This is a genomic window from Pantoea sp. R13S299 (assembly GCF_048515925.1).
In the GTDB taxonomy this organism is placed as follows: domain Bacteria; phylum Pseudomonadota; class Gammaproteobacteria; order Enterobacterales; family Enterobacteriaceae; genus Pantoea.
Window position 1 is genome coordinate 170,378 of sequence record NZ_JBLYEF010000003.1, and the last position, 115,343, is coordinate 285,720.

102 protein-coding genes, 1 pseudogene and 1 riboswitch are annotated in these 115,343 nt (G+C 56.2%); of the genes and pseudogenes, 48 read left to right on the forward strand and 55 right to left on the reverse strand.

Annotation, left to right across the window (positions count from 1 at the left end; all coding sequences use genetic code 11):
• The first annotated feature begins 77 nt into the window (after positions 1-77).
• Genes ACN1CO_RS15190 through ACN1CO_RS15205 form a run of 4 tightly spaced genes read left to right on the forward strand, consistent with a single transcriptional unit; the run spans position 78 to position 4,864 of the window.
• Complete coding sequence (locus ACN1CO_RS15190) at positions 78-1,955, forward strand: amidohydrolase (protein ID WP_419139652.1); 1,878 nt, start codon at positions 78-80, stop codon at positions 1,953-1,955.
• Positions 1,956-1,957: 2 nt separating this feature from the next.
• Positions 1,958-2,380 (forward strand): DoxX family protein, encoded by a 423-nt coding sequence (locus tag ACN1CO_RS15195; RefSeq protein WP_419139653.1) that lies wholly within the window; start codon positions 1,958-1,960, stop codon positions 2,378-2,380.
• Positions 2,367-3,995: an MFS transporter gene (locus ACN1CO_RS15200; protein WP_419139654.1), complete on the forward strand. Its 1,629-nt coding sequence runs from the start codon at positions 2,367-2,369 to the stop codon at positions 3,993-3,995. The genes ACN1CO_RS15195 and ACN1CO_RS15200 overlap by 14 nt, the downstream gene beginning before the upstream one ends.
• Before the next feature lie 47 nt (positions 3,996-4,042).
• Positions 4,043-4,864 (forward strand): alpha/beta fold hydrolase, encoded by an 822-nt coding sequence (locus ACN1CO_RS15205; RefSeq protein ID WP_419139655.1) that lies wholly within the window; start codon positions 4,043-4,045, stop codon positions 4,862-4,864.
• Between the two features lie 40 nt (positions 4,865-4,904).
• Here ACN1CO_RS15205 and ACN1CO_RS15210 read toward each other — a convergent pair whose 3' ends face one another.
• The 5 genes from ACN1CO_RS15210 to ACN1CO_RS15230 all read right to left on the reverse strand — a co-directional run bounded on the left by ACN1CO_RS15210 (position 4,905) and on the right by ACN1CO_RS15230 (position 10,183).
• Entirely contained in the window at positions 4,905-5,630 is a 726-nt protein-coding gene (locus ACN1CO_RS15210; protein WP_419139656.1) for a pirin family protein, read from the reverse strand.
• Positions 5,631-5,793: 163 nt separating this feature from the next.
• Positions 5,794-6,774, reverse strand: a complete 981-nt coding sequence (locus ACN1CO_RS15215; protein ID WP_419139657.1) for a LacI family DNA-binding transcriptional regulator — start codon at positions 6,772-6,774, stop codon at positions 5,794-5,796.
• Positions 6,775-6,810: 36 nt separating this feature from the next.
• On the reverse strand, positions 6,811-7,872 hold the full coding sequence (locus tag ACN1CO_RS15220; protein WP_419139983.1) for a sugar phosphate isomerase/epimerase family protein: 1,062 nt from the start codon (positions 7,870-7,872) through the stop codon (positions 6,811-6,813).
• Positions 7,873-7,898: 26 nt separating this feature from the next.
• Positions 7,899-9,128: an MFS transporter gene (locus ACN1CO_RS15225; RefSeq protein WP_419139658.1), complete on the reverse strand. Its 1,230-nt coding sequence runs from the start codon at positions 9,126-9,128 to the stop codon at positions 7,899-7,901.
• A 143-nt stretch (positions 9,129-9,271) separates the two neighbouring features.
• Positions 9,272-10,183, reverse strand: a complete 912-nt coding sequence (locus ACN1CO_RS15230) for a DMT family transporter (RefSeq protein WP_419139659.1) — start codon at positions 10,181-10,183, stop codon at positions 9,272-9,274.
• A 229-nt stretch (positions 10,184-10,412) separates the two neighbouring features.
• Between ACN1CO_RS15230 and ACN1CO_RS15235 the strand changes: the two genes are divergently transcribed.
• Positions 10,413-11,429 carry a lipoate--protein ligase A gene (locus tag ACN1CO_RS15235; protein WP_419139660.1) on the forward strand — a complete coding sequence of 339 codons (1,017 nt, stop codon included), beginning with the start codon at positions 10,413-10,415 and terminating at the stop codon, positions 11,427-11,429.
• Positions 11,430-11,605: 176 nt separating this feature from the next.
• Here ACN1CO_RS15235 and cspA read toward each other — a convergent pair whose 3' ends face one another.
• Positions 11,606-11,818: an RNA chaperone/antiterminator CspA gene (gene cspA / locus ACN1CO_RS15240; protein WP_003855207.1), complete on the reverse strand. Its 213-nt coding sequence runs from the start codon at positions 11,816-11,818 to the stop codon at positions 11,606-11,608.
• A gap of 435 nt (positions 11,819-12,253) precedes the next feature.
• Entirely contained in the window at positions 12,254-13,450 is a 1,197-nt protein-coding gene (locus ACN1CO_RS15245; RefSeq protein WP_419139661.1) for an MFS transporter, read from the reverse strand.
• 306 nt (positions 13,451-13,756) lie between these two features.
• Between ACN1CO_RS15245 and ACN1CO_RS15250 the strand changes: the two genes are divergently transcribed.
• Positions 13,757-14,506, forward strand: coding sequence for an NAD-dependent epimerase/dehydratase family protein (locus ACN1CO_RS15250; RefSeq protein ID WP_419139662.1), 750 nt, complete (start codon positions 13,757-13,759; stop codon positions 14,504-14,506).
• Positions 14,507-14,726: 220 nt separating this feature from the next.
• On the opposite strand, the gene ACN1CO_RS15255 is transcribed toward ACN1CO_RS15250, so the two are convergent.
• Entirely contained in the window at positions 14,727-16,088 is a 1,362-nt protein-coding gene (locus tag ACN1CO_RS15255; RefSeq protein ID WP_419139663.1) for an MFS transporter, read from the reverse strand.
• Positions 16,089-16,214: 126 nt separating this feature from the next.
• Here ACN1CO_RS15255 and ACN1CO_RS15260 point away from each other — a divergent pair, with 126 nt between their 5' ends.
• Entirely contained in the window at positions 16,215-16,916 is a 702-nt protein-coding gene (locus tag ACN1CO_RS15260) for an ArsR/SmtB family transcription factor (RefSeq protein WP_419139664.1), read from the forward strand.
• A 211-nt stretch (positions 16,917-17,127) separates the two neighbouring features.
• Here the strand turns inward: ACN1CO_RS15260 and ACN1CO_RS15265 are convergent, their stop codons facing one another.
• The gene (locus ACN1CO_RS15265; RefSeq protein WP_419139665.1) at positions 17,128-18,021 is read right to left on the reverse strand and encodes an ABC transporter six-transmembrane domain-containing protein; all 894 of its coding nucleotides are present in this window, start codon (positions 18,019-18,021) and stop codon (positions 17,128-17,130) included.
• A 104-nt stretch (positions 18,022-18,125) separates the two neighbouring features.
• Between ACN1CO_RS15265 and ACN1CO_RS15270 the strand changes: the two genes are divergently transcribed.
• The 3 genes from ACN1CO_RS15270 to ACN1CO_RS15280 all read left to right on the forward strand — a co-directional run bounded on the left by ACN1CO_RS15270 (position 18,126) and on the right by ACN1CO_RS15280 (position 22,040).
• Positions 18,126-18,701, forward strand: a complete 576-nt coding sequence (locus tag ACN1CO_RS15270; protein ID WP_419139666.1) for a TetR/AcrR family transcriptional regulator — start codon at positions 18,126-18,128, stop codon at positions 18,699-18,701.
• 472 nt (positions 18,702-19,173) lie between these two features.
• Entirely contained in the window at positions 19,174-20,559 is a 1,386-nt protein-coding gene (locus tag ACN1CO_RS15275) for a diaminobutyrate--2-oxoglutarate transaminase (protein WP_419139667.1), read from the forward strand.
• 14 nt (positions 20,560-20,573) lie between these two features.
• On the forward strand, positions 20,574-22,040 hold the full coding sequence (locus tag ACN1CO_RS15280; protein WP_419139668.1) for a pyridoxal phosphate-dependent decarboxylase family protein: 1,467 nt from the start codon (positions 20,574-20,576) through the stop codon (positions 22,038-22,040).
• Between the two features lie 55 nt (positions 22,041-22,095).
• On the opposite strand, the gene ACN1CO_RS15285 is transcribed toward ACN1CO_RS15280, so the two are convergent.
• Complete coding sequence (locus tag ACN1CO_RS15285; protein WP_419139669.1) at positions 22,096-23,409, reverse strand: MFS transporter; 1,314 nt, start codon at positions 23,407-23,409, stop codon at positions 22,096-22,098.
• A 208-nt stretch (positions 23,410-23,617) separates the two neighbouring features.
• Here ACN1CO_RS15285 and ACN1CO_RS15290 point away from each other — a divergent pair, with 208 nt between their 5' ends.
• Positions 23,618-23,929, forward strand: coding sequence for a VF530 family DNA-binding protein (locus ACN1CO_RS15290; protein WP_419139984.1), 312 nt, complete (start codon positions 23,618-23,620; stop codon positions 23,927-23,929).
• A 71-nt stretch (positions 23,930-24,000) separates the two neighbouring features.
• On the opposite strand, the gene mqo is transcribed toward ACN1CO_RS15290, so the two are convergent.
• Positions 24,001-25,650 carry a malate dehydrogenase (quinone) gene (mqo, locus tag ACN1CO_RS15295; protein ID WP_419139670.1) on the reverse strand — a complete coding sequence of 550 codons (1,650 nt, stop codon included), beginning with the start codon at positions 25,648-25,650 and terminating at the stop codon, positions 24,001-24,003.
• 350 nt (positions 25,651-26,000) lie between these two features.
• On the opposite strand from mqo, the gene dcuS reads away from it, so the two are divergent.
• Positions 26,001-27,590 carry a DcuS/MalK family sensor histidine kinase gene (dcuS, locus tag ACN1CO_RS15300; RefSeq protein ID WP_419139671.1) on the forward strand — a complete coding sequence of 530 codons (1,590 nt, stop codon included), beginning with the start codon at positions 26,001-26,003 and terminating at the stop codon, positions 27,588-27,590.
• Positions 27,587-28,306: a two-component system response regulator DcuR gene (gene dcuR / locus ACN1CO_RS15305; protein ID WP_419139672.1), complete on the forward strand. Its 720-nt coding sequence runs from the start codon at positions 27,587-27,589 to the stop codon at positions 28,304-28,306. The genes dcuS and dcuR overlap by 4 nt, the downstream gene beginning before the upstream one ends.
• On the opposite strand, the gene ACN1CO_RS15310 is transcribed toward dcuR, so the two are convergent.
• Together ACN1CO_RS15310 and ACN1CO_RS15315 are read right to left on the reverse strand one after the other, a co-directional pair.
• Entirely contained in the window at positions 28,300-29,262 is a 963-nt protein-coding gene (locus tag ACN1CO_RS15310) for an FAD:protein FMN transferase (RefSeq protein WP_419139673.1), read from the reverse strand. The two genes, dcuR and ACN1CO_RS15310, sit on opposite strands and share 7 nt — an antisense overlap.
• A gap of 64 nt (positions 29,263-29,326) precedes the next feature.
• The gene (locus tag ACN1CO_RS15315) at positions 29,327-32,107 is read right to left on the reverse strand and encodes a flavocytochrome c (RefSeq protein ID WP_419139674.1); all 2,781 of its coding nucleotides are present in this window, start codon (positions 32,105-32,107) and stop codon (positions 29,327-29,329) included.
• A gap of 590 nt (positions 32,108-32,697) precedes the next feature.
• On the opposite strand from ACN1CO_RS15315, the gene ACN1CO_RS15320 reads away from it, so the two are divergent.
• The gene (locus ACN1CO_RS15320) at positions 32,698-34,206 is read left to right on the forward strand and encodes a DASS family sodium-coupled anion symporter (RefSeq protein ID WP_419139675.1); all 1,509 of its coding nucleotides are present in this window, start codon (positions 32,698-32,700) and stop codon (positions 34,204-34,206) included.
• A 156-nt stretch (positions 34,207-34,362) separates the two neighbouring features.
• Positions 34,363-36,009, forward strand: coding sequence for a class I fumarate hydratase FumA (gene fumA / locus ACN1CO_RS15325; RefSeq protein WP_419139676.1), 1,647 nt, complete (start codon positions 34,363-34,365; stop codon positions 36,007-36,009).
• 376 nt (positions 36,010-36,385) lie between these two features.
• On the opposite strand, the gene ACN1CO_RS15330 is transcribed toward fumA, so the two are convergent.
• Complete coding sequence (locus ACN1CO_RS15330) at positions 36,386-37,042, reverse strand: SDR family oxidoreductase (RefSeq protein ID WP_419139677.1); 657 nt, start codon at positions 37,040-37,042, stop codon at positions 36,386-36,388.
• 78 nt (positions 37,043-37,120) lie between these two features.
• Positions 37,121-38,188: an SDR family oxidoreductase gene (locus tag ACN1CO_RS15335; protein WP_419139678.1), complete on the reverse strand. Its 1,068-nt coding sequence runs from the start codon at positions 38,186-38,188 to the stop codon at positions 37,121-37,123.
• Positions 38,189-38,288: 100 nt separating this feature from the next.
• Here ACN1CO_RS15335 and ACN1CO_RS15340 point away from each other — a divergent pair, with 100 nt between their 5' ends.
• From ACN1CO_RS15340 to ACN1CO_RS15355, 4 genes are all read left to right on the forward strand, one after another.
• Entirely contained in the window at positions 38,289-39,191 is a 903-nt protein-coding gene (locus ACN1CO_RS15340) for a LysR family transcriptional regulator (RefSeq protein WP_419139679.1), read from the forward strand.
• Between the two features lie 320 nt (positions 39,192-39,511).
• Positions 39,512-40,954: a sugar porter family MFS transporter gene (locus ACN1CO_RS15345; RefSeq protein WP_419139680.1), complete on the forward strand. Its 1,443-nt coding sequence runs from the start codon at positions 39,512-39,514 to the stop codon at positions 40,952-40,954.
• Positions 40,955-41,052: 98 nt separating this feature from the next.
• Positions 41,053-41,880: a TIM barrel protein gene (locus tag ACN1CO_RS15350; protein WP_419139681.1), complete on the forward strand. Its 828-nt coding sequence runs from the start codon at positions 41,053-41,055 to the stop codon at positions 41,878-41,880.
• 10 nt (positions 41,881-41,890) lie between these two features.
• Positions 41,891-42,901: a Gfo/Idh/MocA family protein gene (locus ACN1CO_RS15355; RefSeq protein WP_419139682.1), complete on the forward strand. Its 1,011-nt coding sequence runs from the start codon at positions 41,891-41,893 to the stop codon at positions 42,899-42,901.
• A 108-nt stretch (positions 42,902-43,009) separates the two neighbouring features.
• On the opposite strand, the gene ACN1CO_RS15360 is transcribed toward ACN1CO_RS15355, so the two are convergent.
• The 4 genes from ACN1CO_RS15360 to ACN1CO_RS15375 all read right to left on the reverse strand — a co-directional run bounded on the left by ACN1CO_RS15360 (position 43,010) and on the right by ACN1CO_RS15375 (position 46,442).
• Positions 43,010-43,483: an OmpA family protein gene (locus tag ACN1CO_RS15360; protein ID WP_419139683.1), complete on the reverse strand. Its 474-nt coding sequence runs from the start codon at positions 43,481-43,483 to the stop codon at positions 43,010-43,012.
• Between the two features lie 24 nt (positions 43,484-43,507).
• Complete coding sequence (locus tag ACN1CO_RS15365; RefSeq protein WP_419139684.1) at positions 43,508-44,716, reverse strand: diguanylate cyclase domain-containing protein; 1,209 nt, start codon at positions 44,714-44,716, stop codon at positions 43,508-43,510.
• Position 44,717: 1 nt separating this feature from the next.
• A complete protein-coding gene (locus tag ACN1CO_RS15370; protein ID WP_419139685.1) occupies positions 44,718-45,272 on the reverse strand; it encodes a YfiR family protein in 555 nt (184 codons plus the stop codon).
• 264 nt (positions 45,273-45,536) lie between these two features.
• A complete protein-coding gene (locus ACN1CO_RS15375) occupies positions 45,537-46,442 on the reverse strand; it encodes a LysR family transcriptional regulator (RefSeq protein ID WP_419139686.1) in 906 nt (301 codons plus the stop codon).
• A gap of 158 nt (positions 46,443-46,600) precedes the next feature.
• Between ACN1CO_RS15375 and ACN1CO_RS15380 the strand changes: the two genes are divergently transcribed.
• Positions 46,601-46,894: a DUF1330 domain-containing protein gene (locus ACN1CO_RS15380; protein ID WP_419139687.1), complete on the forward strand. Its 294-nt coding sequence runs from the start codon at positions 46,601-46,603 to the stop codon at positions 46,892-46,894.
• 10 nt (positions 46,895-46,904) lie between these two features.
• Here the strand turns inward: ACN1CO_RS15380 and malT are convergent, their stop codons facing one another.
• On the reverse strand, positions 46,905-49,607 hold the full coding sequence (gene malT / locus ACN1CO_RS15385) for an HTH-type transcriptional regulator MalT (protein ID WP_419139688.1): 2,703 nt from the start codon (positions 49,605-49,607) through the stop codon (positions 46,905-46,907).
• Between the two features lie 282 nt (positions 49,608-49,889).
• On the opposite strand from malT, the gene malP reads away from it, so the two are divergent.
• Both malP and malQ read left to right on the forward strand, forming a co-directional pair.
• The gene (malP, locus tag ACN1CO_RS15390) at positions 49,890-52,292 is read left to right on the forward strand and encodes a maltodextrin phosphorylase (RefSeq protein WP_419139689.1); all 2,403 of its coding nucleotides are present in this window, start codon (positions 49,890-49,892) and stop codon (positions 52,290-52,292) included.
• Between the two features lie 8 nt (positions 52,293-52,300).
• Entirely contained in the window at positions 52,301-54,376 is a 2,076-nt protein-coding gene (malQ, locus tag ACN1CO_RS15395; protein ID WP_419139690.1) for a 4-alpha-glucanotransferase, read from the forward strand.
• Between the two features lie 72 nt (positions 54,377-54,448).
• Here the strand turns inward: malQ and ACN1CO_RS15400 are convergent, their stop codons facing one another.
• Entirely contained in the window at positions 54,449-55,465 is a 1,017-nt protein-coding gene (locus ACN1CO_RS15400; protein ID WP_419139691.1) for a GlxA family transcriptional regulator, read from the reverse strand.
• A 151-nt stretch (positions 55,466-55,616) separates the two neighbouring features.
• On the opposite strand from ACN1CO_RS15400, the gene ACN1CO_RS15405 reads away from it, so the two are divergent.
• Genes ACN1CO_RS15405 through ACN1CO_RS15415 form a run of 3 tightly spaced genes read left to right on the forward strand, consistent with a single transcriptional unit; the run spans position 55,617 to position 57,368 of the window.
• Positions 55,617-56,372, forward strand: coding sequence for an alpha/beta hydrolase (locus ACN1CO_RS15405; RefSeq protein WP_419139692.1), 756 nt, complete (start codon positions 55,617-55,619; stop codon positions 56,370-56,372).
• Positions 56,373-56,417: 45 nt separating this feature from the next.
• Positions 56,418-57,041: an FMN-dependent NADH-azoreductase gene (locus ACN1CO_RS15410; protein ID WP_419139693.1), complete on the forward strand. Its 624-nt coding sequence runs from the start codon at positions 56,418-56,420 to the stop codon at positions 57,039-57,041.
• A gap of 9 nt (positions 57,042-57,050) precedes the next feature.
• Complete coding sequence (locus tag ACN1CO_RS15415) at positions 57,051-57,368, forward strand: YciI family protein (protein WP_419139694.1); 318 nt, start codon at positions 57,051-57,053, stop codon at positions 57,366-57,368.
• Between the two features lie 165 nt (positions 57,369-57,533).
• Here ACN1CO_RS15415 and malM read toward each other — a convergent pair whose 3' ends face one another.
• From malM to malK, 3 genes are all read right to left on the reverse strand, one after another.
• Positions 57,534-58,475, reverse strand: a complete 942-nt coding sequence (gene malM / locus ACN1CO_RS15420; protein WP_419139695.1) for a maltose operon protein MalM — start codon at positions 58,473-58,475, stop codon at positions 57,534-57,536.
• 104 nt (positions 58,476-58,579) lie between these two features.
• The gene (locus ACN1CO_RS15425) at positions 58,580-59,881 is read right to left on the reverse strand and encodes a maltoporin (protein ID WP_419139696.1); all 1,302 of its coding nucleotides are present in this window, start codon (positions 59,879-59,881) and stop codon (positions 58,580-58,582) included.
• A gap of 43 nt (positions 59,882-59,924) precedes the next feature.
• Positions 59,925-61,034 carry a maltose/maltodextrin ABC transporter ATP-binding protein MalK gene (malK, locus tag ACN1CO_RS15430; RefSeq protein ID WP_419139697.1) on the reverse strand — a complete coding sequence of 370 codons (1,110 nt, stop codon included), beginning with the start codon at positions 61,032-61,034 and terminating at the stop codon, positions 59,925-59,927.
• 362 nt (positions 61,035-61,396) lie between these two features.
• On the opposite strand from malK, the gene malE reads away from it, so the two are divergent.
• From malE to malG, 3 genes are read left to right on the forward strand one after another with little or no spacing between them, the layout of a single operon-like run.
• On the forward strand, positions 61,397-62,587 hold the full coding sequence (malE, locus tag ACN1CO_RS15435) for a maltose/maltodextrin ABC transporter substrate-binding protein MalE (RefSeq protein WP_419139698.1): 1,191 nt from the start codon (positions 61,397-61,399) through the stop codon (positions 62,585-62,587).
• 55 nt (positions 62,588-62,642) lie between these two features.
• Positions 62,643-64,169 carry a maltose ABC transporter permease MalF gene (malF, locus tag ACN1CO_RS15440; RefSeq protein WP_419139699.1) on the forward strand — a complete coding sequence of 509 codons (1,527 nt, stop codon included), beginning with the start codon at positions 62,643-62,645 and terminating at the stop codon, positions 64,167-64,169.
• 32 nt (positions 64,170-64,201) lie between these two features.
• Positions 64,202-65,092 carry a maltose ABC transporter permease MalG gene (gene malG, locus ACN1CO_RS15445; protein WP_419139700.1) on the forward strand — a complete coding sequence of 297 codons (891 nt, stop codon included), beginning with the start codon at positions 64,202-64,204 and terminating at the stop codon, positions 65,090-65,092.
• 85 nt (positions 65,093-65,177) lie between these two features.
• Here the strand turns inward: malG and ACN1CO_RS15450 are convergent, their stop codons facing one another.
• The 11 genes and pseudogenes from ACN1CO_RS15450 to ACN1CO_RS15500 all read right to left on the reverse strand — a co-directional run bounded on the left by ACN1CO_RS15450 (position 65,178) and on the right by ACN1CO_RS15500 (position 75,784).
• Positions 65,178-65,786, reverse strand: a complete 609-nt coding sequence (locus ACN1CO_RS15450; RefSeq protein WP_419139701.1) for a TetR/AcrR family transcriptional regulator — start codon at positions 65,784-65,786, stop codon at positions 65,178-65,180.
• 1 nt (position 65,787) lies between these two features.
• Entirely contained in the window at positions 65,788-66,378 is a 591-nt protein-coding gene (locus ACN1CO_RS15455) for an NAD(P)H-dependent oxidoreductase (RefSeq protein ID WP_419139702.1), read from the reverse strand.
• A gap of 97 nt (positions 66,379-66,475) precedes the next feature.
• Entirely contained in the window at positions 66,476-67,546 is a 1,071-nt protein-coding gene (locus ACN1CO_RS15460; RefSeq protein ID WP_419139703.1) for an iron-containing alcohol dehydrogenase family protein, read from the reverse strand.
• A gap of 9 nt (positions 67,547-67,555) precedes the next feature.
• A complete protein-coding gene (locus ACN1CO_RS15465) occupies positions 67,556-68,224 on the reverse strand; it encodes a methionine ABC transporter permease (protein WP_419139704.1) in 669 nt (222 codons plus the stop codon).
• The gene (locus tag ACN1CO_RS15470; RefSeq protein WP_419139705.1) at positions 68,212-69,000 is read right to left on the reverse strand and encodes a methionine ABC transporter ATP-binding protein; all 789 of its coding nucleotides are present in this window, start codon (positions 68,998-69,000) and stop codon (positions 68,212-68,214) included. The genes ACN1CO_RS15465 and ACN1CO_RS15470 overlap by 13 nt, the downstream gene beginning before the upstream one ends.
• Complete coding sequence (locus tag ACN1CO_RS15475) at positions 68,993-69,796, reverse strand: MetQ/NlpA family ABC transporter substrate-binding protein (RefSeq protein WP_419139985.1); 804 nt, start codon at positions 69,794-69,796, stop codon at positions 68,993-68,995. The genes ACN1CO_RS15470 and ACN1CO_RS15475 overlap by 8 nt, the downstream gene beginning before the upstream one ends.
• A gap of 22 nt (positions 69,797-69,818) precedes the next feature.
• Positions 69,819-70,838 carry an isopenicillin N synthase family dioxygenase gene (locus tag ACN1CO_RS15480; protein WP_419139706.1) on the reverse strand — a complete coding sequence of 340 codons (1,020 nt, stop codon included), beginning with the start codon at positions 70,836-70,838 and terminating at the stop codon, positions 69,819-69,821.
• A gap of 131 nt (positions 70,839-70,969) precedes the next feature.
• Positions 70,970-73,285, reverse strand: a pseudogene (locus ACN1CO_RS15485) (molybdopterin-dependent oxidoreductase).
• 3 nt (positions 73,286-73,288) lie between these two features.
• Positions 73,289-73,957, reverse strand: coding sequence for a methionine ABC transporter permease (locus tag ACN1CO_RS15490; RefSeq protein WP_419139707.1), 669 nt, complete (start codon positions 73,955-73,957; stop codon positions 73,289-73,291).
• Positions 73,950-74,975, reverse strand: a complete 1,026-nt coding sequence (locus ACN1CO_RS15495; RefSeq protein ID WP_419139708.1) for a methionine ABC transporter ATP-binding protein — start codon at positions 74,973-74,975, stop codon at positions 73,950-73,952. The genes ACN1CO_RS15490 and ACN1CO_RS15495 overlap by 8 nt, the downstream gene beginning before the upstream one ends.
• Positions 74,972-75,784: a MetQ/NlpA family ABC transporter substrate-binding protein gene (locus ACN1CO_RS15500; protein ID WP_419139709.1), complete on the reverse strand. Its 813-nt coding sequence runs from the start codon at positions 75,782-75,784 to the stop codon at positions 74,972-74,974. Before ACN1CO_RS15500 ends, ACN1CO_RS15495 begins: the two co-directional genes overlap by 4 nt.
• Before the next feature lie 218 nt (positions 75,785-76,002).
• Here ACN1CO_RS15500 and ACN1CO_RS15505 point away from each other — a divergent pair, with 218 nt between their 5' ends.
• Together ACN1CO_RS15505 and proP are read left to right on the forward strand one after the other, a co-directional pair.
• Positions 76,003-77,196: an aminotransferase class I/II-fold pyridoxal phosphate-dependent enzyme gene (locus ACN1CO_RS15505; RefSeq protein WP_419139710.1), complete on the forward strand. Its 1,194-nt coding sequence runs from the start codon at positions 76,003-76,005 to the stop codon at positions 77,194-77,196.
• Positions 77,197-77,490: 294 nt separating this feature from the next.
• On the forward strand, positions 77,491-78,957 hold the full coding sequence (proP, locus tag ACN1CO_RS15510; RefSeq protein ID WP_419139711.1) for a glycine betaine/L-proline transporter ProP: 1,467 nt from the start codon (positions 77,491-77,493) through the stop codon (positions 78,955-78,957).
• 53 nt (positions 78,958-79,010) lie between these two features.
• Here the strand turns inward: proP and ACN1CO_RS15515 are convergent, their stop codons facing one another.
• On the reverse strand, positions 79,011-79,598 hold the full coding sequence (locus tag ACN1CO_RS15515; protein WP_419139712.1) for a CGNR zinc finger domain-containing protein: 588 nt from the start codon (positions 79,596-79,598) through the stop codon (positions 79,011-79,013).
• Positions 79,599-79,775: 177 nt separating this feature from the next.
• Between ACN1CO_RS15515 and ACN1CO_RS15520 the strand changes: the two genes are divergently transcribed.
• Positions 79,776-80,642, forward strand: a complete 867-nt coding sequence (locus ACN1CO_RS15520; protein WP_419139713.1) for an alpha/beta fold hydrolase — start codon at positions 79,776-79,778, stop codon at positions 80,640-80,642.
• A 46-nt stretch (positions 80,643-80,688) separates the two neighbouring features.
• Here ACN1CO_RS15520 and ACN1CO_RS15525 read toward each other — a convergent pair whose 3' ends face one another.
• Complete coding sequence (locus tag ACN1CO_RS15525; RefSeq protein ID WP_419139714.1) at positions 80,689-81,237, reverse strand: YbhB/YbcL family Raf kinase inhibitor-like protein; 549 nt, start codon at positions 81,235-81,237, stop codon at positions 80,689-80,691.
• A gap of 254 nt (positions 81,238-81,491) precedes the next feature.
• Between ACN1CO_RS15525 and ACN1CO_RS15530 the strand changes: the two genes are divergently transcribed.
• Positions 81,492-82,370, forward strand: coding sequence for a LysR family transcriptional regulator (locus ACN1CO_RS15530; protein WP_419139715.1), 879 nt, complete (start codon positions 81,492-81,494; stop codon positions 82,368-82,370).
• 13 nt (positions 82,371-82,383) lie between these two features.
• On the opposite strand, the gene ACN1CO_RS15535 is transcribed toward ACN1CO_RS15530, so the two are convergent.
• Entirely contained in the window at positions 82,384-84,021 is a 1,638-nt protein-coding gene (locus ACN1CO_RS15535; protein WP_419139716.1) for a dihydroxyacetone kinase subunit DhaK, read from the reverse strand.
• A 258-nt stretch (positions 84,022-84,279) separates the two neighbouring features.
• On the opposite strand from ACN1CO_RS15535, the gene fucO reads away from it, so the two are divergent.
• The 5 genes from fucO to glsB all read left to right on the forward strand — a co-directional run bounded on the left by fucO (position 84,280) and on the right by glsB (position 88,565).
• Positions 84,280-85,428 (forward strand): lactaldehyde reductase, encoded by a 1,149-nt coding sequence (gene fucO / locus ACN1CO_RS15540; RefSeq protein ID WP_419139717.1) that lies wholly within the window; start codon positions 84,280-84,282, stop codon positions 85,426-85,428.
• 313 nt (positions 85,429-85,741) lie between these two features.
• Positions 85,742-85,915, forward strand: coding sequence for a GhoT/OrtT family toxin (locus ACN1CO_RS15545; protein ID WP_008924737.1), 174 nt, complete (start codon positions 85,742-85,744; stop codon positions 85,913-85,915).
• Between the two features lie 104 nt (positions 85,916-86,019).
• Positions 86,020-86,193 carry a hypothetical protein gene (locus ACN1CO_RS15550; protein ID WP_283544713.1) on the forward strand — a complete coding sequence of 58 codons (174 nt, stop codon included), beginning with the start codon at positions 86,020-86,022 and terminating at the stop codon, positions 86,191-86,193.
• A 174-nt stretch (positions 86,194-86,367) separates the two neighbouring features.
• Positions 86,368-87,567 carry a CynX/NimT family MFS transporter gene (locus ACN1CO_RS15555; RefSeq protein ID WP_419139718.1) on the forward strand — a complete coding sequence of 400 codons (1,200 nt, stop codon included), beginning with the start codon at positions 86,368-86,370 and terminating at the stop codon, positions 87,565-87,567.
• 26 nt (positions 87,568-87,593) lie between these two features.
• Positions 87,594-88,565 carry a glutaminase B gene (gene glsB / locus ACN1CO_RS15560; RefSeq protein ID WP_419139719.1) on the forward strand — a complete coding sequence of 324 codons (972 nt, stop codon included), beginning with the start codon at positions 87,594-87,596 and terminating at the stop codon, positions 88,563-88,565.
• A gap of 137 nt (positions 88,566-88,702) precedes the next feature.
• Here glsB and ACN1CO_RS15565 read toward each other — a convergent pair whose 3' ends face one another.
• Complete coding sequence (locus ACN1CO_RS15565) at positions 88,703-89,644, reverse strand: Rpn family recombination-promoting nuclease/putative transposase (RefSeq protein ID WP_419139720.1); 942 nt, start codon at positions 89,642-89,644, stop codon at positions 88,703-88,705.
• Between the two features lie 214 nt (positions 89,645-89,858).
• Positions 89,859-90,797 (reverse strand): D-2-hydroxyacid dehydrogenase, encoded by a 939-nt coding sequence (locus tag ACN1CO_RS15570; RefSeq protein ID WP_419139721.1) that lies wholly within the window; start codon positions 90,795-90,797, stop codon positions 89,859-89,861.
• Positions 90,798-91,015: 218 nt separating this feature from the next.
• On the opposite strand from ACN1CO_RS15570, the gene ACN1CO_RS15575 reads away from it, so the two are divergent.
• The 3 genes from ACN1CO_RS15575 to ACN1CO_RS15585 all read left to right on the forward strand — a co-directional run bounded on the left by ACN1CO_RS15575 (position 91,016) and on the right by ACN1CO_RS15585 (position 94,015).
• Positions 91,016-91,435 carry a DUF2946 domain-containing protein gene (locus tag ACN1CO_RS15575; protein ID WP_419139722.1) on the forward strand — a complete coding sequence of 140 codons (420 nt, stop codon included), beginning with the start codon at positions 91,016-91,018 and terminating at the stop codon, positions 91,433-91,435.
• A 45-nt stretch (positions 91,436-91,480) separates the two neighbouring features.
• Entirely contained in the window at positions 91,481-93,211 is a 1,731-nt protein-coding gene (locus tag ACN1CO_RS15580; protein ID WP_419139723.1) for a DUF2534 family protein, read from the forward strand.
• A 126-nt stretch (positions 93,212-93,337) separates the two neighbouring features.
• Positions 93,338-94,015, forward strand: coding sequence for a pirin family protein (locus tag ACN1CO_RS15585; protein ID WP_419139724.1), 678 nt, complete (start codon positions 93,338-93,340; stop codon positions 94,013-94,015).
• Positions 94,016-94,057: 42 nt separating this feature from the next.
• Here the strand turns inward: ACN1CO_RS15585 and ACN1CO_RS15590 are convergent, their stop codons facing one another.
• Positions 94,058-94,285, reverse strand: a complete 228-nt coding sequence (locus ACN1CO_RS15590; RefSeq protein ID WP_179897987.1) for a hypothetical protein — start codon at positions 94,283-94,285, stop codon at positions 94,058-94,060.
• A 173-nt stretch (positions 94,286-94,458) separates the two neighbouring features.
• On the opposite strand from ACN1CO_RS15590, the gene ACN1CO_RS15595 reads away from it, so the two are divergent.
• The 6 genes from ACN1CO_RS15595 (at position 94,459) to crtB (ending at position 100,960) form a co-directional block, all read left to right on the forward strand.
• Positions 94,459-94,989, forward strand: coding sequence for a YtfJ family protein (locus tag ACN1CO_RS15595; protein WP_419139986.1), 531 nt, complete (start codon positions 94,459-94,461; stop codon positions 94,987-94,989).
• A gap of 209 nt (positions 94,990-95,198) precedes the next feature.
• A complete protein-coding gene (locus tag ACN1CO_RS15600; protein ID WP_419139987.1) occupies positions 95,199-96,107 on the forward strand; it encodes a polyprenyl synthetase family protein in 909 nt (302 codons plus the stop codon).
• A 9-nt stretch (positions 96,108-96,116) separates the two neighbouring features.
• A complete protein-coding gene (locus tag ACN1CO_RS15605; protein WP_419139725.1) occupies positions 96,117-97,412 on the forward strand; it encodes a glycosyltransferase in 1,296 nt (431 codons plus the stop codon).
• Positions 97,399-98,559, forward strand: a complete 1,161-nt coding sequence (crtY, locus tag ACN1CO_RS15610; protein ID WP_419139726.1) for a lycopene beta-cyclase CrtY — start codon at positions 97,399-97,401, stop codon at positions 98,557-98,559. The genes ACN1CO_RS15605 and crtY overlap by 14 nt, the downstream gene beginning before the upstream one ends.
• Positions 98,556-100,034, forward strand: coding sequence for a phytoene desaturase (locus ACN1CO_RS15615; protein WP_419139727.1), 1,479 nt, complete (start codon positions 98,556-98,558; stop codon positions 100,032-100,034). The genes crtY and ACN1CO_RS15615 overlap by 4 nt, the downstream gene beginning before the upstream one ends.
• Positions 100,031-100,960 carry a 15-cis-phytoene synthase CrtB gene (gene crtB / locus ACN1CO_RS15620; RefSeq protein WP_419139728.1) on the forward strand — a complete coding sequence of 310 codons (930 nt, stop codon included), beginning with the start codon at positions 100,031-100,033 and terminating at the stop codon, positions 100,958-100,960. Before ACN1CO_RS15615 ends, crtB begins: the two co-directional genes overlap by 4 nt.
• On the opposite strand, the gene ACN1CO_RS15625 is transcribed toward crtB, so the two are convergent.
• The 6 genes from ACN1CO_RS15625 to ACN1CO_RS15650 form a co-directional block, all read right to left on the reverse strand.
• Positions 100,899-101,426 carry a sterol desaturase family protein gene (locus tag ACN1CO_RS15625; protein WP_419139729.1) on the reverse strand — a complete coding sequence of 176 codons (528 nt, stop codon included), beginning with the start codon at positions 101,424-101,426 and terminating at the stop codon, positions 100,899-100,901. The two genes, crtB and ACN1CO_RS15625, sit on opposite strands and share 62 nt — an antisense overlap.
• A gap of 179 nt (positions 101,427-101,605) precedes the next feature.
• Positions 101,606-102,715: a fimbrial protein gene (locus tag ACN1CO_RS15630; protein ID WP_419139730.1), complete on the reverse strand. Its 1,110-nt coding sequence runs from the start codon at positions 102,713-102,715 to the stop codon at positions 101,606-101,608.
• Between the two features lie 16 nt (positions 102,716-102,731).
• Positions 102,732-105,248 (reverse strand): fimbria/pilus outer membrane usher protein, encoded by a 2,517-nt coding sequence (locus tag ACN1CO_RS15635; RefSeq protein WP_419139731.1) that lies wholly within the window; start codon positions 105,246-105,248, stop codon positions 102,732-102,734.
• A 58-nt stretch (positions 105,249-105,306) separates the two neighbouring features.
• The gene (locus ACN1CO_RS15640) at positions 105,307-105,975 is read right to left on the reverse strand and encodes a molecular chaperone (protein ID WP_419139732.1); all 669 of its coding nucleotides are present in this window, start codon (positions 105,973-105,975) and stop codon (positions 105,307-105,309) included.
• A 55-nt stretch (positions 105,976-106,030) separates the two neighbouring features.
• Positions 106,031-106,621 carry a fimbrial protein gene (locus tag ACN1CO_RS15645; protein ID WP_419139733.1) on the reverse strand — a complete coding sequence of 197 codons (591 nt, stop codon included), beginning with the start codon at positions 106,619-106,621 and terminating at the stop codon, positions 106,031-106,033.
• A 418-nt stretch (positions 106,622-107,039) separates the two neighbouring features.
• The gene (locus ACN1CO_RS15650; protein ID WP_419139734.1) at positions 107,040-107,309 is read right to left on the reverse strand and encodes a hypothetical protein; all 270 of its coding nucleotides are present in this window, start codon (positions 107,307-107,309) and stop codon (positions 107,040-107,042) included.
• A 318-nt stretch (positions 107,310-107,627) separates the two neighbouring features.
• On the opposite strand from ACN1CO_RS15650, the gene ACN1CO_RS15655 reads away from it, so the two are divergent.
• Positions 107,628-108,170 (forward strand): DsbA family protein, encoded by a 543-nt coding sequence (locus ACN1CO_RS15655; protein ID WP_419139735.1) that lies wholly within the window; start codon positions 107,628-107,630, stop codon positions 108,168-108,170.
• Between the two features lie 223 nt (positions 108,171-108,393).
• The gene (locus tag ACN1CO_RS15660; protein WP_419139736.1) at positions 108,394-108,807 is read left to right on the forward strand and encodes an ASCH domain-containing protein; all 414 of its coding nucleotides are present in this window, start codon (positions 108,394-108,396) and stop codon (positions 108,805-108,807) included.
• Positions 108,808-108,816: 9 nt separating this feature from the next.
• Here the strand turns inward: ACN1CO_RS15660 and ACN1CO_RS15665 are convergent, their stop codons facing one another.
• From ACN1CO_RS15665 to ACN1CO_RS15700, 8 genes are all read right to left on the reverse strand, one after another.
• Positions 108,817-109,785 (reverse strand): HesA/MoeB/ThiF family protein, encoded by a 969-nt coding sequence (locus tag ACN1CO_RS15665; RefSeq protein ID WP_419139737.1) that lies wholly within the window; start codon positions 109,783-109,785, stop codon positions 108,817-108,819.
• Between the two features lie 9 nt (positions 109,786-109,794).
• On the reverse strand, positions 109,795-110,550 hold the full coding sequence (locus tag ACN1CO_RS15670) for a thiazole synthase (protein ID WP_419139738.1): 756 nt from the start codon (positions 110,548-110,550) through the stop codon (positions 109,795-109,797).
• A 2-nt stretch (positions 110,551-110,552) separates the two neighbouring features.
• Positions 110,553-110,750 carry a sulfur carrier protein ThiS gene (gene thiS / locus ACN1CO_RS15675; protein ID WP_419139739.1) on the reverse strand — a complete coding sequence of 66 codons (198 nt, stop codon included), beginning with the start codon at positions 110,748-110,750 and terminating at the stop codon, positions 110,553-110,555.
• Positions 110,734-111,678 (reverse strand): FAD-dependent oxidoreductase, encoded by a 945-nt coding sequence (locus ACN1CO_RS15680; protein ID WP_419139740.1) that lies wholly within the window; start codon positions 111,676-111,678, stop codon positions 110,734-110,736. The genes thiS and ACN1CO_RS15680 overlap by 17 nt, the downstream gene beginning before the upstream one ends.
• A gap of 131 nt (positions 111,679-111,809) precedes the next feature.
• Positions 111,810-111,929, reverse strand: a riboswitch (TPP riboswitch).
• 63 nt (positions 111,930-111,992) lie between these two features.
• Positions 111,993-112,538: a cysteine hydrolase family protein gene (locus tag ACN1CO_RS15685; protein WP_419139741.1), complete on the reverse strand. Its 546-nt coding sequence runs from the start codon at positions 112,536-112,538 to the stop codon at positions 111,993-111,995.
• 246 nt (positions 112,539-112,784) lie between these two features.
• The gene (locus ACN1CO_RS15690) at positions 112,785-113,099 is read right to left on the reverse strand and encodes an ArsR/SmtB family transcription factor (protein WP_419139742.1); all 315 of its coding nucleotides are present in this window, start codon (positions 113,097-113,099) and stop codon (positions 112,785-112,787) included.
• 16 nt (positions 113,100-113,115) lie between these two features.
• The gene (locus tag ACN1CO_RS15695; RefSeq protein ID WP_419139743.1) at positions 113,116-114,234 is read right to left on the reverse strand and encodes an alkene reductase; all 1,119 of its coding nucleotides are present in this window, start codon (positions 114,232-114,234) and stop codon (positions 113,116-113,118) included.
• A gap of 152 nt (positions 114,235-114,386) precedes the next feature.
• Positions 114,387-115,274 carry a hypothetical protein gene (locus ACN1CO_RS15700; RefSeq protein ID WP_419139744.1) on the reverse strand — a complete coding sequence of 296 codons (888 nt, stop codon included), beginning with the start codon at positions 115,272-115,274 and terminating at the stop codon, positions 114,387-114,389.
• Positions 115,275-115,343 lie beyond the last annotated feature (69 nt).

Below are 115,343 nucleotides of genomic sequence, written 5' to 3' on the forward strand. Positions count from 1 at the left end.
TCCGGCTTATTCGTGCCCTGTTATCTGCGGCACTTCCTGTCCCGCGTTAAGCCGGACAACCCCATTGAGGAGCATCTATGGTTACGCTCGGTAAAGCAGAACTGATTCTGACCCATGGCAAATTTCATACCGTTGACCGCAGCAATCCGGTGGCAGAAGCGGTTGCGATTCGCGAGGGTAAGTTCGTTGCGGTAGGCACGCTGGCAGAGGCGATGGAGTTTCACTGCGACGGCACCAAAGTGGTCGATCTTAAGGGCCACACCGCCGTGCCGGGGCTGAACGATTCACATCTGCATCTGATTCGCGGGGGTCTGAACTACAACCTTGAACTGCGCTGGGAAGGCGTGCCATCGGTTGCCGATGCGCTACGAATGCTAAAAGAGCAGGCGCTGCGCACGCCATCACCGCAGTGGGTCCGCGTCGTCGGTGGCTGGACCGAGTTCCAGTTTGCCGAGCGCCGGATGCCGACACTGGACGAGATCAACGAAGCGGCACCCGACACGCCAGTCTTCGTGCTGCACCTGTATGACCGCGCCCTGCTCAACCGCGCCGCTCTGAAAGTGGTTGGCTACACCAAAGAGACGCCGAACCCGCCGGGCGGTGAAATCCAGCGCGACAGCAACGGCAATCCCACCGGCCTGCTGATCGCCCGTCCCAATGCGATGATCCTCTACGCGACCCTGGCGAAAGGACCGAAACTGCCGCTGGAACAGCAGGTCAACTCGACCCGCCAGTTTATGCGCGAGCTGAACCGTCTGGGCCTGACCAGCGCCATCGATGCGGGCGGTGGCTTCCAGAACTATCCCGAAGATTACGAAGTGATTGCTGAGCTGCATCAGAAAAAGCAGATGACGCTGCGCATCGCCTACAACCTCTTCACTCAGCGTCCGGGTCATGAACTGGAAGACTTTGAGAAGTGGACGGATATGCTGACGCCAGGCCAGGGCAGCGACTATTTCCGTCACAACGGTGCAGGCGAAATGCTCGTCTTCTCGGCGGCTGACTTCGAAGATTTCCTGGAGCCGCGTCCGGACTTAGCGCCTGGCATGGAAGATGAGCTGGAACGCGTGGTGCGTCATCTGGTTGAGCATCGCTGGCCTTTCCGTCTGCATGCGACCTATGACGAGTCGATTAGCCGGATGCTGGATGTGTTCGAAAAAGTGAATCGTGATATTCCGTTCAATGGCCTGCACTGGTTCTTCGACCATGCGGAAACCATCACTCAGCGCAATATCGATCGAATTAAAGCGCTGGGCGGTGGTATTGCCGTGCAGCATCGCATGGCGTTCCAGGGTGAATACTTTGCTGAGCGCTACGGCATCGAAGCCACCCGCCACACCCCGCCGGTTCAGAAAATGCTGGAGACCGGCGTTCCGGTGGGACTCGGCACCGATGCGACCCGCGTCGCCAGCTACAACCCCTGGACCGCGCTCTACTGGCTGGTTTCCGGCCGCACCGTGGGCGGCATGCAGATGTATGATGTCAGTGCCCGCCTCGATCGCGAAACGGCGCTGATGCTCTGGACCCAGGGCAGCGCCTGGTTCTCCAGCGAACAGGGTAAAAAAGGTCAGATTAAGGTAGGCCAGCTGGCGGATCTGGCGGTGCTGAGCAAAGACTTTTTCAGCGTCACGGAAGAGGAAATTAAAGGCATCGAGTCGGTGCTGACCGTGGTGGATGGCAACATCGTCTATGCCGCTGGTTCGTTCAGCGCGGATGCACCGCCCGCTATTCCGGTCCTGCCTGAGTGGTCGCCGGTGGTAAATGTGCCGGGTCACTATCGCAGCGCCCCGCCGGTTGCGCAGAGCCGTGCAGGCATGATGCCCGCCGTGCACCACTGCAGCGGCCCGTGCGGTGTTCATCGCCACTCGCATGAGATCGCCCGTGGCTCCAGCGTGCCGGTCGCCGAAGATAACGCCTTCTGGGGCGCGCTCGGCTGCAGCTGCTTCGCGTTTTAATCATGAATAACGCTATCGCTCTTTCGCCCCGCATCAACGCGGGGCTGTTCTTCCTGCGCCTGACCGGCAGCCTGCTGCTATTACAGGTGCATGGGCTGCCGAAAATTCTGCATTTCAGCGAAGAACTGACGCGCATCGAAGACCCCTTCGGGATGGGACCGATGATGAGCCTGTTGCCAGCCATCCTGGCGGAAGTCATCTGCCCGATCTTTATTATTCTCGGCTGGGGAAGCCGGATTGCCTGCCTGCCGATCATTGCGGTGCTGCTGGTTGCGATGCTGGTCGTGCATCCTGGCTGGTCACTGGCGGAGGGTCAGTTCGGCTGGCTGCTGCTGATTATCTTTACCACGCTGGCGCTGACCGGGCCTGGCGGCTGGCGCATCGGCGCGGCAAAACCTCAGGGGAGACGTTATGGCACAGGTTAATGATATCCACCAGCTGGAGCAGGAGCTGCCCGAGGCGAGGCCCGCTACTGAGGTTTCGCCGCTACAGCCGCTGCGCCAGCCGGTGTTCCGCATGCTGTGGATTGCCACCGTGGTCTCCAACATCGGTTCATGGATGAATGATGTCGGCGTGAACTGGACCATGCTGACGTTGAGTGCCGATCCACTGGCCGTGGCGCTGGTGCAGGCAGCCAGCAGCCTGCCGATGTTTCTGTTCGCGCTGCCCTCCGGCGTGATGGCCGATATCGTCGACCGCCGTAAATATCTGCTCTTTTCCCAACTGTGGACCTTTACTGCCGCCGCCGGGCTGACCGTGCTCGCCTGGACCGGGCATGTGACACCCGAAGTGCTGCTTTGCGCGGCCTTTTTGCTCAGCGCGGGTGCGGCAATGAGTTCGCCACCCTTCCAGGCGATCGTGCCGGATCTGGTGACTAAACAGGAACTTGGTCCAGCCATTGCCCTTAACTCGCTCGGCATTAATATCAGTCGCGCCATCGGACCGGCGCTGGGCGGACTGATCCTGTCGTTTACCGGCCCCTGGATGGTCTTCCTGCTCAATGCCTTGTCGGTGCTGGGCGTCACCTGGGTGCTTTGGCGCTGGAAAGCCGAGCCGAGCGTGCAGCGACTCCCGCCCGAGCATTTCTTCCCGGCGGTGCGGGCCGGTCTGCGCTACGTTCACGCAGCACCGGTATTGCGTAACGTGCTGGTGCGGACCTTCTCATTCTTCCTGTTTGGCAGCGCGGGCTGGGCATTGCTGCCGCTGGTGGCACGCCGTGAGCTAGGCCTTGGCCCAGGCGGCTACGGCATCATGCTGGCCTGCATCGGCGTCGGCGCGATTACCGGTGCGGTGCTGCTGCCGCGTCTGCGTCGTCGCCTTAGCTCCGATCGCCTGATGGTGATCGCCAGTCTCCTCTTCGCCCTGACCATGCTGGCGCTGGCCTTTGTGCGGCACTTCTGGGTGCTGAATGCGTTTGAGTTCTTCACCGGCTTTGCCTGGATCGCGGTGCTGTCGACGCTGAATCTTGGCGCACAGCGCAGCGCCGCAAAGTGGGTGAAAGCCCGTGCGCTGGCGGTCTATCTGACGGTGTTCTTTGGATCGATGACCGCAGGCAGCGCCCTCTGGGGACAGCTCGCCTCGCACTTCGGCATTCCGCTCTCACTGTGCATCGCCGCGCTGGGCATGGTGCTGGCCAGCAGCACCGTCTGGCGCTGGCGGCTTGATCAGGATCCCGATCTGAATCTCGATATGATCGGCGATGGCGTTAATGCGCCGGCACTGGATATCCGTCACGAACGCGGCCCGGTGATGGTGAATTACGAATACCGGATTAATATTGATGATGCACATGCCTTTACTGTCTGCATGCAGGATATGCGGCGTGTCAGACGTCGTGGTGGCGCCATTAACTGGTCACTGTATGAGGATATCCTGCAGCCCGGCATTTTCGTTGAGACGTTTGTGGTTGGCTCCTGGGTCGAACATCTGCGTCAGAAAGAGCGCTACACCATCAACGACAAAAAGATAGAGCGGCGGGTTTTCGCTTTTCATCAGGGTGAAAATCATCCCGAAGTTCGCTATCTGGTGGCGCCAGTTTGACTGGCACACCTTCTTTTCATTCATCACGTCATACAGAGGGCAATACCATGAGCACCTTTAAAACGACCGACGGTACACAGATCTACTTCAAAGACTGGGGCACCGGTAAGCCTGTTTTGTTCAGCCACGGCTGGCCGCTGGATGCCGACATGTGGGACAGCCAGATGAACTTCCTGGCCGACAACGGCTATCGGGTTATTGCATTTGACCGTCGTGGTTTTGGCCGCTCTGATCAGCCCTGGACCGGGAACAACTACGATACCTTTGCTTCTGACATCAGCGACCTGATCACCCATCTCGACCTGCAGAACGTGACGCTGGTGGGCTTCTCCATGGGTGGCGGCGACGTCACGCGCTACATCGGCAGCTATGGCAGCGATCGCGTTGGGGCGCTGGTGCTGCTGGGTGCCGTTACGCCTATCTTTGGTAAGACGGCAGACTACCCACAGGGTGTCGATATGTCGGTGTTCGAAGGCATTCGGGATGGCCTGCTCAAGGATCGCGCGCAGTTTATTAAAGAGTTCGCAACGCCATTCTATGGCACTAATGCTGGACAGACCGTCTCCGATGGCGTGATGACGCAGACGCTGAACATCGCGCTGCTGGCCTCGCTCAAGAGCACCGTGGATTGTGTCACCGCCTTCGCAGAGACCGATTTCCGTGCCGACGTAGCGAAAGTGAATGTGCCGACTCTGGTGATTCATGGCAGCAACGACCAGATCGTGCCGTTTGAAACCACCGGCAAAGTGGCGGCGGAGATGATTGAAGGTGCGGAACTCAAGGTCTATGACAATGCGCCGCATGGTTTCGCGGTAACGCATCAGGATCAACTGAATCAGGATCTGCTGACGTTCCTTAACGCGCAGTAATGCAAAAAAACTGCGCGGTGGAAGCCGCGCAGTTTTCGCTTTAACGGGTTGGATGATTCACTTCATGCGGACGCAGATCGAATAACAGCACCTCCGCTCCGTCACCATGACTGAACGACAACGTTTTCTCATTGCGAACCCGCGCGCCATCTCCGGCATTAAACTGCAGGCCATTGACTCTGACACTGCCGCGCGCCACATGAATATAGGCGTAGCGATCGTCCGGGAGAGTGATGGTATACTGCTCATCGCCCTGGAACAGACCCGCATAGATGCGAATATCCTGACGCACCCGTAATGCCCCGTTTTCACCTTCCGGCGAAATAATCAGCCGCAGATTACCGCGTTTATCCGCTTCGCTGACGGAGATCTGCTGGTAGCCCGGCGGAGTATTTTTCTCTGCCGGTACCACCCAGATTTGCAGGAAATGCACACCCTCGGTGCCCGAGTGGTTGAACTCGCTGTGGGTCACGCCACTACCCGCACTCATCAGCTGCACATCGCCGGGGACAATCACCGAGCCGGTGCCCATCGAGTCTTTATGCTCCAGCGCGCCTTCCAGTACATAAGAGATAATCTCCATGTTGCTGTGCGGATGGGCACCAAAACCACGTCCTTTGGCGACCCGATCATCGTTGATCACCAGCAGGTCGGAGAAGCCCGCCTGTTTCGGATCCCAGTAGTTTGCAAAAGAGAAGGTGTGACGTGAATTCAGCCAGCCGTGATCGCCCACACCGCGTTGTTCTGACAATCTTTGCTCAATCATATTCTGCCCCTTCGTTGATTCGGGAAGTGCGAATGCCCTTCGATGGAAACAGCATATAAGTAAACCTGACAGCCACACAATGGCGTAAAATGGCAATCACTGTCGCGTTTTAGTGGACAATATGGGCGTAGTTATTCGGAGGAAAGGATGACGGGTGACGTATTCAGCTGCTGGCTCTCACCACCAGCTCACCCTGCATGATCACGCATTGCGGCGGCGCGTCGGGCCGGGCAATTTTTTGCAGCACCAGTTCACAGGCCCGACGGCCAATCTCCTTTGAGGGCTGAGCCAGCGTGGTCAGCGGCGGAGAGACCATGCTCGCCAGTTCGCTGCCGTCAAAGCCCACCACGGCGATGTCCTGAGGGATCCGCAGGCCCGCCTGCTGAATCGCCGCCATCGCCCCGGCGGCCAGCGTATCGGACACCGCAAACACCGCGTCAGGCCGTCTCTCAGCGACCAGCAACCGATCCATCGCCGCTTTACCGGCGCTGAAACTCAGATCACTGGCATACGCGATGGCCTGCCAGCTCAGTTGCTGTTCACTGAGCTGAGCGATGTAGCCCTGCTGGCGCAGACGGGCATAACGGTAGCTGAGGTCATGATTGATCAGCGCGATGCGCTGTCGTCCCTGCCCGGCCAGATAGCGCACCACGCACTGCGCAGCGGCTTCATCATCAATGCCGACACAGGAAATCTGACCGTTATCATCATGTTCGGCACACTGAACCCAGGGTGCCGCGCCTATCAGCTGACTCAATTCCGGCAGCTTGCTGAAGGCATCCATGGTGATGATGCCATCCACCATCTTGCCGGAGAGCAGTTGCAGGCTGGATCGTGAACGGGCGATATCCGCGCCCGAGTTACACAACAGGATGCGATAGCCGTTTTTCTCCGCCTGCTCCTCAATGCCTTTAACCACTTCGGCGCAGAACGGGTTGGAGATATCAGAAACCAGCACCAGAATCATTGAGCTGCGTGCCGTGCGCAACTGGCGCGCCAGCAGGTTGGGCTGATAGTGGCTCTCTTCTATTGCGGCGAGGACTTTCTGCCGGTTAGCCGGTTTTACGCTATCGCTGTTATTCAGCACCCGGGAAACCGTGGCGACTGAGACGCCCGCCATCCGCGCGATTTTCTGAACTGACATAAGATCCCTCTGTTTTTAACCTGTGCCACGCCAGCGTCAGGCGTCGCGATCCAGACCCAGCTGAAGACGCACCGATGGGCCATTCTCTGCCAGAGCAAAGTCATCAAAGGCGCGATCAGACACCGGAATAATGTGCCGCCGAATAAACTCTGCGCCTTCACGCGCCCCGGTCTCGCCATCCTTCAGGCAGCATTCCCATTCCAGCACCGCCCAGCCTTCATAGTCATACTGCGCCAGCTTGCTGAAAATGCGGCTGAAGTCGATCTGACCATCGCCCGGCGAGCGAAACCGTCCGGCACGTGCCAGCCACGGCTGATAGCCGCCATAGACGCCGCTGCGCCCGTTGAGCTGATACTCCGCATCCTTAACGTGAAAGGCTTTAATTCGCGAATGATAGAGGACGATGAATTGCAGATAGTCGATGTGTTGCAGCAGGAGATGACTGGGATCGAACAGAATATTGCAGCGCGGATGGTGATTCACCTCCGCCAGAAAACGCTCAAACGTGACACCGTCATGCAGGTCTTCGCCGGGATGTATCTCATAACAGAGGTCAACGCCGTGATGGTCAAACACCTCCAGCACCGGCAGCCAGCGCCGCGCCAGCTCGGCAAACGCCGCCTCAAACAGCGCTTCATGATGCGGCGGCCAGGGGTAAAACCAGGGCCAGGCGAGCGAGCCGGAAAAGGTAGCGTGTGCCCGCAGGCCCAGCTTCTCAGAGGCTGCCGCCGCCTGCTTCAGCGTGGCAATAGCCCAGTCGGTGCGTCGGGCAGGATCGCCGCGCAACGCCGCTGGGGCAAAGTTATCAAACGCGAGGTCATAGGCCGGGTTCACCGCAACCAGTTGCCCTTCAAGATGGGTGGAAAGCTCGCTAATCTCCAGTCCGAAACCGGCCAGTACGCCCCGCACCTCGTCGCAGTAGGTCTGGCTCACTGCCGCCTTTTCAAGGTCGAAAATAGCGGGCTGGTGACACGGAATCTGTAGCGCCCGGTATCCCAGCCCCGCGGCCCACTCAGCCAGACCCGCCAGCGAGTTAAACGGCGGCTGCGTAGTGATGAACTGTGACAGGAAGATGCCTGGACCTTTAACTGTTTTCATCATTAACTCCGGTGTTCCGATACCGCCTAATCACGGTATTTGAACGAGAAGAAGAAGATAATCGCAATCAGTGCAGCGGCAACCGCAGGGAACCACCAGAAGATTGCCCAGCTCTGCGCGCTGGCGTGACCAGCGACCAGATGGTTGTAGAGCGCGCCGGAAATTTGCGATCCCAGCAGCATGCCGATGCCGTAGGTAAACATCACCACCATGCTCTGTGCCTGGCCTTTCACCTTTTCACCGGCGATCCGATCGGTGTAGATAAATCCCACCACGAAGAAGAAGTCGTAACAGATGCCATGCAGGAGGATGCCGAGATAAATCAGCGTGCGCGTCTCATCGCTCATACCCATCGCGAACAGCGCATAGCGAACGAACCACGCCGTCATCCCAATCAGCAGCATGGTTTTGACGCCAAGGCGACGAAACAGCAGCGGGATGATCAGCATGAAGGCAATTTCAGACATCTGACCCAGCGACATTAGCGAGCTGACGTCCCGGATACCGGCATCCGCCAGCCAGGAGGCAGTAAAGGCGTAATAGGTGCCGAGCGGAATGGAGATTAACGTGGCGCACAGGGCGAAAACCATGAAATGACGCTGTCGCAACAGCGCGAAGGCATCAGCGCAGAAGAGATCGCGAACTTTTAACGGTAAACCTTTGGCTGGCGCGGGCGTATGCGGTAGCGTCAGGCTGTATATCGCCAGCAGTACCGAGCAGAGCGCCGCCAGCTGGAACACTGCCACGCTGTCAGCAATGCCGGTCACGCCGATAAAGATCCCCGCCACGATCCAGCCGATGGTGCCGAAGACTCTGACGATCGGGAAACTTTTCTCACTGCTGGTGAGGCTGTGAAAGGCGATGTTATTTGAGAGCGCCAGCGTCGGCATAAAGCAGAGCGTATAACCAAATAACAGGGCGATCAGCAGTGCGCCGTTCTCTGCGATCAGCGCCTGGGGCACGAACCAGAGAATCGCTGCGCCCGCCAGGTTCATCACCGCCATCACTTTCTGCGAGGGAAAGAAACGATCCACCAGCATGCCGAGCACAAACGGCGAGAGAATTGAGGCAATCGGCCCGGCTGAAAACGCATCGCCAATCAGCAACGGCATATTGTGTCGGGTCATCACCAGCCCCAGCGTTACCGACCAGCTGCCCCAGATGAAGAACTGCATAAACATCATCAGGGACAGGCGCGGCACCAGCAACTTATGCTGCACCCGCTGGCCCGCACTCTCCTGCACCGTTGCAATCATGGGAACCTCACAAATAAGTAATCGATTACTTTATTATGGTTCGAAAGTAATCGATTACCGTCAGCCGTTCTCTTACCGCGATCACAAATTATTAACTCAGCGTTATCATTATTGCAGCGACCAGGCAAAACCGGGTCCTGAGATCAGCTGGTGGCGTTAACCACCCGCGCTTTCCGGAAGCGGTAGCGCTCATAGAGCACCGAATAGAGGCCGCCAATCACCACCAGAACCGCACCGATTACCGTGGTGGAGGTCGGCAGATTACCGAGCAGCAGATACCCCACCGCGACTGACCAGATGAGCGTGGTGTAGTCGAACGGCGCCAGCAGAGAGGCTTCGGCATAACGCAGACTCAGGGTCATCAGAATCTGGGTGATACCGCCCAGCAGTCCGCATCCCACCAGTAACGCCAGCTGATTGCCGTGCGGCACTTTCCACCCGCCCACCAGAGTGACCAGCGAGGTTAATGCCGTGGTGACAGCAAACCAGAAGGCGATAGCACCCGGCTTCTCTTTGCCGTTAAGAAAGCGGATCTGCACCAGCGCGCAGGCGGTACATAAGGCCGCCATCAGCGCCAGCAGAATGCCCGCCGATGCGGAGAGCGAGAATGACGCCGACTGCGTCAGCGAGAGATGCCCGGAGAACATCACCAGAATGCCGCTGAAACCGGTAAAGACCGCAACCCAGCGATGGTGCCGGACTTTTTCACGCAGCAGTAATGCCGCCAGCAGCACGGTAAACAGCGGCGCGGCATAGTTAATCGCGGTGGCGTCGGTCAGGGAAATATAGAGCAGCGACAGATAGCTGAAATAGAGACCGCCGGTTCCGGCCAGCCCGCGCACAAAATGCCCGCGAATATTTCGGGTGCGGATGCCATCCAGCACGCTGCCCTGAAAGCGCAGCCAGATGAGCAGCGGGACCAGTGCCAGCAACGAGCGGAAAAATATCACTTCGCCGACCGGTATTGCGCCATCCAGTCCTTTTACACAGGCCAGCATCAGCGTGGAACTCAACGCAGCTGTGATCTTCATCGCTATGCCAGCGGACGCATTCATACGGTTTTTTTCTCAAGGGGGAAAATACGCAGGGTTATCAGCACACTCAGCCTTCATACTGGCACAAAGCGATAAGGTAATCTGCCGCGATCGGGCAGCAGACGGCATTTTATCTTTTTTTGTCGCCGCATCACGGCATGAACAGGCATGTGGGTCCGCTCCCCGACTGATACACTCAGCCTTCTGCCCTGCTCTATGGGCCGCATCTCTTAAGGAACGGGAGTCATCGATGTCCACGCTGCGTTTACTGTTATCTGAATCTAACGATCCCTGGTTTAATCTGGCGGTTGAAGAGTGCATTTTCCGGCAGATGCCCGCCACCCAGCGGGTGCTGTTTTTATGGCGTAATGCGGAGACGGTGGTGATCGGGCGAGCGCAGAATCCGTGGAAAGAGTGCAACACCCGGCGCATGGCGGAAGATGGCATCCGGCTGGCGCGTCGCAGCAGCGGCGGTGGCGCGGTGTTTCACGACCTCGGCAACTGCTGTTTTACCTTTATGGCCGGCAAGCCGGAGTACGATAAAAGTATCTCGACCGCCATTATCCTGCGTGCGCTGAACGCGCTGGGTATTCCTGCCGAAGCGTCCGGGCGTAACGATTTAGTGGTCAACACCGCTGAGGGACTGCGTAAAATCTCCGGTTCCGCGTATCGTGAAACACCCGATCGCGGTTTTCATCACGGCACTATTCTGATGGATGCCGATCTCTCCCGGCTGGCGGACTACCTCAACCCTGATGTGAAAAAATTGCAGGCGAAAGGAATTACCTCGGTGCGCGCCAGGGTAACCAATCTGGCAGAGTTAACGCCGGGTATCCGTTATCAGGCAATCTGTTCCGCGGTAACGGACGCATTTTTCAACCATTACGGTGAGCGTTGTGAGCCTGAGGTGATTTCGCCCGAAGCCCTGCCCGACCTGCCTGGTTTTAAAGAGCAGTTTGCGCGGCAGAGTAGCTGGGAGTGGAATTTCGGTCAGGCACCTGACTTCTCGCACCTGCTGGACCAGCGTTTTGTCTGGGGCGGTGTGGAGATTCACTTCGATGTGGAGCGCGGCGTGATCACCCGCTGTCAGATTTTCAGCGACAGCCTCAATCCCGCACCGCTCGAAGCGCTGGCGCAGCGGATGCAGAAGGTCACTTACCGGCCGGATGCACTGGAGCCGGTGCTGAATCAGCTGGTTATGGATTTCCCGGCGCAACAGGTGGAACTGACAGAGTTACAGCAGTGGCTGATCGCCAGCGTGCGCTAACGTTTTACTGGCCCGCGCACACATGTGTTGCGGGCAACCCGCACTGCGCCAGCGTTTCGCAAATCACAAACGCAAAAAACCCGCACAAGGCGGGTTTTTATTAATTATCAATTTCAGGCTTATCTGCTCAGGCTGGTGCCTTTATCGCGGTTATAAGCATCATTGATAACTATGGCTTACATAGGGACTACGTTTGCCGCTGAAGGACCTTTAGCGCCGTTTTCAATAGTGAATTCGACCTGCTGGCCTTCGTCCAGAGTTTTATAATCGTTGCTCTGGATTGCAGAGAAATGTACGAATACATCTTTGCTGCCGTCCTGAGGAGAGATAAAACCAAAACCTTTACCAGCGTCAAACCATTTTACTAAACCAGTCATTTTATTAGACATCGATAATTCCTTAATTTATGAGCCACTAAGTGGCGAAGATGGCCTGTCTTTCAGAAGGTAACTTACCAGGCTTTTAGGAGGAGACTCATGAATAAGGGTATCTTGTGATATCGCTTGCACTGAGGACTGCTTTACTAAAACTGCTTTGATAAGGTCTGTGTTCCAAACCGATGACGCTATTAAGCCAGACCTTACCGACTTTAGCAAACATTATTTTAATTTACTTTTAACATCCAGACGTCCGGACCGCCTTTGTTGATTTTTCAAGCCTTTTGAAATTTTCGCTCGCGCAGAATGATAATTTTCATTAAACGGTCAGCCAGTAAAAAGCCCTGTACTTAATCACTGCTGAAAAATAACACGTCGACGCTGTGCGCATTAAGCGCAGCGATAATCGGTATCGCTGCGCCCTCTTCTCTTATATCGGGTCTTATATCAGGCCAGCTGCGCCTGCTGACGGGCGGCATGGCGCGCCGTCATCACAAACACCATCAGACCGGCAACACCCAGCGCAACGCCGACCCAGGCGGTGGAGATCCAGCCATAGCCCAGCGACACGGTGAGGCCACCCAGATAAGCGCCCATCGCATTAGCGATGTTCAGCGCCGAATGGTTCATCGCGGCCGCCAGGGTCTGCGAATCATTGGCGACATCCATCAGGCGAATCTGCAGGGACGGCAGCAGCACCGAGCAGGTGCCAATCAGGAAGGTCGCCAGCAGTCCGGTTGCCACATGCTGAACCAGCACCGGGAAGGCCAGCATCACCAGCACATTCCATAACAGCGTCCAGCCAATAATATTCAGCACCGAACCATCAGCCAGACGGCCACCCACCAGATTGCCGATGATCATGCCCAGCCCGAACGCCACCATGGCCCACGGGATCAGCGAGGGAGCGATGCCCGCAATGTTAATCAGCGTCGGTGCGATATAGCTGAAGATCGCGAACATCCCGCCAAAGCCTACCGCGCCCACCAGCAGGGTCAGCAGCACCTGCGGGTTTTTCAGCGCGCCCAGTTCACGCAGCGGATGCGCATTCACATCACCCGGCGTATAAGGCACATAACGGCCAATCAGCAGGCAGGTCAGCAGTCCAATTGCGCCGACAAAGGTGAATACGACGTGCCAGCTGAATAGCTGCCCTATCCAGGAGCCCAGCGGCACGCCAATCAGCGTCGCGACCGTCAGTCCCAGCATCAGTGACGCCAGCGCACGGCCTCGCCGTTCAATCGGCACCAGTGATGCCGCCACCAGCGAAGCCACACCAAAATAGGCACCGTGCGGTAATCCCGTAAGAAAACGCGCCACGAGCAGGCCGTGATAGCCATCGGCCATCGCGCTGGCGACATTCCCGATGCTGAACAGCGCCATCAGGATCAGCAGCAGTGATTTACGCGCCATCCTTGCCGCCAGTACCGCAATAAATGGCGCACCCACCACCACGCCCAGCGCATAACTGGCGATAGCGTTCCCCGCCTGCGGTTCAGTGATTGCCAGAGAGCGTGACACATCCGGCAGCAGGCCCATCATGATGAACTCACCGGTGCCGATGCCAAAGCCGCCCAGTGCAAGGGCCAGTAATGCCCAGCGGACAAAACCGGCATCGTCGGTTTTATGATCTTTTCTTAACAAAATTGATTCCCAATGGCCTGAACTGAAAAAACGGAAGTGATCCGGGAGGGAGAAAGCAGAATGTGTTCCCATCCGGATGAAGCGGGCAGACTATAGAAAGGAAGAAGGCGCTAAGCAACCCATTTTGTGATCTGGCGCACACTGAAGGGTGCGCTAGCGCGGGCTTTCGCCCGTGCAGCGTGTGAGCCGATCGCATTGTGCCACTTCACATACCGGAGAGGTTATCCATGTCTGTGGCAGGAATGTCTGCTTAACTCATCGGTCAGCGCTTCTTTACTGAACCGGACATTGAACAGGAACCAGCAGATGACGACCAGAGTTATTCTTCTTACCGGAGCCAGCGGGCGAATAGGCCGGACGTTCTTCGCAGCCAGCCAGAATCACTACCGTTTTATCCTGACCGATCTGCGGGAGCCGGACTACGCGATCCCTGCCCCCCATCGTTTTATCGTGGCGGACCTGTCACAACCGGATACGGCGGCGACGTTGCTGGCCGAAGAGCCTGTCGATACCGTTATCCACCTTGCCGGTATTCCTGATGCGCAGGCCAGTTTCGACGATCTGCTGCCCGCGAATATTCTTTCCACCACCTGGTTACTCAAGGCAGCAGCGGAACATCGCTGTCGTCGTCTGGTGTTTGCCAGCAGCGCGCAGACAATTGAGGGCTATCCGAAAGATGTGCAGATCCATCCCGGTATGGCGGTCTCTCCCGCAAATCTTTACGGCGTCACCAAATGTTATGGTGAAGCACTCTGCGCTTTCTATGCCAGCCAGCATGGCCTGAGCAGCGTGGCGCTGAGAATCGGGGCGTTTGAACCAGAACTGGATAACAGCCAGCATAATGCGCGGGATTACAGCGCCTGGCTGAGTCCGGATGATGCCGTCAGATTGCTGACCGGCGCAGTCGAGGCAGAGAAGATTTCCTTCTTTATAGGTTACGGCATTTCCGATAACCGCTTTAAACGCTTTGATCTGACTCAGACGCGTGAGGTGCTGGGCTATACGCCGTCTGATAATGCCTTCAGGGACTTTACGCCGGGTGAGCTGGATTATTAAACCGTGACTTCACGCTTAAGATTAATGCCCCCTGAGACCTGCCTCAGGCTTAGCTGGTTTAAAAGGCGGTTGCCTGCTCTAACTTATTGCTGAGAATGGTTTCAGGCTTTTCGGGGAATAGTATGGAACGGCAGTGTTATATCCCAGGAGTCCTTTGTGCCGGACGTACGGCACCCTTTAGCATTAGTAGCATCCCGACACCGATTTCCATGGCTTTTTTTTATACAGTCTGGACCTTACGAAGTTTCATTATCCATAACAGACAGCCAAGCAACGAGAAAGCGATACCGAGATAGACAGCAATGTAAATATTCTCTGCTTGCGGTTTTACAGAGCCAAGCAGGCCCCCAAAGATTGCTACCCCCAGCGCTGACCCTGTTTGCCGGCTGGCGTTAAGTACGCCTGAAGCAAGCCCGGCTTGCTCCCTGCCTGTTGAGTTCATGGCTGCGGCTGTAACCACAGGTGTGATGATTCCGGCAGCAAGACCGAGAGGCGGAAAGCAAAGCGCGATCTGCCAGTAAGGGGTATTTCCTCCTAATATCGTTAATCCTGTAAATCCTACAGCATAGAGTAAGCAGCATCCTGCTATCAGCCATAACGGAGTAAGCAGGCTGTTGAGTTTTCCAGCGCTAAAGCTGCCCAGCGTGACCAGCAGGGTCAACGGAAGAAAAGCAAGACCGGTGTCCAGTGATGACCAGCCACGCACGGTCCCGAAATAGAGGCTTAGCATAAAAAACAGCCCATAAAACACCAATCCTGAAATAAGCGAGACGATGACTGAGGCCGAAAAAATGGCAATGCTAAACAACTTCATCGGCAGCATCGGCTGACTGACTGCGCGCTCCGTCAGAATGAAAAATCCCCATGCCATGGCCGCCACCAGCACTCCTCCGTATATCCAGGGATCACGCCATCCCCGGTGGAGGCCTTCAATCAACACGGCAACAGACGTTCCGATTGCGATAATGGCCATTAATTGTCCTGCAAAATCCATCGTTCTTTTTCCAGTAGTGATTTTTATTGCAGGAATCCGCATCGCCAGTACAACTCCGAACACTGCGATGGGAACATTAACCAGGAAGATGCCACGCCAGCCTGTTAAATGGATTAACACGCCTCCCAATAACGGGCCGGCAGCCATTGCAATCCCACCACATCCAGACCAGATACCTATGGCTTTAGCTCGCTGTTGAGGCTTCGGAAACTCAGCGTTAATCAAAGCCAGAGAAGCAGGAACCAGTAAGGCAGCCCCAATTCCCTGCAGTATCCTTGAGAAAATCATAAAGGGTAATATCGATGAAATACCGCATCCTAGTGAAGCAAGAGCAAAGAGCAGCAGGCCTGTCAGATAAACATTTTTAGCCCCCAGTTTATCGCTCAAAGCACCTCCGCTCAGAAGCAGGCAGGCGAAGGTAACGGTATAAGAACTGATTACCCACTGAAGTCCGCTAATGGAAGGGTGGAACGCTGTGGCTAACGCCGAAAGTGCAACATTCACAATCGATGTATCAAGAATTACGATGATGTAACTGACACTGGTAGCCGCTAACAACCATTTTTGAGCTGAAGAAATATTATTCATTAGTGGGTTTTGGTGTGTGTAGAAAGGATTAATTGACTATACATTTCGTTAGCAAAATAATGATTCGAGCCGTATCGAACTTTAAACTCCCCTGAACAACACGGACTTCACTTTGAAGGGTGAAAAATGAATCAGTTTCACATTTCAGTCGTAGCTCATCTCATCGCAGAGCCGGTGCGTTCGTTAATGCTGATTAACCTTTCAGGGGGTGAAGTACTTTCAGCTGGCGCTCTGGCCAGGGCCGCCAATATTACCGCCCAGACAGCCAGCTTCCACCTCGCAAAACTGCGTGATGGTGGCTTGATCACCGTTGAGTCGGTTGGCCGCCATCGTTATTACCGCCTGACCGGACCACATATTTCCCAGCTACTGGAAAATCTTGCCTCGATCGGGCCAGTTACTTCTCAGTGGCAGACAACACCAAGCAGAGCAGCTAAAGAACTGCGTTTTGCACGCTGTTGTTACGATCATTTAGCCGGACAAGTAGGGGTAGCGATTACTCAAGGGATGCTTAACCGCGGATTTATTGCCATTGGAGAAGGTCAGCACTATGTGCTAACAGATTTGGGCCGTCGCTGGACTGAGCAGCAAGGAATTGAAATCTGTCCAGAACAGGCAGAAAACAGCCGAATGTGCCTGGACTGGACTGAACGTCAATATCATCTTTCTGGCCCATTGGGTTCTGCTCTGCTGGAGGCTTTTATCGGCTGGAGGTGGATGAGCCGCTCGGGGAAATCAAGGGTGTTAAAAATCACCGCATGTGGCTGGAAAGCCTTCTCACACCATTTCGGAATTCACCAGCAACAAGGCGATCTAACAGCAGACTAAGGTTTTCCTCGTTCTGTTAATATGGATTGCTGCTAAGGTGCACCATCCTGCCAGGGATGGTTTTGAGACATAACCCCCCTCTTCCGCTATACCGCTATCAAAAGCGTCAGTAGTGAGTGTGATAATGACCCTAAGGAAAAGTGACGGGTGCACTCTGCCCCAGTGGTGGTTGTTAATCACCACGTCATGTCAGATACAGGAATCGAGCCACTCAGTGCGTGCCGGTACTCACCCTTCGGCCAATGTCTTTCAGCTGTGAATATTTCTCCAGCAGCTGCGGGCCATCGTCCAGGCTCATGGCAAACATCCACATATAGGTCATCACCGAATAGATGTGACCGGCATCGGTGCCGCCACGATTCGACATTACCGCGATGGTGACAGCAAACAGCAGAGCCGCCACGCTACCAATCGCCAGATAACCACACGCTTCCCGATCTGAGAGGCGGATCCGCAGGCTGGCCAGTACGCCATAGTGACGGCCAAGTGACGCGGCGTTCGCGTTGCTGACAAAGCTCACCTCTTTCTCCAGCCGGTTATTCAGGCGACCAAACAGCGCGTCGTTTTTGCGGGTAAATCCCGGCAGGAAACAGGCGAAGAACAGCAGGATCGCCAGGCAGCCTGCGCCGGTCCAGAACTCGATAGCCAGCAGCATCACGGCGGCACCGGTCATCGACGCCAGCGAGGTGATCAGCACTGGCAGATGCTTCTCGAAAAAGTCGACAAACTCCCGTGACAACGCCACCCGTGCGGCAATGGTAGATGCGCTGTGGTTTTCACTGCGCTGCGCCACGATCACCGGCACGGCCAGCTCAGCATAGATGCGGGCAAAGGTGCGGGTATCCACGCTGCGTCGTGCCGCGCCGATGGCCCACATGGTAAAGACCATCGCGGCATAGAGCACCGCATGCCAGGTTCTGCCGGAGATGATCGCATTGATCGCGAAGCCGGCCAGCAGTGGATAAAGCAGATACATGACATTCTCCGCCACCACCAGCAGTAGCGTGAGGCACAGCTTGCGGCTATGGCGACGGCCGAGCTTTTTTAATGTCAGAATAGCGCTGCGGGGCGCCGCAACAGGAAGGATCGTTTTTGAGGAATGCATAGTTTCTGTTTCTGATATAGTGATTCTTGAGCGGCTGCTCAAGTACGAAAAGCAGTCTATTTGAGCAATTGCTCAAAGTCAACGCAGCACTTATCGGGAGAGTGATGAAAGAGTCAGCTGAAGCACTGAGAACCAAAATACTGGATGCGGCGATCGTGCTATTTATTGAGAAAGGGATCGAAAAAGTGACCACCCGGGAACTCACAGAATCGGTGGGCATCTCACGCAGTCATATCTACCACTATTTCAGCAACTGGCAGACACTCTGTCTGGCCGCGCTGGAGCGCTTTATGCGCGTGGATTTCGAAACGTTTGCTGAATCTCTGACCACACTCACGCCCCGCCAGCGGTTGCTGACTCTGTTTGAAAGCCATCTGCCGAGCGCGCCGGATGCCACCTGGCAACTGTACGCCTCGTTCTGGCAGACGGCGGCGCATAATGAAGCCTATGCCGCGCTGGCCGATGAGATGACGGATACGTGGCAGAGTCTGATGGAGGGGATAATTCGTGACGGCGTCACGGATGGAACCCTGCGCTGCGCTGATGTGCCGCGCACAGCCAGGCAGATCAGCGCGATGCTCAACGGCTATGCTGACCTGCTGACCATCAATCCTTCCGAAAAGAAAGCGCGTGAGGCACTGGCAGACTTAAATCAGTTTATTGATATTGTCCTGTCATAAAACCGATTCACCGGTTTATTAACGACACGGCAACGACAGGATATTAATTAAATGTTAACGGAAGGTTTATTATTTTAATTAGTCTGCGCTTTTTGCCCCCAATAAATGCTGCTTCGGCAATTAAACAGACTTATGCTTTTTCTGTCTGAGAAGCCCCTTTTTTGATAGCGTTTTTCGCCGGAAACAGCTATTTACACAGATTATTATCATTGACTTAGCGCATCTCAGGCCGGGTAAGCTGGTGTTTTTACGCCACTTATTAACAACAGGCTTCAGAAGCCGTCATAATGTATACGGTCACAATCCCACCAAATGATTGATTCCTATAGCAAAGAATCAGTTTTCTGCCGATGAAATTAAACGTTGAGTCGGACCTTAAAAACACCTATATTGGCCGCGCTTTAGACACCGACCCCCATTTAATTCATTTATTCAACTGTGACGCTACGCCCGTCCCGGTTGTAGGAGAGATATGATGACGGATAAAGTCCGTATTGATAGTTTGAATGCACAGAACGTAAACGCAACCAATGAAACCTATTTAGCCCGTCAGGCTGAATTTGAATCAAACGTTCGCAGTTATCCTCGCAAATTGCCATTCGCGATTGCGAAAGCTCAGGGTGTCTGGATCACCGACGTCGAGAATAATCAGTATCTCGACTGTCTTGCAGGTGCAGGAACGCTGGCACTGGGACATAACCATCCCGATGTTCTGCAGAGTATTCAACATGTCATTACCAGCGGCTTGCCGTTACATACTCTTGATTTAACTACGCCGTTAAAGGATGAGTTCTCTGAGTACCTGCTCTCCTTATTACCGGGCCAGGGCAAAGAGTACTGCCTGCAGTTCACCGGCCCGTCCGGCGCAGATGCCGTTGAAGCGGCACTGAAACTGGCGAAAAAGCACACCGGCCGCTCCGGTATCATCAGCTTCTCGGGTGCCTATCACGGTATGACCCACGGCGCGCTGTCGGTCACCGGCAACCTGTCTCCGAAAGAAGCGGTTGACGGCATGATGCCGGAAGTGCAGTTCATGCCTTATCCGCACCTCTATCGCTGCCCGCTGGGCATTGGTGGTGAAGCGGGCGTGAAAGCGCTGACTTACTACTTCGAAAACCTGATCAACGACGTTGAAAGCGGCGTTCGCAAACCAGCAGCAGTGATTCTGGAAGCGGTTCAGGGCGAAGGCGGTGTAAACCCGGCTCCGGCTGAGTGGCTGCAGCGCATCCGTAAAGTGACCAAAGAGCATGGCATTCTGCTGATCATCGACGAAGTCCAGGCGGGTATTGCCCGTACCGGTAAATTCTTCGCCTTTGAGCACGCGGGTATCGAGCCAGACATCATCGTGATGTCCAAAGCAGTGGGTGGCGGTCTGCCACTGGCGGTATTGGGCATCAAGAAAGAGTTCGACGCCTGGTCTCCGGGTCACCACACCGGCACCTTCCGGGGTAACCAGCTGGCAATGGCCACCGGTCTGACCACGCTGAAACTGCTGAAAAATAACAACATCGCAGACAAAGTCGCGGCACAGGGCGAATGGCTGAAAGGCAAACTGGGCGAGTTGCAGCAGCGCTACCCGGTTATCGGCAACGTGCGCGGTCTGGGTCTGATGATCGGTATTGAGCTGGTGAAACCCGACGAAGCCGCTGACCACATGGGCAGCTTCCCGGCAGACGGCGAGCTTTCTGCGCTGGTTCAGAAAAAATGTTTCGAAAACGGCCTGATTCTGGAGCGTGGCGGACGTCACGGCAGCGTATTACGTCTGCTGCCTTCCCTGCTGATCACGGATGCAGAACTTGACGTGTTCATGGATAAATTTGAAAACGCCCTGCTATCAGCTGGCGTGAAACCAGTTTGAGTGGAGTGAATGCAATGTCCCGGTTAAACCCGATTCTGGCGGCCTCAGCACAGAGTACCGAGGCCTACCAGCAGGCGATTGCCCAGAGTAGCGCGGCCGTCGTTAAGTGGCTGGAACAACCTGAGATGTATCAGGGAAAAACCGTCGCAGAACTGCGCGAGCGCATCAAGCTGGACTTCAATCCTCAGGGCCTGGGCAACCAGGCCGCGATTGAACGCGCCATTGAGTACTTCCTGAAAGACAGCCTGTCGGTGCATCACCCGCAGTGTGTGGCGCACCTGCACTGTCCGAGCCTGGTTATCAGCCAGGCGGCGGAAGTGCTGATCAACGCCACCAACCAGAGCATGGATTCATGGGATCAGGCACCGTCTGCCACCCTGATTGAGATGAAACTGATTGAGTGGCTGCGTACCCAGGTCGGTTATCAGCCTGGCGATGCGGGTGTCTTCACCAGCGGCGGCACCCAGAGCAACCTGATGGGTCTGATGCTGGCGCGTGACGCCTGGTTTGCCCGTCAGGGACATTCTGTTCAGCAGGATGGCTTAACCGGCGATCTGAAGAAGATCAAAGTTTTCTGCTCAGAAAACGCGCACTTCTCCGTACAGAAGAACATGGCGCTGCTGGGCCTGGGTTATCAGTCCGTTACGCAGGTGAAATGCGATAGCTTTGCCCGCATGGACATGGATGACCTGCGCCACAAGCTGGCCGCCTCCAAAGCTAACGGCGAAAACATTCTGGCGATTGTTGCCACGGCCGGTACCACCGATGCGGGTGCAATCGATCCGCTGCGTGAAATCGCGGCGCTGGCGGCAGAAGAGAATATCTGGGTGCACGTCGATGCGGCCTGGGGCGGCGCACTGCTGCTCTCAGAGAAGTATCGTGACTATCTGGATGGCATTGAGCTGGTCGATTCCATTACCCTGGACTTCCACAAGCAGTTCTTCCAGACCATCAGTTGTGGCGCTTTCCTCCTGAAGGAAGCCCGTCACTATGAGCTGATGCGCTACCAGGCGGCGTACCTTAACTCAGAATTCGATGAAGCCCAGGGCGTGCCAAATCTGGTGTCCAAATCGCTGCAGACCACCCGCCGTTTTGATGCACTGAAACTGTGGATGGGTCTGGAAGCGCTGGGTCAGAAGCAGTATGCCGAAATCATCGATCACGGTGTAACACTGGCGCAGCAGGTTGCACAGTATGTGGATGAGCAGCCTGCACTGGAGCTGGTCATGAAACCGCAGCTGGCCAGCGTGCTGTTCCGCTATCGTCCGGCGCATCTGGCGCACCTCAGCAGTGCGGATATCGCCCTGCTGAACCAGCGTATCGGTGACGCGCTGCTGGAGTCAGGCCGCGCTAACGTCGGCGTGACCGAGCATGATGGCGTGACCTGCCTGAAGATGACCCTGCTGAACCCGACGGTGACGCTGGAAGATATTCAGGTGTTGCTGACGCTGGTAGAAACCACGGCTCAGAAACTGGTGTAATTTCACTGCCAGTCGCAAAAACACAAAACCAGCCGCAAGGCTGGTTTTTTCGTTTTCAACGCGACGGTGGCTCATCCAGCAGCCGCAGATGGTCGTCTTTATTCAGCGTCATCAGCGCCACAATACTCACCAGCGCCGTCGCCATCACATACCAGGCGGGAATATCGGGATTACCGGTCTCTTTAATCAGTCCGGTAATGATTAATCCCGCGCAGCCGGAAAAGACGGCGTTGGAGAGTGAATAAGCCAGCCCCAGCCCGGTGTAGCGTACCCGCGTCGGAAACATCTCGGCCAGCATCGCGGGGCCGGGTCCCGCCAGCAAGCCGACCACCGCGCCCGCGATAAATACCACCAGCGCTTTCAGCAGCAGGCCAGTACTTTCTGACTGCAGCACATTGAGCAGCGGCAGAGAGAGCACCAGCAGCAGCACCGCCGCTGAGACCATGACGGCACGGCGGCCAATCCTGTCACTCAGCATCCCGGCCGGAATGATGGTGGCGGCAAAGCCGAGGTTCGAGATCACCGCTATCAGCAGCGCCTGATTAAAGCCGGTGTGCAACGAGGCCTGCAGGTAAGTCGGCATGATCACCAGCCAGGTGTAACCGGCCGCTGACCACACCATCAGACGACAGATACCCAGCAGAATCGTTTTCAGCGTGTCGCCGAGGCTGGCGTCAACTTTTGCCACAGGTTGTGACTGCTGCTGAATAAACGCCGGCGTCTCTTCCATCTGTACCCGCAGCCAGAGCGCCAGAACGCCCAGCGGCAGCGCGACAAAGAACGGGATGCGCCAGCCCCAGCTCAGCATCTGCTCCGGCGTCAGTAGAACCGAGAGCAGCGCGACAATGCCCGCACCGGCCAACAATCCCAGCGCCACGGTAAACGATTGCCACGCGCCATACAGCCCCCGCTTACCACGCGGCGCAAACTCGGTCATCAGTGAAACCGCCCCGCCATACTCGCCCCCGGCAAACAGCCCCTGCAGAATACGCAGACCGGTCACGATCAGCGGCGCCAGGATGCCAAGCTGGGCGTAGGTGGGCACCAGCCCGATCGTGGCCGTCGCCAGCGTCATCATGATCAGTACAAAGATCAACGTCGGTTTGCGCCCGATACGGTCCCCCATCCGGCCAAAAATGATCGCGCCCAGCGGACGGAAGAAAAAGGCGACGGCGAAGGAGGCATAGGTCAGCAGCAGCCCGGTCAGCGCCGATTCCCCTTGCAGCCGGAAGAAGTTCTGCGCAATCACGGTGGCCAGGAAGCCATAGACCGCAAACTCGTACCATTCAATGAAATTTCCCACCGAACCGGCAAGCAGAGCACGTTTACGGCTGGCGGAACTGAGCAAATTATCAGCGGGTACCGTCATGGCGGGCGATCCTTTTCAGCGCATCATCAGTTGCTTATGATTAGCACAATCGCTGCAACCCTGCGCACTCTTCTTCCCGTCGCGTTAACCCAGACACATAAAAAACTGCGATGACGCGCCGCTGAGGCGCTTTTTCACCTTCAGTTCTTGCACAACCGCTTTACGATTGTCAGGATGTGCGGCATTGACTGAATCAGGCGGATAGATGATGAACGCACACACCTCAAAAGATCCTTTGCACGGCGTCACGCTGGAGATGCAGATAAACAGTTTAGTCGCGCAGTACGGCTGGGCGGAGCTGGGAAAACGGATCAACATTAACTGCTTTAAAAGCGATCCCAGCGTTAAATCGAGCCTGAAGTTTTTACGCCGTACGCCCTGGGCGCGGGCTGAAGTTGAAGCGCTCTATCTTAACTCGTTAAACGCGCAACCAGCGACGCGTGAAGAACCGGCTGGCGACAGAGATCAGGCCCCGGCAGAAGATCCCTGGGGCAACTGGCGCGGTAAGACGCCGGAATAACACTGATTAAACGGCAATAAAAAAGCCCGCGCAGGCTAACCTGTGCGGGCTTTTTTTACGTCAGGTCGCTGTTACAGCGCCATATCGTGTTTCGCTGAAGGCGCAGCCTTCTCAGGCTGTGCAGCCCGCGCGTCTGCGGTTTTGCCATCCATATTGATGACTGGCGGCGTGGTCAGCTGCAGCGTCGCAGCGGTCTCATTCCAGACCTGCTGCAGCAACGGCACGTTGTCATTCAGTTTCTGACCGTAACCTGGGATCATCTTGTGGATCTTCGCCTGCCATTCCGGTGACTTAAACTCTTCCGGGAACAGTTTCTGCATCACGCTCAGAGAGATAGGCGCTGCGGTCGAGGCACCAGGAGAAGCACCCAGCAGGGCCGCGACGGTTTTCTGCTGATCGGTCACAATTTCTGTACCCAGTTTAAGCACGCCACCTTTGTCAGCATCTTTCTTGATGATCTGAACACGCTGACCGGCCTGAATCAGTTTCCAGTCCTCTTTCTTCGCATCCGGATAGTATTCCTGCAGCGCTTTAAAGCGATCTTCATCACTCAGCATCACCTGGCCAATCAGGTATTTCACCAGATCGAAGTTATCCATACCTACATCGGTCATTGGCACGATGTTATGGGTAGTGGTGGTGCTCAGCAGATCAAACAGCGAACCGTTTTTCAGGAACTTGGTTGAGAAGGTTGCAAACGGTCCAAACAGTACGACGCGTTTGCCATCCAGATAACGGGTATCCAGATGCGGAACCGACATCGGAGGTGCACCGGTTGACGCCTGGCCGTAGACTTTTGCCAGGTGACGATCGGCAATCGCGCTGTTTTCGGTAACCAGGAATGAACCACCGACCGGGAAGCCTGCATAGTTCTCTGCTTCCGGAATGCCGGTCTTCTGCAGTAATTTCAGCGCGCCGCCGCCCGCACCGATAAAGACATATTTCGCGTCAACAGCACGTTCGTTGCCGTTTTTAGCGTCTTTAATCGTGACATGCCAGGAGTTGTCGCCGTTACGTTTGAAGTCGGTGACTTCAGACGAAGTTTCCAGACGGAAGTTGTCATTCTTCTTCAGGCTGCCGATCAACTGACGGGTAATTTCACCGTAGTTAACATCGGTGCCCACTGGCGTCCAGGTGGCAGCGACTTTCTGCTGTGGATCACGACCTTCCATGACCAGCGGTGCCCACTGCTCGATCTGCTTGTGATCGGTAGAGAACTTCATGCCCTGGAACAGCGCGGTTTTCTGCAGCGCAGCATAGCGTTTGGTCAGGAAGTCGACGTTATCGCCCCAGACAAAGCTCATGTGTGGCGTTGAGTTGATGAAAGAGCGCGGATCGTGCATCACGCCCTCTTTAATCTGTGAACTCCAGAACTGGCGTGAAATCATGAATGCTTCGTTGATTTCCAGCGCTTTGGAGACGTCGATAGAACCGTCTTTACGCTCAGGCGTATAGTTCAGTTCCATGTTAGCAGAGTGGCCCGTACCGGCATTGTTCCAGCCGTTAGAGGATTCCAGTGCCACGCCATCCAGCTTCTCAACCATGATCTGTTTCCAGCCAGGCTGCAGCTCTTCCAGCATGGTGCCCATTGAGGCGCTCATAATGCCGCCGCCAATTAACAGGACGTCGGTCTTTTCTGGTGCCGTTTCAGCATGAAGTGCCGAGGAAACTAACAATGCCGCGAGGGAAAGGGTGGGAATAACTTTCTTTGAATTCATCATTTTAATTTACAGCTCAGACGGTACTGGTTAAAAAAAGTCCTCAAAGTTTAAAATAATGTTATTTATGAGTTAATGTGAAAATAGTTATAAAATTAAAAATAGCAATTTAGCCTTATTTTAATTACAAAAGGCTTACTGAATTACTCACATATTTTAACCACACATTAAGGGTGTCCTTTGAATTATACAATCCCCTAACACAAATATTGTTATGTGGCGATCGTCGCGCGCAGACCGCTAAAACTGTACTGATGCGGTGAGTTAGCGTATGTTTCCGGGCGATCTCCCACCCGTGCCGAACACCCATGAAAAGCCAACCACAGAACCGACATGCCGTGACTAAACGACCTATGAAACTCAGTACCCTGACCACGCTGATGATGACGGCGGTGATCTTCACCGTCCTGGTCGCTGTCCATCTGCTCTACTTCGTGCAGATTGATAACTTTGCGCAGTCGCATCTTAAAGATAAGGCGATGGCGGTGGCCCGCACGCTGGCAGATTCGCCGGAAGTGCAGCGTGGTTTGCTGTTACCGGACGGCAGCAGCCTGATACAGCCCGTGGCTGAAGCGGCACGCAAGCGCAACGGACTGCTGTTTGTGGTCGTCACAGATATGAAAGGTATTCGTTTCTCACACCCGAACGCCGCGGTGATCGGCAAACATTTTGTGGGTAACGATATCTACCCCACGCTGGGCGGCCGGGAAAATGTGGCGGTCAATCATGGCGTACTGGTGGAGGCACTGCGGGTATTTACGCCCGTCTATAACGCACAGCATCAGCAGATTGGCGTGGTGGCGATAGGTATCGCGCTGAATGATGTGGCGGCGCAGATAGCCAAAAGCCGCTGGAATATCGTCTGGACCGTCCTGTTTGGCGGTCTGGTGGGCCTGCTGGGTATTCTTATTCTGGTCAGGCGACTGAAAACCATCTTACTGGGACTGGAGCCGCACGAAATTTCCAGCCTGTTCGAGCAGCGCCAGGCGATTCTCAATTCCATTAAAGAAGGGGTGATTGCGGTCGATGATCAGTCACGCGTCAGCCTGATCAACCATGCGGCGCAACAACTGCTGCATGAGACCACCCGAAAGATGCCATTAAGCGGTGATCTGATTGCCGAAGAGAGCGTGATGCACCGCCATCAGCAGGATGCGCTGCATGCGGGCAAAGCCTGGCACGATCAGGAGCTGACGCTGGGTAACCGCATCCTGATCAGTAACACCGTGCCCGTTCGCAGTCATGACCGCATTATCGGCGCAGTGACTACCTTCAGAGACAAGACCGAGATCAGCCAGCTAATGCAGCGTCTGGACGGCATGGTAAACTATGTAGACGCGTTACGTGAGCGGTCCCATGAGTTCATGAACAAGCTGCATGTGATTCTGGGCCTGCTGCATATGAAAAATTATGCACAGATGGAAGAGTACATCCTGAAAACCGCCAACGCTTATCAGACAGAGATTGGTTCGCTGATGCAGAAGATCAAATCGCCGGTCATTGCCGGCTTCCTGCTCAGCAAAATCAATCGGGTGACCGATGAGGGCCATCAGCTGATTATTGATGAAGCGAGTTTTCTGCCCGACTGCGGCAGCGAGGAGCAGAACGCCGTTCTGATCACCGTGCTGGGCAATTTAATTGAAAATGCGCTTGAGGCCCTGGACCCGGAAACCGAAGGGGAAATTCACCTCATGCTGCATTATCAGAATGGCTGGTTAGCCTGCGAAGTGAGTGATGACGGACCAGGTATCGACGGCACGCAGCTCAGCGCCATTTTTGAGCGTGGCGTCTCATCGAAAGGTGACGATCGCGGAGTCGGACTGTTTCTGGTTAAGCAGCAGACTGAAAGCCTGGGCGGCAACGTCAGTGTTGAGTCAGAACCGGGTGTATTCACACAATTCTTAGTGCAACTTCCGTGGGAGAGAGGAATGATTACCCAATGATCAATGTGTTAGTTGTCGATGATGACGCCATGGTAGCCGAGCTGAACCGCTGCTATATCGGACAGATCCCAGGCTTTACCTGCTGCGGCACCGCCTCAACCTTACAGCAGGCCAAGGAGCGACTGGCGCAGGACGAGCCACAGGTTGACCTCATTCTGCTGGATATCTACATGCAACAGGAAAACGGTCTCGACCTGCTGCCGGAACTGCGTAGTGCAGGCCGTCCGGTCGATGTGATTATTATCTCGTCCGCTGCCGATGCCGCCACCATCAAAACCTCGCTCAACTATGGCGTGGTGGATTATCTGATTAAGCCTTTCCAGTTTGCCCGCTTTGAAGAGGCGCTGACCGGCTGGCGACAGAAAAAATCGCTCATGGATAATCATCAGTTCTATCAGCAGTCAGATGTCGATCAGCTGTTACATGGCAACCCGCCCGGCGCCAGCGAGCAGAAACGCCTGCCGAAAGGATTAACGCCGCAGACGCTGCGCACCCTGTGTCTGTGGATCGACGCGCATCCGGGCACCGAGTTCTCTACCGATGAACTGGCAACCGAGGTGAATATCTCCCGCGTCTCCTGCCGCAAATATCTGATCTGGCTGGCGCAGATAAATATTCTGTTCACCAGTATTCATTATGGGGTCACGGGCCGCCCGGTTTACCGCTATCGCCTGCAGCCGGAGTATCACACCTTACTCAAGCAATATTGTCAGTGAACCAGCCGGTAATCGCTGTCCAGTAACTGAAACGAAAAGTGACGTTGTGACGAGCAGATTACCTGCCTGTCACGGGTCACAAAGATCGCTTCGATGCCCGGTTTATCGGCCAGGCAGGCAATGCCCTTTTCGACGCCCAGGCCATAAAGCAGCGTGGTATAGATGTCGCCATCCAGCGAACGGTCGGAGATCACGGTGACGCTCAGCAGCTCGTTATCCAGCGGATAACCGCTATGCGGATCGAGGATGTGGTGATAACAAACGCCCTCCAGCTCGAAATACCGTTCATAGATACCCGACGTCACCACCGAGCGGTTATTCACGCTAATGACCCCAAGCAGCTCACTGGCCTCACCGAAAGGTTTTTTCAGGCCGATTGCCCAGCCCGCTTCTTCAGGTGGCGCGCCCACCGTCTGCACGTTTCCGCCCAGATTAATCAGTGCACTGCTGACCTGCTGCTGGCGCAAAAAAGCCTGCACTACGTCGGCGATATAGCCTTTGGCGATAGCACCTAAATCGATCTCCATCCCCGGCCGGCCCAGCATGACACTACGGCTCGCGGCATCGAGTATCACCTCCTGCGGATTCGTCAGCGCCCTGCGCACCTCAAGTTCGGTTGCTGACGGGACGCTGTGGCCCTGAAAGCCGATTTTCCAGCACTTCACCAGCGGGCCGATAGTCAGATTAAACAGGCTGTCCGGCAGCAGGCTCACCGCATGGGCGCAGGCAATCAGATCAAACACCGGCTGGCTGACGACGACCGGATGTTGCCCCGCCGCGTCATTAATGGCCATGACTTCAGAGGCTGCGCGATTAACCGTAAAGAGATTCTCCTGCTGTTTGATCAGGCGGAAAACCTGTCCGGCCAGTGTCTGGTTGTCATCGAAGAGTTTGAGCAGGATGGGCGAACCCATTAAGACGGCGGAGTAAGCATAGACACGCGCATCAGTTAACATAGGCGACTCTGCTTTTTAAAGGGAAAGACCGGCACCCGCAGGATGCGGATGCCGGAGACTACCGTTAGTGTCGGGCGTAAGCGGCGGCGTTACCACCCGCCAGGATGCCGAAGATGATGATATCCGCGACGGCGTTACCACCGATACGGTTCGCACCGTGGATGCCGCCAACCACCTCGCCACAGGCCCAGGCGCCGTTAATCACCTGTTTCTGGCTGTCCAGCACCGCTGTCGTGGTGTCGATAGTGACGCCACCCATGGTGTGGTGAACGCCCGGTGCGACACGAATCGCGTAGAACGGCGCTTCACTCAGAGGATGACGCAGCGCGGTCTGGCGACCGAAGTCTTCATCTTTCTGCATGATAACGAAGTTGTTGTAACGTGCCAGTGTCGCTTCCAGGGTGTGATGCTCACTCATGTTGAGTTTCACCGCCAGTTCCGCAACGGTTGGCGCGCTGATGACAAAGCCTTTGGCAATATATTCGTCAGCCGCTTTGTTGTTCATGCGCACCTGCTCGTCAAACACAATCCAGGCACTCTTCTCTGGCAGCGCGATAATCTGCGCGGAAACTTTGTCGCGGGTTTCCATCTCGTTGTAGAAACGCTCACCCGCCTGACTGACCAGGATAGCGCCGCCGCCACGAATGGATTCGGAGACCAGATAAGAGGTGGTCTGTTCGACCGTTGGGTGAATCTGGATTTCGCCCATATCCACGGTACCGGCACCAATTTTTTCCAGCATCGCAATGCCGCTGCCGGTCGCGCCTGCGTGGTTGGTGGTCACGAAGCCATCCAGTTCAGGACGGTATTTCACCACCAGCTCACGGTTCGCACTGAAACCACCGGTTGCCACAATCACGCTTTTGGCGTTCAGGATACGGCTGTCGTTATATTCATCGACGACTTTCACGCCCGCGACTGCGCCATTATCATAGAGGATCTCGGCGACGGAGGTTTCCAGCAGGACTTCGATGTTGCGGCTGTTGATATTTTTTACCAGGCCGCTAATCAGGAAGCCACCCACCGCTGAGCGGTCAGCCGGACGGTGAGTACGGTCAATGCTCATCCCGCCGGTAATGGTGATGTCGTTAAGCTCAATGCCTTTACCCGCCAGCCACTCAATCGCCTCAGGAGCCAGGTCAACAAACTCACGCAGCAGCACCGGATTGTTTTTGAACTGACCGCCCTTCAGCGTCTCCTCATAGAACAGCTCTTTGCTGTCTTCGATGCCTTTGAGTTTCTGGAAGCGCGTTTCAGCGGCGTTCATACCCACTGACGCTTTGATCGTGTTGCCGCCAATAGTCGGCATCTTCTCGATGATAACCACGCGCGCGCCTTCATCGTGCGCCTGAATTGCCGCCGCCAGACCGGCACCGCCGCTGCCTACAATCACCACATCGAAATTCTGTGGTGCATTAGGGTTACCGCCTTCCTCGATCACGTGCTCTTTGCTGGAGGTCGTCATCGCGCGTGAAACCGCTTTTTTCAGCGCCTCACTCTGGGTTGTCGCACCAGTAATCGCATCGACGTGTGGGCTGTTGGCCACCAGAATGCGGCTACGCAGGCTCTCAAAGGTGGTGGTGAAGTCCACATCCAGCGTGTCATCCGGCACCAGAGTGATGTCGGTGATACGGTCGGTATCCAGCGTAACGTTGATTTTCAGCTTCAGCGCTTCGGCTTCGACTTTTTCCTGATAGACGCCTGCTTTATATTTGCGGCCCGATTCACTGGTGTCGCGGATCATCGCATCGACCAGTGAGAAGCGCCACAGCGGTTCAGGGATCTGCAGCTCTTCGCGTTTGTTGCTGTCGATGTAGAGTTCGAGGTGTTCGTTGTTGATGATGCGATCAGCCCAGTTCGGATAGGCGATACAGGCTTTACCAATCGCCACCAGATCGTAGCCTTTCTCCAGCGCCAGCTCCGCATCGGCTTTGTTCACCACGCCGCCGACACCAATCACCGGTACTTTTGCCAGCTCAGGTGAACGCATCGCGACGAATTTCTCAATCAGCGGCGTCGGGTCCTGCGTATCGACAATCGACGGACGCAGCAGCTGACCCACTGAGAAGTGAACGTAATCGAGTCCACGCGCGGCCAGTTTTTCCAGTAGGTAAAGCGTGTCATCAAAGCGGATGCCGGGGACTTCAATCTCTTCCGGCGAGAAGCGATAGCCGATGATGAAAGAGTTATGAGCGAAGCGCTCGGCCATCTTGTGGGTGATTTCCAGCACTTCCAGCGGGAAGCGTGCGCGGTTATCGCGGCTGCCGCCCCACTTGTCATCACGCTGGTTAGAGTTAGGTGAATAGAACTGCTGGATCAGGTAGGTGTTGGCACCATGAATTTCGACACCGTCGAAACCGGCCTTGATGGCGCGGTTCACCGCATCACCAAATTTGGTGATCATGGTATCGACTTCTTCGGCGCTCAGCGCCAGAGGTTTGGTTGCCCCTTCACGCGGTGCCGCGATAGCGCTTGGCGCAACGGGCGTTTTGCCGCCAATCAGCTCCGGCTCGACCATGCGGCCACCGTGGTAGATCTGCAGGATAGCAGTAGAGCCTTCAGATTTGATTGCGTCCGCGATGCGTTTCAGACCGGGGATTTTGTTGTCGCTGTCGATAGCGATGGCACCCGGAAATGCCGGGCCGCGGTTATCAATAAAGCAGCACTCAACGATCACGGTTCCGATGCTGCCAGCGCGTGCGCGATAGTAATCGACCAGCTCGCTGGTGACCGTTCCGTCATAAAAACCGGTACAGGTGGTCATGGGTGCCATCACCAGTCGGTTTTTTAAAACAGCACCATTCGGCAGAGTCAGTGGATTAAGGATGGGAGTGAGAGATTTCATTGCGATAAACTCCAAGATTTAAAAGTCTGGAAATTTTTTAGCGGACGCAAATTATCGCTTAATTAAGTGGTCCGATGTCATGGGGTTAATATACGCTTTTCTTTGCTTTCATAAGCGATAAATTTACTTTTTTAACTTTTAAACCATTTAGAGTTTTTATTTGCCGAATGGATAAAGTGAAGTTATATTAATTGTTAACCAAGCGTTACTAGAAATCAACTAATCATTTACATAAAAAATAAATCTTTTATCATCATATGGTTACAGGGCGGATTTCAGTCTGATTGCGCTGATGATTTGTTGAGCAGGTTCACAAAAGTGTCAGAATGTCGATGCTGAAAATATAAATTAAAAATAAATGTTAAAATCCGGGAATAATGATTTAATTTCTTTGATCTGGATCAAAATCTATATTTGCAGAAATCGCATCATATTTACATGGATTTAAAAAAGCTGCTCAATAGTTAGGCAGCAGATTAAACAAAATTAGTGCATCGCGGTTTATTCACACAATCAAGAATAACAAAGAAAGTCATCAGTGAAGGTCCGGGGCGCAAATCGCATTCTTCTTAACTTGCAGATAAAACACTATGAAAACACTCTCAGCTGTTACTGAACCCCCAAAACCCGCTCCTGCGGCGCCGGGTAAAAAGAAAGCTATCATGCTGGCTCTGCCGGTGATCGTTGCCATATTGCTGTTACTGGTTCCGACACCCGCAGGACTCGAACCCTACGCGTGGCACTTCTTCGCTATCTTTGTGGGCGTCATTGTCGGATTGATCTTTGAACCGCTGCCTGGCGCAGTGATCGGCCTGACCGGCGTGGTAGTCATTGCGCTGTTCAGCCAGTTCCTGCTCTTTAGTCCGGCCGAGCTGGCTAACCCGAAATTCAAAGTCGCCAGCGAGTCCTTTAAGTGGGCGGTCAGTGGTTTCGGCAACTCTACCGTCTGGCTGATCTTCGGTGCCTTTATGTTCGCCGCAGGCTATGACAAAACGCAGTTTGGTCGTCGCCTGGCCCTGATTCTGGTGAAGTATCTGGGTCGCCGCAGTCTGACGCTGGGTTATGCCATTACCTTTGCTGACCTGTTACTCGCGCCATTTACCCCGTCAAACACCGCGCGCAGTGGCGGCACCATCTACCCGATTATCGCCAACCTGCCTCCGCTGTACGGTTCTAAACCCAACGACCCGAGCGCCCGTAAAATCGGTTCGTATCTGATGTGGGTCGCGATTACCGCAGCCTGTATCACCAGCTCGATGTTCCTCTCTGCCCTGGCCCCTAACCTGCTGGCGCTGGCGCTGGTGAAAAGCATCGTCGGTTTCGATATCTCATGGGGTATGTGGTTCCTGGCTTTCCTGCCACTGGGCTTACTGTTGATTCTGACCATGCCGCTGCTGGCTTACTGGTTCTACCCACCTGAAGTCAAAATCAACGATGAAGTGCCAAAATGGGCCATCGCAGAACTGGAAAAACTGGGCCGACTGACCCGTAACGAAATCATGCTGCTGGTGTTTGTGGTCTGTGCCCTGCTGATGTGGATTTTCGCCACATCGTGGATTGAACCCGCGATGGCTGCGCTGCTGGTGGTCGTACTGATGTTGTGGACCGGTGTGCTGAACTGGAACGACATCACCAGTAATAAACCGGCCTGGAACACTTTTGCCTGGTTCGCGACCCTGGTGGCACTGGCTGATGGTCTGGCCCGCGTCGGCTTCATCGCCTGGTTAGGCAAAGAAGGTGGCATGCTGCTGCAGGGTTATGACCCCCAGATTTCAGCGGTAGTCCTGTTGATTGCCTTCTTCCTGCTGCACTACCTGTTTGCCAGTACCACCGCGCACACTACCGCGCTGTTACCGGCCATGCTGACCATCGCAGCGTCAATCCCAGGCATCAACATGCCGGTCTTCTGCCTGATGCTGTGTACCTCTTTGGGTGTGATGGGCATCATTACCCCATACGGTACTGGCCCAAGCCCGATTTACTACGGCAGTGGTTATCTGCCTACCAAAGATTACTGGCGTCTGGGTACGATCTTCGGTGCCATCTTCTTAGGCTCCATGATGCTGATTGCCTATCCGTGGATGGTGTGGATGTTCTGACGGATACAACATGCAGATCAACGCGTTATAAGATACCATTCCTGCACTTCCCCATCGCACCCGCGGTGGGGAAGCATAATAAACGATTAATTCGCCTATGATGTTGCGCCCCGCAGCCTGCACGCGGAGGTTCAGCCGGTCATTAAGTGAGAAAAAATGTCGAACAAACCTTTTGTCTATCAGAACCCTTTTCCGCTGTCCCACGAAGATACTGAATACTATTTGCTGAGTCGCGAGCATGTCTCCGTCGCCGAATTTGAGGGTCAGGAGATCCTGAAAGTCGACCCGCAGGCACTGACGCTGCTGAGTCAGCACGCTTTCCACGACGCCTCTTTCATGCTGCGTCCGGCCCACCAGCAGCAGGTTGCCTCCATCCTTGAAGATCCGGAAGCCAGCGACAATGACAAATATGTCGCCCTGCAGTTTTTAAGAAACTCTGAAATTGCCGCCAAAGGCGTGCTGCCGACCTGCCAGGATACCGGCACCGCAATCATCATGGGCAAAAAGGGCCAGCGCGTCTGGACCGGCGGTGGCGACGAGGCCGCACTGTCACAGGGTATCTACAATACCTACATCGAAGATAACCTGCGCTATTCACAGAATGCCGCGCTGGATATGTACAAAGAGGTGAATACCGGTACTAACCTGCCTGCGCAGATCGACCTCTACAGCGTCGATGGCGATGAGTACAAGTTCCTCTGCATCGCCAAAGGTGGCGGCTCCGCCAACAAAACTTATCTCTATCAGGAAACCAAAGCGCTGCTGAGTCCGGGCAAGCTGAAAAATTACCTGGTGGATAAGATGCGTACCCTCGGCACCGCTGCCTGTCCGCCTTATCATATTGCGTTTGTTATCGGCGGCACCTCGGCTGAAAGTACCCTGAAAACCGTTAAGCTCGCCTCGACGCACTATTACGATGGCTTACCGACGGAAGGTAGTGAGCACGGTCAGGCGTTCCGCGACGTTCAGCTGGAGCAGGAACTGCTGGAAGCCGCGCAGCAGCTCGGCCTCGGTGCGCAGTTTGGCGGCAAGTATTTTGCTCACGACATCCGCGTGGTGCGTCTGCCGCGTCACGGTGCGTCATGCCCGATTGGCATGGGCGTCTCCTGCTCGGCTGACCGTAATATCAAAGCGAAGATCAACCGCGAAGGTATCTGGATTGAGAAGCTGGAATCAAATCCAGGCCGCCTGATCCCGGAAGCGCTGCGTCAGCAGGGCGAAGGTGAAGTGTTGCAGGTCAATCTTAACCGTCCGATGGAAGAGATTCTGGCGCAGCTCTCTGCTTATCCGGTCTCTACCCGTCTGTCACTGACCGGCACCATTATCGTGGCGCGTGACATTGCGCATGCCAAACTCAAAGAGCGCATCGATAACGGCGAAGGATTACCGCAGTACATCAAAGATCACCCGGTCTATTACGCCGGTCCGGCCAAAACACCAGAAGGTTATGCGTCTGGTTCACTCGGTCCGACCACCGCAGGCCGCATGGACTCCTACGTGGATCTGCTGCAGGCCCACGGCGGCAGCAAGATCATGCTGGCGAAGGGCAACCGCAGTCAGCAGGTGACGGATGCCTGTCATAAACATGGCGGCTTCTATCTGGGCAGCATCGGTGGTCCGGCCGCGGTGCTGGCGCAGCAGAGCATCAAGAGTCTGGAATGCGTGGAGTATCCAGAGCTTGGCATGGAAGCGATCTGGAAAATCGAGGTGGAGAACTTCCCTGCCTTTATCCTGGTCGATGACAAAGGTAATGACTTCTTCCAGCACATTGAGCGCGCGCACTGCGCCAAATGCGTGAAGTAAAGCCTGCATCAGGAATGTAAAAAGCCCCAGATTCGGGGCTTTTTTTATGGGGAAAGTAAGGCTTCCAGACTGTCAGCGAGAGCCTGCGCGGGGAATGGACTCACTAACTCAAGATAAATCCAGCAGCAACTCTTTAGCCCAACGCATATCGATAATCAAAACAGCCTAAATCTGACAGCAACACCTTAACTTAACGCGCAGAGAAGACAGTCAGAGGAGGAAAGCGTCCCGCGCCAGGGAAGGCGCGGGCCGAGCGTGCCATGGATGGCGGTTTTTGCGTCTTTCCGATCTGACCGTCTTCCCTAAGCAAGGCTCTATCCTGAAGCGATACGTGCCAGACGTTCACTACAGTTTATAGACCCGCGATCGGACCTTGTTAACCGCGCTGCAACCGCTGCAACGCCAACTCAATCTGCACATCACCCTGGGTGAGCTCGATGATCTGATACTTAATCGCCGGGTTTTCTATCAACCCGACCAGCGTCGCCGCCACATCTTCGCGCGGGATCTCACCATACGGAATGGCCAGATCGGCATGAACCCGCCCCGTACCGGCTTCATCGGTCAGCGTTCCCGGCCGCAGGATCACCCACTCCAGCTGACTCGCCACCAGCTCAGCATCCGCCAGACGCTTCACCCGCATGTAATTCTCGAATCCTTCTGACGGCGTTTTACCACGTCCGGCATCCGGGAACGCCGAGACCAGCAGGAAACGCGAAACCCCCGCCTGCTCTGCTGCAGCAACCGCCAGCTTCAGCCCTTCACCGTCAATGGCATTAGTCAGCGCGATCCCGGCACCGCCCGCGCCCGCCGTAAAGACAGCCACATCGTGACCGGTCATCAACTCTGCCAGCGCCGTTACGCTCAGCTGCTGAATATCCCCGGCGACAGGCTTAGCGCCTGCGGCCTGCAGAGTCTCAGCCTGTTCAGGCTTGCGGTGCAGCGCCGTCACTGTATGACCTTTACTGCTCAGCTGACGGGTCAGCTTTTGGCCAACCTTGCCAGCCGCCCCGATAATGAAACATGTCGCCATAAAATCAGATCCTCCATTAGATAAAGCGAGTACCAGATTATAATGTGCTGCCAGAAACAAAAGAGGCGCCTGCTGGATTTATTCCGGAATCACTTTTTCCGCTTTCAGCTTATCAAACAGCTGAGTAAAGGCGTCGAGCGTGCTGCGGTAGCCGATGAAGCCCGCTTTACGGCTTTTACTCATATCGGTAAAGGCTTCCATTGGACGACCCAGGTCGGCATCGGTATGCCACCATGAAGCCAGCTTAGTCACATCTGCCTCACGCAGCTGATGCTGCTCTGCAATCGCCTGCCATGCACTGGCGGCTTCCTGCATGCGATTTTCCAGCGGCATCATCTGCGCCGGGAATGCCGCGGCTTCAATGCCGAAATAGTCAGCCAGTTTTGGCCACATCCAGCTCCAGCGGAAGACGTCGCCGTTGACGGCATTGAAGTCCTCATTGGCACCATTCGGTGAAGTGGCTGCCCAGTGCAGCTGCTCGGCCAGCAGACCCGCATCGGTCATATCAACAATACCGTTCCACTGCTCTGGTGAGCCAGGGAAGATAAACGGCCAGCCTTTCTCTTTACAGAGCGTCGCGTAAACCGCCAGCGTCTGACCCATATTCATCGCGTTGCCTACGGCATGACCGATAATGGTGTGCGGACGGTGCACGCTCCAGCGGTAGTCATATTTCTCTGCGCCCGCGAACACTTCGTCTTCCTGCGCGTAGTAGAAGTTATCGACCGGCTGACGGCCCTGCTCTTCACGGAACGGTGTCACCGGCACAGCGCCTTTGCCGTACGCTTCAAACGGACCCAGATAGTGCTTCAGCCCGGTTACCAGCGCCACGTGTGAACCCTTCAGGCGATCGCCCAGAGCTTCAATCACGTTACGCACCATGCCGCCGTTAACGCGGATATTCTCTTTCTCATTTTCCTGACGCGCCCAGACGCTGAAGAACAGCGCATCCGGTTTAACCTCTTTCAGTGCGTCACGGACGGCTTCCGCATCGATCAGATCGGCTGTCAGGCTGGTTGCGCCTTCAGGAACGGCACCGCGTCCGCGTGACAGACCCGTGACCTGCCAGCCTTCGTTTTGTAATTTCTCAGCCAGTGCGCGGCCGATAACGCCGCTGATGCCCACAATCAAAGCCTGCTTTTTCATTTGATTTCTCCTCGTTTTGCGTAATGCTAAGCCTAATAGAGAATTCAGTTCTTATCTCTGGCATTTATTCACAGCATTCTCAACCTGAGTTCATTAATCGATGCACGATCATCGCCTCAAAGATATTCTGCCGTTTGTCGCCAGCGTCGAGTGTGGCAGCTTCACCGCCGCGGCTGAGCGTCTGCACGTGACCGGCTCGGCGGTCAGTAAAAGTGTCAGCCGGCTGGAAACACGCTTAGGCTCGCGGCTGCTGGAACGCACCACCCGCAGCCTGCACCTCACCGACGCGGGCACTGCCTATTATCAGACCTGCCTGCGCATCCTGGAGGATCTGGCCGAAGCCGAAGCGGTGCTGGCGGCCCAGCGCACTATTCCCTCCGGTCGTCTGCGCCTGGCGGTACCCACCACCTATGGCCGGCTCAACGTCATGCCGCTGCTGATGCCCTTTTGCCAGCAGCACCCTGAACTGACGCTGAGCCTGAGTCTGTCCGATCGCTTTGTTGATCTGTTTGAAGAGGGCGTGGATGTGGCGGTGCGTATTGGCGGTGCGCCCGACCTGCCCGCCTCGCTGGGCTGGCGAAACATGGGCCGCGAGCAGATGCAGTTCTGTGCCTCTCCCGCTTATCTGGACCGTGAAGGACGGCCGGAGAATGAGGCGGCGCTGCTGAACCATCCCGCCATCCTTTATGAACGCGTGGATGGCACGACCAAACCCTGGCTGTTCACCACCGAGGACGGTCAGCCACACTGGCGCAACGTGCCGTTCCGGCTGGCGCTGGGCGACGTCGATGCCCAGCTTCAGGCGGTCATCGCCGGGTTAGGTGTGGCACAGATGCCCTCCTGGCTGATTCAGCGCGCCGTGGCAGCGGGTGAACTGGAGATTATTTTGCCACAGTTGCAGCCCGACGGTCTGACGCTGAGCGTGGTGTGGCCACGACGCAAACAGTTCCTGCCTAAAGTGGACGCGCTCCTGTCGACGCTAAGCGCCCTCGCCATTCGCTAACCCTGCTTAATTTACTTCCCCACGGTTGGGATGTTTCATCCTGACCGTATTCTATTACGCGTACCCGACGCTATTCCCAGCCTGTTTAGCCCTGCCTGAAACACGGCCAGTTTATTAACTCCTCGAATAACCCGCTTAATTTTAATGCTTTTATTTTCGCTTTGATGGAATCCCATCAAAATAAAAAGGGCGAAAGGCTTGAGCTCACATAATGAAAACTAAGTTTCAAATATAATTTAACCCGAAATAAAAATATCAGTAGGGTGATGGCTTCTTCATGTTCTGACGTTTTGTCTTTGCCGTTATTACCAGGAGTATTCATGGAAAAAGAACTCTATATCTCGTCGAACCCGGCCTCCGGTCCAAATAGCACCACCCGCACCGAGCCTTTTGTGAAGATTATTGCGCTGGTCGCCACCCTGGGTGGATTGCTGTTTGGTTATGACACCGGTGTGGTCTCGGGTGCGCTGCTGTTTATGCGCGGCGATCTGCATCTCACCCCGTTTACCACCGGGCTGGTCACCAGCTCCCTGCTGTTTGGCGCTGCCTTCGGCGCGCTGGCCGCCGGTCATCTGGCGGATGGCCTCGGCAGACGACGCATTATCATCGCGCTGGCGCTGATCTTCGCCCTGGGTGCCGTTGGGTCAGCCCTGGCACCGGACGTTACCTGGATGATCGCCTCACGCCTGTTCCTGGGCTTTGCCGTTGGGGGTGCAGCGGCCACCGTGCCGGTCTACATCGCAGAAATCGCACCTGCCAACAAACGCGGCCAGCTGGTCACACTGCAGGAGCTGATGATCGTCAGCGGTCAGCTGCTGGCCTATATCTCTAACGCCACCTTTAACGATATCTGGGGCGGCGAAAATACCTGGCGCTGGATGCTGGCGCTATCGATCGTCCCCGCCGTTCTGCTCTGGATCGGCATGATATTTATGCCTGAAACCCCACGCTGGCACGTCATGAAAGGTCACAGTCAGGCCGCCCGTGAGGTACTGGAGAAAACCCGTGCCGCCGAGGATGTGGAATGGGAACTGGAGGAGATTGAAGAAACCATCGAAGAGAACCGTCAGCGTGGCAAAGGCCGCCTGCGCGATCTCGCGACACCCTGGCTGATGAAAATTTTCCTGCTGGGTGTGGGCATCGCCGCCGTTCAGCAGCTGACCGGCGTCAATACCATCATGTATTACGCCCCTACCATGCTGACCGCAGCCGGACTCAGCAACGATGCCGCACTGTTCGCCACCATTGCCAATGGGGTGATTTCGGTGGTGATGACGCTGGTGGGTATCTGGCTAATCGGCAAAGTGGGCCGTCGCCCGCTGGTGCTAATCGGGCAGATGGGTTGCACCTGCTGCCTGTTCTTTATCGGGCTGGTCTGCTGGCTGATGCCGGAATATCTCAATGGCACAGTCAACCTGCTGCGGGCTTACCTGGTTCTGGCGGGCATGCTGATGTTTCTCTGCTTCCAGCAGGGCGCGCTGTCACCGGTCACCTGGCTGCTGCTGTCGGAGATCTTCCCGGCGCGGATGCGTGGCATCTGTATGGGCGGCGCAGTCTTCTCACTGTGGATCGCTAATTTTGCCATCTCCATGGCCTTCCCGCTGTTATTAGCCGCATTTGGTCTGGCCGGTGCCTTCTTTATATTCGCGGCAATCGGCATCGGCGGTTCTGTTTTTGTTGTGAAGTTTATTCCCGAAACCCGGGGAAGAAGTCTTGAGCAGGTCGAGCACTATTTCTATGCGCTCTATAACGGCAAAAAATAGTCCCTGAACGCTGCGCATTAAAGAAATAACGGCCCGCGTCACTACGCTGACGACCCGATTGCTATTAACACCGACACCCTACATTCAAGGAAATTGTTATGAGCCTGAATATTCCCAACGCGCGCTTTTGCATCAACCGTAAAATAGCGCCCAGCCTCACCCTTCCGCAGTTTTTTAAACTGGTCAGCCAGCTGGGTATTCACAATGTCGAGCTGCGCAATGATATGCCCAGCGGACGCGTGACCGACGATCTCACCGGCGATGAGGTGAAAGCACTGGCGCGTGAGTCAGGCATCCGGATTGTCACCATTAATGCGCTCTACCCGTTTAACCAGCTGAATGAAGAGGTGCTTCAGCGCGCCCGCCAGCTGTTAAGCGATGCGCAGGCGGTCGGCGCAGAATCACTGGTGCTCTGCCCGCTCAATGACGGCACGCCCATCAGCGCCGCCGACACCATTAGCGCGCTGAAAACCCTGGCCCCGCTGTTCGCCGAAGCCGGCATTCAGGGACTGGTCGAGCCGCTGGGCTTCCCGCAAAGCTCACTGCGTTCAGCAACCCTGGCACAGACGCTGATCCGTGAAGCGGGCGTGCCGTTCAGATTGTTGATCGATACCTTCCATCATCATCTGTTTGAGGATGCGGAGCAGACCTTTGAGCAGGACGTCGACATTCAGCAGATCGGGCTGGTGCATCTCTCCGGCGTCACCGACCCGCGCCCGGTCAGCGAACTCACCGACGAAGAGCGCATCATGCTCAGCGCAGATGACAGATTGCGCAGCAAACAGCAGGTCGGGCGGCTGGAGAAGATGGGCTACACCGGCCTTTACGCCTTTGAGCCGTTCTCCTCAGTGATGAACAGCTGGCAGGAAGCGGACATCACCCGCGAAATTCGCGACAGCATCCAGCTGTTAAATCACTCAGCTTAAGGGGATTATCATGACAATTAACATTGGTGTTATCGGCACCGGCGCAATCGGCCGCGAACATATCCGCCGTTGCAGCACAGTTTTACAGAATGCGCGCGTGGTGGCACTCAACGACATCAACCGCGACAACTGCCAGCAGATTGTGAATGAGCTGACGCCGGAAGCGCGTATTTATGACAATGCGATTGATCTGATCAACGATCCGCAGGTTAACGCAGTGCTGGTCACCTCATGGGGTCCGACGCATGAAGCCTTTGTGCTGGCCTGTATCGAGGCGGGCAAAGCGGTGTTCTGCGAGAAGCCGCTGGCGGTCACCGCTCAAGGCTGTATGAACATTGTGGAAGCGGAGATCAAAGCGGGACGTCAGCTGGTGCAGGTCGGCTTTATGCGCCCCTATGACAGCGGCTACCGTGCGCTGAAAGCGGTCATCGACAGCGGCGAGATTGGCGAGCCTTTGATGCTGCACTGCGCGCATCGCAACCCGGAAGTGGGCGACAGTTACACCACCGACATGGCGATCACCGATACGCTGATCCATGAGCTGGATGTGCTGCGCTGGCTGCTGAATGATGACTATGCCAGCGTGCAGGTGATCTTCCCGCGTAAAACCCGCAAGGCGTCGTCACACCTTCGCGATCCGCAAATCGTTCTGCTGGAGACCGCCAAAGGTGCGCGCATTGATGTCGAAATCTTCGTGAACTGTGAATATGGTTACGACATTCAGTGTGAAGTGGTGGGCGAAAGCGGCGTTGCCCGCCTGCCGGAGCCGGTTTCAGTGCAGACGCGCAGCGCGGCAAAACTCTCTACCACGATTCTGACGGACTGGAAAAAGCGCTTTATCGATGCCTATGACGTGGAGCTGCAGGCGTTTATCAATAACGTCATCAGCGGTGAGATGACCGGTCCTTCTGCGTGGGATGGCTACGCTGCAGCGGTCGCGGCGGATGCCTGCGTCGTGGCGCAAACCTCCGGCGAGATTGTGCCGGTCAGGATGGCGGATAAACCGGCGTTTTACCGCTGACAAAAAAGTGCACGGTGGGCTTCGCCGTGCATTCACATTCCCTCTCTTACTACAGCGCGTCATGCTTTGGTAAAAACGCAGACAAACCAAAAATTGGCCGCTGGCTTATTACGGCGCCGTGATCACAATGGCTACGCGTCGGTTTTGCGCACGCCCCTGCGCGCTGTTGTTGCTGGTCACCGGGGCACTCATGCCCAGGCCACGCGTAATAATATTTTCTCGCGGTATCGCCGCGCCGACAGCCCACTGTGCCGCGACCGCATTCGCTCTTTTCAATGACAGCTGCTGGTTATAATCCGGCTTACCGTAATTATCGGTATGCCCGTCGATGCGCACATGTTCAATACCGGTCGATGCCAGGTTTTTCGCCATCCCCTGAATCGTGCTTTTGCTGGCAGGCGTCAGTTCTGATTCGTTTACGCCAAACAGGATCTTATCGGATAAGCCCAATCCCCAGCCTTCCATGTTCTGAGTGAATCCGGCACTTTTCATCGCTGCGATTTGCGCCTCGCTAAAACGCTCTTTCGACTGACAACCCACCAGAGCCAAAGTAAGCAGCATCAGGGAAATGTTCTTCTTCATATTTACGCCTCGTTCACGCCTTATTTACGCTTTATTTGTTCGCTTATTCTTGTACATATTCATATCGGCACGTTCGAGAATGGACTCAACCGTATCACCGTGCTGTGACCACGCGTAGCCGATGGTCACCGAGGTCGTAATCGGCATGCCTTCGGCAATAATGATTTTCTCCATGATGACGTCATGAATGCGCTGCATGAGTTGCTGCAACTGCTCCTCACTGGCCCGGCTGCTGACCAGCATGGCAAACTCATCCCCGCCTAATCGGGCGACCAGGTCCTGTTCAGCCGCGAGTGATAACAGGCGCTCCCCTATCGCTTTCAACACCTCATCCCCGGCGGCATGACCCCAGTTATCATTGATGCTCTTGAAGCGATCGCCATCAAGGAACAGCACAGCAAAACGCTCATGGGCATATTGCTGGTCGAGGAGCTGAGTCAGACGGGCAGAAAAGGCGCTGCGGTTGGCCAGGCCGGTTAGCGGGTCTTCCAGCGCTTTGGCGGCCAGCGAAAGATTGTCACGCATCAGCGATGCCTTCAGCGATTGCATCTCCATCAGCAACGAGTTCAGGTCATCTGAGAAGAGCTGAAACTCCCGGATAGGACCGCCCGGAATACGCAGCGAAAAATCGCCAGAATGAATGACATAGTGAATCGAACTGGTGATGGTGCGCAGCGTCGCGATCATTCCCCGATGCAGAAATTCACTCAGCAGGAGCGAGATCAGCAGCACACAGAGCATCCCGCTGGTCAGAATCATGAATGAGTAGCGAATGAAACTCACCGCGCCGGTCACAGTGCCTTCCAGCGTCAACGTGCCGACAGCGGCGTCAGCGTGAATGATATTAACGTTGAGCGGTTTGATATAAATCCACTCACGCAGCAAACGTGAATACCAGCCTGTCTGTTCCTGCTGCGCATGCCACTGGACCAGAACAATCTGATCACGGGTAACCAGCTTCGCCGAGGCATACATGCCCTCATTGCCAAGCCGTTCGATTTTATTCCGCGCGTCGTAACTGTCGGCAAAAACGGTAGCCGCCGTTAATGTGGTGCTGAGCGTCGAACCAATTAATTCGAGGTTTCTTTTCTCATAATTTTTAATAAACAGTAGTGACGTTGACGAGAGCAGCAGCCAGCACAAGAGTAATATCACCGCCGAATTGATGGTGCTTATTTTCCGCAGTTTATTGCGGATGGATGATTTGTCATGTCTTAATTTATCGAATTTCATCTTATTCGCTTCCCTCGCGGGAGAGCAAAAGCACATCCGGACTCACCCTGACACCGCTTCGGGTCAGCGAATCAAGGTTAACGGAAAAATGCGTATGATCAGGTTGAAAGATCAGGCAAAAAGAGGCGCCCGTTGTGCACTCGGCATTGTTCTCAGCAAGAGTAAGAACGGCTCTTCCGTTAAACTGCTGAATAGCCTCAACCTGCTGCTTTGGTGTCTGATCGCCGAAATACACGGCGTTGCATCGATGCTTCCCGATATCACCTACGTCAGCCAGATAGACAACGGTGAATGTCTGCGCCGGAGATGCAGAGTGTTGCGGCAAAGAGAGATGCCGTGCTGAAGTTAAAGCGCATAATTCAGGGTTTTTTACACCCGGCCATTGGGTGAAGCTAATAATACCGCTGACAATACGATTAGCTTTTCCATCTTTAATTTCGGCCCAGGCAAAATGAGGGAGCAGCAGCAAAATAAGAGACGTAAAAACGATTTTGCAGATGTGACGCAGCAGAAGCAGCACATCGATTTCACAATGAATCTGATATTTATCTATCATACTGCGTTCCAGTAATACTACGCACGGCAGGAGACCTGAATAAGCGTGAAAATATTAGCACAGCGGCAGTTACATTTGCACACGGATTTTAATTAGTACCAATTGTGACTATATTTTTATCGTTTACTCGTGAAATACACTCAGGAAATGACTGGTCGTCAGGGGGAGGCGTTGTAAAACAATCTGCACAGCTTATAAGCGGTGTCATGATGCGTTATTAACTGCCCGGCGTGATCTTATCGGGCGTCAGACTCACGATTCAAATCAGTCGAAATAAGGTTTCAGAATTTCTTCCGTCCACTGCATAAAGGCCCTGACACGCCGCGACAGATTTCGTCGATGCGCCACCGCAAACGAGGCACTGAGCGGCTCCGGACGCAGGTCGGGCAGGACTTCAACCAGCGCGCAGCGTTCTATAAAGGGCGCGAGTGTGGAGTAACCCCCCTGAATTAAGCCCAGTCCGGCCAGCCCCGCCTCATGATAGGCCGTTACACTGTTGACTCTCATCGCACCAGGTAACATCAGCATTTTGTAGCCGTCACCCGTTGGATACTCCCATCCCTCTGGCTTCACGCCAAAGCTCCGCTGGTAGTGAACCATCTGGTGGCCCTGATTGAGAAGGTCATCAATCGTATGCGGCACCCCGAAACGCGCCAGATACCCGGGCGTGGCAGCATTGATCATACGCAGCTTTCCCAGCGGACGGGCAATCAGCGTCTCATCCACAATCGGCCCCAGGCGGATGACACAATCAAATCCTTCATGAACCAGATCAACAAGGCGGTCACTGCCTGAAAGCTCAATTTCCAGTTCAGGATGGGCTTCCAGCAGCTGTGGCAAAGCGGGGATCACCACGCTTTGCGCCAGCACAGCCGGCATATCAACGCGTATCCTGCCACGCAGTGCACTCCCGACATGAGCGAACATGGTCTGCAACTCCTCGACGTCCGCCAGCAAATCCCGTGCGCGTGCATAAAAAGCTCTGCCATCTTCTGTTAACTGCACGGTGCGCGTGGTCCGGTGCAGCAGCGTCGCACCGGTCTCCTTTTCGAGTTCCCGGACCACCAGTGATGCCCGCCCTTTCTGAATCCCCAGGCTTTCAGCGGCTTGAGTAAAACTCTTCATTTCCGCCACACGGGCAAAGATCGTCAGTGCTTCAAGGTTTTTCATTGTTCTCCTGCAGAGAAACAGTGCGTTATTTTTTCCGTAATTTATCACCTTATTGATAGCTAATAGAGTGCTTTCACACCGCAGATTTCGCACAACGCGACCACAAGGAGAGCCCTCTCAGAGAGAAGGTTTTCCCCACTCATGAAGGATAGAGAGAAATGAACAAAGGTTATTTAATCGCTCACGTGACCGTATCGGACCCAGCCGCCTACGCTGAATACGCCAGAGCGGCTGGCGAGGCCATGCAGGAATTTAATCCGACCCTCGTTGCCGGATCAGGGCAGTATGAAAATCTGGAGGGGGAGGCTCACGAACGTCATGTCGTTTTTGAGTTCAGCTCTTTTGCTGAAGCCAAACGTTTTTATGACAGCCCGGCCTATCAGGCCGCCAGGGCGCTGCGCGCCGGAGCAGCGCATGGGACGTTTGTGCTGGTGGAAGGGGCCAGCCTTTAAGCCTTCACCGTCAGACATAGCCCATCATTTTCAGCAGCGACTGCACCTGATTCATCGCTTCGCTGCGGTGGGTGACGCCCAGCTTCTGATAGAGATTGCGGATATGGGTTTTGATGGTGGTCGAAGCCACTGCCAGCTCACCGGCAATCTGGTCGTTGCTGTAGCCCGAATAGATCAGCCCCAGCACCTGCCATTCACGCTGTGTCAGCGGGCTGGTGCGGATCAGTTCCGGCACGTCAGGATGGTTGAGTAACCGGCTGACAAAGCCTTCATCGAAATGGGCGAATTTGTGACGGTGATATTTATTAATCTCCAGCAGGATGCGGCGGGCGCGGTGGCTGTCCAGCTCATTCAGGGTGTTCAGTTGAATCAGCTGCCGCAGTTGCTGCGCCATCATCTCGCCTTCAATCACAAAATGGCTGATAAAGCCGGTACTGCGCGCCAGCTTCAGCGCTTCAATCAACACACGCTGCGCCTCTGCTTTGCGGTCGGTCTGCCAGTAGATCTGATTCAGTAGCAGCAGATTACGGTTTAAGTCGCTCATCAGGCGCAGGGCGCGGGCATTTTCATTCAGCTCTTCCAGCACCACTTCCGCCTGACTGACGTCACCCAGCAGGATCTGCGCGCGGGCGATGTTCCGCCACTGTCCCTGCAGAAAATGGTTGTTGGCGAAGGCAGGCTTGGGCGTCTGCCGCATCCAGTCGCGGGCGTTCTGGCTGTCGCCGGTCATCTGCCAGTAGATCACCCGGACTTTATCGGCATTGGCGATCCAGTCGCTGTGCCAGTTGCCGTTGTTCAGCAGGTTTTCCAGCCGGTTCAGGTAGCTGCGGGCATTATCTATATTGCCGCGCGCCAGTGAGCACTGTACCAGCAGTCCCAGACACTGAATCTGCTGCTGCGGCTGGTAACCATTCAGCACCTTGATGCCTTCGCGCGCCGCCTGCTCCGCCTCTTCCAGTCGGCCCCAGGCCCACAGCAGCTGAGCACGAATACGCAGCAGAAACTCATGCAGCGGGAACTGCGCCAGATGCTGCTCGTCCACCAGCACAAAGGCGCGGCTCTGAATTTCATAAGCGGCCTGCAAAAAGCCCTGAGCAAACAGAATCTCGCTCTGCTGAATCATGCTCCAGAGCGCGTAGTGCCACACCTCATCGCGTCGCGCCATCTGTTCGGTCTGCCGCATCAGCTTGAGCGAATCATCCAGCTCGCCTTTGCAGTGCATCACTTCGCCATGCACCGAAGTCGCCACAATGCGGCTGTAGTGACGGCTGGCGGGCAGCGTGTCGAGCGCCACTTTCGCCAGCCGCTCCGCTTCATCAGTATTGCCATCGTTGATCGCCACCTGGGCGCGCAACGCATTAAATTCACCGCGCAGTGCCGCATCAATGTCGCAGCGGCTGGCCTGCTCAAAACGTGCCAGCAGACTGTCGACTTCAGAGAAGCGATGCTGAGTCTGCATCAGCCACGCCTGCAGCAGCACCAGCATCGGATTATCCAGCATCATCTCCCACGGCAGCGCTTTCAGGGAGTTTTCCAGCAGCGGCAGCTCGCTCTGATTAAACAGGGTCCAGGCGTGCTTCAGCAGCACGTCCCGCAGCATAGTGGCATCGCCCGAGGCGAGCGCATGATGGATCGCCTCACCGGGGAAACCCTGCGCCATCCAGCTTTCTGCCGCAGCCCGATGCAGCGCAGGCAGTTCTGCCGCCAGTTCCCACTGACAGCGCTGACGCAGGAAGTTGCCAAACAGCGGATGGTAGCTGAACCAGCAGCCGGAATCGTCCATGCGCTGCAGAAACAGACCCTGCCGCTCGATCTCCTCCAGCCGCATCTGGCCATTCTCTTCGCGGGTGACGCAGGCGATCAGCTCATCGTTCATTGAACGCAGCAGCGCGGTTTTCAGTAAGAAATGGCGGGTAGGCAGATCGACGTTATCCAGCACCTCTTCCACCAGATAGTCGGCGAGATGGCTTGAGTTGATGCCGGAGAAACGCCGGGCGGAATGCTGAGCCGAACTGGCTCCCTGTCGCGCCGACAGCACGATCAGCTGCAGCGCGGTCGCCCAGCCCGCCACATCATCACAGAGTCGGCTGCTCTCTTCGCTTTCCAGCGGCGCCGCCAGCCGGCAGTCAAAAAACTGTCGCGCCTCCTGATGGGTGAACGCCAGCTGCTGGCTGCCCAGCTCAATCAGTTGCTCACGCACCCGCAGGTTCGCGATACCGAGTTGCGGCAGGTTACGTGACATCAGAATCAGGGTGAGATTTTCAGGCTGATGGCGCAGGAAAAAGCGCATCGCGTCGTGAATCACCGGATTGGTGATCAGATGATAATCATCAACGATCAGCCACAGCGGCTGCTGCCACTCCACCAGCTCGATAAACAGCTGGGAAAACAGTGCATTAAGATTCACATACTGCCGCTTCTGCGCCAGCAGTTCACTGCGGGGACAGCCGCCGTGAGTGGCCTGTTGCAGTGCCGCAATCAGGTAATCGGCAAAGCGCTCCGGCTGATTATCGCCCTCATCTAAAGAAACCCAGCCCAGATCGCTTTTGCCCGCCGCCCACTGCGACACCAGTGTGGTTTTGCCGTAGCCCGCCGGACTGGTGACCAGCACCAGCCGATAGTTACCGGCAGCGGTGAGTTTTTGCAGCAATCTTTCACGGATGACGGTGCCTTCAAGACGGACCGGTCGGCTGAGTTTGGCGGGTATGAGCATGGGCGCGCGTTTCTCCATTCGTCGAGCGCATCATTATTTTACGCTTCGTAATTATTCCTTACACAGGTTCAGCATTTCGTCTGATGAATGCAAGTAAACCCATTAACTAAACTTTACAAAAGCGTGCGCTATCACACTCCTTCAACGATTTAGGAATTGCCTCATCCTCTCCACCCTCCCTATCCTCCTGCGCTAATTCTTTGCAGGAGGATGAGCGTAAGTTTCTGCACGGGCAGACTGTCGTCACATTGACCTACTTTCTGTTTTTACAGGACCTCAACCATGACACAGCCCGAATTTAACCCGATTCAGTTCAACGCTGCCCTGACCCGTCAGTGGCAGCGTTTTGGCCTGCGCGATGCGCAGGAGATGACCCCTGCACAGTGGTGGCAGGCACTCAGCGGTGCGCTGGCCGATATGCTAGCCGCGCAACCTGCTCCCCCTGCTCCGACAGAACTCCGCCACGTTAACTACCTGTCGATGGAGTTTCTGATCGGTCGCCTGACCGGCAACAACCTGCTGAACCTGGGCTGGTATGACGCGGTGAACGACGCGCTCTCTGCCTGGAATATTTCACTGACCGACGTGCTGGAAAACGAAACCGATCCGGCGCTGGGCAACGGCGGCCTCGGTCGTCTGGCGGCCTGTTTCCTGGATTCGATGGCGAATGTGGGTCAGCCGGCAACCGGCTACGGTCTGAACTATCAGTACGGTCTGTTCCGCCAGCGTTTCGAACAGGGCGCGCAGGTCGAAGGCCCGGATGACTGGCAGCGCGATCGCTATCCGTGGTTTAACCACAACGCCGCGCTTAACGTGCGGGTCGGGCTGGGCGGTAAAGTGGTGACGGTGGCGGGTCATCCGCAGTGGCAACCGGCGTTTGAGCTAATCGGTGAAGCCTGGGATCTGCCGGTGGTCGGTTTTGAGAATGGCATCAGCCAGCCACTGCGTTTGTGGCAGGCGAAACATGCTCAGCCGTTTAACCTCAGCCGCTTTAACGACGGCGACTTTCTGCGCGCCGAGCAGCAGGGTATTGATGCAGAAAAACTCACCAAAGTGCTCTACCCCAATGACAATCATCAGAACGGTAAAAAACTGCGTCTGATGCAGCAATATTTCCAGTGTGCCTGCGCGCTGGCTGATATTCTCCGTCGCCATCATCTGGCCGGACGCAGCATTGAAACCCTGGCCGATCACGAAGTCATTCAGCTTAACGACACCCATCCGACGCTGGCGATCCCCGAGCTGATGCGTCTGCTGCTGGATGAGCATCAGCTGAGCTGGGATCGCGCCTGGCAGATCACCCAGCACACCTTTGCCTACACCAACCACACCCTGATGCCGGAAGCGCTGGAGTGCTGGGATGTGCGGCTGGTGCGCAGCCTGCTGCCGCGCCATATGCTAATCATCAACACCCTGAACGCGCAGCTTAAGGCAGCTGTCACGGCGCGCTGGCCGGATGATGAAGCAAAATGGGCGAAACTGGCGCTGGTGCACAATAACCAGCTGCGGATGGCCAACCTCTGCGTCACCAGCGGCTTCGCCGTCAATGGTGTGGCGGCGCTGCACTCGAAACTGGTGGTGCAGGATCTCTTCCCGGAATATCACCAGATGTGGCCCGAGAAATTCCATAACGTCACCAACGGCATTACGCCGCGCCGCTGGATTAATCAGTGCAACCCGGCACTGAGTGCGCTGATCACCCGCACTTTAAACAAGCCCTGGCTGAACGACCTCGATGTCCTTGAGGGACTGGAGGCTTTTGCGGATGACGCCGCTTTCCGCGCTGAGTATCGCGCCATCAAGCAGCAGAACAAACAGTCGCTGGTTGGCTGGATCAAAAACCGGACCGGCATTGAGATCGACCCCAGCGCGCTGTTTGATGTGCAGATTAAGCGCCTGCATGAGTACAAACGTCAGCATCTGAGCCTGCTGCACATCATTGCGCTGTGGCAGACGCTGGTCATCGATCCGCAGGCGAACCGCGCGCCGCGCGTGGTGCTGTTTGGTGCCAAAGCCGCGCCGGGCTATGCGCTGGCGAAAAACATCATCTATGCGATCAACAAAGTGGCAGAGGTGATCAATCAGGATCCGCGCATCGGCGACCGCCTGAAGGTGGTGTTTATTCCCGATTACAACGTCTCCGTCGCCGAGCGCCTGATTCCGGCCGCTGACCTTTCAGAGCAGATCTCTACCGCCGGTAAAGAGGCCTCCGGCACCGGTAACATGAAGCTGGCGCTTAACGGTGCGCTGACCATCGGCACCCTTGATGGGGCGAACGTCGAGATCGCCGAGCAGGTCGGCAGCGAAAACATCTTTATCTTCGGGCATACCGTGGAACAGGTGGTGGCGTTAAAAGCGGATGGCTATGCTCCGGCGCAGTGGCGCAAAAAAGATCCACAGCTCAATCAGGTGCTACAGGCGCTGGAAGATGGCACCTTCAGCCAGGGTGATCTCCACGCCTTTGACGCGATGCTGCACAGCCTCGGCCCGGAAGGCGGCGATCCCTATCTGGTGCTGGCTGACTTCCAGCCCTACCTGGATGCGCAGGCGCAGGTGGAACGGCTGTGGAGCGATCAGGAAGCCTGGACACGTGCCACCATCCTGAATACCGCACGCTGTGGCATGTTCAGCTCCGATCGCGCGATCCGCGATTACCAGCAACGCATCTGGCAAGCGAAACGCTAAGGAACGCCATGAAAAGAGATCCGGTTATGGATAATTTTCCCCTGGCAGGCATCGCCGCTGAGTATATCAATGCTCACGGCAAGCCACAGGCGATCCCGACCCTGACCCGCCAGCGTTTGCTGGCGGTGATGCAGCCTCCCAATCCGCTGAGCACGCCGCTGCCACCGGTGGTGATTTTCCGCAGCGGCGATCTGCTGAGCCTGTCGCCACAGCTGAGCGACGATGCCCACTGGCAGCTTCTCAGCGAGGCGGGTGAGATCAGCTCAGGGCGCTGCCAGCCCGGCCAGCCGCTGCATCTGCCGCCGCTGCCCGAAGGCTATCATCAACTGACGCTGCAACAGGGCGCGCAGCAGTGGTCGTGCCGGGTGATTATCGCCCCGGCCCGCTGTTATGAACCGCCGGCACTGCTGGCCGGTGAATCCCTGTGGGGCGCCTGCGTGCAGCTTTACTCCCTGCGCTCGGCGCAGAACTGGGGCATTGGCGACTTTGGCGATCTGCGCCGGATGCTGCCGGAAGTCGCCGCACGCGGCGGCGCATTTATCGGCCTTAACCCCATCCATGCGCTGTTTCCTTCCAGCCCGGAGAGTGCCAGTCCTTACAGCCCTTCATCCCGGCGCTGGCTCAATGTGATTTACATCGATGTGAGCGCCGTGCCTGACTTTCAGCGGAGTGCCGACGCGCAGGCCTGGTGGCAACAGCCGGAAACGCAGCAGGCGCTGGCGCTGGCACGCGCGGCCGAGTGGGTCGATTACGCGGCGGTAACCCGGCTGAAGATTCAGGCGCTGAGCCTGGCGTGGCCGCAGTTTACCCAGCGTGACGCCGACAATCCTGAGGTGCAGGCGTTTAATGCATTTATTCGTGAAGGCGGCGAAAGCCTGCAGCATCAGGCGCTGTTTGATGCACTGCATGCCGACCAGATGGCGCAGGATAGCGGGCGCTGGGGCTGGCCGGTGTGGCCGGAGGCGTTGCAGAATCCCGGCAGCCCGGCGGTGCAGACCTTTTTGAAACAGCATCAGGATGAGGTGCGATTCTGGCTCTGGCTGCAGTGGCTGGCCGCACAGCAGTTTGCAAGCTGCTGGAACAGTTGCCAGCAGCAACAGATGCCGATTGGCCTTTACCGCGATCTGGCGGTAGGCGTCGCGCAGGGTGGCGCAGAGACCTGGAGCGAACAGGATCTCTACTGTATGGATGCCAGCATCGGCGCACCGCCTGATATTCTCGGCCCGCGTGGCCAGGACTGGGGATTGCCGCCCATGGATCCACAGGTGATGCGCCAGCGCGCCTGGGAGCCGTGGATCGCCCTGCTGCGCGCCAGTATGCGCCACTGCGGCGCGCTGCGTATCGATCATGTGATGGCGCTAATGCGCCTGTGGTGGATCCCGGCGGGTGAAAGCGCGATGCACGGGGCTTATGTGCACTATCCCATCGACGATCTGCTGGCGATTCTGGCGCTGGAAAGCCAGCGTCATCGCTGCATGGTGATTGGCGAAGATCTTGGCACCGTGCCGGAAGCGATTGTCGATAAGCTGCGGGATGGCGGGGTTTACTCCTACAAAGTGCTCTGGTTCGAACAGACCTCAGAAGCCGGTTTTCGCCCGCCCGCCAGCTGGCCCCGGCAGGCAATGGCCGTCGCCACCACGCATGATCTCCCGACGCTGCGCGGCTGGTGGCAAAGTGACGATCTGACCACCGGCGCGCAACTCGGTCTCTATCCGGACAAAGTGGTGCTGGCCGGGCTGTATCAGGATCGACTTCGGGCGAAACAGGCACTGCTAAACAGTCTGCATCGGGTCGGTGCGCTGCCGAAACGTGCCGGACGCGATGCACGTCGCACCGGCATGAGCCAAGCATTAAACCGGGCGATGCAGCGCTATCTGGCGGACAGCCACAGCGCTCTGCTGGGTCTGCAACCGGAGGACTGGCTGGATATGGCCGCACCGGTGAACATTCCCGGCACCAGCGATGAGTATCCGAACTGGCGTCGCAAGCTGAGCGTCGATGTTGAAACGCTGTTCAGCATTCCAGAAACCGAATCGCTGTTAAGGGATTTGACGGCACGCCGCAGGCGGTCAGTGCAGAGCTGAGGGTAATGAGGAAGGACAGGACAAATTAGAGGCCAGGTGAGCGCGCGCCAGGGAAGGCTCGCGCCGCCAGCATCAGACCGGCTTGCGGGTCTCCGCGTTTCTCTCCGTGATCCATTTACGATACTGTACCGGCGTCATACCGAGCGTCTGGCTGAACGCCTTACGAAACGCCGTATCCTCTTTGTAGCCACATTCAGCAGCCACTTCCCGGATGTTGGCCTGCGGATTGGCCAGCAACACACAGGCTGACTCTATCCGTACCCGCGTAATAAAAGCTTTCGGCGTCTCCTGCGTCAGCGCCTTGAGTCTGCGTTGCAGAGTGCGCTCGGTGGTGTGCAGGGCGGCCGCCAGCATTTCGGCGGTAATGGCGGGATTGCGATAACGAATAATTTCTTCTGCGCGCATCAGTAAAGGATGTCGGGTGTTGACGAAACCCGGTGGCGCATAGACCTGCTGCGATAAAGGCTGGCTGTCGGCCACGGCCATATCTGCGGTGAGTTTAGCAATGTCGCCACCCGCTTCACGACGGATGATCTGCAGCGCCACACCCACCCACGACAGCGGCCCGCCGGTTGTCAGCACACGCCCATCCTCTTCCATCGCCTTACCCCACACCGGTTTCGCGGCCGGATAACGCTGCTGCAGGGTATGGAACAGCCACCAGGTTGTGGTGCAATGCTTACCATTTAACAGGCCCGCCTCGCCCAGCAGCAAAGCACCGGCGCAGGCACCGGCCACTCTGGCCCCCCGCTCATACTGCTGTCTTATCCAGCCCGCGGCCCGGACAAAACCGGGCATATGAACCGGCAGGCGATCCGCGCCCAGTGCCATGCCGGTCGCGATGACGATATCTGGCTGGTCCACGTCTGCAAAGGCGCAATCCACGGTGATCATCCGGCCCTGCGCATCCCGTACCGACGCACCGTCGGCACTGACAATCTGCACCTCAAACAGGTTCCCTGCTGTCCCGGCGGGCTGTTCAGGCTGGTTTTGCATGGCCTGATGGGTAATCCAGAACATGTCGGACAAACCGGAGATCGAGGAGTGCAGGCTTCCTTCCAGCGCGATGATTGCGATACGGACCGTCATGAATGCGCGATCCGTTTTGTCGTTTTTTGCATGCTTTTAGTCCCTCTTCTCACCTTACTCAATGCCAGGCAGCGGCTTACACTGGATTCAACAGAGCAGGGGCCAGATATGCCCTCCTCACTGCAAAAGATACCGGAAGGAAACAGAATTAATGAAGCTCTTTCGATCACTCTGCGCCATCACCCTCTCCGCCCTGATGAGCGCGCCCGCGATGGTGAATGCACAAGGCATCACTAACATCGTGCTGGTACATGGCGCATTTGCCGATGGATCATCCTGGACTGCGGTTATTGAACGTCTGCAGGCTAAAGGCTATCACGTCACAGCGGTGCAGAATCCCCTGACTTCGCTGCAGGACGATGTTGACGCCACCGAGCGGGTTATCGCCCGTCAGCACGGCGATGTTCTGCTGGTCGGACACTCCTGGGCGGGTGCCGTGGTGACGCAGGCGGGCAACAATGAAAAGGTGCGCGGGATCGTCTATCTCTCAGCGCTGGTGCCCGACAGCGGGGAGTCAGTCAGCGACCTGTTAAACCGTCTTGGCAGCCCGATGCAGGGTATGACGCCCGATTCACACGGCCTGATCTGGCTCGACAGCCCGGCGGCATTTCAGCATGTCATGGCGGCAGATGTCGCTTCAGATAAAGTACAGCAGCTGACAGCGGTTCAGCAGCCCATCGCGGCCCGTGCGTTTAATGAAAAAATAAAGCAGGCGGCCTGGAGAGATAAACCCTCCTGGTATCTGCTGACTCAAAACGATAATGCCCTGCCCTATAACGTGCAGAAAAAAATAGTGGCTCAGACAAGCTCTGAAACAAAAACCCTTCGCTCCAGCCATCTTTCACTTATTTCACATCCCGACGATGTTGCCCGTTTTATTGCAAAAGCAGCAAAAAGCCTGAATTAACGTTCAGCTCATTGAGTGATTACTACGCCTGCACCAGGAGGATTCATGTCAGCTATTCTTCATCTTGATTCCAGTATTTTAGAAGGAACGTCGGTCACGCGCTTATTATCGGCGGAAATTGTCCGGCAGCTCCAGGCGCGGGACAGCAGTGCCCGCATTCATTATCGCGACCTTACAGAAGATGCCATTCCGCATTTAACCGCCAGTATTGCTCAGGGGTTCAGACCGCTGGGTGTTAACGACGCGGATCAAGAGACGCAAAGCCAGCATCGCTTATCAGATGAGCTGGTCAGCGAATTTATGGCCAGCGACATCATTGTGATTGGCGCGCCGATGTATAACTTTTCGGTTCCCACTCAGCTCAAGGCCTGGCTGGATCGCCTGGCTCAGCCGGGTAAAACCTTTCGCTATACCGAAAAAGGCCCGGTCGGGCTGGCAGGCGGACGAACCGTGATCGTCGCGTCAGCGCGTGGCGGGTTTTATGAAAACGGCCCCTTTGCCTCAATGGATTTCCAGGAGCGCTATCTCAGCGCGTATTTCGGTTTTCTCGGCATTGATAAGATTCATTTTATCCGCGCCGAGGGGGCGTCCAAATCTGACGATATTCGCCAGCACGAGATTGAACGGGCGCTGAATGCCATTTCTGACATCGTGGCCGCCGTTAATTAAGGAGTGACCATGTTATATTCCATTACGCTGACCTATCTGCACAATCAGGATGAACTGGCCCACCATACTGCGGGGCATAAAAAATGGCTCGCCGATAATATCGTGGGCGGAAATATTATTTTCGCCGGTCCCCGCGTCGATGGAACGGGCGGCTATATCCTGGCGAATTATCCCGACGACGACGCGGTCAAAATAGCGCTCTCTAAAGATCCCTTTATCCGCTATAACCTCGTCAGCGTGCAAACCGATGCAGTCATTGCCGCCATCGCTGCCGAACCTTTTGCCGGCCACTGGGCAAAAGAGGCGGTCTCCCTTTCCGTAAAATAGCGGTCCGATAAGTTGTTTATGACACCTCAATAACCCTGCTCCGGTTGTGAAAACCGCCGGAGCAGGGTTTTCTGCTGCCTGCCCGTCGCACCCTGTGACGCCCGAAATAAAAAAGGTGCGCCAGAGCGCACCAGATGGGACAACATCAATAGCGTCGGGGCAGCGTCACCCCTTGCCTTTAACACTACTGATAAAGGTTTGCCGTGCAGAGGTCGACCCCAGCCGCTCGGCTTCATCCAGCAGTTTCAGCGCCTTGTCGATATTGCCGCTGTTCACCGCCTGGGTGATCTTCTGATTAAAATAACTCTCGGTATCGCTCATGATCGGCTCCGCACGGGCTTTTGGCGCGGGCGCTGCGGCCGGAGCAGGGGCAGGTGCTGCGCTGTAAGCCGAAGCCGCCGGTGCGCCGTTACCCACGGTGACCGAACCCGGGCCGGATGAACCAAACAGCGGCCCGACCAGAATCGAGGAGCCGGAACTGGTCTGCATCTTCAGCTTGATGGTGCCTTCGCGGCTGTGACTGGCGACTGGATCGGGAATATCCGGCACGGCATGGCCGGTGCCCTGAGCGTAGGCTTTAGCCGGATCGAGCAGCGTGGTGGTCTGGGTCAGATCGCTGTCGGTAGTGAATACCAGCAGGTAAATCTTTTGCTGGCCCAGCGCCGGAGTTAATTTCATCACGCCTTCCAGCCGATCTGCCGCCATCACCCCCGGCTTCTGATAGGTAAAGTAGCGGCTGGGGAACCACGCCGCAGGGCGCAGATTTTCATCCAGCACCAGCACGTTAGGCGCATAGACCTGACCGTTCGCCACTTCACTGCTCAGCGTCAGCGTCAGTTCGCCGATATTCGCGGGCAGACTGTAAGCCGCGACCGGTCCGGCGATGTGGGGCGCATTCAGCGTCTGTCCGCTGCTGGCGAGTTTTGTGGTCTGCGTCTGAGAGGCCGCCAGCGGCTGCCAGCTCAGGCGCTGTAATGTTTCAGGGGCGACGACGGGTGCGGAAGAGAGATCCTGCGGCACCAGATTGACCTCCGCCAGGGCGGGAAGCGCGTGTCCTGTCAGTAACGCCGCACCCAGGCAGAGTGCAGCCAGTTTTTTCATTTTCATTATGCGTACCTTATTGCAGGTCGCGGTGTGAACCAGGCAATGGCACACCGCGACCAAAGAGATCCATCAGGCGCGTCACCGCGCCCGTCAGAACAGGTTCTGGCTTACCACCAGATTTCCATCTGCGCGCCGAAGGTCACTTCGTCGTCTTTGCCACGGCTGTTGGTCAGGATACCGTTCCCAGTGGAGTCCGCAGAGGCGAAGGAGGTGAGATCACCGGAGTTATCTTTGCTGTAGCCCCACTTCTCATCCCATTTGGCGTAGGTTGCAAACAGACGCAGCGCCGGACGTGACCAGATGCTGTCACCCGCCTGCCACTGCTGAGCCAGCGTCACTTTGTACTGGCCGTTGCGCTCGTTCGCCTGCTGCGATTTGACGTTGTCGTAGCCCAGCTCCAGCAGGGTGCTCATGATTGGCGTCCATTTGTACATCGGGCGCACACCCACGGTGTACCACTCGGTGCCCCGGTTGTTGTCCAGATCGATGTTCTGATACATGGCGACGTACATCAGGTCCCAGCGTTCCGCCAGCGAGATCGCGCCGTGATCGAGAACGCGGTACATATCGCCGTTGTTATTGATATTGGTGCCCTGCGGCACGCCTTTGCCCTGCGAAGTCATCGCGTCCGTGGCGTATTGCAGCACAAACTTGTTGTAGCCTTTCAGCATGCTCTGGGTATGTTCAGCGGTGAACATCCAGCCATCTTTCGACGCACCATCTTCAATGCGGTAGCCGTCACGCGCATTGGCACGACCATAATCGACACCCAGTTCCAGCACGCCGTTCGGGTTGGTTTCCATTCCGGCGAGACGCACATCAAACACGTCGTTGGCGGTGCTGGTGGCGAAGTCACGGATACGATCGCTGGAGAAGGTGTAAGAGCCACCCGCTTCAGATGAACGGGTTGCGGCGAACGAGAGCTTACCGAAGCCCAGATCCACATCTTCCAGACCGGCACCCGGACCGGAGATATCCCAGTAGTAGAAGTCGATCATGTGAACGTCATGACGCTGATAGAAACGCTTACCGGCCCAGATGGTGGAACCCGGCAGTGCGTCGATCAGGTTTTTACCTTTGACGTTGGCTTCACGGAAAGCGGGTGATGTCGCTTCCCAGTCATTCTGCTGCGCCACGGAGTAAGCAACGTTGGTGTCGAAATAGAAGCTCTTGTCGCCCTCTTTCCACACTTCCTGGCCTAATTTCAGTTCGGCGTAGGTTTCACATTCATTGCCCAGACGGTATTTGCTTTGGGCGCCGGTGGCCTGGAAACATTGCTGTTCGCCACCGCTGCCGGTCCAGCCAATGCCGGAACGGGCGTAACCGGTAAAATCCACCGCCATCGTCGGGGCGGAGAGGGTTCCCACCGCGACGGCAACGGCGATGGGGAGTTTGCGCAGAGTTAACATTTTCTATCTCCTGAGGTCATTGCTTTTATTGTTTTTGGCAGGGCTATACACCCGGCTCCTGATACAGCCTGCGGCACGCGCTCCCGTCCTCGCGGAACAGGTGACAACGCTCGGGCGGCAGGCCAATACCGAGGATGGCGCCCTCTTTTACCAGCACGACGTCCTCCTGGCGGTAGACCAGGTTCTGACGGATAGCGGGAATCTCGATGTGGATCTGTGTTTCATGCCCCAGCTGTTCCACCACCTGCACTTCCCCTTCAAGGGTGACGTCGGCGATATCGCTGGAGAGCAGATGTTCAGGGCGAATGCCCAGTGACATGTTGCTGCCAACCTGCACCCCGGCGCTGTCAACCGGCAGCCAGACCAGCTGCTGATTCGGCAGCCGCACCTGAACCTGATCGATGGCAGTGGCGGTCACTTTGACCGGCAGGAAATTCATTTTTGGTGAGCCGATAAACCCGGCGACAAAGCGGTTGGCGGGATAGTGGTACAACTCAAGCGGCTTGCCGACCTGCGCAATGCGCCCGGCATACAGCACCACAATCTTGTCAGCCAGCGTCATCGCTTCGATCTGATCGTGGGTGACGTAAATCATGGTGCGCTTAAGACGCTTATGCAGACGGGAGATCTCGATCCGCATCTGGACGCGCAGCGCGGCATCGAGGTTCGACAGCGGCTCATCCAGCAGGAAGACGCGCGGTTCCGCCACCAGCGTGCGGCCAATCGCCACGCGCTGACGCTGACCGCCAGAGAGAGCTTTAGGCCGCCGATCGAGCAGGTGCGCCAGTTGCAGAATCTCTGCTACCTGATTGACGCGCTGATGGATCTCCGCTTTTTTTACGCCGGCCAGCTTGAGGCCGAAAGACATATTTTCCGCCACCGACAGATGGGGATAGAGCGCATAGGACTGAAACACCATGCCGATGCCGCGTTCAGCAGGCGGCACCTCATTCATCCGCTGGTCGCCGATTAACAGCTCGCCGCTGGTGATGGTTTCCAGTCCGGCAATCATGCGCAGCAGCGTCGATTTGCCACAGCCTGATGGGCCGACGAAAACAACAAATTCCCCTTCACGAATGGTGAGATCGATATCTTTCGATACCACCGTATCGCCCCAGGCTTTCGTGACATTGCGTAACACAACGCTCGCCATGATCCCTTCCCTCTTAGCTGCATAGTCGTGTCTGCTTCGTGGCAGACGGGTTCCGGGGCTCACTATGCGAGAGGAAACAATCAGTAACATCCTCCGCCATAACGCAAACTGCTGGGGGAGGAGGCGGGAGGAGGAGAAACGCGGGCTGACGCCGCGGCGCGCGCGCTGCCGCGCTTTTTTGTGATCGCTAACGCAGACCCAATGGATTTTTTACCGCGTTAGCGCCCGCTTCAGGGGCTTTTTGCCAGCGCGATCACAGCGACGGCGTCAGGGGCGTAGAGCGGAGGAGGATGAGATGCCGGTGTGGATACGCACAATGATGCCGACAGAGCATTCACCACTTCCGCTAACAGGATGGATTTATGACGATGAAAACCGGAGCAAGAATTCTGGCCCTTTCGGCCCTCTCTGCTGTGCTCTTTTCAGCCAGCGCGATGGCAAAAATTGAGGAAGGTAAACTGGTCATCTGGATTAACGGTGACAAGGGCTACAACGGCCTGGCCGAAGTGGGTAAGAAATTTGAGAAGGAGACCGGCATTAAAGTCACGGTCGAACATCCTGACAAAATGGAAGAGAAGTATCCACAGGTCGCGGCAACCGGCGATGGCCCGGACATTATCTTCTGGGCGCATGACCGTTTTGGCGGCTACGCGCAGTCGGGCCTGCTGGCGGAAGTGACGCCGGATGCCAGCTTCCGCGAGAAGATCGTTCCGTTCACATGGGACGCGGTGCGCTTCGACGGCAAGCTGATTGGTTATCCGATTTCGGTTGAAGCGCTGTCACTGATTTACAACAAAAAACTGCTGCCGAACCCGCCAAAAACCTGGGAAGAGATGGCGGGTCTTGACAAGCAACTGCGCGCCAAAGGCAAAAGCGCCATCATGTTTAACCTGCAGGAGCCCTACTTCACCTGGCCACTGCTGGCCGCTGGCGGGGCTTACGCCTTTAAACTCACCGACGGACATTACGACGTGAAAGATGTCGGCGTCGACAACGCCGGGGCGAAAGCGGGCATGCAGTTCCTGGTCGATCAGGTCAAAGCCAAAACCCTGAATGCCGACACCGATTACTCCATTGCTGAAGCCGCCTTTAACAAAGGCGAAACCGCCATGACCGTTAATGGTCCATGGGCCTGGGGCAACCTCGACAAGAGCGGCATCGACTATGGCGTCACTGAACTGCCCACGCTGAACGGCAAGCCCTCGAAAGCCTTTGTCGGCGTGCTGAGCGCCGGGATCAACGCCGCCAGTCCTAACAAAGAGCTGGCGAAAGAGTTCCTGGAGAACTATCTGCTGACCGATTCCGGACTGGAAATGGTTAACAAAGACAAGCCGCTGGGTGCCGTGGCGCTGAAATCTTACCAGCAGACGCTGGAGAAAGATCCGCGTATCGCCGCCACCATGAGCAACGCTAAACAGGGCGACATCATGCCGAATATCCCGCAGATGGCGGCATTCTGGTATGCGATGCGCACCGCCACCCTGAACGCGCTGGGCGGTCGACAGAGCGTTGACGCCGCACTGAAAGACGCCCAGGCCCGTCTGAAGAAGTAATACCTCCCTGCCGGGGTCATCCCCGGCTTGAGTGACCGTTAAGGAAAACCGCATCATGTCAGGAAAACCGAAAACGCGCAGTCTGCTGCTGAAAAGCGTTCTCATCGGGATCTGCTGTCTGCTGGTCGGCTATCTGCTGGTGCTGATGTACGCGCAGGGCGAATATCTGTTTGCGCTGCTGACGCTGATCCTCAGTGCGACCGGGCTGTGGATTTTTGCTAATCGTCGCGCCTATGCGTGGCGTTATGTCTATCCCGGCGTGGCCGGAATGGCGCTGTTTGTGCTGTTCCCTCTCGCCTGCACCATCGCTATTGCCTTTACAAACTACAGCAGCACCAACCAGCTCACCTTTGAGCGGGCGCAGCAGGTGCTGCTGGGCCGCACCTTCCAGTCGGGTGACACAGTCAGTTTTTCACTATTCCCGGCTGGCGATCGCTGGCAGCTGGTGCTGAACGATGGCAAAGCAGACTTTGTCTCGCCGCCGTTTCAGTTTGGCCCGGAACAGACGCTGAAAATGGCCCCCGCGAAGCCTCCCGCTGGCGAACGGGCGACCTTAAGAGTGATCACCACTAACCGTCAGGCGCTGAGCCAGATCCGCGCTGAACTGCCGGATGGCCGTCAGCTGCGGATGAGTTCACTGCGTCAGTTCTCCGGCACCCAGCCACTCTATCGGGTGGGCGCGCAGGACGAGCTGATTAACCAGCAGAGCGGCACGCATTATCGGGCTAATCCGCAGACCGGCTTCTATCAGGCCATGAACGCGGACAATAACTGGGACAACGAAACCTTAAGCCCTGGTTTCACCGTGAATACCGGCTGGAAAAACTTTGTGCGGGTCTTTACCGACGAAGGGATTCAGAAGCCGTTCCTGGCGATATTTGGCTGGACGCTGCTCTTCTCGCTGATCACCGTGGTGCTGACCGTGGCTGTGGGGATGGTACTGGCCTGTCTGGTGCAGTGGGAAGCATTGCGCGGCAAAGCGGTCTATCGCGTGATGCTGATTCTGCCCTATGCCGTGCCGGCGTTTATCTCGATTCTGATTTTCAAAGGGCTGTTTAACCAGAGTTTTGGTGAGATCAACGTGATGCTCAGCGCGTTGTTTGGTGTGAAGCCCGCCTGGTTCAGCGATCCGACGCTGGCGCGCACCATGCTGATTATCGTCAATACCTGGCTCGGCTATCCCTACATGATGATCCTCTGCATGGGGCTGCTGAAAGCGATTCCCGACGATCTCTATGAAGCCTCGGCGATGGACGGTGCAGGGCCGCTACAGAACTTCTTCCTGATTACACTGCCGCTACTGCTGAAGCCACTGATGCCGCTGATGATTGCCAGCTTTGCCTTCAACTTTAATAACTTTGTGCTGGTGCAGTTGCTGACCAACGGTGGGCCGGATCGCCTCGGTACTACCACACCAGCCGGTTATACCGATTTGCTGGTGAACTACACCTGGCGTATCGCCTTTGAAGGCGGCGGCGGGCAGGACTTTGGTCTGGCAGCGGCGATTGCCACGCTGATCTTCCTGCTGGTAGGTGCGCTGGCGGTGATTAACCTGAAAGCCTCGCGGATGAAATTCGATTAATAGCCTGATGGACCAGGCGCTAAGGAGTTGTTATGGCTATGGTACAACCCAAATCACAACGGCTGCGTCTGTTCACCACGCATCTGCTGCTGCTGTTATTTATCGCGGCGATTCTCTTCCCGCTGCTGATGGTGATCGCGATTTCCCTGCGTGCCGGTAACTTCGCTACCGGCAGCCTGATCCCGGACCAGATCTCCTGGGAGCACTGGCGGCTGGCGCTGGGCTTTAGCGTTGAACATGCGGATGGAAGCGTCACTCCGCCGCCCTTCCCGGTGCTGCTGTGGTTATGGAACTCGATCAAGATTGCGGCGATCAGTGCGCTGGGCATTGTGGCGCTTTCTACCACCTGCGCCTATGCGTTTGCGCGCATGCGCTTCACCGGTCGAGCCAGCCTGCTAAAGGGGATGCTGATTTTCCAGATGTTCCCGGCGGTACTGTCGCTGGTGGCGCTCTATGCGCTGTTTGATCGCCTCGGCCAGTATCTGCCCTTTATCGGGCTGAATACCCACGGTGGCGTGATCTTCGCCTATATGGGGGGTATCGCGCTGCATGTCTGGACGATTAAAGGCTATTTTGAAACGATCGACGGTTCACTGGAAGAGGCCGCCGCGCTGGATGGCGCAACACCGTGGCAGGCATTCCGGCTGGTGCTGCTGCCGCTGTCGGTGCCGATTCTGGCGGTGGTGTTTATTCTGGCGTTTATCGCTGCGGTGACAGAAGTGCCGGTTGCGTCGCTGCTGCTGCGCGACGTGAACAGCTACACCCTGGCAGTCGGGATGCAGCAGTATCTTAATCCGCAGAACTATTTATGGGGAGATTTTGCCGCTGCCGCGGTGCTCTCCGCGATTCCGATTACCCTGGTGTTCCTGCTGGCTCAGCGCTGGCTGGTGAGCGGTTTAACTGCGGGCGGGGTGAAAGGCTAAACGATCATCATTGTACGTTGCCACTGCTTACACAACGCCTGTTGTGGTTGAATGATTCGGCGGCCTGCGGGCCGCCTTTTTTATGCTACGCCGATCCCGACGCACGATTGCCTGCCACCACCGCCACGACCATGGCCGTTATCGCCTGCTCTCCTTCCGGCTGACCGACATCGCCGCGTGCCACCGCACCTGCGATGGCATCCGCGCCGCCCAGCAAACCCCACATACCGGCTTCGGGAATCCCGTTGCTGCCAGCGAACGGCGCAAACCAGCGCTGACAGCGAGCGATATAGTCGAGCTGATAGTGCCGTTTGACAGTAGCCAGCTCCGGTGAGGTGCTGAGCGCTGAAATCAGTTCAGGTATTTCGCGGCCCTCGGTCATCACACAATCGACGTAGCAGGCGGCGAGTATCTCCGCTTTTTGTTGCAGCTGCATTGGTGCGGCATTCATCGCCGCTTCCATGAGGTCGCTCTGGCGGCGATCAAAATCGTCATACAACGCCGCCAGCAGCCCATGACGGGTGGTGAAATGGTCATACACCACCGGTTTACTGACCCCCGCCGCTTCCCCGACCCGCGCCAGGGTCAGCGCCTCGCTGCCTTCGGTTTGCATTATCTGCCACGCGACGTCCAACAACTGCCTGCGTCGGGCCTCGCGTGACAGACGCTTACGGGGTGCTTTTTCAACGGTCATGTTATTCCTGATGGGCGAACACACGCTGACCCAGTTGCTGCGCCAGCCGATAGTGCGACTCAGGATAACCTTCATCGCCGCTCAGCAACAGCTCGCTGGTCACCACCGGCGCACCACAAAAATCAAAGATGCCGTTATCAATCTGATTTCGCATACTGGCGAAATAGCCGCGTCGCAGAAAAGTGCGGGTTTCCGCCGCGCCAATCGCCACCAGATGAACGGGTAGGTGGCCGAGGCGTTTAACCAGCTGGCCATCCTCCTCATCAAAAGCCCAACCCGCAATAAAGACCCGGTCGATCCAGCCTTTGAGCTGTGCCGGGAATGACCACCAGTAAACCGGATAGACCAGCACCAGCGCATCGGCGCGATCCAGCCGCTGCTGTTCGGCCAGTACATCGGGCGTCGCCACCCCCTGCCCGTTGAAAAGCTGGTGATCGCTAAGCGTGAAACGGGGATCAAACCCTTCAGCCGCCAGATCGGCCTTTTCAGCCGTATGGTAGCCTGTCGCGATAATGCCCTGCGCCAGCTGGTCCGCTACGCGGTGGGTATGCGCATCCTGATTGGGATGGGAAGTTACTATTAATGCATGCATCGTCATCACCTTACCTTGTCAGCCATTAAGCTACTAAAGGTAAGTTACTATTGGTAGGTTATCAAGCCGTAACGACTGCTGAATTTGCGGACCGCATTTACTGTTCAGGCGCACCGGTCGCCAGAAAGGCCTGCTCAAGCAGATGAGAGTCGAACGTAAAAGGAAGATGCGCCAGGCTGGCCGAAGGAAAGCGGATCTGCTGCGCAATCTGCCGGACTCTGTCGGCATTGATTGCCGCGGGCAGCGTCAGGGGCGAATGAAAACGGCGTAACAACGCCAACAGTTCAGGTTCGACCTGCTTGCCCTGCTGTTCAATCCAGGACTGAATCAGCAGGCTGAAACCGACTTTTTCGCCATGCAGCCAGTGATGCAGTTCAGGCTGATGAGTGAGACGATCGTGGATAACATGGGCAAAGCCGGGGGTCGCCATCGCATCCTGAATACTGTTTGCCAGTCCCGCCAGCACAATATTGGCTTCAATCACTTTCTCCAGCGCCGGCGTAACCTGCTGATTGATGTTATCGGCCACAGCCGTTTCGCCCCACTGTTTCAGCACCGTCACCGCCTGCCAGGCGGCAGCAACTTTGAGATCCAGCGCCATCCGGTGCGGCGTCTGTCGCTGATAAGGCTCAAATTCAAACCATTTCGCCAGCGCATCGACAATACCGGACCGCAGAAAGCGCACATCGCTTCGGGCGATCACTTCGCTATCCACCAGAATCCATTCCGGCATGGCGTTGAGCGGCTGACTGCGCAGATGACCGCCCTGTTCGTTATAGATAATCGCCAGCGGAGACCAGGCGGCACAGGTGGCGGCCAGCGTGGCGAAGTTCACCAGCCGGACATCCGGCAGGGCATCGTTGATTGCTTTGGCACAATCCAGCACCCGCCCGCCACCGACGGCCAGAATCAGGGTGGCTCCGTGCGTCTGCACCTGATGTTGCAGGGCAGCAATCGCCGCATCGGAACACTCACCGGTCAGCATGTCGAGTTGCCAGCGGATACCCGCCTGTTCCAGGCTGATGCTCATCGCCGGATTCACCGCCTGCCAGGCGTGCGGCGACGTGAGAATATGAATATGCGAGGCCAGCGGCCGGATAATCTCACCCACTTCAGACCGCAGTCCTGGCCGTTGCAGATAGCCTTTCGGCGACATCACACGAAACATCGTTACTCCTTAACGACGATAAGCCAGCGAGCGCACCAGCCGGTCGCCGAGTTTCTGGATTAACATCACCAGCGCCAGCAACACCACAATGGTGGCCGCCATGATCTGGTTATCGAAGCGCTGATAGCCGTAGCGAATCGCCAGATCCCCCAGCCCGCCGCCACCGACCACGCCCGCCATCGCCGAGAAGCCAATCAGCATCACAATGGTCAGGGTAATTCCGGCCACCAGCGCGGGCAGCGCTTCCGGCAACAGCACCCGGCTGACGATATGCCACAGCGTGCCGCCCATCGAGACTACCGCTTCAATCCGGCCGCGATCGACCTCATCCAGCGCGTTCTCGACGATACGGGCAAAGAAGGGAAATGCGCCCAGGGTAATCGGCACAATCGCGGCGGTACTGCCCAGCGTGGTACCGACCAGAAGACGGGTAAAGGGAATCAATGCAATCAGCAGCACCACAAACGGCAATGCGCGTCCGGTGTTCACCAGCGTATTCAGCAGCAGGGAAATCGCGCGATTTGGCAGAATACCTTTCGGCCGGGTCAGAAACAGCAGCACGCCGACCGGCAAGCCTATCGCGACGGTGAAAAGGGCCGCCAGCAACACCATATAGAGGGTTTCGCCCGTGGCGTTCAGCAGCAGTTCCTGAAACCGGTCACGACTCATGCTACGCATCGTGTTAATGCCTCACGCTGATATTTTTCGATAAACGCCCGATCGGCTTCGCCATCCTTCAGCAGCATTTTGCGCAGGCGGCCTTCTTCACGTCCCATGATCTGGCTCAGAGTGCCGCTTTCGACCAGCTGGCCATTTTCCAGCAGCGCCGCACCGTCACAGATGCGCTTTACCACTGCCATTTCATGGGTGATCAACACGATGGTGATATTGAGCTGCTGCTGAATATCGGCAAGCAGATCGAGAATCGAGGTGGTGGTTTCGGGGTCCAGCGCGCTGGTCGCCTCATCGCACAACAGATAACGGGGTCGGGCGGCCAGCGCACGGGCGATGCCGACGCGCTGTTTCTGTCCACCGGAGAGCTGTGACGGCCAGGCGTCCGCAAAAGACTCCAGCCCCACCAGCTTCAGCAATTCGGCTACCCGCTGACGGCGCTCCGCTGCTCGCACCCCGGCAATCTCCAGCGCCAGATCGACGTTGTCATGCACGTTGCGCGAGTGCAGCAGATTAAAGTGCTGGAAGATCATCCCCATCTGCTGTCGTTGCTGGCGCAGTTGCGCCAGGCTCATCGCGGCAATATCCTGCCCGTCAATCTCGATCCGCCCACTGGAGGGACTCTCCAGCCGGTTCAGGCAGCGCAGCAGCGTGCTTTTACCTGCCCCGCTCCGACCCAGGATACCAAAGATGGAGCCCTCTTCGATGGTGAGCGAGATGTCGTCTAACGCTGGCGCAAAGGCGCCAGCGTAATGTTTGCTGAGATGGCTGATTTTAATCATGCTGCTGGTCCGCGACCGGAATCACAGAGCCCTGATAATTTTTACGGATAAACTCCGCCACCTGAGGCGAGCGCAGATCTTTCGCCAGCTGTAACACGCGCGGATCTTTCGCCAGTTCAGGCGTCGTCACCAGCAGGTTGGCGTATGGGTTATGCGCCGCCGACTCCAGACCCAGCGCATCTTTCGCTGGCGTCAGCCCGGCTTCCAGCGCGTAGTTACCATTAATGACGGCGGCATCTACGTCATCCAGCGAGCGAGGCAACTGGGGCGATTCAATCTCGACGATTTTAATTTTCTTCGGATTTTCGCTGATATCTTTCGGCGTCACCAGCGTCGAACCCGCTTCGCCCTTGGCACTCAGTTTGATCACCCCCTTGTCCTGCAACAGCCACAGCGCACGGCTCAGGTTGGTGGTGTTATTCGGTACAGCAATACTGGCGCCCTCTGGCAACGCCGCCAGCGATTTCACCTTGCGCGAGTAGATCCCCAGCGGCTCAATGTGCACGCTGGCGACCACCGCAAAGGTTTTCCCCAGCGCTTTCTCCTGATCTTTTAAGTAGGGCAGATGCTGGAAGTAGTTGGCGTCAACGTCCCCGGATGCCAGCAGTTCATTGGCATTCACGCCGCCGCTCAGCTCAACAATTTTGATATCCAGTTTTGGATCCAGGGTTTTGACATACTCAAGGATTTCCGCGTGCGGCAAGGGATCCGCCGCCACGCGCAGCGGTGCCGCCTGTAAGCTTTGAGCAATCAGCAGTGAAAGACCGGCAAGAACCAGAAAGCGCTTTTTAATCATCATCATTTATCTCTTATCGTTATTAGTGGGTGTTGTGTTCAGGGTAGAAACGCTGGGCGACCTCCGGATGCGAACGCAACCGGCCCTTGAGGTAGTTCCAGCCGACTTCGCGCAGCAGTGGATTAAGCGGATCGCTGCTCGGTCCCTGTGCCTTTTCAGCCAGCTGCGGTGGAAGTTGGTAGATTGGCACGACGGCGTCGAGTTGTGCGCCAAGGAAGAAGGCGATGGATAAGCGCTCATTGTTCTGCTGCGGTGACACCACGCGATGCACCGTGGCGCGCAGATAACCGTTGGTCGCCAGCTCCAGCAGTTCGCCAATGTTCACCACGAATGCACCCGGCAGCGGCGAGGCATCGATCCAGTTGTCCGGGGTCACTTCAACCTGCAAACCCGGCTGGTCGTCCTGCAATAACATGGTCAGGAAACCCGAATCTTTATGCGCACCCACACCCTGACGTGATTCGCCCTCGGTGCGGCCCGGATAGCGAATCAGTTTGATGTGTTCGTTGGGATAGTCGCCGTAGAGGTTGTCGAAAGCGTTGCGCGGCAGGTTCAGTGCTTCCGCAAAGGCGCGCAGCAGTTCCAGCGCGACTGCCGTCATCTGCTGCTGCCAGCGGGTGACCACGGTCTGCAGTTCAGGTAAGGTTTCCGGCCACTGATTCGGCCCCTGCATCCGCTGCCAGGTGGGTGAATCGGCGGTCACGGGCAGGGCTTCCCGTTCCGCACCAATATCAAACTGCTCGCGATAATCGGGCTGGCTTCGCGTTATTTCCACGCCCGCCAGGTTGTAGCCGCGAAAATGCGGCGAGTTAGCCATCGCCACCGCAGATTTATCCGCCTGCGGCAGGCCAAAGAATTTCCGGGCGACGTGCTGAACCTCATCTAATAATTGACGGTCGATGCCGTGATTAATTAAATAGAAGAAACCGACATCACGCGCGGCCTGGCTTAATTTTTCCAGAACCTGTTGCTGCTGCTGTGGATTACCTGACAATAATGCGAAATCAATGACCGGCAATTCTGCTGGGGTTAACGCGCTCATGGTAGACACTCTGTTGGCATGGAATAGCGTTACAGTGCCATTGCAGTTATGCGTTAACTACCAACTAATCCTGCTATGGATATGCAGCGGATGGGAATATCCCACCACATCGCGGCTCTCCCACCCGCAGATTACTCTGCGTTCCAGCGAACAAACGCTGGCGGTGACCACGCGGTAATCTCCGGCAACCTCTCCTGATAAAGCGCGATCTCCACAAAACAGGTCTGTGCGCTACACCCCTGGCCCAGCCTGGAACTGCCAGTATCCTGCGTCAGCACATTGGGATTGCCGTGCTTATCCAGCGGCAACCCTTCCCGCTGATCGAGCGGGTCATACCAGGCCCCCGTCGACATCTGCACCACCCCTGGCAGGATATCCTGCGTCAGATGCACACCCGCCAGCAACGCGCCGCGATCGTTAAACACTTTCACGATGCTGTTCTCCTCAATGCCGCGCGCAGCCGCATCCTCCGGATGCATCCACAGCGGCTCACGCCCGGCAATTTTAGTGGCCCGACTGACGCGACCATGATCGTACTGGCTATGCAGCCGGGTTCGCGGCTGGCTGGAGAGCAGATGCAACGGCCACCGCTGCTTCTCCTCCTGCTGCTCCTGATATTCTTCCGGATACCAGAAGGCAAAGCCGGGCGCTTCTTCATAGCCAAAGTCAGCCACCTGCTGAGAAAAGAGTTCGATTTTTCCTGATGGCGTGCTGAGCGGTGCTGCCTCCGGGTTATCGCGAAATGCTTTGAGCAGGATCTGCGGCGTGTCAGGCGCGGGATATTCCACCACGCCCTGTGACCAGAAGGTCTCAAAGGGCGGCAGTTCAATGCCCTGCTCCGCTGCACGTGGCCGGGAGTCTTCGTAGATGGCTTCAAGCCACTGGCACTCATCGCGCCCCTGGGTAAAGGCGTCAGCAAAACCGAGCCGCTGCGCCAGAGCAGTAAAGATCGCGTAATCCGATTTTGCAGCACCAAATGGCGGCAGATGCTGCGGCATGGCGATAATGAAGCCGTCGTTGCTGGCGCTGCCGATATCCTCGCGCTCCAGCGAGGTGGTGGCGGGCAGCACGATATCGGCAAATTTGGCCTGCGCCGTCCAGAACTGCTCGTGCACAATCACGGTATCCGGCTGCTGCCAGGCGCGTATCAGCTTGTTGATATCCTGATGATGATGGAAGACATTGCCGCCCGCCCAGTAGACCAGCCGGATGTCGGGATAGGTTCGCTGTTGCCCGTCAAACTCATAATGGCCGCCGGGATTGAGCAACATGTCGGCAATGCGTGCGACCGGGATGGTCTGCTGCACCGGTTTATGGCCGGCCGGCAGTCTCGGGCCGGAGAATTGACGCCGGGCGGCTCCGGCCAGATTGGTTGACGCGTATCCAAACCCCAGTCCGCCGCCGGGCGTGCCAATCTGGCCCAGCAGTGCGGTGGTCGCGACCGTGGCCCAGAACGCCTGCTCGCCCTGCCGCGCCCGTTGCACTGACCAGGCAATATTGATCATCGTTTTGTGAGTCGCCATCTGTCGGGCAAGCGTCCGGATCTGATCGGCTGCAAGCCCGGTCAGCGGAGCGGCCCATTCTGGCGTTTTCGTGATGCCATCATGCTCACCCTGTAGATAAGCCGCATAGGTTTCAAAACCCACGGTATAACGCGCCACAAAGGACGCGTTATAAAGGGATTCCGCTATTAATACCTGCCCGATGGCCAGCAACAGCGCCGTATCGGAGCCGGGCTTTATCGCCAGCCACTCCGCATCCGCTACCCCAGCCAGATCGTTCCTGACCGGGCTGATATTGATAAACCGGGTGCCATTTTGCCGCAGCGTAGTCAGCCAGTGCGCCAGCGCATGATCGTTCGCGCCGCCGCCATTGACCTGCGCATTGCGCAGCGGCAATCCGCCAATCGCCACAAAGAGTTCGCAATGTTCTGCCAGCACCGGCCAGTGAGTATGGTGACGTTGTAACTCATCCAGATTACCGATGATGTGCGGCAGCGTCCGTTCACCGGCGGCGATGCTGTAAGTATTGGTACTGGCAGTGTAGCCACCCTAGTAGTTAAAGAAGCGGTGAAGCTGGCTCTGGGCATGATGGAAACGTCCGGCGCTGGACCAGCCATACGAACCGGCATAAATCGCCTTATTACCGTGCTCTGCTTTGATCCGCGCAAGTTCTTCCGCCACCAGTTGCAACGCCACCTCCCAGCTCACCTCGACAAACGGCTCTTTGCCGCGTCCGCTGCGTGAAGCGCTTCTGTTCTGCAGATAACCCAGCCTGACAGCCGGATTTCTGACGCGGGTTTCGCTTTGCACCGCGCCTGGCAAAGATTGCCCGATGGCAGAGGGATTGCGATCCCACGCCACCGGCCTGACCGACGTCAGCGTATCGCCGTCGATGGTGACGTGATAGGTGCCCCAGTGCATCACGGCTAAATCATTCTTTTTCATGGTTCACTCGCGTCGGATACGGCGTGAAAGACGCGTACCCAGGGTTTGCAGAAGCTGGACAATGACAATCAGCACCAGCGCGGTAGAAATCGTGGCGAAAGCATCGAAACGCTGATAGCCGTAAGTTATCGCGAGGTCGCCAATGCCGCCGCCACCCACCGTGCCCGCCATCGCCGTCGCACCCAGCAGACCAATAGTGGCAGTGGTCAGGGCTAACACCAGCGAAGAGGCGGCTTCCGGAATCATGAAATACCAGATGGTCTGCAACGTCGTCGCCCCCATCGCATTCGCTGACTCCAGAATGCCCTCATCGACCTCCAGCAGCGCACTCTCCACCAGCCGGGAAATATAGGGCGCAATAAATATCACCAGCGGCACAATAGCCCCCGCCGTGCCGATGGTGGTGTTCACTAACAGGCGCGTCAGCGGCAGAATAGTGATGAGCAGAATAATGAACGGCAGTGAGCGGATGATGTTTACGATCGGATTCAGCAGTTGATGCACCAGACGCTGCGGCTGAATGCCGCCTGGACGGCAGACCACCAGGATAACGCCAAGCGGCAGACCCAGCAGTGAACCAAAACCCAGCGACAGCCCTACCATGATCAGCGTGTCCTGCATCGCCGTAAGGAACTGATCGCCGGTCACGGCGGTTTCAAAGAGTTCAGACATCACAGATTTTCACTCCGGTCGCAATGAGAAACTGAATTGCCGCCTCGCGCTGCGCGGGCTCGCCTTTGATCTGCACAATCATGAAACCCAGAATGGTGCGCTGCACCTCTGTCATGCTGGCGAACAAAATATTCACCTCAACGTCATGTTCACGGATCAGACGATTGATGATGGGCTGTTGTGCCGTGCTGCCGACAAACTCCAGCCGCAATGCGTTGGCGGCCGGATGCTGGCTGAGCAATTGAAGCGTCTGCTGTGGCAGGCGATCGTGGATAACTGACTGCACAAAGCTGGCGCTCACAGCCTGCTGAGGTTCCGCAAACAGCGACAGGACATCACCCTGTTCAACAATCCGCCCCTGGGCCATCACCGCCATCCGGTTGCAGATCTTCTGTACCACCGACATCTCATGGGTTATCAGCACAATGGTGATGCCGTAACGCTGATTAATTTCCTGCAACAGCAGCAGAATCTGAACGGTGGTCTGGGGATCCAGCGCGGAGGTCGCTTCATCGCACAGCAGAATCGCGGGATTGGTCGCCAGCGCGCGGGCTATGCCGACGCGCTGTTTTTGACCGCCGGAAAGTTCATCCGGGTAGCTGTGGGCTTTATCGCTGAGGTTGACGAACGCCAGCAGTTCGGCGACGCGGGCGGCGATAAAATCTTTATCCCGCCCCTGCAAAATCAGCGGGATGGCTACGTTGTGAAATACCGTCCGGGCATTGAGCAGATTGAAGTGCTGGAAGATCATGCCAATCTGCTTTTTAACTTCAATTAATCGCTTTTTGCTGATCCCCTGTAAGGCTTCTCCCTGCACCTCCACCGTGCCGGTGGTCGGCGTTTCCAGATGATTAATCAGGCGCAGCAGGGTACTTTTTCCGGCACCGCTGGTACCGATCACGCCAAAGATATCCCCCTGAGCGATGCGCAGATTAATTTCCTGCAGCGCCTGCACTTCTGACCCGTTGCGGGCAAAGGTTTTGCTGACCTGTTGAAACTCGATGGCCGTCTGACTCATTTGAAATAGTCTGGCAGCAGATAGCCCAAATATTGCGCATTACCGGTGATATAAGCTTTAAATTCTGCCGAGTGATAACCGGCAATAATGTCCTGAGCAAATCGGGCCTGCTTATTTTTACCGGCTACCGTCACCACGTTAATAAACTGACTGGTGGGCGCTTCCAGTTTGAGCGCTGAATTGAGTTTCATTCCACTGGATACGGCGAAGTTGCCCTGAATCACGCCATAATCGACGTCTGGCAGTGCGCGCACCTGCTGGGCGTTATCCATCTCTTTCAGCACAATTTTATAGGGATTTTCCGTAATGTTTTTCTGCGAAAAGGTCGCGGCATCACTGTCGGGGCTGATTTTCAGCCAGCCAATGCTCTGCAGTAACAGCGCCGCACGATACTCATTCGAGGGCTGATTCGGCACAGAGACCGTGCTGCCCGGCGCGGGTTGCGTCAGCGTCTTCACGCGACCGGAATAAAGCCCCATTGGCGGGGTCGGCACCTGCACAATGCCGACATTATCGATGCCAAGCCGATCGTTAACCGACTTCAGATAGACAGGATGCTGCATAATATTGGCGTCAATCGCCCCGCGATGGACCGCATCATTAACCTGAATGCCATCGCTGAAATCTTTATATTCCAGCGTATAACCCTGCTTAATTAATAGAGGTGCCACGCCTTTTTCGAACTGCTCTTTATACGGACCCGGATTAAACCCGATGCGTATTATCTTCTGGTCTGCGGCTTGCGCAGCAGAGATGAAAATCGCGACAGCAGTAAGTGAAAAAATAATTCCCCGTGATGTGATGCGCATAGTGCTTCCTGATTCATTATTGTGAGAGCAATCGATTTAATCACAGCCCTCGCAATCAGGAACAGGTAAAACCCGGCCCCGCCTTTGGCTTATTTATGCTAACGATAGTCACTGGCAGAATATTGATTTAGTGGCATAGGACAGCGTTATTTCTGCTAAAGAAATGAATCCCGGCTGTGTCATTCTTTTCCGCTTCATACTTTTATTGCGGAAAATATATGGTGAAGTTTGCAGCTTCAGAGTTGGTCGCGGGGCTGGAAGAGAATCTCTTCAGCATTCTGGAAAAGCAAGCAGCCCGGCTGGATCAGTCGACCTTACCGCTGATCGATCTCTCCTCGGGCAGTCCACGTCAGCCGACGCCGCCTGCGGTCATCGCCTCTTTACAGGCTGCGGCGGCGCAGCCAGAAAATCATGAATATCCCTCCTTCTGGGGCAAACCCGCGCTGCGCCGCGCTATCGCCGACTTTTATCAGCGTCACTATGGCGTCACACTCGACCCCGAGACCGAAGTCGCGCTGTTTCAGGGCGCGCACATTGGCGTCACTGGCTTTCCCCGTGCCCTGCTCAATCCAGGACAGGTGTTGATCTCCACCGATCCCTGTTATCCACTCTATCGCTCAGCAGCCCGTCAGGCCGGTGCCGATTTTTATGGCATTCCGCTGGAGGCACACAATGAATTCCTGCCTGATTTCAGTCGGGTGCCGGATGAGATTGCCGCACGAGCCGGCCTGCTGCTGCTCAATTATCCCCACAATCCCACGGGCGCACTGGCGACACCCGCGCTTTTCGCTGATGCGCTGGCCTTTGCCCGGCAGCATCATATTCCGCTCATTAATGACTTCGCCTACGCCACCCTGGGCTGTGAGTCGGGCGAGCAGCCGGTGAGTCTGCTGGCTCAACCCGACGGCAAAGAATGGGGCGTGGAGATTTATACCCTGTCGAAAAGCGCAGTCATGGCTGGCTGGCGTGTAGGTTTTGCGGTGGGCAACGCCTCACTGATTGCAGCGTTTAAAAAACTGCATACGCACAGTTACAGCACGGTTTTTGGCGCGGTGCAGGATGCTGCTATCACTGCGTTGTCGCTGCCTGCTGAGCAATTCGCATCGCTGGCAGAGCGTTACCACCAGCGGCGCAGGTTAGTTTTAGCCAGGCTGGCAGCTATGCACTGGCCAGTTCGCACCCGTCAGGGGACTTTTTTCCTCTGGCTGACCGCGCCACCCGGTTTCACCGGCAAACAGTTCGCCGCCCTGTTAATGGAGGCATGTCATCTGCTGGTGGCACCGGGTCACGGTTTTGGCGCAGCGGGAGAGAATTATATTCGTATCAGCCTGACCGTCGGGACGGAGCAATTATTGCAGGCGCTGGACCGCATCGAAGAACTGAATTTGTTACCCTCGCGCACGTCGTCCTGAAGGATCAGTACCAGCGACAACAAAGGCGAAAAACACACAATATTTCCAAATGTTTGTGGGCGTAAGCAGTCATGAGCCAGAGTGCCGTGCTGGTTTTGTCAGGAAAGCCAGTTATTTCGGCTGAATACTTGCAAAACCTTACAATCGTGGTCTATGGTTTAGCGGCTGCGGTTTTTGCCGCTTCACTTAACACTTATTCGGCTTCTTATAGCTTTCATTTCCACGGTTTCTTCTGAACATTGTTTGCGGCTGCGAAAGCTATAAGACTCCTTCATTGATGCACCTGAGGAGATTATGGACACCAGAAACTCATCGTCTGAACACCCAAAGAAACATTTCTGGAACAGGAAGCCTAAAGAGCTGACTGTCGACGACATTACCGTGATCGATAACGACATGCTGAAGCGTGCGGTTGGCGCAGCGGCGTTAGGTAATGCGATGGAATGGTTCGACTTTGGCGTCTACAGCTATCTCGCCGTGATCATCGGCAAAGTCTTCTTCCCGGATGCCAACACCGCGGTGCAGCTGATCGCCACCTTTGGTACGTTCGCGGCGGCCTTCCTGGTGCGTCCGATTGGTGGCCTGGTGTTTGGCCCGCTGGGTGACCGCATCGGCCGACAGAAAGTGCTGGCGATGACGATGATCATGATGTCGATCGGGACATTCTGTATCGGTCTCATTCCGGCCTATTCCTCCATCGGGATTTTGGCACCCATTCTGCTGCTGGCGGCACGTCTGATTCAGGGCTTCTCGACCGGCGGTGAATATGGCGGTGCCGCGACCTTTATCGCAGAGTACTCTACTGATAAACGCCGTGGCTTCATGGGCAGCTTCCTGGAGTTCGGTACCATCGGCGGTTATCTGATGGGTGCTGGCCTGGTAACGATAATGACGACCGTGATGTCCAATGAGGCCATGATGTCGTGGGGCTGGCGCGTACCGTTCTTTATCGCCGCGCCGCTGGGGCTGTTTGGTCTCTATGTGCGACTGAAGCTGGAAGAGACGCCGGCATTCCAGCAGCACATGGAAAAACAGGAGGCGCTGGAGCAGAGCAAACCGCGTCTGACACTGATGCAGATGCTGAGCAAATACCGCGCGCCGATGATGAAGTGTATCGGTCTGGTGCTGCTGTTTAACGTCTCAAACTACATGCTGACGTCGTATATGCCGAGCTATCTGACCGGCGTGCTGGGTCTGCCAGAGTTAAGTGGTCTGCTGCTGGTGATGGTGGCGATGTTTGTGATGATGCCGCTGACGCTGCTGTGGGGTCGCTGGACTGACCGCATTGGTCGTCGTCCGGTGATTGCTTTTGGTGCGGTGGGTCTGATCCTGCTGGCCATTCCGAGCTTTATGCTAATCGGGTCAGGTAATATGTGGGCGGTCTTTGGCGGCCTGATGATTCTGGGTGTGTTGCACACCTGCTTCAGCGGCACCATGCCTTCGACGCTGCCGGCTCTGTTTACCACCGATATCCGTTACAGTGCGCTGGCCATCGGCTTCAACCTGTCGGTTTCGCTGTTTGGTGGTACGACGCCGCTGATTACCGCGTGGCTGGTGGATACCACCAAAAACAATATGATGCCGGCTTACTATATGATGGGCGCGGGCGTGATTGGCCTGCTGACTATCCTGACGGTTCGTGAAACGGCGAAGCAGCCGCTGACCGGTTCATCACCTGCGGTAGCGACCAAAGCGGAAGCGCATCGCCTCATCGACAAGCTGCGTAAACGGCACAAGCCTGCCGCGACAGCCGCGAAATAACTCACCTGACACCCTGCTCTGCAGGGTGTTTTTCTATCTGTCACGCGGACTCTCTACCCACCTGATTTAACTGCCCGGAAACGCGCAACTTTCGCCCGATTGCCACACAGCGCCATACTGCACCAGCGGCGGCGATGGGCTTTGGTGCGATCGTAAAACCACAGGGTACAGGCGGGATGTTCACAGGGGCGGACTCTGCTGAAATCCTCCTGCGCCAGCAGCATCGCGGCCTGTTCTGCCACCTGTCCCAGTTGCTGCATCACGCTCTGGCCCGCATAGACCCGCCTCATCTGTAACGCCCCTGGCTCTCCGGTCAGTTGCAGATGGCTGGTTGCTTCGACCAGCCAGTCATTCAGGGCCTGAATATCGAGGCCCTCACCCGTTTTATGCTGCTGCACATTGTCACGGATGATCTGACGTAACCGACGTGCGGCCTGCAACAGCGCGCCGGCTTCATGCTGCAGCACCGGGCCGTCTGCTGCCAGCCCGGCCTGTTGCAGCCACGTTTCAACATCCTGATCGGTTTGCCAGAAATCGTGCGGCTGACCCTCGACAAGGGCCTCAGTGTTGATGAAATCCAGCGCCGGATGATCGGCCAGAAACCACGGCCCCTGTGCGCTCTGCGATTGCGTGTCCGCCATTTTAATGCCCCTCCCGTTAAAGTCTGCCGCTGCTACTGTAACCGATAAAAAAGTAATTGAGTAGTTACACCACACTTCTGTAACCGTTATAAATTCATTTGACAGGTTACATTATCGCGGCATAATTGGCTTCAGGTAACCCCTTAAAATCATTTTAACCAGTTACAGGAATCCAGCATGAGTGCACAATCACTTTCTTACCGCTACCAGCAGGCCGACGGCGTCAATATTTTCTACCGCGAAGCCGGCGATCCCTCTCTGCCCGTGCTACTGCTACTGCACGGTTTCCCCACCTCTTCACATCAGTTCCGCAATCTGATCCCGCTTCTGGCTGATAAATTTCATCTCATTGCCCCTGATATGCCGGGCTTTGGTTTCACTGAAGTCCCCGCTGAGCGCAACTACTCCTGGACCTTTGACGCGCTCGGCCAGACGCTGACCGCCTTTGTCGATGCACTGGGGCTGGAACGTTATGCGATGTATGTTTTTGACTATGGCGCACCGGCAGGCCTGCGGCTGGCGCTGGCCTATCCGGATCGCGTCAGCGGGCTGATATCGCAGAACGGTAACGCCTATCTGGAGGGATTAGGAGAAGCGTGGGCACCGGTTCGCGCTTACTGGGCGGACCCCAGCGAGGCAAACGGTCAGGTGATTCGCGACGCGATACTGACGGAGGAAGGCGTGAAGTGGCAGTATCTGCATGGCGTCAGCGATCCGCAGCAGATCGCCCCTGAAACGTATACGCTGGACACGCTACTGATGGAGCGTCCGGGCAATAAAGATATTCAGCAGGCCCTGTTTCTCGATTACGCCAGTAACCTGAAACGCTATCCGGAATTTCAGGCGTTCTTCCGTCAGCAGCGGGTCCCGACGCTGGTGATCTGGGGCAAGAACGATCCGTTCTTTATTCCACCGGGCGCAGTGGCCTGGCAGCGCGATAATCCGCAGGCGGTGGTTGAGATGCTGGATAGCGGCCACTTCGCGCTGGAGACGCACACCGATCATATTGCGTCGCGCATCCGTGAGATGTTCAGTGGCGACTGAGCCACAGCGCGCAGAGGCAGGCTAACTGCCTCTGCAAACCTGTAGATTATTCGTTGCTGAAGCGGCCAACCGTGCTGGCCGCGCCCAGCGCATGACCTTTCAGCTGTGCCACCAACTCTGCCTGGGTTAGTCCGGCTTTCAGCTGGCCCACCGGTAAATCGGTGGCGATCAGTACAAAATTATAGTGATGCAGTCCACTGCCTGCTGGCGGGCACGGCCCGTAATAGTGCAACGTGCCTGGCGTATTTTTTCCGCCGGTATAGTCCTTGCCCTGCGTCAGCGCACCCTGCGAAAACGACGAGCGGGTGGCCGGGATGTTATAGGCCACCATGTGCGTGACGCCCAGCCCTTTCGCCCCGACCGGATCGGTCATCAGCAGCGCCAGACTGCGCGTACCCGCTGGGGTCGCCGACCAGTTCAATTCGGGAGATATATTCTCGCCGGTACAGGAAGGATTACTTTTATTGGCACCGGCAAACTTTTTATCCAGCAGCGCGTTATCGCTGAAGTCCTGTGATTGCAGCGTAAATACCGACGCCGCCAGGGTAGTCATGGGCAAAACGGCCAGCACCGTCGCACAGAGTAATTTTTTCACCAGCCACTCCTTATCAGATTATCCCGGAAATTTTCCAGACGCATTACGTCACTGCCTGCTTACTATAACGGCTTTAGCGCAATTGACCCGGCAGCCTGCCTTTTAAATGGCAGCGGAACGGCAAATCTATGATCTCCGTCGCGCGGGCACAGGCAGCTGATGCGTTGCCCTGTCGCTCATTACCCGATATAAGTTAACGCCTGTAGCTGAAATATCGCCTGAATCCCCGTCACTGTCACCGATAAGTGGACACTATGCAGATTGAAGATCTCCGGATTTACGTCGCCGTGATGCATGCTGGCAACTTTACTGCAGCGGCGGAGCAACTGATGTTATCGAAACAGTATGTCAGCCGCCGCATGGCCGCGCTGGAAGCGTCATTAGGGGCCCGACTGCTGATTCGTAATACCCGCAAGCTGTCAGTGACCGATGCGGGGCTGCTGTTTGCGCAGCATGCCCAGCGTATTCTGGATGAGATACAGGAAGCGGAACTGGCGGTGTCGGAGCAGCAGCAGGCGCTGCGCGGCACTTTCCGCATAAATCTGCCGATGTCATTTGGTATGAGCCACCTGTCGCCGCTGATCGCCGAATTCCTGAGCCACCATCCGGCGCTGCAATTTCAGATTGAGCTGGCCGACCGCTATGTCGATGTGATTGGTGAAGGCGTGGATATGGCAATTCGCATCGGCACGCTCGCAGATTCCACGCTGATTGCCCGCCCGCTGGGCGAACTGAAGCGGGTGATCTGCTGCAGTCCTGACTACCTGAAACGGGCTGGCACGCCGCAACATCCGGATGAGTTATTGCAACACGCCTGTCTGCGTTACGGACGTGAAGGTCAGAATGGCTGGGAATTGCAGGTTAATGGTAAAGCGAAATGGCTGGCGGTTCAGGGGCCGATGGTGAGCAACAACGGCGAAGTGCTGCGTGATGCGGCACTGGCGGGTTTAGGACTGGTGTTGTTACCCGCCTTTATTGTTGAGACCGCACTGGAACGGGGTGAGCTGGTGACGGTGCTGGACGGTTGCCAGCCGCCACCGCTCTCCCTGAATGCGGTTTATCCGCAGCACCGTCAGCGCAGCGAGGTAAACCGCCAGTTACTGGCCTTTTTACAGACGCGTTTAGCGCCGTAATGTGCCTTACAGCTTAAAGCTGGTTTAATGCCGCAAAGACTCTGGCGACCGCGACGGCACCCGGATCGGGCACGCCGTTGAGGTTAGCACTGTTAAGATAGGATGAGCGTCCTGCCCTGGCTTTCCCCATGCTGGCGGTCGCGTCACTACCCTGCTGCGCCGCATCAGCCGCCTCTGCCAGCGATTGACCCGCCACCAGCGCATCGATAGCCGGTTGCAGCGCATCGATCAGCGTACGATCGCCGGGTTGTGCCCCGCCATACTGCTTCATCTTTTCCAGACCCTGTTGCAGGGCTTCGGGCAGCGCGCCACCTTCGGCCAGCTGCTGCGCGGCAGCCGTGAAAAAGATCGCCATCAGCACGCCGCTGGAGCCACCCATCACCGTCGCCAGTCGTTCACCCGTCACCGCAAGCAGATCGGGTAAGGCATTCAACGGCAGTTTCTTATCAGCACATTCGCGCTGGATCTGGCGAGCGCCAGCTGCGAAGGTCGAACCGGTATCGCCATCGCCGACCTGAGCATCCAGTTTGTTCAGCTCACTTTCGCTGGCGATTAGCGTCTCACAGATGCGGTTAACATAGGCAGCCACTGTCGGGTTTTCGGAGGGTTGTGCCGGATGCGCTGTTGCCTCTTTGGCCGCGTTGACAGGTTGAAGCGGCGTGATTTTCACCGCCGGAACCCAGCCTGAGACCTCAACCGGCGCGCAGATCGCCTCTTCAAACAGCGGTTTCAGCGTCATGCAGGTGACGGAAAAGCCTTTCATGTCCAGCGCGGTCATTAGCGGAGCCGGGCCAATGAGATAATCACTGCCACGACTGAGAGGCGACTCAATCAGATCCCGCGTGACCAGACTCATCTCCAGCGCCGACATCCCGCCCAGATTATTCACCAGCAGTACGCGTGGCTGGTCGTTGCCTGGCATCACCTTCTCCAGCAAATGCTGCACAATCTGCTGACTGTTCTGCGTCTGCATTACATCAACACCCGGCTCGCCGTGGATCCCCAGCCCCATTTCAACGCTGCCGTCCGGGACGCGCTGGCCGGTCTGTTCATCCGGCAGATGGCAGCTTGAGAGCGCAACGCCCATGGTGGCGATTGCACGACTGGCGGCCTCTGCTGCCCCGGTCACTGCCGCCAGATCATCACCACGTTCAGCGACGAAGCCCGCCACTTTATGCACCAGCAAGGTGCCCGCTACGCCGCGTGGCTGAGTATTATCGGGCAGCGCAACATCGTCACCGACAATCACCATATTGACGCTGAACCCTGCTTTACGGGCTTTTTCTGCCGCCAGCCCAAAGTTGAGCCGATCGCCGGTATAGTTTTTGACAATCAGCAGACATCCCGCCTCACCGGTCAGGTTGATGATGGCGTTATAAACCGCGTCCACGCTGGGAGAAGCAAACACATCGCCACAGACGGCCGCCGTCAGCATCCCTTTGCCGATAAAGCCGACATGCGCCGGCTCATGACCTGAACCGCCACCGGAGATCAGCGCAACCTGCTGTTTATTCCAGTCCTTGCGCATCACGATGCGAATGTGTGGATCGACCTGCAGTCGTACCAGATTGCGCCACGGGCTGGCGTAAATCATGCCATTCAGCGCGCTGTCGACGAGATCATCCTTTTTATTCATTACGAATCGGGTCATGTCTTCATTCCTCATGGGCGTGCAGGTTTTCTGATGAAGCAGTGTTGCATACCTGTGGCGTTAGAGAGAAACCCCCCGACACGGCTATGCGTCTGATGTGCGACCTCCCGCACAAAAACGGCTGGTTCAGGCACACCATTTTTCACTAATTGATTGATTTTTATCAACTGTCTTTACCCGGAACTGAGAGCTTCTGCGCAGAAGCAGATGCGGGAATCACGGATGGTAAAAATTCATTTATTAACAGAGGATGTTTTGATGACCCAACGTATGATTCTCAATGAAACCGCCTGGTTTGGCGCCGGTGCTTTACGTCATTTGCCCGAAGAAGTCGCGCGACGTGGGATGCGAAAAGCGCTGATCGTCACGGACAAAGCGCTGGTTGCGGCGGGTGCGCTGAAGCGGGTGACCGAACTGCTGGATAAGCACCAGCTGAAGTGGGCGGTTTATGACGAGGTGGTCCCGAATCCCACCATCCGGGTTGTGCAACAGGGCGTTGCGGTGTTCAGACAGTCAGGGGCCGACTACCTTATCGCCATCGGCGGCGGCTCACCACAGGACACCAGCAAAGCGATCGGCATTATTATTAATAACCCTGAATTTGAAGATGTGCGCAGCCTGGAAGGCGTCTCCCCAACCCGCCATCCGTGTGTGCCGATTATTGCGATTCCGACCACCGCGGGCACTGCTGCAGAAGTCACCATCAACTATGTGATTACCGACGAAGAGAATCGCCGCAAGTTTGTCTGTGTCGATCCCCATGACATTCCGAAAGTGGCCATTATTGATGCGGAGATGATGGCGAGCATGCCTGCATCGCTGAAAGCCGCCACTGGCATTGATGCCCTGACCCATGCGATTGAAGGCTATATTACGCGGGGAGCCTGGACGCTGACCGATATGCTGCACCTCAAAGCCATTGAGATTATCAGCCAGTCGCTACGCGAATCAGTGGCGGGAAATATTGAGGCAGTTGAGCAGATGGCGCTGGGACAGTATGTCGCCGGAATGGGCTTCTCTAATGTCGGTCTCGGTCTGGTGCATGGCATGGCACATCCGCTGGGTGCGTTTTATAACGTTCCGCATGGTGTCGCGAATGCCATTCTGCTGCCGCAGGTGATGGCGTGGAATGCCTCCTGCACAGGCGAAAAATATCGTGATATCGCCCGCGCCATGGGTGTGAAACAGGTCGATACCCTGTCACTGGATCAGGCGCGGGAAGCGGCGGTCACCGCGGTTCGGCAGCTCTGTCGCGATGTGGGCATTCCGCGTTCCTTGCGTGAGGTGGGCTTGCAGGAAGCGGATATCCCTGCACTGGCGCAGGCGGCGCTGGATGACGTCTGCACTGGCGGCAACCCACGCACGCCTGACCTGGAAGAAGTGATGGCGCTGTACCGTCAGAGTTAAATCACACCCTTTTTTGCGCTGTGAACTCTTGCCCGCCCATGCTGGCGGGCTTTTTTACGTCCTGCGAATCAATAATCGGGCAGTATTCGCCAGCATTTTTACGGATGCACCGGCGGTGTCAGCAAAGGTTTTAGCGGCCGTTTTATTGCCCGGTTTCAGCCTGAAATCGCCCGCTCTGATAGTGCAGTTCAGAGAGCGAATCGGGGGCTTAACCCATGATTTCTTTAGATCCTAAACCCCGATCCTCTTGATCTGGATCACAAAAATCCGCATCATGCGCAGCGAAAACCTTAATGACGCTGCGGAGATCACGATGACACTGTACCAGGGTATGCTCATTTTCTATGCCGTTGTTGCACTGGTCGCTACGCTGATCACGTTCTTCATCGCCAAAGATAAGCTGAGTATCAAACTGCTGAGCGCCTTTTTAGTGGGTGCGACCTGGCCGATGAGTTTTCCTGTCGCGCTGATGTTTGCGCTGTTTTAATTGACAGAATCTCCTTAGCGACCACACTCAGGTAAGACGTCCCTGACCTGCAAACCGCCGATCACCGACGTGACCTTGTTCATGACGGTTAATAAGGAGCGGCTATGCGCGTTGTCAGTGTGATGATTCTGGTTTCTCTTCTGAGTGCCTGCAGTGCCGCCCCATGGCACGCTGAAAAACCGGTCCCGGCGGCCGAAACCCGTCAGCAGACCTGCCAGCCCGGCACCAATCCCAGCCAGAATGACTGCGGTCACTTCCCGGAACCTGAATTCCATTGATCGGTAAAACGATCAACTGTGCTGCGAGATCGCATTTGCGCTATTTCATCGCATAACAAGGCTTTACACTCTGCTGACCGGTCAGTAAAGTAGCGCCCAGACATCAATTCTGATGCGTAAGCGTTAACGTCAAGCAACGCCCCCGCAGCCCTGCTGCCTGTGATGATCCCTGCCATGATGCCTGTACAACACCCAGCTAAACCTCTCGCTGCGTTTTCCAGCGCCACGTTTTTTTTATTCGTCCTGCTGCTCACTGCGGCTAATCTTCGTGCGCCGATTACCGTCGCAGGTCCGGTCCTGCAGGATATCCGCGCGACCTTTGGCCTCAGCGCCGGTGAAGCGGGACTATTTAATTTTATTCCCCTGATGCTGTTTGCCCTGCTCGCTCCGCCCGCCGCCTGGCTGGGAAATCGCATCGGGCTGGAGCGCACTTTATGGGGCGCGCTGTGCCTGATCACGGCTGGTTCGCTGTTGCGCTGGCAGCCGGCTGAAGCGGCGTTTTGGGGCGGAACGCTGCTGCTCAGTGCAGGCATCGCCGCCGCCAACGTACTGCTGCCGCCACTGATCAAACGCGATTTCACCGCCCACACCGCCAAATATATTGGCCTGTATGCCGCCACCATGTCGATTACCGCCAGTCTGGCTTCAGGCATTGCCGTGCCGCTGAGTCAGCTATCCACCGCGGGCTGGCGACTCTCGCTGGTGGTCTGGGCGATTCCGGCGCTGCTTGCGCTGCTTGCCTGGCTGCCGCTGTTACGTCAGCGGCAGCCAACCTTAGCACCCGCCGACGCGACTGTTACTCATCGTCATCCGTGGCGTTCGGTGGGTGGCTGGCAGATCGCGCTGTTTATGGCGCTGCAATCGCTGGCGTTTTATACCCTGATCGACTGGTTTACCGTGTTTGCTCAGGATAATGGTTTCAGTCAGGCCAGCGCGGGCTGGCTGCTGTTCTGGTATCAGGCGATTGCGATTGTCGCTAACCTGGGCTGTATGGTGGCGCTGAAGCGGGTCAAAGATGCCCGACTCACCGCATTTATTGCCTCATCAGGTATTTTCCTCGGCATGTTGGGTCTGCTGCTTAATCCGCAGTGGGCCGCCATCTGGCTGACACTGGCCGGACTGGGCGCAGGCGCATCGCTGGTGCTCTGCCTCTCGCTGTTTAATCTGCGAGCCACCCATCATCGCCAGGCCTCGCAACTATCGGGCATGGCGCAGTGTGTGGGTTATGCGCTGGCGGCACTCGGCCCCCTGTTCTTTGGCGTGCTGCATGAACAGAGCGGTAACTGGACGCTGCCCTTCAGCGTACTGGCACTGCTGAGCCTGTTGCAGATGCTGCTGGCTCCGCTGGCAGCACAGTCAAAACCTATCAGCTGAACTTGCGGCCCAGCCGCTAACAATTAATGACTCGCCGGTCGCGGAAGCGGACAGCGAGAATCGACGGGAGAAGGTGCGTGTCTGAACTGAATAATGCTTTGCTGCAGGCGATCCTGGACCAGGTGCGTCCGCTGGTCCATCAGGGAAAGGTGGCTAACTATATCCCTGCGCTGGCGGATGTGGCAGCCGACAATCTGGCGATTGCGGTTTGCCTGCGTGACGGCACGCTCTTTCAGGCGGGTGATGCGGAGACGCGATTTTCGATTCAGTCGATCTCCAAAGCACTGTCACTGACCGTGGCACTGACGCGCTATGAGGACAGCGAAATCTGGCAGCGGGTCGGCAAAGAGCCGTCAGGCCAGCCCTTTAATTCGCTGGTGCAGCTGGAGCTGGAACAGGGCAAGCCGCGAAATCCATTTATTAACGCCGGTGCGCTGGTGATTTGCGATCTGCTGGAAACCCGACTGACCGCGCCGCGTCAGCGAATGCTGGAAATTGTGCGTCAGCTGAGCCAGCAGCCCGATATCAATTATGATCGCCACGTTGCCCGCTCGGAGTTTGAACACTCTGCCCGCAATGCCGCCATCGCCTGGCTGATGAAGTCGTTTGGTAATTTCGATAACGATGTCACCAGCGTGATGCAGACCTATTTCCACTATTGCTCGCTGTCGATGAACTGCGTTGAGCTGGCCCGCACGTTTGTCTATCTGGCGAATCAGGGCAAAACGCTGGATGGCAGCCAGATGATCACGCCGCGTCAGGCGCGGCAGATTAACGCGCTGATGATCACCAGCGGGATGTACGATGGCGCAGGTGAGTTTGCATGGCGTGTCGGCATGCCGGCTAAGTCAGGTGTGGGTGGCGGGATTATTGCCATTATTCCTGGCGAGATGAGCATCGCCGTCTGGTCACCCGGGCTGGACAGCGCAGGTAATTCGCTGGCCGGAACCGCTGTGCTGGAATTGCTGACCGACAAGCTGGGGCGATCGATATTTTGATTATGAGCGCGCCAGTAACAGGCTCGCCGTGATAAAAAGCGATAGGGTTCCTGTGATTCCGGCAAGCTGATTTTATGTTTTCAGTGCAGTGCGCTGGCGATTTGGCTCGTCAGCGCTGATCAGCGCTCAAAAATGTCTTAGTGCGCAATCTGTGCCAGCTCATCTTCAGTAAGACCGGTCATCTGCATAACGGTATTGCGATCCATCCCACTCTTCAGCATGGTGCGGGCAATTTTCAGGCTCGCTCCGAGAATCCCTTCTTTTCGTCCCTGTTCAAGGCCTTTCTCAATACCCTGCTCAATGCCTTTCTCAAGCCCTATCTGCTCAAGCTGTTGTGCGATAGTCATAAGTGATTTCCCATGTTGTGGCACACGCTGTGCCAGCTCGCGTACAAAGGTTTTGGCGTCTGATGCTTCGCCCGCCTGCACAATGTAGTTTACCAGTGATATCACCTGTGATGAAGAGTGATCGCCTGCCATCAAAATGGATACCAGCCTGTCCATCAGTTCAGCAAGATCCCTCTGCCGGATATGCTTCTGCAACAGGGTGAGAGCCGCCATACTGCGGTGTTGCATGATCTCATCGTCAGGAATCACCGTGACATCGACCAGCGGAAAACTGTGGCTGTAAAGCCTGTCCGCCAGCACCGGGTCGTCGAACTCATCCAGCCATCGGGTCGAATAAGGATAGGGAGTGCGTCTGCCCGCGTAAAACAGTATGGGTATCACCAGCGGCAATCTCTTATGCCCCGCTTCAAGATGGCGCTGCATGGCAGCCACTGCATAGCGCATCAGCCGAAATGCCATGTGTTTGTCAGGTGATGACTGATGCTCAATGAGTACATGGATATATCCATCGCCACCGATCGCTTTAAGACTGTAAAGCACATCGCTGAAGTACTGACGAAGGTCATCCTCGACAAACGACCCCGACTCCAGCTTTAGCGTGCTGAGATCACAACGTTCGCGCAGCTCTGGCGGCAGATGCAACGCCATGAAATCACGGGCAATATCAGGCTGTGTCAGAAATTGCCGGAATGTCGCATCATGAGGCGTGGGCGTGCTGTTGTTCTTTTTCACTGACCAGAATCCTTTCTGTTCCTGAAGCGCTGACAACGGCTGATTCAGCCAGTAAAAGGCGCTAATCCTGTCGCGCATGCACGTTGAACGTACTGATGAATAAAACGAAACTAATATCCTGATTATTAAACCCCGTAAAACTCTATCCCTGAATTCTACGAGATGGCTCTGAATATCAACGCGAGCGGTACCTTAAAGGGCCATTCCGCCCAGCTTAGCTCACCACATTAACCGGCTCGCCCTGAATAAACGCCGCGATGTTGGCCATCACACCCGTCACCAGATTATCCACGCCACTACGACTCGCCCAGGCGATATGCGGCGTCAGCAGCAGATTGGGCAGCTCAGCCAGCAGCGGGTTATCAATTGCGGGCGGTTCGCTGCTCAGCACATCCAGCGCCGCGCCCCCAATCTGCCCCTGCTTTATCGCGTCAGCGAGGTCGGCCTCGTTAATCAGTCCGCCGCGCGCGGTATTGATCAGCAGCGCATGCGGTTTCATTCTCTCCAGCGCCTCGCGGTCGATCATCTGACGAGTGCTGTCGCTTAGCGGACAGTGCAGCGAAATAATGTCGCTGGTCACGAGCATCTGTTCAAAACTGACATAGCCTTCACGCACGCTGTCACTGCCTTTGCGCTCGGCGTACTGCACCTGCATTCCCAGGGCCTTTGCCAGTTTGCCAACCGCCAGACCGATATCACCTTTGCCCGCGATACCGAGTGTGGCGCCGCCAATGTCCGCTATCGGCTGACGATGCAGACAGAAGTGCTGAGCCTGCGGCCAGTCGTTGCGGGTAGTGCTCGCATAAGCCAGCAACTGACGGCGCAGGACAAAAATCGCTGCGATGACAGCCTCTGACACGCTCTGGGTTGAGTAGCCAGGCACATTGCTGACCACGATGCCGCGGGCGCGACAGGCGTCCAGGTCAATACAGTCATAACCTGTCGCCGCGACACAGATAAAGCGCAGTTCGGGTAGCTGCTCCAGGGTCTCAGCACGCAGCGGCACCTTATTGGTGATAGCGACAGTCGCGCCCGTAAGCGCCAATACGATGTCACTGACCGACGTCTGTGCGCGAATCTCCCATTCAGCATTCTGCTGTCCGGTCGGCAGGGATACCGGCAGCGTGTCACCATCCAGCATTACAATTTTCATTCTCAGTCCTTTTGGGTTCGGTTTAAACGCAGCCGAATCATTAATGTTATTTGTATGTGTTCTGTGGGTAACGGTTAAGTTAAATGATGCTGAAATTAAAGTGAATATGTTCAAAGAGTGCGAATTTTTTCGGAACAGATGCCACTTTATTTAACCCTTTTACCCCCTTCGCGTTACACTGCCGCCCTGAATTCTGACCCCTTGCGCCCGTTGAAATAATGCAGAGATCCTTCATCAGACAACGACTCACTGCCGGTATTGCGATACTGGCCGTGCTGCTGTTGTTTGTTGCGCCGATGATCTCGAAGAATCTGGCTGAACATCGCGCCATGATGCAAGACGCCTCTGCCATGAACGCAGAGATGCCGATGATGGATCATCACAGCGAGATGTCGATGGCGGATCATGGGATGATGATGGGTTCGGGCTTCGCCTGTGGCTACTGCGATTTACTGGTGCATGTGCCGCTGATGCTCTGGGTGTTTATCCCATTCATCTGGTGGATGTGCCTGATCAGCCGCGCCCCGCCGCCTTGTGCCATTAATCCGCCTCAATGGCGACGCTTGTTGCGCCTTCACCGACCGCGTGCGCCACCCTGTTTTGCGTCACACTCACTGCTAACTGATTCGATTACGTGACAACGTCACCTGATCGCCTTTGTCTTTTGAAAAGTGTGGAATGCTATGTCCTCTAATCGGGAAATCTCCCCTGCACCACGCGGCACCGTTTTTAATCTGTTTCGCCGCCTGCATTTTTATATTGGCCTGTTCATTGCGCCGTTTATTTTTGTCGCCGCCCTCACCGGGACGCTCTACGTTCTGACGCCGCAACTGGAACAGGCGATTTACCACGATGCCCTGACCACTGACGCGCAGGGTTTGGCACAACCGCTGTCAGCCCAGATTGCCGCTGCCCGAGCCCGGGCCGGTGAAACCGCACGCATTTACGCCGTGCGTCCCGCGCCGGGCCCGCAGGATACGACCCGGGTGCAGTTCGCTGAGCCGCAATTGGGTCCATCTGAGTCGCGCTCGCTGTTTATCGATCCCTACACCCTGCAGGTGAAAGGCGATATGACGGTGTATGGCACCAGCGGCGTGTTGCCGCTGCGCATGTGGCTGGATCAGCTGCATCGCGGTCTGCTGCTGGGCGATGTTGGCCGTAACTACAGTGAACTGGCGGCTTCGTGGCTGTGGGTCGCCGCGCTGGGTGGGATCGTTTTATGGGCCGGAACCCGCACGCCCCGCGCCCGTAAGAAAGCGCGCAGCGGCTTTTTAGCCACGCGTCACTGGCATGTCACGCTGGGTCTGCTGCTGGCTATCGGGCTGGTGTTCTTCTCAGTCACCGGACTGACCTGGTCGCAGTGGGCAGGCAACAACATCGATAAGATGCGCAGCGACTTCGGCTGGACAACGCCGCAAGTCAACACGGCACTGAACGGTAACGCGCCTGCCGAAGCCGCCGACCCGCATGCTGATCATCGCGGTGCGATGGAAGGGATGACGATGTCCGGGATGACCATGCCCGCGAAAACCGCGGCGCCGGTGATCCTGAATCAGCCGAATGCGAGCTGGGATCAGGCACTGGCGGCGGCACGTCAGGCCGGACTGCACGCCACAAAACTGGAGCTGCGCCAGCCTAAGAACGCTGAACAGGCGTGGACGGTTTCAGAAATTGATCGTAGCTGGCCGAGCCAGGTCGATGCGGTATCAATCAATCCGGTTGATTTCAGCGTGGTGGATCGCGTTGAGTTCGCCAGCTTCCCGCTGGTGGCGAAACTAACCCGCTGGGGCGTGGATGCGCATATGGGCGTGCTGTTTGGCCTGCCTAACCAGCTGATTCTGGCGCTATTCGGCCTGGGTCTCTGCACGATGATTGTGCTGGGCTACCGCATGTGGTGGATACGCCGCCCGGCGGTTCCGCAGCTCAACCCATCGCAGACGCTGTTATCCGCCTGGCTGGCACTGCCGCGCTATGCGCAGGGCACCAGCCTGATCGTGATACTGGCGCTAGGCTATGCCCTGCCCGTGATGGGTGTCAGCCTGATAGTGCTGATACTGCTGGATATTCAGCGCTGGCGCAGCGCGCAGCGCGCGTCGGTCGTCCGGGTTGAAATCGCGCCGGATAAGCAGTCGCCGCTGGCTATCGTTCAGTCGCGCTTTGCCGGTAAACGCAAAGAGATGCGTTATTTTCTGCGCAGCGTGACGGTGCTGGCGCTGATTGTCATTACGGTGATGGCCAATGCGATGATTGGTGGCGTAATCGATCAGTATCAGATCCCCTTCAGCCACTGGTCGCTGACCATGTATATCACCCAGGCGATGATGATCCTGCTTTACTCCACGGTCTTCACCGGGCTGTTGTCGATTCCACTCTGGTATTTCTTCCTGGGTGAGAGCGACGAACAGGGCAAGTAAGCTGCCCGCACGGCGAACAGTGCATTAATCAAAATAACTGACGAAGCCGGGCAAATCTCCCGGCTTCTCTTTCTCCGCCTGACGTCTATGATCGTTGTTATCAGTCACTTTATTTAAGAGCTAATCATGAACATTGTGCGAGCGAATCCTGAACAACTGTTTGAGTACGGTCCTTTTACCGTCCGTCGCCAGCGACCTGGTGAGGCCTTAAGCCCGCTGGTCAGTGTTGACCTCATGTCGCTGAAACTCGATGCCCGGATCCCAATGCAGCAGCATCAGGATGAAGAAGTCTTCACTTATCTGTGGCGTGGTTCGATGCAGCATCAGGATAGCAACGGCGAGCGTACCCAGCTTTCTGCAAAGCGGGTGATGGTAGTGAATGCAGGTGATGGCGTTCAGTACGAAGAGACGGTGCCGTTGTTTGAAGCGGAGCTGTTGCAGGCGGTTATCCGACCTTCACAGCCTGGCGGTGAAGCGATGACCCAGGTGCTGGAGCGCGATCAGGGCATTATGGCCAATGGCTGGACCGAACTGGCCGGGCCGGAAGAGTCTGATGCCCCGCTGGAACTGCGTCAGGACGTTTATGTCTACGACACGCTGCTGGAGCGCAACCATACGCTCGACGTGCCGTCGATGCCGGGCTTTGTCGCTTATCTCACCGTGCTTGAAGGGATTATTCGCGTCGGCGATCATCGGCTGGGTCGCGGTGATGCCGTCAGCGGGCTGGATACCAGCATTGAGATCGTGGGCGATCGGGATGCCAATCTGGTTTGCTTCCTGGTGAAGCCTGATAATTTTGCATAACAAAGCGCGGGATAATCCCGCGCTTTTCTTTTGATGGGCGCTTTAAAGCGTTTTACGCTGCTGCATCGCCTGAACCCGTTTATAGGCATGATCAAACTGACGGACATCGTCGCGCAGCCAGTGGCGTTGCGTCAGCGGTGCATTATCCAGCGCCTGTGGCAGCGGCACACCCGCCAGCGATCCCCGGCAGCAAAAGGCGCGCGCCAGCGTCGGTGTGGCGATCCCGATATAACGGGCAAATTCAGGTAACGTCATCAGTGCTGTACTCATTTCACACCTCCTGTAAACAAATTCTCTCCCGTATTTTCAGTCCAGTTCTTAAATGCTTTTATTGATCTGAAACATAGATGTGGTACTAATCTTCTGCCTGCTGATGAGATAGCTCGCCTCGCCTGACGTAAACTGAGAAAAGAAGTGAGGAACCTGTGCGCCATTATGGATTGATGATTGCCCTGCTGTTTTCCGGCTTTGTCACTGCTCACACACTGACCCCAGGCCAGCCTGTCCCGCCTGTCTATGTTGCCGACAAAGGCGAAATGGTGCTGAATCAGGGCGACATCAATTATCAGCGCTGGAACAGTCAGACACTGACCGGAAAAGTGCGTCTGGTCATTCATGTGGCGGGCCGTCTTTCTGCCAAAGATCAGAGCGAACCCCTTATCAAAGCCATTCAGCAGGCCAGTCTGCCGCGCGACCGATTCCAGACCACCACTATCGTCAATACTGACGATGCCCTGCCCGGCAGTGCCATTTTTGTGGTGCGCAGCATCGCCTCCAGTAAAAAGGCTGACCCATGGCAGCAATTCATTATCGACAGCAGCGACGTCACGGCTCACAGCTGGCATCTTCAGCCGGAAAGCGCATCCGTCGTGGTCATTGATCCGGAAGGGATTGTGCGCTTCGCTAAAGATGGCGCATTATCTGACGACGATGTCGCCAGCGTGATGAAAGCGCTGCGCGCATTACTCGGCTGATTCAGGCAGAATGGCCTTCTGCAAAACGCGGAATGCTGCTGAATTTGCCGACATTTTTAACACCGTGGACTACGCTTAGTTGTAATGGAATTACCCGCCGTTCTTTGAAAACCTGCCAACTATGCTGTGGCAGTCGGGGACGATTATTGAAGATGGCATCGAAGAATTTCGACCTGCTGTGACTTCCTCTGTAGATAAGGACAGCCATGATGACGGTCTGTGCAGAACAACACGTCAGTTTCAACCCCAGTGATGCAGCCAGCCTGTTGAACGACATTGAGCAACGGCTTGATCAGCTTTTACCGGTTGAAAGTGAACGTGACTTAGTGGGCGCTGCAATGCGCGACGGTGCGCTGGCACCGGGAAAGCGTATCCGCCCGCTGCTGCTGTTGCTGGCTGCGCGCGATCTCGGCTGCAACGCCACACCTGCCGGGCTGCTTGATCTCGCCTGTGCGGTGGAGATGGTGCACGCCGCCTCCCTGATTCTGGATGACATGCCCTGCATGGATGATGCGCAGTTGCGTCGCGGACGTCCAACCATCCACTGCCAGTATGGCGAACATGTGGCGATTCTGGCCGCAGTCGCCCTGCTGAGTAAGGCATTCGGCGTGGTCGCCATGGCAGAAGGCTTAACCGCCGCCGCCAGAGCAGACGCGGTCGCAGAGTTATCTCACGCGGTCGGAATGCAGGGACTGGTGCAGGGCCAGTTTAAAGATCTCTCAGAAGGCGATAAACCACGCAGCGCCGACGCCATTCTGATGACCAATCACTATAAAACCAGCACCCTGTTCTGCGCCTCCATGCAGATGGCCTCTATTGTGGCGGAAGCCCCGAAAGAAGCCCGCGAACAGCTGCATCGGTTTTCGCTGAATCTCGGTCAGGCTTTCCAGCTGCTGGACGATCTCACCGACGGCATGGCCGATACCGGCAAAGATGCCCATCAGGATGATGGAAAGTCGACGCTGGTGAATCTGCTCGGTCCACAGGCGGTTGAAATGCGACTGCGCGATCATCTGCGCTGCGCCAGTGAGCATCTGCTCTCAGCATGCCAGGACGGTTATGCCACTCATCATTTTGTTCAGGCCTGGTTTGAGAAAAAACTCGCTGCCGCCAGTTAAGGATGCTGCATGAGCCACTTCGCGGTCATTGCACCGCCCTTCTACAGCCATGTGCAGGCGCTTCAGCATCTTAGCCAGGCCTTAATCGCACGCGGACACCAGATTACTTTTATTCAGCAGACGGACGTCAGCGCGCTACTCACCGACAAGCGGATTGGCTTCTTCCCGCTGGGCTTAGCCTCCCATCCGGCCGGTAGTCTGGCGCATACCCTGCAGCTGGCGGCGCATCCTCTTGGCCCGTCAATGCTGAAGCTGATTAATGAGATGGCCCGCAGCACCGATATGCTCTGTCGCGAACTGCCGGTGGTGCTCAACACCCTGGCGATCGAGGGTGTGATTGTCGATCAGATGGAGCCTGCCGGTGCACTGGCGGCAGAGTCGCTGAACCTGCCTTTTGTGTCGGTAGCCTGCGCGCTGCCGCTGAACCGTGAGGCGGATTTCCCGCTGGCCGTGATGCCGTTTGAATATGGCAGCAGCGACCAGGCGCGCGATCGTTATCGCACCAGTGAAAAAATCTATGACTGGCTGATGCGTCGTCACGATCGGGTGATCGCCCGCAACGCCCACGCAATGGGATTAGCACCACGTGAAAAGCTGCATCACTGTTTTTCACCGCTGGCACAGATCAGCCAGCTGATACCGGAACTCGATTTTCCCCGCCAGGCGCTGCCCGATCATTTCCATTCGGTTGGCCCGTTGCGCGCTGCGGAATCGTCATCATCTGCGTCGCCGCCACGCTATTTTCCGCATGGCGACAGACCGCGTATTTTTGCTTCACTCGGCACGCTGCAGGGTCATCGCTACGGCCTGTTTAAAACCATCGTCCGTGCCTGCCAGGAGATCGACGCGCAGCTATTGCTGGCGCATTGCGGTCGACTGTCACCGTTTCAGGCGGAGAAACTGGCGCAGGTCAGCCATGTTCAGGTGGTCGATTTTGCCGACCAGGCCGCTGCACTGGCGCAGGCCGATCTGGCGATCACCCACGGCGGCATGAATACCGTGCTGGATGCGGTTAACCATCTGACGCCGCTGCTGGCGATTCCATTAGCCTTTGACCAGCCGGGCGTCGCAGCCAGAGTGGTCTGGCACGGAATCGGACGTCGTGCTTCACGCTTTTCTACCAGCCACTCGATGGCCCGCCAGCTCCAGACCCTGCTGGCTGATGAGCGCTACGGTCAGCAGATGAAAACGCTGCGCACCGCGCTTCGGCAGGCGGGCGGAACAACCCTTGCGGCGGACATCGTCGAACAGGCGATGCTGACCCGCAAACCGGTCATCACCAGGAGAGATTATGCTGCGGTATGATCTGATTCTGGTGGGTGCAGGTCTGGCGAACGGGTTAATAGCCCTGCGGCTGCGTCAGCAGCGGCCTTCCCTGCGCATTCTGCTGATTGATGCCGAAAGTGAGCCGGGCGCACATCACACCTGGTCGTTTCATGCGGAAGATCTCACTGAAACGCAGCATCACTGGATCGCCCCGCTGGTAGTTCATCACTGGCCTGGTTATGAGGTGCGTTTTCCGCAACGCAGTCGCAGCCTGAACAGTGGCTATTTCTGCGTAACCGCAGAACGCTTCGCGCAGGTCATCCGCGACCGGTTTGCACCGGATCTGTTGCTGAACACCAGAGTGGCGAGCATCGCTTCACGTTCAGTCACGCTGGAGGATGGCCGGGTACTGGAAACGGACGCGGTGATCGATGGTCGTGGCTACCAGCCTGATACCGCGCTGCGCATGGGCTTTCAGTCTTTTGTCGGGCAGGAGTGGCAGCTCAGTGCGCCACACGGCCTGACTGCGCCAATCATTATGGACGCGACGGTGGATCAGCAGGCAGGCTATCGATTTGTCTACAGCCTGCCCTTTTCAGCCGATACGCTGCTGATTGAAGATACCCACTATATTGACAACGCCACGCTGGAAGGCGATCGCGCCCGTCAGAATATCCGTGACTATGCCGCGCAGCAGGGCTGGCAATTAAAGCGGCTGCTGCGCGAAGAGCAAGGCGCATTGCCGATTACGCTAACTGGCGACGTTGATACCTTCTGGCAGAAACGCGATTTACCCTGCAGCGGCCTGCGTGCCGGGTTATTCCATCCCACCACCGGCTACTCACTGCCGCTGGCGGTCGCGCTGGCTGACCGGCTGGCGCAGATGCAGACGTTTACCTCTGAAACGCTGCACGCCACCATTGCGCAATTTGCCTCACAGACCTGGCAGCAGCAGCGCTTCTTTCGCATGCTGAACCGGATGCTGTTTCTGGCCGGTCCGGCTGACCAGCGCTGGCAGGTGATGCAACGTTTTTACGGCCTTCCCGAAGGTCTGATCGCCCGTTTTTATGCGGGAAAACTCACTTTGCCTGATCGGCTGCGTATCCTGAGCGGCAAGCCACCAGTTCCCGTACTGGCGGCGTTACAGGCTATTATGACTCCTCACCGTCAACAGGCGATGCAATGAATAGAACTACGGTAATTGGCGCAGGCTTTGGTGGTCTGGCTCTGGCAATCCGCCTTCAGGCGTCAGGTATTCCAACCCGTCTGCTGGAGCAGCGTGATAAGCCTGGCGGCCGGGCATACGTTTATGAGGAGCAGGGCTATATCTTTGATGCCGGTCCGACGGTGATCACCGATCCCAGCGCCATTGAAGAGCTGTTCACCCTGTCGGGCAAAAAGCTCTCGGACTATGTCGAGCTGATGCCGGTGAAACCGTTTTATCGCCTTTGCTGGGAGTCCGGCAAGGTGTTCAGTTATGACAATGATCAGCCCGCGCTGGAAGCGCAGATTGCCGAGTTTAACCCGCGTGACGTTGAAGGCTATCGTCGCTTCCTGGATTATTCGCGCGCGGTTTTTGCGGAAGGTTATCTGAAGCTCGGCACCGTGCCGTTTCTTTCATTCCGCGACATGCTGCGTGCCGCACCGCAGCTGGCAAAACTGCAGGCGTGGCGTAGTGTCTACAGCAAAGTGGCGAGCTACATTGAAGATGAACATCTGCGTCAGGCGTTCTCTTTCCACTCGCTGCTGGTGGGCGGAAATCCGTTTGCCACCTCGTCAATTTATACCCTGATTCATGCGCTGGAACGCGAATGGGGCGTCTGGTTCCCGCGTGGCGGCACAGGCGCGCTGGTACGGGGCATGGTGAAACTGTTCGAGGATCTGGGCGGCGAAGTGGAGCTGAATGCCAGCGTTGCCCGGCTGGAGACGCTGGAAAATAAAATCACCGCCGTGCATCTGGAAGATGGCCGGGTCTTCCCGACCCGCGCAGTTGCCTCTAACGCGGATGTGGTTCACACCTACCGCGAGCTGCTGAGCCAGCATCCGGCCTCGATGGCGCAGGGAAAATCTCTGCAGAACAAGCGCATGAGCAACTCGCTGTTCGTGATCTATTTCGGCCTGAATCATCATCACGATCAGCTGGCACACCACACGGTCTGCTTTGGTCCGCGCTACCGCGAGTTAATTGATGAGATCTTTAATAAAGACGCCCTGGCAGAAGATTTCTCGCTCTATCTGCATGCGCCCTGCGTAACCGATCCCTCACTGGCGCCCGAAGGCTGCGGCAGTTATTACGTGCTGGCACCGGTGCCGCATCTCGGCACCGCCGATATCGACTGGGCCGTTGAAGGTCCGCGTCTGCGCGATCGCATCTTCGACTATCTGGAACAGCACTATATGCCGGGCCTGCGCAGCCAGCTGGTGACGCATCGCATCTTCACGCCGTTTGATTTCCGCGATGAGCTGAACGCCTATCAGGGTTCGGCATTCTCGGTGGAGCCGATCCTGACGCAAAGCGCCTGGTTCCGGCCGCACAACCGCGACAAGAACATTAATAATCTCTATCTGGTCGGTGCAGGCACCCATCCGGGCGCGGGTATTCCCGGCGTGATCGGGTCAGCCAAAGCCACCGCAGGATTGATGCTGGAGGATCTGGCTTGAATAGTCCGTCACTGCTCGATCATGCCGTCGAAACCATGGAAGTGGGTTCGAAAAGCTTCGCCACTGCATCGAAGCTGTTTGATGCCAAAACCCGACGCAGTGTGCTGATGCTCTACTCCTGGTGTCGTCACTGTGATGATGTGATCGACGATCAGGTACTGGGATTCAGCAACGATACGCCCTCGCTGCAATCCGCCGAACAGCGCCTGACGCAGCTGGAGATGAAAACGCGTCAGGCCTATGCCGGTTCGCAGATGCATGAGCCTGCCTTTGCAGCCTTTCAGGAGGTGGCGATGGCGCACGACATTCTGCCGGCTTACGCCTTTGATCATCTGGCGGGCTTTGCGATGGATGTGCAGGAGACCCGCTATCAGACACTGGATGATACGCTGCGCTACTGCTACCACGTGGCGGGCGTGGTGGGTCTGATGATGGCGCAGATTATGGGCGTGCGCGACAACGCCACACTGGATCGTGCCTGCGATCTCGGCCTGGCGTTTCAGCTGACTAACATTGCGCGTGATATCGTTGAAGATGCTGAAGCGGGACGCTGTTATCTGCCCGCAGAGTGGTTGGCTGAAGAGGGACTGACGCGAGAGACGCTGGCCGCCCCGCAAAATCGCCAGGCGCTCAGCCGCGTTGCGCGTCGTCTGGTGGAGACGGCCGAGCCTTATTACCATTCAGCATCGGCGGGCCTGCCGGGTTTACCGCTGCGCTCGGCGTGGGCGATTGCGACGGCAAAGCAGGTCTATCGCAAGATTGGTATGAAGGTGATTCAGGCGGGTTCACAGGCGTGGGATAAACGCCAGTCCACCAGCACGCCAGAGAAACTGGCCATGCTGATGGCAGCATCGGGTCAGGCGGTTACTTCCCGGATGGCGCGTCACTCTCCACGCCCTGCTTACCTCTGGCAGCGCCCCGTTTGACACCGTGACGTTCCCGTAGCGTCGCCTGCAGTTTTGATAGCGGCGGCGCATAGAGGAAACCAAACGATACACAATCCTCTTTGCCCCGTACCGCATGATGCAGGCGGTGCGCCATATAGAGTCGGCGCAGATAACCCCGGCGCGGAACATAGCGGAAGGGCCAGCGCTGATGGACCAGACCGTCATGGACAATGAAATAGAGCAGGCCGTAGAGCGTCATCCCTGCGCCGATCCACTGCAACGGCCAGACACCGGTGCTGCCCAGATAAATAAGCAAAATCGACAGGCAGGCGAAGACGACGGCGTAGAGGTCGTTAACCTCAAACCAGCCTTTATGCGGTTCATGATGTGACAGATGCCAGCCCCAACCCCAGCCATGCATAATATATTTGTGCGCCAGTGCAGCCGTTATCTCCATACCGATAACGGTGACCAGAACAATCAGGGCATTCCAAATCCACAACATAGTTTCTCCCGAACATGCATCCTGCAAAGTGGCGCAGAGGGGTAATTTTAACAGAGATTGGGCGAAACCGTGGGTCGGGGTTGCCGGGTTTTAACGATTACTGCAGGAGATGGGGCTAAGCGTGTTTTTATCAGCATGAGCGTGCATCACCCAGCTTGCCCCGGTGATGCACAGGTGACTTAGTTATAGACCAGGTTAAAGGTGACGGTGCTGTCCGCTTTCCCCGCCATCACCTGGCCGTCTGTCTGAATATATTGCGCGTTAAACGCCATCGACGCCGCCTGATTGGGCGTGGAGACGGTCGTCAGCACTGGCAACTGGTCGGTTGAGACATTTAGCGGTACCCGCTGCCCTTCAGGGACCTGCAGACCTGCCCCATAAGTGAGAGCGATGCCTACACCGGAAGCAGAATTACTCTGTGGCGTCAGGCTGATGGCATCTTTATCACCCTGAGTGGCCATACCAAAAAAGCCTACCTTTACCGCGGCACTGTGCTCACACATCACCTGAATCTGGAACCCTTTCGGGCTTCCCGCCCGGCTGCCGATGCCGGTGAACTCCGCCTTACTCACTTTTCCCATATTCACATTAATCGCAGACTGGGAAGTGACAACGGCACAGCTGCCATACTGCACGGTAAAGCTGGAGAGGAAAAGTTGCGGCTTGTCATTGATCGGCTGGCTGCTGGCGGCGCTGTCGCCCACCTTCATGCTGGCATTGCCAATGTTCACTTCACCGACGTTCGCTGGCTGATCGCCAGGATTCAGCGGCGATCGCTCACCCGGAATTTTATAAAAAACCACATAGGACTGAAGGGTAATGTCGTGGGCGGAACTGAACTGCGGGCTGGTCTGGGAGCTACAGATGGTGCTGGTTTTTCCCTTGCCAGTCGTGTCGGAGAAGGCCGTGCCGCAATAAGAGGGTTCTTTGAAACCGATAGCGAAACCGATGCTGTCTACCCCGGCAAGACGATAAATCGGCGTATTGTGCCCGCCAGCAATATTGGTCTGTAAGCCGGACTCTTCCGCGTTAATCTGAAATCCCATCTCTTTGTAGTTATAGCCCTGTTCACCGCTGTTTTTATTACAGGTAAAGGCATTCGCACTTTGTAGCGGCATCTGTGCCGAGATCGGCGTGCCATCGGCAGCGCCCGGCACATAATTAACGTTATGCACCTGCACCACCACCTGACTGACACCCTGACAGGACTCCTGCGCCAGTGCGGGCAAACAGATGAGTGCCGGGACAACCAGTATTGCCCATTTCATTAAACGCTGAACCGATTTCATCTTAAATTCCTGTGAATTACTGGCAAACCGCAGAGACCAGTCTGACCGGATTAGTGCCGCTGGCGGCAGGCAGGCGGAACGGCGCGCGGCAGCTTTTCTGCACCCCATCTTCCTGCCACTTCAGCTCAATAACGCCCTGAGCGGGTACACCGCTCAGATAGAGTTCGCCTTTTTCAGCGACGATGCCGCTGGTGCTGCTGTTTTTTCCCTCTTCAGCGAGCGCAATCTGCCCCGTTGCACCGAAAGGTGGGAAAGCATCCTGCCAGGTAAGCGTGAACAGCACCCGATTACCCACATGGGTGGCATAATCTGCCATCACAATCGCGCCGCGCGTCGGGATAGCCGTTTGTCCATCCAGTTCAACGTCAACATTGTCGGGCAGCGTTTCCGTTTCCAGTTCGATGGCATTTTCATGGTAAGGCGAGAGTGAGGGCACAATCGCATAGCCGCGACCATCAGTGACCACATTGCTGTTGCTCTGAATGCCCACATCGGCCGTGCCCGGCACACGAACGATGGCGAAGGTGTCGCCCAGCGGCTGGCTCAGCGTAATGCCGTGTTTATGCGCAACTATTCCGCCCGACAGAGCATAATTAAACTGACTGCTGTGCCGATCATGACTGACCCCGGCACTGACGCTGCCGCGACTGCCGCGATAGTCCAGCGAGCCGTTGCTGTTGACGTTTTGTCCCTGGCTATCATGGCCCTGTTGCAAGTTGTAGTGCAGGTTATTGTCCTGCAATGCGCTGCCCGACAGGCTGACCTGCTGCGACACATTGCCATCATTACCGGCATTCATGCTGTAACTGACGGAGCTGTCGGGTAACAGTGCGCTCAAAGGAATCGAGATATTAAAAGAGACCGCGCGATCAGCCTTACGGGCGCCGGTTGAGTCGGTGTAAAACCAGGCGACTCCCCAGGAAATGGCTTTGTAATTGCTGTAGAAGCCCAGATGCAGGGTGCGATCTTCACTGTTTGAACGCCAGTAGCGCTGCACATAGGCAGAGGCGCTGAGGCTGCCATAGTCACCCATACCCTGAGAGACCGAAATCTCCGAGCGACTGCGTTTATTAGCCACATAGCTCGTCGGACTGGTCATGGCATTGGCTTCGCTGAAGGAATAGAAGCCGCTGGAGGAGTAGCGATAGCTTGCCATGCTGAAGGTGGTATTGGTTGAGGCGAAATTTTTCTGATACTGCGCGCGCACTGACTGACCACTGCTGCTCTGCTCCTGCGGCAAACGGGTTTTAGCCACAGTCACATCGGTTCCGATTGAGCCAAAATCGCCCAGGCTTTTGCCCAGGCCCGCTGCCACAGCGTGATAGTTTTGTGCGAGCTGCACGCCACCAAAGGCGGTGAAGTCGTGCGGTAATCCATAGAACAGCGTGGATTGCACAAATTCAGGCGAACGCAGATTGTTACTGCCTGAATAGTGATAACGACCGCCGCTGATGCTGTATTTCAGATGCCCCTGACGCAGCATATAGGGCACCGCCGAGTAAGGCTGGGTGAAGGTGCGCACCGACCCGTCGCTTTCATGGATGGTGATGTCGAGATCACCGCTCTGTGCGGTGGGATAGAGATCTTTGATTTCGAATGCACCTGGCGCGACCACGGTTTCATAAATCACGTAGCCATGCTGACTCACCGTCACCCGTGCATTGCTATGGGCGATGCCGTGGATCACCGGGGCAAAGCCGCGCTGACTCTCAGGAAGCATGGTGTCATCAGACATAATCTGCATACCGCGAAACTGTACGCTATCAAAAACATCGCCAGACGTATAAGTATCACCCACCCGAAACTGGCTTTTCAGTGCCTTCAAATCGCGTTCCAGATAGGTGGTCTGAGATTGCCAGTGGCTCATCAGATCGTAGCGCCAGGAGGCGGTGTTACGCAGCCGCCATGCGCCAAAATTGGCTCCGCTGCGCAGGCTGAGCAGCGTCGAGTTCCATCGGTCGCTCTCGTTGCGGCTGCTGCTGCCAGAAAGGTTATAGTCCACAAAAGCTGCAGACACGCCCTCATCCCAGCGCGCAGAATCGACATAATCACGATCTTTAAGCGTCAGCGCAATCTGGGGAATCGACAGGTTTAACTGCTGGTGCGCAAAATCAAAGTCTGTTGACGCATCAGGAATGAAATCACCTAACTCGCCAATGGCCTCATCTTTCTTCAGATGACTGAACGCGGAAAAACCCTTAATGTTCACCCCCATCGCGGAGAGCTCTTCCGCCGTCAGTTGCGGAACCAGTCCATTTTTACCCTGCACAAAAGTGACATCCCGGCTATCAATGACTCTGTTGTTGAGTAACAGCGTGACATGATAGGTACCGGGTTGCTGACCGCCTTCACGGGCGAAATAGTGGAGATCGGCGGCATTATGTTGATCGGAGGAAAACTCCAGCGCCGCCGGATTAAAGTAGTCATCCGCCCGTGCACCGCGCAACGGGCAGAACAGAATCAGCATCAGACCCGGAACACCCGCCAGCCAGGGAGAGGCATAAAGCGGTTTCACGGACCTTGTCTTCTCCATCTGAGTGTGCAGAATGTCTTTCACTGTTGGTGCCCCGGATTCAAATCAAAATAAACAATTAGCGCGTACGTTGTTCAGTGATGCCGCCATAATCATTAATGGCCGACCAGGTGACAGCACCGGAATCCGCGACGCTCCACTGGCGATCTTCGCCTGGGCCAATCATGCCAGGGTCTTTGATGGCGTGATGATTAACGCTGAGCGTATAAAAAGAGACGAAGTAAGGCGTTGGGTTGTGCGCTACCAGCTGGTTGCCTTCATGGCGAAACGAGAGTTGTTGCCACGCGTCAGCCGGACTTCCTGCCAGTCCTTTTGGCCGGTAAAAGAGTTTAAATTTTGATTTAATATTGACCTGCAGCTGATTACTTTTATCGCGCGGCGTCGGTGAAATAGATTTCACATCCAGCCAGAACACCGATTCGCGGTCTTTCGGCAGCGGCATGCCCAGATAATTAATCCTTAACAGATTCTCTTTTCCCGCATCCAGGCGGAACAGCGGTGGCGTGACAATAAAGGGCACGCGGGCGTGATCCGCTGAATTAAAATTCTCAATCCAGGATTCAACCAGATAGGGAGTGTTTTTATCCTGATTAGTGACGGAAAGGGTTGCCTCTTTTTTTCCTTCTGCAAAAATAATACGCGTCCCTCCCATCACAACACCCGCATGAGCAGCCATGCTCAGCATACACGCAGAGAAAAGCGAAATAAGTCTTATTAACTTAAACATAGTCATTTACGCCGTTGATATTTGAGAGGGAAAGCAGGGTCGCCCCTGCTATTAATCAGTTATAAACCATCACAAAGTTAGAAACTGAATTAGCCTTACCGACGGTAATGGCAGCACCATCACTTTTGTAATCCGCAAAGAAATTCAGGTCGGCAGAACCGCCATCTGTGGCCGTTACTACGTTGACCGCTTCCGAGATAGAGCCGATAGCAATTGCCGTACTGCGGTCAGCTTCATAGAGCTTAATGCCCACGCCGGTGGCGCCGCCATCAGCCACTTTCAGCAGCGTATTGTCACCGCTATCTTTATCGCCATCGAACAGTACGGCCACTTTGGTGACCGATGTCGGGCAGTCTTTGACAGAAATCGTGAATGGCGTTTCCGTAGTTTCGGTACGGCTTTCGAAATACGATTTTGCCCATTTACCTAAATCAACGGTCTGGCTTTTACTGGCGGTAGAAACGTCACAGGAAACATCAGTAATTTCACCGGTAAATTTCACTTCGCCACCTGCACCCTGTGTGCCGGCAGAGGTTCCCGGATTTGGAATAATGGGTGATGGGCCGTCAGTCGCTGCTGCTAATACTGATCCGGAAATCATAAGACCAGCCAGTGCTACTGGCAGAATACGTTTTCTGATATTCATCAAACCTGTCTCTTTTCAATTCATGCAAAGTGGCTGCAATTAGCCACCTGATGGATAGATATGCATTTTTTAAAATGCGCCAACATAAAAACCCGAGGTTTATTATGTTGGCGATATGTTAGCTCTGCACAGCTATATAAAAGATAAACAGGTCGTTTCGTTACGGTCCAATATAATAGATCGAACCATTTTCATGTTCTGGATCAAGTTTATGGAATTTAAGAAAAGGATTAATCAGACAACTCATTTCATTTATAAAATAATATATTTACCTTTGTAGTGTTTTATATTTACTTTAACTATTTATAGATTCCAGAATGGGAATATATTTTCAGCGGGTGGGAAATAGCGCAGAAGTGATGCTCAACAATAGCCTGCAACGATCATTCATGATGATGAAATAGCCAGCCAGTGCGACTTAAAGTAGGTCATGATCCATCGGCGTGCGAAAAGCGTGGCGCGCGGCGATCATCAACTGACTGACTGTGACTGTGGTAGGTAGTCGCATCAGAATTTTGCTCGCCTGCCAGTAACAGAGCACCATGACCTCATCCTCCTCCTGTTCAGCCAGCTCATGCAGCCGGATGCGCAGTGACAGCACATCAATGGTCTGCTGCTCATCCAGCATGTCAGAGATCGTCAGATTAATGACGCGATGGAGAGTTTTCCAGGTGAGATCGGTATGCAAAATTAACCTCTTCTAACGCTTATCGGCTCCGGGCAGACAGGCAGCAGGGAAGGAGCAGAAATAGCTTCGTCATTTGAGAGAGCAAACTCTGCTGATAACTATAGCTGCTCATCAGCGGCGATGCAGGCCCAGCTGTTGAGAATGCTAAAGCCGATAATTCTAACGACTAATGGTCCTGCCTGTCGCCTGTTACGCGCAGGTCAGCGGCTGATTGCTGATTTTTGTAACAATTACGGCCGAGACTTAACTGGCTGAAGCAGAGAGGATTTGCCAGAGTAAATACCCTTCCCGTCTCGTTTTATCTATGAGGAGTTTTTGATGAGTCAGCATGCTGAAGCACTGGTCTGGGGCCACGGCCCGGCGATTTTCGAAGTCTTTCTGGAACCCACCTGTCCTTTTTCGGTGCGCACATTCAATAAATTAGACGCGTTACTGGCGCATGCCGGTGAAGATAAGATTACCGTGAAGATCCGGCTGCAATCACAGCCATGGCACCTCTATTCCGGGCTGATTGTGCGCTACATTCTTGCCGCTGCCTGCGAAAGTAAAGAGGCGGCGAAGAAGGTGATGCAGGCGGTGGCCGATCATCGTGAAGAGTTTGAATTCACCGATCACTGTACCGGCCCCAACCGTGAGGCCACACCGAATCAGATTCTGGCCCGCCTGAAAGCGTACAGCGGCGTGGATGCCAGCGCCGCATTTGATCAGCCTGATCTGCAGACCGCCATTAAATGGCACTGCAAATATGCCCGCCAGAACGGTATCCATGTTTCACCGACCTTTATGGTTAACGGTCTGGTGCAACCGGATCTCAGCAGCGGTGACGACATTGAGCGCTGGGCTAGCGTTCTGGCTGGTTAGTTCTTGTGCGCGGCAGCACCGGGCCGCGCCACACTGTCTCTCTCCTTTGTGATCCAGCAAGCACGCAATCTCAATATCCTGATAATTAAGCCTGTTTTCCCATGAGCAGGCCGGTTAAGCTGTACCGCTATCAGCAGTATTTACACTGCTGCACCATCATCTTAACGGCGTCGCTGGCCTGTATTTACGCCGGTCAGGCGCTTTGTTTATTAAGGATTAGCGTATGGCGATGACGCTTGAACAGATACAGGACAAATATCCCGGTGCATTCACAGATGCATTTGGTGATTCCCCGGAATTAGCCAGCGAACTCGCGACGCTGATTATTGCCGGAAAGAAGGTCGCCACCTGCGGTTCGTTACGCAGCTGGCAGGAGCAGGAAGCATTGCCGCAGCCAGGCGGTTACAGCATTGTGCTGAACGGCGAAAAAAAGCCCGTTTGCGTGATTCGTACCACCGGATTGTTCCTGACGCGCTTTGATCGCGTGACGCCCGAGATGGCGATGCTGGAGGGTGAAGGCGATCTGAGCCTCGACCAGTGGCGGCAGGAACATCAGCGCTACTTTGAACGTGAAGGCTATTTCCACAGCGAAATGGAGCTGATCTTCGAGACGTTCCAGCTGGTCGAGGTGATCTAAACCCGCACCTTACAGCGTGTTTGCCGCCATCAGCGCCAGCCGCGTAACACCCCGCGCGGCGAGGTTCTCAGCCGCCTGTGCTGCTCGCATACCACTGGCGCACACCAGCACCACGCGCTGATCGGACGGCGGCTGCCAGGCCGCTATCTGCGGCGGCAGAATCCGTAACACCTGCCCGGCCACACTCACCGGTGCCTCCTCCACGCTGCGCAACTCCACAATGCAATCGTCCTCCGTCAGCATCGGCAGATCGATAAACGGCGTGCCTGGCGCGTCCGGTTCTGGCGCATCGTCAAAGCGAAACTGCCGCACATGCCAGTCCACAAAATCGCAGTGGATCATGCAGCCGAGTGGCGATGGCGTCAGTTCCAGCAACACGCTCAGTGCCATCTGCGCCTGCATTGCGCCCAGCGTTGACACCGCAGGTCCCATCACGCCAGCCGTGTTGCAGTTCCCTGACGACGTGGGTAATTGCGGGAACAGCGCGCGATAGCCAGGCGCACCGCCGCAGAATCCGCCGACATAGCCTTTGCGACCCAGTACTGAGGCGCAGATCAGCGGCAGGCCGCGCGGATAACAGGCGTCTGATAGCTGATAAGTGATGGCGAAGTTATCCGCCGCATCCACCACCAGATCGATTCCCTCCAGCGCCTGCGGCAGCTGACTGGCGCTAAGCGAGTGTGAATGCGCCTCAACGTGGCAGTCAGAATTTCTTTGCGCCAGCGCGCGCTGAGCGCAGATTGCTTTTGACTGCCCTACATCGTCGATGCCAAAAAGCGTCTGCCGGTGGAGGTTGTGCAGCTCGACCCGATCGCCATCGTAAAGTCGAATAAACCCGACGCCCGCGCCTGCCAGTAACGGCAGCAGCGTCGCACTAAGGCCGCCCGCGCCCACTACCAGCACACGTGCCCCGCTCAGCCGCTGCTGCCCCGCTTCGCCAATCTCCGGCAACATGGTCTGTCGCTGATAACGCTCCATTGCCGCTCCTTAAAACTGTGCCAGACCAAAAATGGGCGTGGAAGCTGACGCCATGTCGCGCTGCTCCATTAATCCCGCCTGAAACGCCTCGTGCCCGCCGTGAATCGCGGCGGCAAAAGCCCCGGCCATCCGCACCGGATCGCGCGCTTTTGCCACCGCCGTGTTGAGCAGCACGCCGTCGAAACCCATCTCCATTGCCTGCGCCGCCTGGCCCGGCGATCCGATGCCCGCATCAATTATCAGCGGCACATCTTTAAACCACGCACGCATCGTGCGCAGCCCTTCGATATTGCGCAGCCCCTGACCGGAACCTATCGGCGCGCCCCAGGGCATCAGCACTTCACAGCCCGCTTCCAGCAGTTTCTCGCCGACAATCAGATCTTCGGTGGTGTAGGGAAAGACCTGGAAGCCGTCAGCGCAGAGGATCCGCGCGGCTTCCACCAGCGCAAAGGGATCGGGTTGCAGCGTGTCGGCATGACCAATGACTTCCAGCTTGATCCAAGGCGTATCGAACAGTTCACGCGCCATCTGCGCCGTCGTCACCGCCTCTTTCACCGTGTGGCAGCCTGCGGTGTTCGGCAGAATACGTTTGTTGAGCTGTTGCAGCAGCGTGCGGAAGGCTCCGCCTTCACTGCCTTCCCGACGCAGGCTGACGGTAATAATTTCTGCGCCTGACGCGTCGATCGCCTGATGCAGGATGTCCGGTGACGGATAACCGGCGGTGCCGAGCAGAAAGCGGGATTGCGGAGTGAATTGATAGAACATGGTTAACCTCCCTGCATCGGTGACAGGATTTCCAGCTGGCTGCCCGCCTCAAGCATCTGGCTGGCATAACGGCTGCGTGGCACAAACTCGCCGTTCAGTGCTGTGGCGACGGTGCGCGGGTCAATCTGCTGCTCCGTCATAAGCTCTGCCAGCGTGCCAGCATCGGTTTCAATCGTGCGTCCATTAAGTTGAACTCGCATGAGTCATCTCCTGTGTGAGTTGCAGCATGAGTTTTTCAGCCATGATCGGCGCCAGCAAAAAGCCGTGACGGTAAAGCCCGTTTAGCGAGAAACGGCCATTTTCATAGCGGACTTCCGGCAGGTTCTGTCGGTAGGCGGGACGCAGACCGGTGCCGCTCTCCACAATGCGCGCTTCGGCCAGCGCCGGATGCAGGCTATAAGCGGCACTGAGCAGCTCCATCATCGCCCTGGCGCTGATCGGACTGCTGTCATGGCTTTCGACCATGGTGGCACCCAGCATGAAGTGCCCGCCTGCACGCGGCACCAGATAGCAGGGAAAGCGTGGATGCAGCAGCCGGACGGGACGGGAAAGCTGAACGTCAGGTGATTGCAGGATCAGCATTTCGCCTCGCACGGCGCGCAGCGTGGGCTGCTCATCCGTGGCGTGGATGCCACGGCAGTCGATGATTTTGCCGCTGGGTTTTCCACTGTGAAGGGACACGCCAGCCTGCTGCAGCTTGTCGCGCAGTTGCTGCATCGCGCGGCGGGGATCGAGATGCGCCTCCGCCGCGAAAAACAGGCCGCGGGCAAAGCGGTTTTCCAGCGCCGGTTCAATCTCTCCGGGCGCGACCCACTGATGCTGCTGCGTCATGCTGGCGAAGCGCGTCAGTTCGCGGCTGTCACGCGGTGGCGCCACCACCAGCGTGCCCTGCTGTTCCACGCCATCCACGCGTTGCGCCCACCAGCCCGCCGCGTGCTGGCCCCATTCGATCACCTGCGGCGGCGCGCTTTCCGCTTCGCACCAGGGCGCGAGCATGCCGCCCGCCCAGTGTGAGGCGGCACGACAGTCCGGCTGCGTAATGATTTCGACAGTTTCTCCCCGCTCCACAAGCAGTGTGGCGACACATAGCCCGGCCACGCCGCTGCCAAGCACCGACCAGCGGCTCATGGTATCCACCGGCGAGGAAGAGAGAGATTCAGGATGAGATATTTCACTGTGGCCTCGTTATCAGTTAACGAAGACCCGTGATACGGAGGGGAAAAGCAGAGACGTCGCGATCGCGCCCCTGCGGCAAGTATCTGATGCGATACCCGTCTTCCTACGCCAGTATCAACTGGGTCAGGTTCTAAGGGTCGCTAAGCCGCGCAATGCGCTATTAGCCTCTCAGTCTCTCTGGCGAGACTCCCCTGACGGGTTTAGTTGTAAGTTAAGCGGGCAGCTTCGTCAAGCCGCGTGCAGGGTGCAAAACCCGAATAGCGGGATTAACGGGCAGAACCGGACGGCCAGTCAGCGGCGGTTGCCAGCGTCACAAAGGGTCCTGCCAGCGTCTGATTGTGATGACCAATAATCTTTTCCGCAGAGAGGTGCGGATTATCGACGGTGGTATGCGCATCGGAAATCAGCACGACCTTAAAACCCAGCTCCGGTGCGGCGCGACAGGTGGTATCAACACAGAACTCGGTTTTCATCCCGGCTATCACCAGTTGTTTCACGCCTCTTTGCTTAAGCTGAAGTTGCAGGCCGGTCTCTCTGAAACAGCTGGGATATCTTTTTGTAAAGACGACATCTGACTGCGGGTTAACCTGCAGTTCCGGTATCAGGTGGGTCAGCGGGCTTTGCTCGTTGAAAGGGGAATCATCGGGGCCAATATGGCGTGCAAAAAAGAGGGGCACGTCAGACTGCCGTGCTTTGGTGATGAGCAGAGTGATATTCGACAGAATGTTGTCTGCGGCAAAAGGCGCCGCTGGACCATGAAAAAGGCCCTGCTGCATATCGATGATTAAAAGTGCACTTTCAGATGTCATCATGACCTGGCTCCATTCAGTTTTTAAGAACGGAGAGCAGGTCCCCGTCCGGTTCGGCGGGGAGAGGGAATCTGTTGTGTCAGGTGCCAGTCACAGAGTCGCCCACGCCGCCGCTGAGCACGGTGGTGGTGACGGTTGTGAAAGACAGAACTGACATAAACATTTTCTGATCCTGAGTTGATCAATTCGTAAGGCGTCACACCTGGAACAAGGGGACTGAAATCTACATTACCCTGAACGCTGACGCTTTTAAAGCGCCTGAAGTGATTGCGTCACCGCGTCGGTGATTTCCCGAATACGCGGTTCGGCGCGGCGATAATAGGTCCATTTCCCGACTTTGCTGGCTTCGACCAGCCCGGCACTGTGAAGCGCTTTCAGGCATAACGACGTGGCGGGCTGTGATAAGCCCGCCTTGTCCTGTATGAGGCTGGCACAAACGCCGTACTGATCGAAGGGATAGAGCTGGGTATAGCCCGCAAACGCTTCTTCAGGATTTTTAAGCCACTTCAGCACTGCCACCCGGGTTGGATTGGACAGTAACTTCAGGGCATTTTCGGGGGACATGCCGCCTCACAGAGTATCAGGATTGAAAAACAGGATAGTCAGTATAGCCTTTCTCAGTGCCGCCATACAGGGAGGCATTATCGACCTCATTCAGCGGATAACCTGATTGAATGCGCGCAGGCAGGTCGGGATTGGCAATAAACGAACGGCCAAAACCAAACAGATCGCCCCAGCCTTTTTTCAGCACATGCTGCGCTTTTTCAGCCGTGTAACGTCCCGAATAGATGATCGGAGATCGGAATGTTTCGCGCAGTGCGACGCGAAAACTCTCTGGCATATCCGGGCTATTATCCCAGTCCGCTTCGGCAATCGAGAGATAGCCAACTTCCAGCTCATTCAGCAGTTGCGCGGCACGGATGTAGGTCGCGTGGGGATCGCTTTCAACCAGACCGAGATAGACGCGCTCTTCGTCGGTACTCGAAAACAGCGGCGCAAACCGGACGCCCACACGATGGCTACCAAAGACTGAGCTGACCGCCTCAACGACTTCGCGCAGGAAACGCAGACGATTCTCCGCTGAGCCGCCATATTCATCCGTACGGAAGTTGGTATGTTCTGAAATAAACTGGTTAATCAGATAACCGTTAGCAGAGTGCAGTTCCACGCCGTCGAAACCGGCTGCTTTGGCGTTCTCCGCTGCGCGCCGGTAGAGCGCCACGATCTCTTTCACTTCCTCTGTGGTGAGTGCCCGCGGCTCGCTGGGTGCGGTCAGTATCCCCGCGCCTGGTCCGGTTTCAATGAATACCCGGACGTTGTCGGCTGCGATGGCTGAAGGCGCTACCGGTGGCTGCTTACCTGGCTGAAGTTCATTATGTGATACGCGGCCAACATGCCAGAGCTGGCAGAAAATCGTGGCACCTTCCTGATGTACCGCCTCGGTAACCTTTTTCCAGCCCGCGATCTGCGCGTCGCTGTGGATCCCCGGCGTCCATGCATAACCCTGCCCGCGAGGCTCAATCTGGGTGCCTTCGGTGACCATCAGTCCCGCGCTGGCACGCTGGCGGTAATACTCCACCATCAACTCGCCGGGAATGTTGCCCGGCTGTTCACTGCGACAGCGTGTCAGGGGTGGCAAGACAATGCGGTTGCGAAGTTTTAGATCGCCCAGGTTCAGGGGGGTAAAAAGTGACGGCATAACAAAAAGTCCTCTGATGTTTAAGAGGCGCCATTATATTTATACATTTAAATTTGTAAATGTGTAATCTGTGCTTTTTGTTCAGGGACAAAGTATCAGAGGGGGGATCCTGCAGACATCGCCTTCAGGCCAGCTGCAGGATCATCAGGACATTATGAAGCGTATTTTTCAGTGAACGCCTGCCACTGCTGCCGATAGATATCCAGTTGCTTCAACGCAGTATCAATAGACGATTGTGCAGCATTGCCAGGGTTAGGCGTTGCACGGATGATTGACGCAAAGGTACTGAATACAGAGTCTATATCACTGCCCGAGTTCATGGCTTTCATCATGCCGTTCAGCTCAACCTGGGGCCGTGCGGTGCCGTTTTCAAACGCTTTGAGATTATCACGTGCACTATCCTGCATGTCGCGGGTGCCATAACGCATCGCTAATGTCAGCGTATCCTGAGCGCCCGACAACATCGCGCTGGTACGAATAGCAACTTTGATGTTTATCATCTGGTCAGCGATGTGAGTCGCCTGTTGCTGATGGGATCCAGAGACATATTTATCAATCAATGTATGGAGCTTAGACTGAGTCAGGGTCAGCGCCATGGCTTCAGCAGTATCGCTGTTATCATACTGACCACGCCCCACCTGCCCTTCAATCAGTACCTGATGTAAGGCAGCAGCAAAGTCATCCATCGCACTCTGCGTATTGTCAGCCGTCATACTCAGAAGCGGACTCAATGTGCTGGCATCCCAGCTGGTGTTGGGATCGTTGAACAGGGCATAGCCGAGGTTAACGGATGGCCCCTGATCGGATGACTTTAACTCTGCCAGTGCCTTGAGATTTTTTTCCTGTTGCTCAGCTGAGATAGGCTCATCCCTGGCCTGTAGCAGGCGCGCTCTTGCCTCGGGGGAGATCACCACCACGCTGGCCGGTAACTCTTTAGCGGTGATACTTTCTATAATGCTGTCCGATACTCTATTTGGTGTGATGAGCGTGGTTGTATATCCTCTTGCCACGTCTGTGGTAACGCCACTGATTAACCCCATAATGCCCTCTACGGTTTGTCTGGTTGAACAATTAATCGGCAGGATGTAACTAATCTTTACGGGGATATA

Bases quoted from the DNA above. Each gene is read 5' to 3' on its own strand.
- malP (WP_419139689.1), top strand. From the start codon at position 49,890: ATGACACAGCCCGAATTTAACCCGATTCAGTTCAACGCTGCCCTGACC.
- ACN1CO_RS15200 (WP_419139654.1), top strand. From the start codon at position 2,367: ATGGCACAGGTTAATGATATCCACCAGCTGGAGCAGGAGCTGCCCGAG.
- ACN1CO_RS15315 (WP_419139674.1), bottom strand. From the start codon at position 32,107: ATGAAATCTCTCACTCCCATCCTTAATCCACTGACTCTGCCGAATGGT.
- ACN1CO_RS15380 (WP_419139687.1), top strand. From the start codon at position 46,601: ATGAACAAAGGTTATTTAATCGCTCACGTGACCGTATCGGACCCAGCC.
- ACN1CO_RS15495 (WP_419139708.1), bottom strand. From the start codon at position 74,975: ATGAGTCAGACGGCCATCGAGTTTCAACAGGTCAGCAAAACCTTTGCC.
- ACN1CO_RS15690 (WP_419139742.1), bottom strand. From the start codon at position 113,099: ATGTCCCCCGAAAATGCCCTGAAGTTACTGTCCAATCCAACCCGGGTG.
- ACN1CO_RS15405 (WP_419139692.1), top strand. From the start codon at position 55,617: ATGAAGCTCTTTCGATCACTCTGCGCCATCACCCTCTCCGCCCTGATG.
- crtY (WP_419139726.1), top strand. From the start codon at position 97,399: ATGCTGCGGTATGATCTGATTCTGGTGGGTGCAGGTCTGGCGAACGGG.
- ACN1CO_RS15505 (WP_419139710.1), top strand. From the start codon at position 76,003: ATGGTGAAGTTTGCAGCTTCAGAGTTGGTCGCGGGGCTGGAAGAGAAT.
- ACN1CO_RS15575 (WP_419139722.1), top strand. From the start codon at position 91,016: ATGCAGAGATCCTTCATCAGACAACGACTCACTGCCGGTATTGCGATA.
- ACN1CO_RS15615 (WP_419139727.1), top strand. From the start codon at position 98,556: ATGAATAGAACTACGGTAATTGGCGCAGGCTTTGGTGGTCTGGCTCTG.
- mqo (WP_419139670.1), bottom strand. From the start codon at position 25,650: ATGATGAATTCAAAGAAAGTTATTCCCACCCTTTCCCTCGCGGCATTG.
- ACN1CO_RS15685 (WP_419139741.1), bottom strand. From the start codon at position 112,538: ATGATGACATCTGAAAGTGCACTTTTAATCATCGATATGCAGCAGGGC.
- malQ (WP_419139690.1), top strand. From the start codon at position 52,301: ATGAAAAGAGATCCGGTTATGGATAATTTTCCCCTGGCAGGCATCGCC.
- ACN1CO_RS15275 (WP_419139667.1), top strand. From the start codon at position 19,174: ATGATGACGGATAAAGTCCGTATTGATAGTTTGAATGCACAGAACGTA.
- ACN1CO_RS15425 (WP_419139696.1), bottom strand. From the start codon at position 59,881: ATGTTAACTCTGCGCAAACTCCCCATCGCCGTTGCCGTCGCGGTGGGA.
- ACN1CO_RS15235 (WP_419139660.1), top strand. From the start codon at position 10,413: ATGTCCACGCTGCGTTTACTGTTATCTGAATCTAACGATCCCTGGTTT.
- ACN1CO_RS15555 (WP_419139718.1), top strand. From the start codon at position 86,368: ATGATGCCTGTACAACACCCAGCTAAACCTCTCGCTGCGTTTTCCAGC.
- malG (WP_419139700.1), top strand. From the start codon at position 64,202: ATGGCTATGGTACAACCCAAATCACAACGGCTGCGTCTGTTCACCACG.
- proP (WP_419139711.1), top strand. From the start codon at position 77,491: ATGGACACCAGAAACTCATCGTCTGAACACCCAAAGAAACATTTCTGG.
- ACN1CO_RS15330 (WP_419139677.1), bottom strand. From the start codon at position 37,042: ATGGCGACATGTTTCATTATCGGGGCGGCTGGCAAGGTTGGCCAAAAG.
- ACN1CO_RS15205 (WP_419139655.1), top strand. From the start codon at position 4,043: ATGAGCACCTTTAAAACGACCGACGGTACACAGATCTACTTCAAAGAC.
- ACN1CO_RS15660 (WP_419139736.1), top strand. From the start codon at position 108,394: ATGGCGATGACGCTTGAACAGATACAGGACAAATATCCCGGTGCATTC.
- fumA (WP_419139676.1), top strand. From the start codon at position 34,363: ATGTCGAACAAACCTTTTGTCTATCAGAACCCTTTTCCGCTGTCCCAC.
- fucO (WP_419139717.1), top strand. From the start codon at position 84,280: ATGACCCAACGTATGATTCTCAATGAAACCGCCTGGTTTGGCGCCGGT.
- ACN1CO_RS15360 (WP_419139683.1), bottom strand. From the start codon at position 43,483: ATGAAGAAGAACATTTCCCTGATGCTGCTTACTTTGGCTCTGGTGGGT.
- ACN1CO_RS15375 (WP_419139686.1), bottom strand. From the start codon at position 46,442: ATGAAAAACCTTGAAGCACTGACGATCTTTGCCCGTGTGGCGGAAATG.
- ACN1CO_RS15280 (WP_419139668.1), top strand. From the start codon at position 20,574: ATGTCCCGGTTAAACCCGATTCTGGCGGCCTCAGCACAGAGTACCGAG.
- ACN1CO_RS15580 (WP_419139723.1), top strand. From the start codon at position 91,481: ATGTCCTCTAATCGGGAAATCTCCCCTGCACCACGCGGCACCGTTTTT.
- ACN1CO_RS15225 (WP_419139658.1), bottom strand. From the start codon at position 9,128: ATGATTGCAACGGTGCAGGAGAGTGCGGGCCAGCGGGTGCAGCATAAG.
- ACN1CO_RS15230 (WP_419139659.1), bottom strand. From the start codon at position 10,183: ATGAATGCGTCCGCTGGCATAGCGATGAAGATCACAGCTGCGTTGAGT.
- ACN1CO_RS15255 (WP_419139663.1), bottom strand. From the start codon at position 16,088: ATGAATAATATTTCTTCAGCTCAAAAATGGTTGTTAGCGGCTACCAGT.
- ACN1CO_RS15625 (WP_419139729.1), bottom strand. From the start codon at position 101,426: ATGTTGTGGATTTGGAATGCCCTGATTGTTCTGGTCACCGTTATCGGT.
- ACN1CO_RS15415 (WP_419139694.1), top strand. From the start codon at position 57,051: ATGTTATATTCCATTACGCTGACCTATCTGCACAATCAGGATGAACTG.
- ACN1CO_RS15400 (WP_419139691.1), bottom strand. From the start codon at position 55,465: ATGACGGTCCGTATCGCAATCATCGCGCTGGAAGGAAGCCTGCACTCC.
- ACN1CO_RS15470 (WP_419139705.1), bottom strand. From the start codon at position 69,000: ATGATTAAAATCAGCCATCTCAGCAAACATTACGCTGGCGCCTTTGCG.
- thiS (WP_419139739.1), bottom strand. From the start codon at position 110,750: ATGCGAGTTCAACTTAATGGACGCACGATTGAAACCGATGCTGGCACG.
- ACN1CO_RS15345 (WP_419139680.1), top strand. From the start codon at position 39,512: ATGGAAAAAGAACTCTATATCTCGTCGAACCCGGCCTCCGGTCCAAAT.
- ACN1CO_RS15640 (WP_419139732.1), bottom strand. From the start codon at position 105,975: ATGTTTAAGTTAATAAGACTTATTTCGCTTTTCTCTGCGTGTATGCTG.
- ACN1CO_RS15500 (WP_419139709.1), bottom strand. From the start codon at position 75,784: ATGCGCATCACATCACGGGGAATTATTTTTTCACTTACTGCTGTCGCG.
- ACN1CO_RS15195 (WP_419139653.1), top strand. From the start codon at position 1,958: ATGAATAACGCTATCGCTCTTTCGCCCCGCATCAACGCGGGGCTGTTC.
- glsB (WP_419139719.1), top strand. From the start codon at position 87,594: ATGACTCGCCGGTCGCGGAAGCGGACAGCGAGAATCGACGGGAGAAGG.
- ACN1CO_RS15340 (WP_419139679.1), top strand. From the start codon at position 38,289: ATGCACGATCATCGCCTCAAAGATATTCTGCCGTTTGTCGCCAGCGTC.
- ACN1CO_RS15665 (WP_419139737.1), bottom strand. From the start codon at position 109,785: ATGGAGCGTTATCAGCGACAGACCATGTTGCCGGAGATTGGCGAAGCG.
- ACN1CO_RS15460 (WP_419139703.1), bottom strand. From the start codon at position 67,546: ATGTTTCGTGTGATGTCGCCGAAAGGCTATCTGCAACGGCCAGGACTG.
- ACN1CO_RS15410 (WP_419139693.1), top strand. From the start codon at position 56,418: ATGTCAGCTATTCTTCATCTTGATTCCAGTATTTTAGAAGGAACGTCG.
- ACN1CO_RS15335 (WP_419139678.1), bottom strand. From the start codon at position 38,188: ATGAAAAAGCAGGCTTTGATTGTGGGCATCAGCGGCGTTATCGGCCGC.
- ACN1CO_RS15220 (WP_419139983.1), bottom strand. From the start codon at position 7,872: ATGAAAACAGTTAAAGGTCCAGGCATCTTCCTGTCACAGTTCATCACT.
- dcuS (WP_419139671.1), top strand. From the start codon at position 26,001: ATGAAACTCAGTACCCTGACCACGCTGATGATGACGGCGGTGATCTTC.
- ACN1CO_RS15455 (WP_419139702.1), bottom strand. From the start codon at position 66,378: ATGCATGCATTAATAGTAACTTCCCATCCCAATCAGGATGCGCATACC.
- ACN1CO_RS15480 (WP_419139706.1), bottom strand. From the start codon at position 70,838: ATGAGCGCGTTAACCCCAGCAGAATTGCCGGTCATTGATTTCGCATTA.
- ACN1CO_RS15265 (WP_419139665.1), bottom strand. From the start codon at position 18,021: ATGCATTCCTCAAAAACGATCCTTCCTGTTGCGGCGCCCCGCAGCGCT.
- ACN1CO_RS15260 (WP_419139664.1), top strand. From the start codon at position 16,215: ATGAATCAGTTTCACATTTCAGTCGTAGCTCATCTCATCGCAGAGCCG.
- ACN1CO_RS15250 (WP_419139662.1), top strand. From the start codon at position 13,757: ATGACGACCAGAGTTATTCTTCTTACCGGAGCCAGCGGGCGAATAGGC.
- ACN1CO_RS15570 (WP_419139721.1), bottom strand. From the start codon at position 90,797: ATGAAAATTGTAATGCTGGATGGTGACACGCTGCCGGTATCCCTGCCG.
- ACN1CO_RS15530 (WP_419139715.1), top strand. From the start codon at position 81,492: ATGCAGATTGAAGATCTCCGGATTTACGTCGCCGTGATGCATGCTGGC.
- ACN1CO_RS15700 (WP_419139744.1), bottom strand. From the start codon at position 115,274: ATGGGGTTAATCAGTGGCGTTACCACAGACGTGGCAAGAGGATATACA.
- ACN1CO_RS15350 (WP_419139681.1), top strand. From the start codon at position 41,053: ATGAGCCTGAATATTCCCAACGCGCGCTTTTGCATCAACCGTAAAATA.
- ACN1CO_RS15585 (WP_419139724.1), top strand. From the start codon at position 93,338: ATGAACATTGTGCGAGCGAATCCTGAACAACTGTTTGAGTACGGTCCT.
- ACN1CO_RS15600 (WP_419139987.1), top strand. From the start codon at position 95,199: ATGACGGTCTGTGCAGAACAACACGTCAGTTTCAACCCCAGTGATGCA.
- ACN1CO_RS15490 (WP_419139707.1), bottom strand. From the start codon at position 73,957: ATGTCTGAACTCTTTGAAACCGCCGTGACCGGCGATCAGTTCCTTACG.
- ACN1CO_RS15635 (WP_419139731.1), bottom strand. From the start codon at position 105,248: ATGGAGAAGACAAGGTCCGTGAAACCGCTTTATGCCTCTCCCTGGCTG.
- ACN1CO_RS15365 (WP_419139684.1), bottom strand. From the start codon at position 44,716: ATGAAATTCGATAAATTAAGACATGACAAATCATCCATCCGCAATAAA.
- ACN1CO_RS15355 (WP_419139682.1), top strand. From the start codon at position 41,891: ATGACAATTAACATTGGTGTTATCGGCACCGGCGCAATCGGCCGCGAA.
- ACN1CO_RS15590 (WP_179897987.1), bottom strand. From the start codon at position 94,285: ATGAGTACAGCACTGATGACGTTACCTGAATTTGCCCGTTATATCGGG.
- ACN1CO_RS15595 (WP_419139986.1), top strand. From the start codon at position 94,459: ATGATTGCCCTGCTGTTTTCCGGCTTTGTCACTGCTCACACACTGACC.
- ACN1CO_RS15285 (WP_419139669.1), bottom strand. From the start codon at position 23,409: ATGACGGTACCCGCTGATAATTTGCTCAGTTCCGCCAGCCGTAAACGT.
- ACN1CO_RS15320 (WP_419139675.1), top strand. From the start codon at position 32,698: ATGAAAACACTCTCAGCTGTTACTGAACCCCCAAAACCCGCTCCTGCG.
- dcuR (WP_419139672.1), top strand. From the start codon at position 27,587: ATGATCAATGTGTTAGTTGTCGATGATGACGCCATGGTAGCCGAGCTG.
- ACN1CO_RS15670 (WP_419139738.1), bottom strand. From the start codon at position 110,550: ATGTTCTATCAATTCACTCCGCAATCCCGCTTTCTGCTCGGCACCGCC.
- malT (WP_419139688.1), bottom strand. From the start codon at position 49,607: ATGCTCATACCCGCCAAACTCAGCCGACCGGTCCGTCTTGAAGGCACC.
- ACN1CO_RS15270 (WP_419139666.1), top strand. From the start codon at position 18,126: ATGAAAGAGTCAGCTGAAGCACTGAGAACCAAAATACTGGATGCGGCG.
- ACN1CO_RS15545 (WP_008924737.1), top strand. From the start codon at position 85,742: ATGACACTGTACCAGGGTATGCTCATTTTCTATGCCGTTGTTGCACTG.
- ACN1CO_RS15215 (WP_419139657.1), bottom strand. From the start codon at position 6,774: ATGTCAGTTCAGAAAATCGCGCGGATGGCGGGCGTCTCAGTCGCCACG.
- malM (WP_419139695.1), bottom strand. From the start codon at position 58,475: ATGAAAATGAAAAAACTGGCTGCACTCTGCCTGGGTGCGGCGTTACTG.
- ACN1CO_RS15550 (WP_283544713.1), top strand. From the start codon at position 86,020: ATGCGCGTTGTCAGTGTGATGATTCTGGTTTCTCTTCTGAGTGCCTGC.
- ACN1CO_RS15370 (WP_419139685.1), bottom strand. From the start codon at position 45,272: ATGATAGATAAATATCAGATTCATTGTGAAATCGATGTGCTGCTTCTG.
- ACN1CO_RS15450 (WP_419139701.1), bottom strand. From the start codon at position 65,786: ATGACCGTTGAAAAAGCACCCCGTAAGCGTCTGTCACGCGAGGCCCGA.
- malK (WP_419139697.1), bottom strand. From the start codon at position 61,034: ATGGCGAGCGTTGTGTTACGCAATGTCACGAAAGCCTGGGGCGATACG.
- malF (WP_419139699.1), top strand. From the start codon at position 62,643: ATGTCAGGAAAACCGAAAACGCGCAGTCTGCTGCTGAAAAGCGTTCTC.
- malE (WP_419139698.1), top strand. From the start codon at position 61,397: ATGACGATGAAAACCGGAGCAAGAATTCTGGCCCTTTCGGCCCTCTCT.
- ACN1CO_RS15310 (WP_419139673.1), bottom strand. From the start codon at position 29,262: ATGTTAACTGATGCGCGTGTCTATGCTTACTCCGCCGTCTTAATGGGT.
- ACN1CO_RS15535 (WP_419139716.1), bottom strand. From the start codon at position 84,021: ATGACCCGATTCGTAATGAATAAAAAGGATGATCTCGTCGACAGCGCG.
- ACN1CO_RS15475 (WP_419139985.1), bottom strand. From the start codon at position 69,796: ATGATTAAAAAGCGCTTTCTGGTTCTTGCCGGTCTTTCACTGCTGATT.
- ACN1CO_RS15515 (WP_419139712.1), bottom strand. From the start codon at position 79,598: ATGGCGGACACGCAATCGCAGAGCGCACAGGGGCCGTGGTTTCTGGCC.
- ACN1CO_RS15520 (WP_419139713.1), top strand. From the start codon at position 79,776: ATGAGTGCACAATCACTTTCTTACCGCTACCAGCAGGCCGACGGCGTC.
- ACN1CO_RS15605 (WP_419139725.1), top strand. From the start codon at position 96,117: ATGAGCCACTTCGCGGTCATTGCACCGCCCTTCTACAGCCATGTGCAG.
- ACN1CO_RS15645 (WP_419139733.1), bottom strand. From the start codon at position 106,621: ATGAATATCAGAAAACGTATTCTGCCAGTAGCACTGGCTGGTCTTATG.
- cspA (WP_003855207.1), bottom strand. From the start codon at position 11,818: ATGTCTAATAAAATGACTGGTTTAGTAAAATGGTTTGACGCTGGTAAA.
- ACN1CO_RS15190 (WP_419139652.1), top strand. From the start codon at position 78: ATGGTTACGCTCGGTAAAGCAGAACTGATTCTGACCCATGGCAAATTT.
- ACN1CO_RS15695 (WP_419139743.1), bottom strand. From the start codon at position 114,234: ATGCCGTCACTTTTTACCCCCCTGAACCTGGGCGATCTAAAACTTCGC.
- ACN1CO_RS15655 (WP_419139735.1), top strand. From the start codon at position 107,628: ATGAGTCAGCATGCTGAAGCACTGGTCTGGGGCCACGGCCCGGCGATT.
- ACN1CO_RS15680 (WP_419139740.1), bottom strand. From the start codon at position 111,678: ATGAGCCGCTGGTCGGTGCTTGGCAGCGGCGTGGCCGGGCTATGTGTC.
- ACN1CO_RS15465 (WP_419139704.1), bottom strand. From the start codon at position 68,224: ATGCGTAGCATGAGTCGTGACCGGTTTCAGGAACTGCTGCTGAACGCC.
- ACN1CO_RS15290 (WP_419139984.1), top strand. From the start codon at position 23,618: ATGAACGCACACACCTCAAAAGATCCTTTGCACGGCGTCACGCTGGAG.
- ACN1CO_RS15210 (WP_419139656.1), bottom strand. From the start codon at position 5,630: ATGATTGAGCAAAGATTGTCAGAACAACGCGGTGTGGGCGATCACGGC.
- ACN1CO_RS15630 (WP_419139730.1), bottom strand. From the start codon at position 102,715: ATGAAATCGGTTCAGCGTTTAATGAAATGGGCAATACTGGTTGTCCCG.